Genomic DNA, 93,849 nt, shown 5'->3' with positions numbered 1-93,849 from the left:
TACATCGGCTTGAACTATTAATACATTGACCTGCATCGTTAATACATCGGCTTGAACTATTAATACATTGACCTGCATCGTTAATACATCGGCTTGACAAAAAGTAATTCACCCGAAATTACGCCGCAACGACTAAAAAAGTGAGGTGAAAATGGCAGTAAAAACACTAACAATCAATGAACAATTAATCAGTGCCCGTGAGGAGGAAACTATTCTCCAAGCGGCGCAGGATGCAGGGATTCACATTCCGACTTTGTGTCACCTGGAAGGGGTGACAGATATGGGGGCTTGTAGGTTGTGTTTGGTGGAAATTGCTGGTAGTAATAAACTCCAACCTGCTTGTGTGACAAAAGTTACTGAGGGAATGGAAATTCAAACAAACAGCGATCGCCTGCAAAAATATCGTCGCACAATTATCGAAATGCTATTTGCTGAAGGCAATCATATTTGCTCAGTCTGCGTCGCTAATGGTAATTGCGAATTGCAAGACTTGGCTATTGAGATGGGTATGGATCATGTGCGTCTAGATTACCATTTTCCCGATCGCAAAGTCGATGTTTCTCACGATCGCTTTGGTGTTGACCACAACCGTTGCGTCCTTTGCACTCGTTGCATCCGTGTTTGTGACGAAATCGAAGGAGCGCACACTTGGGATATGGCGGGTAGAGGAACAAATTCCCATGTAATCACTGATTTAAATCAGCCTTGGGGAACCTCAGATACTTGTACTTCTTGCGGCAAATGCGTTAATGCTTGTCCCACAGGTGCGCTTTTTGACAAAGGTTCCAGCGTCGGTGAAATGAAACGCGATCGCGCCAAACTTGATTTCCTAGTCACAGCAAGGGAAAAACAACAATGGAACCTTTAGGTATGTCGAGATGAGGAGAATAACAACACTTCGGCAAGCTGAGTGCATCGCTGACAACTGACAACTGACGTTTGTGCGTAATTATTATGTCTCTTTTAAAACTAGCAACGGTTTGGCTAGGCGGCTGTTCTGGCTGTCACATGTCTTTTCTCGATTTAGATGAATGGTTGATTGATTTAGCAGCACAAGTGGATTTAGTTTATAGTCCCTTTGCTGATGCCAAACAATATCCCCAAGGAGTGGATGTGGTATTAGTTGAGGGTGCAATTGCCAATGAGGAGCATTTAGAAACGATTCGGAAGGTGAGAGAGCGATCGCACATTCTTGTCTCTTTTGGCGATTGTGCTGTCACTGGCAATGTTACTGCTTTACGCAATCCTTTAGGTAGTGCTGAACCTGTTCTTCAACGTTGTTACATCGAAGCTGTCGATATTCACGGCACAATTCCCTATGAACCCGGTATTGTACCGCCCTTACTAGATAAAGTGATACCAGTGCATACAGTAGTTCCAATTGATATTTATTTACCAGGTTGCCCACCTGATGCAACTCGAATTAAAGCAGTTTTAGAGCCACTGTTAAAGGGAGAAAAACCACATCTTGAAGGACGCGAATTTATCAAATTTGGTTAATGAATTATCTTCCTAATAAGTAAATCAACAATTGTAAAAGGTTTTTGAGGAGATTGACTATGTTAAAAGCTGTAGACATTATGACTAAAGATGTTGCCACAATTCGCAGTTCTGCAACGGTGGCTGAAGCAGTCAAACTCTTAAGAGTAAGGGACTGGAAAGCGTTGATTGTAGATCGTCGCCATGAACAAGATGCCTACGGCATGATTACCGAAAGTGATATTGTGTATAAAGTAATTGCCTATGGCAAAGATCCCAGTAAGGTACGTGTTTATGAGGTGATGACTAAGCCTTGTATCGTTGTCAATCCTGACCTTGGCTTAGAATACGTAGCACGACTATTTGCCGACCATAATTTACACAGGGCGCCTGTTATTCAGGGCAAACTAGTTGGTATCATTTCCCTGGCTGACATTTTAGCTAATAGTAAATTTCTTGAGCAACCCCAAACTATTCTGCTAGAACAACAACTTCAGGACGAAATTAAACAAGCTCGTATCGTTTGCGATCAAAGAGGTATCCATTCAGAAGAATGTGCTGCTGCTTGGGAGATAATCGAGGAATTACAAGCCGAGATTGCACATCAACGAGCAGAGAAAGTCGTAAAAACAGCCTTTGAAGAATACTGTGATGAATATCCAGAAGCTAAAGGAATTTATGACACCTGGTGTAGTGGTTAATCTGAGACGGTTATGAAAAAAATAATCATTGACCCAGTTACTCGAATTGAAGGACACGCTAAAATCAGTATTTATCTGGACGATACAGGACAAGTCAGCGATGCTCGTTTTCATGTCACAGAATTTCGTGGCTTTGAGAAATTTTGTGAAGGTCGTCCGCTTTGGGAAATGCCAGGAATTACAGCGCGAATTTGTGGAATTTGTCCGGTGAGTCATTTATTAGCTTCTGCCAAAGCAGGCGATCGCATCCTTGCAGTTACAATTCCTAAAGCAGCCGAAAAACTGCGTCGTTTGATGAATTTGGGACAAATTATCCAATCTCACGCCCTGAGTTTCTTCCACCTCAGCGCCCCAGATTTATTATTAGGAATGGATAGCGACCCCCAAAAACGCAATGTATTTGGCTTAATTGCAGCAGAACCAGAACTCGCGCGTGGCGGAATTCGCTTGCGTCAATTTGGACAAGAAATTATTGAACAATTGGGAGGACGTAAAATACATCCATCATGGGCAATTCCTGGTGGTGTCCGCGAGCCATTATCCGAGGAAGGACGCACCCATATTCAAAACCGCATCCCGGAAGCACGCACCATAATCTTAGATGCACTAGGTAGATTTAAACGCTTACTCAATGATTATCAAAAAGAAGTGCAAACATTCGGGAATTTTCCTAGCTTATTTATGGGGTTAGTTACTCCCGATGGTTTGTGGGAAAACTACGACGGACATATCCGTTTTGTAGATAGTGCTGGAAATATCATTGCTGATAAACTCGATGCAACTCATTATCAAAAATTTATTGGTGAAGCAGTTCAACCAGATTCCTATTTAAAGTCTCCCTACTATCGTCCTTTGGGTTATCCTGACCAAAGCGATCATTGTCGTTTGGATAGTGGTGTTTATCGTGTAGGCCCACTAGCACGTTTGAATATTTGTAGTCACATTGGTACGCCTTTAGCTGATACAGAACTGAGAGAATTTAGAGATAGAGGTCAAGGCACTGTCAGCTCATCATTTTTCTATCATTACGCCCGCTTAATTGAAATTCTGGCTTGTATTGAACGCATAGAAATTATCATAGACGACCCAGATTTAATGTCTACAAAATTGCGTGCTGATGCTGGCATTAATCAATTAGAAGGAGTAGGTGTAAGTGAAGCACCACGCGGTACATTATTTCACCATTATCAAGTTGATGAAAATGGGTTACTTCAGAAAATCAATTTAGTAATTGCCACAGGTCAAAATAATTTAGCGATGAATCGCACAGTTGCTCAAATTGCCCGGCATTTTATTCACGGCTCAGAAATTCCTGAAGGTATGTTAAACCGTGTTGAAGCGGGAATCAGAGCTTTTGACCCTTGTTTGAGTTGTTCAACTCATGCGGCGGGGCAAATGCCTTTGCATATTCAATTAGTTGGGAAAGATGGAAGTGTTGTAAATGAAGTTTGGCGAGATTAATCTATTCTGAATTCTTGCTTAAAAATAACGCAACTACAATACAAAAGTTCTATCATAACATTCAACATTCATTCTTTTGTAATTTGTATTTAAAAATGCAAATCTACCGAGCGCGATAATGCCTAATGGTAGGATAACAAAAGTATGAAAGCGTGAATACAAAACTCCTCATCTCTCCTCAAGACCTCACATCATGCTTCACATAGTTAGCGATGCCTACGCACATCCTTAAACATCAACATTTATCTGTTCTATCTGTCTAGCAGCTTTATCCCAAAACTTTGCTGAAGTTTCATCTTGCCAATGAGTTCTCAGATTTTCCGCTTTTTTATGGCATATTCGCTCTAACATTTCTAAGATTGCCGATAATGTCAATTTATCAATTAATGCTTCTAAAATCTCCATATATTCTTTTTGCATGATAGTTAGCTCCTTAACTTGATCGGATATTTTCTGATAAAACCCATGTAGATGAGTATTTAAGCCAAACTCTTCAGATCGCCCTCAGACTAGAAGTCTGGGGCTACACAAACGTTCGCCCTTGGCGTTCCCGCAGGGTAGTCCGCGCAAGCGGACTCATCTGAAACCCGCGCAGGCGGTGAGTCCAGTGCTGCGGGAGGGTTAGCCCTTTAACTAACTGGAATAGGCTGACCACTAGACAGAATCAAAGGAAAATTATGGACATTAGGAGCGTGCATTGCACTTATACCAAGATTGGCACGGTTGAGAATATCAGCGTTAGTTCTAATTACTTCACCCTGACTATCTAAGATGGAATGATTAAAGTTCAACCCATTGATATTAAATGCCATTGAACATATACCCATCGCTGCGAACCAAATACCTACAATTGGTAATGCTGCTAATAAAAAATGAAACGCCCGATGGTTTTTGCTAGCAAAGGTAGGAATCAACAACCGCCCCAAGAAGCCATAGTGTCCTGCCAAATAATTGTAGGTGACTTTCTGCTGACCTAATTTATATTTGGCATTAATTGATTCATTTTCATCGGTATTCCGAATTAGCGTTGAAGTCACTAAAGAACCGTGCAAAGAACTCAAAAGTGCGCCGCCGAATACACCTGCTACACCTAACATGTGAAACGGGTGCATAAGGATATTGTGATCGCCTTGGAAAGCTAACATAAAGTGGAAAGTTCCAGCAATTCCCAAAGGTAAACCATCCGAAAAACTACCTTGACCAATAGGGTAAACTAGCAAAACTGAAGTAGCGGCGATGACGGGTGCAGAATAGGCAATTGCTATCCAAGGGCGCATTCCCAAACGATAGCTCAGTTCCCAAAGTTGTCCTAAATAGCACCAAATACCAATAAGAAAATGCAACACAATCAACTGATATGGCCCACCATTGTAGAGCCACTCATCGATTGATGCAGCTTCCCAGATAGGATAAAAGTGCAAACCAATGGCAGCAGAGGTCGGTACAACTGCGGCTGTAATTAAGTTATTACCATCCATCAGTGAACCTATGATAGGTTCACGAATGCCATCCATATCTACGCTGGGAGCGGCAATAAAAGCCAAAATAAAACAGGTGGTGGCAGCCAACAAAGTGGGAATCATCAATACACCAAACCAACCGATGTAAATCCGATTTTCTGTGCTAGTAATCCAGCGACAAAAACTATCCCATAAATCAAAAAAATTAAATTCTCTTCGACGTTGAACAATGGTACTCATGGTCTGTACCTCCTAAGCAATTACAAGTTCAAATTTTTCTAACTACTTTTGTCAGATGTCTATCTATGATGAATGAGACATTGTTGTTTCAACAATTTCAATATTTCTAATAGGTAAAATTGTGAATTCTCAAGGCGAATGAAGCTAAATCAGGACTTTCAACTTAAAGTTAGAAAAAGATTTTGAGGAACTTGTGAGGAAATATGGTGCTTATTAAAACTTAAATTTTGTCAAGATTCAGGTTATGGGACTAGCAGTAAATGCGATCGCTTGTTGCTCTGACTCAAGCTCTGTATGCTTATTGTCTGCAAGCTTGGTGGATAAAAGTACCAGGAGTGAACTTTGAATTAGGCTACAGCTTATCACCAATAGCTGAAACTGGGAGTGGCGAACGTCTCCAGTCTTCACAAGTTTCTCAACTTCTTGTCCTAATGTCAAAAATAGATTCAGCTTAGTCATTGCTAGCCCTTAGAGATATAGGTGCCAGAAGATGAACAAGAAAAGCTATGCAACCATAGACGGCAATGAGGCTGTTGCTCAAATTGTCTATCGACTGAATGAGGTCATTGCGATTTACCCAATTACACCTTCTTCACCAATGGCTGAGTGGGCAGATGCTTGGGCTAGTGAAGGCAAACCCAACATTTGGGGTACTGTTCCGTCGGTGGTACAGATGCAGAGTGAAGGCGGTGTGGCTGGTGCTGTACATGGGGCTTTGCAAACTGGTTCGCTGACAACCACATTTACAGCATCGCAGGGATTATTGTTGATGATCCCAAATATGTACAAAATTGCTGGGGAATTAACACCTACAGTATTTCATATTGCCGCGCGATCGCTAGCTGCACAAGCCCTCTCTATTTTTGGCGACCACAGCGATGTTATGGCAGCGCGGGGTACTGGTTTTGCTATGTTGTGTGCCGCATCAGTCCAAGAAGCACAGGACTTTGCTTTGATAGCAACACGAGCAACTTTAGAATCACGGATACCCTTTCTGCATTTTTTTGATGGCTTTCGTACCTCCCACGAAATTAACAAAATAGAAACTTTAATAGAAGAAGATCTACGTAACTTTATTCCCGATGAATTAGTATTCGCCCATCGCTCACGCGCCCTCACTCCCGATAAACCTGTTTTGCGCGGTACAACCCAAAACCCTGATGTCTACTTTCAAGCCAGGGAAACTGTCAATCCTTACTATTTAGCTTGTGCAGACATCACCCAGAAAGTCATGGACGAATTTGCCGAGATGACTGGGCGACAGTACCAACTATTTGAATATCACGGCGACCCAGCAGCCGAAAGAGTTATTGTGCTGATGGGTTCTGGTTGCGAGGCTGTACATGAAACAGTAGATTACCTTAGTGCCCGTGGTGAGAAAGTGGGCGTTTTGAAAGTACGACTATATCGCCCATTCGATGCTGTGCGATTTGTTGCTGCTTTACCAGACACTATCCGTAGCATGACAGTTTTAGACCGCACCAAAGAACCAGGCGCATCTGGTGAACCTCTCTATTTAGATGTGGTAAATGCAATTTATGAAGCATTGAAAGCACAGCAAAGCATTTCCCCCACTCTCCCCGTCTCCCTCTCTTGCCCTCCTCAAGTCGTCGGTGGTCGTTATGGTTTATCTTCTAAAGAATTCACGCCAGCGATGGTTAAAGCTATCTTTGATAACCTTGCTACAGTTGAACCAAAAAATCATTTTACTGTGGGAATAAATGATGATGTTACTCACACCAGCTTAGATTATGAACCCGAATTTAGTATCGAACCGGACAATATAATCCGAGCAATTTTTTATGGTTTGGGTGCAGATGGTACAGTAGGTGCTAATAAAAACTCAATCAAGATTATTGGCGAAGAAACCAACAATTACGCTCAAGGCTATTTTGTCTACGACTCCAAGAAATCAGGTTCTGTTACAGTTTCTTACCTACGTTTTGGTTCACAACCGATTCGCTCAACCTATTTAATCAGCAAAGCTAACTTTGTCGCCTGTCATCAATGGGATTTTCTCGAAAAGTTCCCAATTTTGAAAGACATCGTACTAGGTGGAATATTCTTAGTTAATTCTCCTTATGAAAAGGATGAAATTTGGGAGTATCTGCCGTTAGCAATACAAGAGCAAATTATTCAAAAAAATCTGAAGTTTTATGTAATTAATGCCTATAAAGTCGCTCGTCAAGCAGGCATGGCTGGCAGAATTAACACAGTCATGCAGGTTTGTTTCTTCACTTTATCGGGTGTATTACCACGAGAAGAAGTGATCGCGGAAATTAAAAAATCCATTCGCAAGACTTACGGCAAGAAAGGTGATGAAATTGTGCAGATGAATATCAACGCAGTAGATACCACTTTGAAAAATTTGTTTGAAGTGGGGAATAGGGAATTGGGAATAGGGAATAGGAAAGAAAAACAATCCCCAATTCTTGATGCTGCACCCCCATTTGTCCGCGATGTTTTAGGTAAAATGATTGCCCGTGAAGGAGATGAATTACCAGTTAGTGCTTTACCCGCAGACGGTACTTATCCTACTGGAACGGCGAAATGGGAAAAGCGTAACATTGCCCAAGAAATACCCGTTTGGGATACAGATGTCTGCATTCAGTGTGGTAAGTGCGTGATGGTGTGTCCTCATAGCGTTATTCGCAGTAAAGTTTACGAACCTCACCAGTTAGAAGATGCACCATCAACGTTTAAGAGTGCCAATGCCAAAGACCACGATTGGCAAGGTTTGAAATATACTATCCAAGTGGCAGCAGAAGATTGTACAGGCTGCGGAATTTGCGTAGATGTTTGTCCGGCGAAGAATAAATCAGAACTACGCCGCAAAGCCATTAACATGGAACCGCAAAGACCATTACGCGAACAAGAACGGGAAAATTGGGATTTCTTTTTGAATATTCCCAATCCAGATAGAAGCCATCTCAAGCTGACTCATATTAACCAGCAACAGATGCAAGAACCATTGTTTGAATTTTCTGGGGCTTGCGCTGGTTGTGGCGAGACACCTTATATTAAATTAGCAACACAGTTGTTTGGCGATCGCATGATTGTTGCCAATGCCACTGGTTGTTCTTCTATCTATGGCGGTAATTTACCCACCACACCTTGGACGCACAACGCCGCAGGACGTGGGCCAGCTTGGTCAAATTCGTTATTTGAAGATAACGCCGAATTTGGACTTGGTTTTCGCATCTCGATTGATAAACAAGCAGAATTTGCCGCTGAATTACTCAAACAACTAGCAACAGATGTGGGTGAAGAACTGGCAAATAGTATTCTCAATGCCGAACAAAAAGATGAAGCTGATATTTGGGAACAACGCGAACGAATTGCTATCTTGAAGCAACAGTTAGAAGCAATTATCACTAGTCAATCGCCGCTGACAAACAAAGCCAAGCAACTCCTGAGTATTGCTGATTATTTAGTGAAAAAGAGTGTTTGGATTATTGGTGGTGATGGCTGGGGTTACGATATCGGTTTTGGTGGACTGGATCACGTTTTAGCCAGTGGACACAACGTGAATATTCTCATCCTCGATACTGAAGTTTATTCCAATACAGGTGGACAAATGTCCAAAGCCACACCGAAAGCAGCTGTAGCCAAATTTGCGTCTGGGGGTAAAGTTGCACCTAAAAAAGACTTGGGTTTGATGGCTATGACTTACGGCAATGTCTATATTGCTAGCGTCGCAATGGGCGCACGAGATGAACACACCCTCAAGGCATTCTTAGAAGCTGAAGCTTATCAAGGCCCATCGCTAATTATTGCCTACAGTCATTGTATTGCCCACGGGATCAACATGAGTACAGCAATGCAGAATCAAAAAGCTGCTGTTGATTCAGGCCAATGGTTACTGTATCGATTTAATCCAGACCGCATCAAGCAAGGAGAAAACCCACTACAACTAGATTCGCGTACACCAAAGTTACCGCTAGAGCAATATATGTATCTAGAAAATCGCTTCAAAATGTTAACTAAAAGTAACCAAGAAGCAGCACAGCAGTTACTTAAAGAAGCTCAAGCAGATGTGAAAACCCGTTGGCAGATGTATCAATATTTGGCTGCAAGAAAGTATTAAAAATAGGAGTAATAATGATGGATTTGTCTACAACTTATATGGGAATGAAATTGCGATCGCCTCTTGTTCCCTCTGCATCTCCTCTGTCTGAAGACATTGACAATATTCGGCAGATGGAAGATGCAGGTGCAGCAGCAGTAGTGATGCATTCATTATTTGAGGAACAGTTGCGTCTGGAACGTTTTGAACTGCACCATCACCTGACCCAAGGAACTGAAAGTTTTGCGGAAGCCTTAACTTACTTCCCTGATTCAATCAACTTTCGAGTAGGGCCAGAAACTTATTTAGAGCATATCCATAAAGCTAAGCAGAAGGTAAACATTCCAATTATTGCCAGTCTCAATGGCTCATCTGTTGGTGGATGGACAAACTACGCTAAACAAATTCAGCAAGCGGGAGCAGATGCACTGGAATTGAATATTTATTATGTCCCTACTGATATGGAACTGACAAGTGAGCAAATTGAGCAGACTTATATTGATATTCTTAGTGCAGTCAAAGCAGTAGTAACTATCCCCCTAGCAGTCAAACTCAGCCCATACTTAACCAATACAGCAAATATGGCAAAACGTTTAGATGAGGTGGGGGCTGATGCTTTGGTAATGTTTAACCGCTTTTACCAACCGGATATTAATCTCAATCTCCTTGATATTGAACCCAATGTGCTGTTAAGTACACCGCAATCAATGCGATTACCTCTGCGCTGGATTGCAATTCTCTATGGTCGCATTCACGCCGATTTGGCTGCAACTAGCGGTATTCATAGGGGCGATGATGCGCTAAAAATGCTCATGGCTGGTGCTAAGATTACGATGCTTTGCTCGGTACTGCTACGACATGGGATCAACCACATTCGAGTGATTGAGCAGGAAATGCGCGAATGGATGCAAAAACATAAATACGAATCAGTACAACTAATGCAGGGGAGTATCAGTCAAAAGCATTGCCCAAATCCCAGCGCTTTTGAACGTGCCCAGTATATGCGATCAATTACCACCTATAAACCTGAATGGGCAGCTACTCACGATACATCGTATTACTTCGGTTAAAAGCTTTAATGAATATCGTCATGCTACTTTATGCACAAGCGATCGCTCCATAATTGCCCCACGGTACTTATTTTGAATTGATTAGAACGGGGTTCCTTTTTCTTTTCTTTGTCGTTGCAATGCTTGTTCATACCACTCTAATTCATCCAAAAATCGACTAACTCTCTTCGTCAAAGCTGCTTCTTGTGCAGCGCCTGCTTCATCCAGAGAGTCCCCAATTTTGGAAATGGAAAAAATGCTAGAAATAGTAGGCATTCCCATCTCTGACAAAAAAGCGCGTAACTGTATGGCTGCGCGCACTCCTCCAAAGCCACCAGCTGAGTAGGAAACAATACCAGCCGGACGGAAAAAGTATTCTTCTAGATAGTGATCCATCAGATTGCTCAACCCTGGCTGAATAGAATGGTTATATTCTCCCGCAACAACTACAAAACCGTCTGCTGTTCGGATATGGTCTGCCAGTTCTTCCATCTTTACAGGAGCTTGACCTTTACCATACTCCTTATACATCCGGTCTAAGATGCCAAAGTCATACTCCTTCGCATCTACAAAAATCACCTCATGGTTTCTTTGCTTGAGCTGCTCAATTATGAATTTGGCAGCTTTAATACCCTGGCGATCGCTCCTGTAGGAACCATAAAAGACTAGTGTTTTAAAGTTCATGATGAATCATTTTTAGTCCTTTTTCCTCACTAGAGTGTACTGCATAAGTAGCTGACTTTTCACGGCATCTGGAAAACCTCTCTCTAAATCTCTCTTCTAAAAGGAGAGAGACTTTGAATTTTCCCCCTTCCCGACGCGGGAAGGGGGTTAGGGGGTTAGGTTTTTGGTGGACTTTTCCACATAGCGTGAAAATTAAAAGGGGACAGGGAACGGGCAACAGGCAACAGGGAAATCCCCATAATTAAAATCAGGGGATTTGTACAATGACGCATTGAAACTTCGTGGCTTGCGCCATCTCGTTTCAAATATTTTGATTTTTTTCATAAATAAATTTAGGGGCTTGAAACCCAATATTCGGGCAGGTTTTTTTGCTGTTCCCTGTTCCCTGCCCGAAGGGCATGGTCAGAATGACTGATGACTGTTAACGACCATCAAGAGTGTTTATATACTTTAGACACGCATCAGCTTAAATATTCACACCGATCTACTTACAACCTAGAAGCGCTATGTTAATCAGACAAACGCCAGATCTTGATTGTATTATCCTCACTACCTGTGACAAGAGTTTTAGCATCAGGACGGAAAGTAATAGATGTTACAGTATCAGCATGTCCCAGCAGTGTGCGAATTGTTTCTCCTGTAGCTAAATTCCATAATTTGATTGTGCGATCGCGGCTAGCACTGCCCAGGGTATTACCATCTGGGCTGATGGCAATGGATGTCACCGTTTCGGCATGTCCTACGAGTGTACGAATTTTCTCTCCTGTAGCTAAATTCCACAGTTTGATTTTGCGATCGCGGCTACCACTAGCTAAAGTCTTCCCATCTGGACTAATGGCAACGGATGTTACTGTCTCTGTATTTCCTGTAAGTGTGCGGATTGGATATTCTTTGGTCAGATCCCAAATTTTAATTGTCTTGTCAAAACTACCACTGGCCAGAGTTTCACCATCGGGACTGATCGCCACTGACCGCACCCAAAATGTATGTCCTGTCAGAGTACGCCTTAGTCTTCCGGTTGCTAGATTCCACACTTTAATTGTGTTGTCATCACTACCACTTACCAGAATTTTCCCATCTGGACTAATGGCTAAAGCTTGAACCGAATCGGAATGCCCTATTAATGTACGGATTTCTTTTCCTGTTGTCAGATTCCATACTTTGATAGTTTTATCATCACTACCACTGACTAGGGTTTTGCCATCTGGGCTAATAGTTACAACATTGATTCTTTGGGAATGCCCTTTTAAAGTGCGGATTTCCTTTCCTGTGGTCAGATTCCATAGTTTGATGAGGCGATCGCGATCGCCACTGCTGGCAATGCTTTGGCCATCAGGGTTAATAGCAACCGATAAAACCGATTTTTCGTGACCTTTAATGGTGTTAGCTAGAGAAATTTTTTTGAAAGTATTGTTTGGTAACTGACCGAAACCGACATCAACTTTATCTGACTTTTGCTGAATAGGAATCAGCCTAGAAAGTAAAGTGGTATGAATTTGACGATATTGCTGATACCAAGATTCTCCAAATCCGAATAATAAAATAAAAGCAGCTACCAAAACTAAATTTCTAAATAGAGTATATCTAGCCGGTAAAACTGGTGTCTGAGTTACAGGTAATTTTCCAGATGTTTTACCCGCTGGTGGCAGTGCAAGTGGTTGTTTAGGAGTCAAGTCTTGAATAACTTCATCGGCTGATTGATACCGCTGTGGCAGATCTTTTTTTAACAGCTTATCAAGAATAAAATCTAATTCAGCACTCAACGGACTTCGCAAATATTGCCGCCAGTCATTTACCCAACCATACCCATATTCCATCCACAACTGAAAGGGAGAAGTTCCTGTTAACAAATGAAAGCAAGTAGCCCCCAAACCGAACAAATCACTAGCCGGGTAAGCTTTACCATCTCTAATTTGTTCTAGCGGCGAATAACCATGTGAACCAATTGATGTACCGATTTTACTTCTGACTTTTACTGTTAGTTGCTTGGAGGAACCAAAATCGATCAAACTTAATCGCCCATCACCATGACGGCGGATAATATTTTCTGGTTTAATGTCTCGGTGAATTACACCGCGATCGTGAATAAATTTGAGGACAGGTAATAAATGCAGCAGAATTGCTTGAATCTCTCCAGGCTTATAGGCTTTGCGCTGCTGTAACTCTTTTAACAAGTTATGCCCATGAATAAATTGTTGTACTAAATATAGGCAATTATCTTGCTCAAAGTAAGCCAGCAATGTCGGGATTTGAGGATGTTCTCCAAGTTCTTGTAGTCGCTTTGCTTCTTCAGCAAACAAATCCATTGCTTTTTTTTGCGACCAAGTACCTTGGAATTTTGGTGCTAATTGTTTGATTACACAACGTTCATTGAGTTTATCTGTATCTTCTGATAGATAAGTTCTGCCAAATCCCCCTTCATCAGAAAGTACCCGGATGACACGGAAGCGATTTCTCAACAGTGGCACCAAGGGGGTGCTACAACTTTGGCACAACTTCTTTCCATTGGGATTTAGGGGATTTAGGCAATCGGGATTCAAGCAGCAGATCATAATCTGACAGGCGCGACTGCACTACAAAATATGCTAAAGTTACCCCGAAAATTCCCTTGACTCAAATTAGTTCTCGCGTGATGTTGGTAGAAAACACAATTTTGGGGATTGGGGAATTACTTATATAGTCAATGTTGGTAAATGCTAGTTAGTTTTCTTCCATGCCAGAAAACTTTGAGAACCTGATAATTAATATTTTATCGATTATAGAATATTCTGAGTTGAAATTTTTCTGAAACTTAAAATTCCGGTAAATTCGCTTGAATATGAACGAATAAAAGTTTACTGGGTACTAAGCAATATTTATTTGTGGTAAAGGGTTAATAATAACTAGAAGTTAAAAACATAACTATATTTATTTTTGTTCACTTGTTAATTTGATACTGAATATAAGTAATTATTGAACTTATAATGCGGCTTTTTGTCTTTGATTTTGGCTTTCCATGCACGAATAGCGATCGCAGTTCGCGCTACAGGTGGTATATATGTCGGAGTAGTTTTTTCTGTTGGCTGAGATTTACTACTTAGTGGTTGGGTAGTTAAACAGTTAGTTAACATTGGTGAATTACTTTCAGTATCCAGAGCGAAAATCACATCATCAACTGTATGAAAGCGCTCCTTTAAAGAAATTCTCACCATTTTTTCTAAAATCCGGGAAAAACTATCACTAATATTTACTTCGTGATGCCAACATATTTCACCAGTATGATTATCATGTTCCAATTCCAAAGGCCATTTACCAGTCAGTAGATAAAGACAAGTTACACCCAGTGCATAAATATCACTGGCATAAACTGGACGTAGAGAAAACTGCTCAGGAGGCGCGAATCCCATTGTCCCGACAAAGTTAGTAGCTGCGGTTTTGCTCATTGAATTTTCACTAGTATCAGCTAACTTTTCTTTCACTGCACCAAAATCTATCAGTACTAATCGCTGATCATCTTGACACCGCAGCAAATTTTGAGGCTTAATATCCCGATGAATTACATGATTTTGATGAAGATATCGTACAATTGGCAGTAATTCCCGCAAGAACTGTTTCACTGCGGCCTCACTTTTGACCCCATTTTGCTTGACTTCGGTGGCTAAAGTATGACCATGTACATATTCTTGAACTAAATAAAACTCTCCATTGCCTTGAAAATAGTCTAAGAGTAGGGGAATTTGTGAATGACTACCGAGTTGACCTAAAGTTTTTGCTTCTTTTTCAAAGCGTTGACAGGCATTTTGCCAACTTTTCGCACTGGTTACTTTAGGACACAGTTGTTTAATCACACACAGGGAATTCCCAGGCAATACAGCATTTCGAGCGAGAAATGTGATGCCAAATCCACCTCTACCTAAAACTCGCAATATTTCATAGCGATCGCGAAACAGCTGCTTAGAGCCACACATTCTAATAAGCTGATTCTGCTCTAAGCCATACTCATAAACATTCGGAGTTTTCCCAGTAAAACGATTCATTAGTCAAGGAAAGCTACTTTACAGTGTCTTCAATTTAACTATATATATTATTTTACGCTAGTATTATTACGGTATCTTTGCAAAATCATCACAAGTGCTGCATTTGCGTCAACCAGTAGGTGTTTGGCAAAACAGGCGAAATTTTGTGCCTAAAAAGCTTAGTCTATCTGCCTTTAAAGGCTATTTCACTACAACTTAGGTTGACGCAAGCGTACCAAATCCTTATAGTGACTGCTTTTGAGCTACTTTTTTCAATGTTACTCTTGACAACCGAATGGCTAAAAAGCTACTTTAGTTCCAGGTTGACGAAACAGCACCTTGAAAACCAAATACATCAATGCTTCCGACTCCGGGGTGTGTTCCAATTAATTAAAATCCCTATTAGGGATTGAAACACAGTTGGTATTATTTCCCATATTTCAAGAATATGTGTTCCAATTAATTAAAATCCCTATTAGGGATTGAAACAAAATTACCAATTTTGTTACTCATACGGAATTAAGTGTTCCAATTAATTAAAATCCCTATTAGGGATTGAAACTGGTTCTGGTTTTGTCTCTACTAGTGGTTCAGTGTTCCAATTAATTAAAATCCCTATTAGGGATTGAAACGGACATGGCTACGGCACAGGTAGGCCACCAGTTACGTGTTCCAATTAATTAAAATCCCTATTAGGGATTGAAACTCTGAAGATACTTCAATTATTCCTAAACCATTTAGTGTTCCAATTAATTAAAATCCCTATTAGGGATTGAAACGAAAGCCAGCCACTCGAACTTCTTGCAGCGATTAGTTCCAATTAATTAAAATCCCTATTAGGGATTGAAACCAAAGAGGTAGATAGAATGTTACTAAGCACATGGAGTTCCAATTAATTAAAATCCCTATTAGGGATTAAAACCCGGACAGGATGCCGTAGCAGCCCAGGAGCGATCGGTTCCAATTAATTAAAATCCCTATTAGGGATTGAAACTTCGCTCTATATCTGCAAAAATATCCAGTATTAGAGTTCCAATTAATTAAAATCCCTATTAGGGATTGAAACGGATGAATTAACCCAGCTTTCCATGCAGCCAGAATGTGGTTCCAATTAATTAAAATCCCTATTAGGGATTGAAACTTTCAAAATGCTTCATCAAAAGAATCATGCAATCATCAAAAGTTCCAATTAATTAAAATCCCTATTAGGGATTGAAACAGCTCGTGATTATGCGGCTAAAATATTTCAAATTAAAGTTCCAATTAATTAAAATCCCTATTAGGGATTGAAACGCTTTTCCTCCAAATATTTTACAGACCAGCCTCTGTTCCAATTAATTAAAATCCCTATTAGGGATTGAAACTTCTTTACTCTTAAATACTAACTTGGTTAACCTAGGGTTCCAATTAATTAAAATCCCTATTAGGGATTGAAACTACGAAAACGGCACAACCTCAACTAGCCCCACAGTTCCAATTAATTAAAATCCCTATTAGGGATTGAAACAATCACACAAAAAACCCTGCTATTTAGTGCAGGGGTTCCAATTAATTAAAATCCCTATTAGGGATTGAAACAACCTTGGCAGCCAATAAGGTATCTGTCTCAGCCTTTAAGTGTTCCAATTAATTAAAATCCCTATTAGGGATTGAAACTTTATTTCATTCATAATGCCTGTCATCTCACCTAAAAGTTCCAATTAATTAAAATCCCTATTAGGGATTGAAACAAAACACCTTCTCTAATCGCTTTGCGGCGTTGAGTTCCAATTAATTAAAATCCCTATTAGGGATTGAAACAAGTTGTCATTATCATAGCTAGGGATATTCCCGTTCCAATTAATTAAAATCCCTATTAGGGATTGAAACAGATAAACATGCATTATGACGAGGAGGGTTCACTTGTTCCAATTAATTAAAATCCCTATTAGGGATTGAAACTTTCAACCTGTTGAGCAAGTTTTTCAGGCTGCTTCAGCAGAGTTCCAATTAATTAAAATCCCTATTAGGGATTGAAACATAAAGGCGATCGCATACTTTCCTAGGGCAGCGAGTTCCAATTAATTAAAATCCCTATTAGGGATTGAAACACAGAAACTGGCCCATTAGGACGAAAGAAAAGATATATAGTTCCAATTAATTAAAATCCCTATTAGGGATTGAAACTCTGTACCCTGGTGAATGAACTCAAATGATGACCCGTTCCAATTAATTAAAATCCCTATTAGGGATTGAAACTAGCCTTGCCCAACAGCAGCAACAGCAAGCCCAAGGTTCCAATTAATTAAAATCCCTATTAGGGATTGAAACCGTTTTAGGTACGCTCAGTTATTCCTGAATGGTCGTCAAAGGTTCCAATCAACTAAAATCCCTATTAGGGATTGAAACGTGAATGAGCAAACATGAAAGCACTACAACGAATTACATTTAACCCAGAAATCATGGGTGGCAAACCTTGCATTCGAGATATGCGTGTTACTGTAGGTATGATTGTCGGTTTAATGGCAGCAAGACATACCCCAGAAGATATTCTCAAAGCTTACCCATACCTAGAACGTGAGGATATTTATGAAGCCTTAGCTTATGCTGCATGGCGAGTAGAAGAAATTGAAGTACCTCTTGCTTCTGCATGAAAATTTTACTTGATATGAATCTTTCTCCTGACTGGGTTCCAGTCTTAGAAAATGCGGGATTTGAAGCTGTCCATTGGTCAACAATTGGTAATCCTAGTGCTATAGATAAAGTAATAATGACATGGGCGCTTACAAACGACTACATTGTTTTCACCCATGACTTAGATTTTGGTACACTGCTGGCAATGACTCAAGCTAATGCACCCAGCGTAATTCAAGTGCGATCGCAAGATATTTTACCAGCTAAGTTAGGTAATTTAGTTATCAATGCCTTGCGTCAATTTCAGCAGGAACTAGCAATGGGTGCTTTGGTAACAGTAGATGAAGTAAAAGCAAAGGTAAGAATTTTACCAATTCAGCGGAACTTCTAATCTGCGAGACGCTTTGCGAGCGATCGCAATGAATGTAATTTTGATAGCCTTCCATTGCACCCTTCTGCGTTAAAAAAGTAGTATTTTAAAACGCAGAAGGACGCAGAATGTTAGCAAATTTAATTCGCTATATACTAAGGTACTTCAATCGGAATCAATGTATTTTCCGGCAAATAGTTACGGAAACATCCATCATCCGACAGCACTACAGTCAGGCGCAGGGGATAATCTGGTGGAACTTGCAAATCTGCCCACGGGACTGCTATTTCCAAACAAGTATTAAAAGCTACTTGAGCGCGGCTAAAACGGGGATGCCATTGAAAATGTTCTGCCGCTTCTCGAAACTGAATCGATTGTGTCAGCAAATTAACTTCTAAATGGTGGTGGAAGTGGTAATTAACTGGCGCTATATCAGGCACATCTGCCAAAGGAATTGGGCTATTGTTCATAGTTTTATTGGGATAGAACCACAGCAAATTCAAATCTGCTGGTAAATCCCGACCTGGTGCAATGCCACTTTTAAAGTCCAGCCGTAAATAAAAATTCAGGTGATCTACCCCATACCAAAGACGCTGGACAACACTGCTGTTATGCATTGTTCCTCGCGCCCCACCGATTTCTATGCGCCCGGCTTTGTCCCAGTCTTGTTCATCACCCTTGCCATCAATCACAGGATGAATAAACCCTTCAGGGATATGGTCTGCTCGTGCTTCGTGAACCTCCAATGGCTGCCTGAGATATGGCGGTATAGGTTCATTCAAAGCTTTGTAAATGCCAAACAGGTGTTCTCGAAACAATTGGTCGAAGATCGCATCCTGATTTGAAGAATGTCCTTCACCAAACCACCAAAACCAGTCAGAACCTTCGGCGGCGTACAAAGCTTCCCACGCTGCTGGGTTGTTTTCTTCTGTAGCTTCGGGATGCTTGGCGAGGGTTTCCCTAGCATGTGTCAGGTAGTCCCAGGCACGATTTTTGGCGGGATCACCAATCCAGGTGGTGAAACTGCCATCTACCCAAGAACCGCTATGTAGTTGTTCTTGGTGGATAGTTGCGGTGGCTGGAAATTGTTCGAGAAATTCTGAGACAGTAACGAGTTGCAAGTGGGGTTCGTTACTGAGGTTTTGATATAAAGCTTCTAGGAAGGGTTTGCCATCTTCGGGATAAAATTCCCAGCAATTTTCCCCATCTAAGGCGATGGTGACTAACCAAGGCTGTTCGCTGGGACGCTCTCTTTGCATTTTAGCGATCGCTTGCAGGTGCCCTACTAAGTCTGCGGCTGCTTGTTTTGCCGGCATCGCCCCATAGGTAAAGCCAATCAAATCAGATAATCTATGATCGCGAAACACAATTGCCAAATCACCTGCTGGAGTTTCCAGGCGATATGGCCGATATAGTAATTCTGGCTCTTGGACATTTCCCGCCCCATCCCGGTGGAAGAAGTGTTTCAGTGTCCATCCTAAGACGGCTTCATCTGAGCAAATCCACTTAAATCCTTGCTTAATAATGTATGGCAGAATTTCAGGACTGACTGATTGTTCCGAAGGCCACAAACCACGGGGTTCCTGCCCAAAGCGATCTTTATATAAATCCCAAGCTTTGCGTAAGTGGCGGGGAATATCTTCTGCCCATTGAAATCTGGAGTTAGGCAATGTCATCTGGGGCACAGCTACCCGCCCGGAATTAGTATCAGCTAACAAAGGTAAAATTGGATGGGTGTAGGGCGTAGTGGTAACTTCCAATTGCCCCGTTGCTTGCATTTTCCGGTGTTGAGGGATAATGCGACTGAGGATTTCTCGCTGTTTAGAATAAATGCGTTGGCGATCGCTTAAAGTAAAATTCCGACCCTGTTTTAACCAAGCCGCAATTTCCGGGTCATCCCAAAATAACGGATCAATCCACGCTAAATTGTGCCAAGCCAGTAAATCACTGTAATCTGGCAACTCCCAATTTGCTAAACACCAAGATTGCCCTTTCTCTTGCCTTTGCTGATATAACTCGCTATAGCGGGGATGGGGATCAATCAAGGTGTGGTGATTGGCATCAAAAAAATGTTGGATAATAAATTCTCGTTGTTGCTGAGTTAATTGCTCAGCAGGTGTCAAACTAGCTGTCAGATAAGGGTCAAAAGCTGTGCCAGCAATGTAATCTTCAAGTTGTAATATCAGCGATGGTACCAAATTAACCGTTTGGTGTAACTTGGGATACTTTTCGAGGATTAATATTAAATCCAAATAATCTTTAGTGCCATGCAACCGTACCCAAGGTAGGCGGTACTTTTGACTAGAAGAAACGGAAACGCCGCTGTCAGGCGATTTGTACAGCGGCTGATGTTGATGCCAAATAAAAGCAACGTAGAGTGGATGGGACATAGTAGATGATGGGGTATGGGGCATTGGACATGGGGTGTTGGGCATGGGACATAGGGCATGGGGCATTGGGTATGGGCATAAGTTATTCCCCTTGTCTCCCTGCTCCCTGCCCCCTGCTTCCTCTAGTCCCTAATACCTTCCAGTTCCTAGACTACTTGCTCGACTTCTGCAATTTCAGGAATCATTTCCCGCAGACGGCGCTCAATACCCATTCTCAGGGTCATTGCAGAACTAGGGCAAGAACCACAAGCACCTTGCAGCCGGAGTTTGACTATAGGCCCATCAAGCTCCACAAGTTCTACATTGCCGCCATCAGACATAAGATAAGGGCGCATTTCATCTAAAACTGTTTCCACGTTGTCAGTTGTCAGTTCCATTGTTTGAGTCCTCTTTCAGCTAGAAAATCTTTATACTGGATGTTTGTTAATTCAATCCTAGATCTAATTGCCTCTAGATTGTGTTTTCCCTAAATCTTAGGAGAGCGATAGTCATGAGTGCATGACTCAAACTTGATATTGGCATAACTTATGTAACGCCTGCTACTTCTAAGCTCAAATTATCAGGAAAGGCAGAGGGAACAGGGAACAGGGAACAGGGAAGAAGGAATAAAGCTGATGCGCGCCTAAATTTTGTAATTACTCTTTACGGTCGTTAACTGTTAACTGTTGACGGTTATCAGTCGTCAGTCATCGGTCATCAGCCTTCATCTAAATGTTCAAGTGAAATGCGTAACAGCTTATAGAAAGTGCTGAATTTGTGGCAATTACCAATTTTGTTCTAGTAAAGATTCAAATTCAGCTTGTAAAGCCGTGATATCTGCTACCCTGGCAACAAGTAAGTTATCCCTACCAGCATCACTTAAACGTTCTTTCCAATAACGAATACTCTCAGAGTTATTCAACCAAAACTGAACTACTGTATCTACAACTTGATCTAAATTCCAATCCCATTTGGCTGGTACTGGTTCCACAGATTTTATCAATGCGTCTAAAGTACATTGATGTGTTCCTAAATATTCCACTCCTTGATGTTGTGTTTTTTCCAAACTCTGCTGTTGAGTATGAAAAAATTGCCAAACTGGAGACACCCCTACAAGATCAAAAGTGTATTTCATCTTATTCCTCCCAGTTATTAATCAGTTATTTGGAAGATCTAAAATTTTATAAATCATTATGTTTAATAAAATACCAAAATTTTGCTTAAAAAAGGATGATTTTCGTCTATGTCATCGGAATTAAATTTTATTCAATAGTTAGCACTTGCTAAGGTTGAGTGCTAACTATTTATGCAATTGTTTGATGTATTATTAAATAGTTTCAGGCACTTATTCAGGGAAAAATCTTATTTTTAATAATTGTTTAGTTTTCTCAGTCACTTCTGGGCGAGGTGAAGTGGCGGCTTTATCGGCTGCTTGTTTGTGGGCGATCGCTTCGGTAGTGTATGGACTTCTAGGACAACGTATTCCACCGTTACAACTCAATTTAATTAAAGGGGTAATTGCGATCGCCCTGCTTGTTTTGACTATTGTGATTACTAGTGAATCCCTACCAAATCTGACTTTTGCACCTACATGCCTTTTAATACTTAGTGGTGCTGTGGGCATTGGTTTGGGTGATACAGCTTTTTTAGCCGCCATCAATTATTTAGGAGCGCGTCGCGTTTTACTTATAGGAACTCTTTCACCTCCCATAACCGCGATCGCAGCGATGATTTTTCTGCAAGAACAGTTAAACTTTAGGGCTTGGTGCGGTATTTTGCTGACGATTTTGGGGGTTGCTTGGGTAGTCACAGAACGAGTTCCAGGCACAAATAATCATTCTGCAATGCACATCTGGCGGGGAATCGGCTTTGGTTTATTAGCAGCATTTACCAATGCTACAGGGGCTATTTTATCTCGTGCAGCATTTGCTACAACAAGTATTTCACCTTTGTGGGCTGCCTTGTTGCGCTTAAGTGCAGGCGTATTGGTGATTTTGATTTGTATATTGTTCTCTAAGGGTAGGGAAACAAAAGTATTTTATCCCTATTGGCAATCGTGGCGAGTAATTTTAACGAGTTTGTTTGCTGCTTTTTGTGGAACTTATTTAGGAATTTGGCTGCAACAAACAGCAATTAAATTTACAGCGGCGGGAATTGCAATAACATTGATGCAAACTAGTCCATTGTTTGTCATTCCCATTGCTATCTGCATGGGCGAAAAAGTTAGTTGGAGAGCGATCGCTGGTGTGATAATTGCGATCGCGGGAATTGGATTATTGTTTTACCTAAAGTAAAGCTAATTCAAGCCAGGAAATAGTGGCGCTTCCTCTTGATCATACTTAGCTAGATAATCGCGAAAAGATGTCCCACCAGTACCAATATCTGCACCAACCATCTTTAGTTGCTGAATTGCCAATCCTAAATGAGCTTGATGAAATTGTCTTTGCAACTTGTCATAAGTACGTAAACATTGAAGAATTGCACCAGCATAGAGATGATTTTGCAAATTGGCGATGCGTTCTTCTTGAGAGTTTCCAAGAGCGCGACTTGTGAGAATTTGATAATAGTGGGCAAGGTTACGCTGATGATATAATTTAAACCATTGTGTTACATCTTCGCCATAACGACGATTAAATTCTATTTCTGCAATGTGCAAATTACCTTCTGCATTTTTAGTACCACCATCCCAATATTTGCGAACACCACTCATAATTTCTAGACGGCGAAACTGAAAAGACTGAAAACCACTGGTAGGGCCAATACTGGTTCTAAATTCAACAAAAGCTCGCATTGTTGTGAGAATTGGCATATTTGTGTTTACGACTTCGTAAAAACGCAAAATACGTCGAAAAAAATAACAAGTCTCCCCTGTATCACCAATTACTGTATTTGCTTCATCTTGTAGCGCCTCAGAAAAAGCGTCTAAAACTCGCTCCATATCGATAATCATTTGGTGAAAAGCGAGTTCGCAAATTTGATGTACAGCGATAAATAAATCTTCGTCTTTGGAGGCGGTGAGAGGTTTTTTACAATTAATCAGTGTTTCGACATTATGATAATTCCAGTAATGGTTTTGATTAATGTCCAGATTAAGATCTAGTGGCGGCAAAGGTTTGGGCTTGTAGGATTCAGACATAAGTATAGACTTGGAAGCGCACAACTTTTATCCTAGGCGATCGCTAATACCAATTCGCAATTCGCAATTCGCAATTAAAGAACTTAGATGCAGCAAAGTTTTCAGGGTTTACATCTGTATCAGATTTTTCGTGAAATGGTATAAGGTGTAAGGTAGTGTAAAAAATTAATAGCCTATATTTTTAACTGAGCAAATCCTAGTATATTTTCATATTATTTCAATATTTATTTTGCCAAAACAAAAAAATCAGTTCTCATAAAATATATAAAATAATGGGGTGTGTTAACTGCCTACAACACACCCTTTATTAGGAATAACAGATTAATAAATTCATGCTCCTAAATATTATCAGCATCAATCTCGTTTGAGTGCTAAAGTTAGCCCATCTCCAATAGGAACAAGAGAAAGTGTTACCCGTTGATCATCATGTAACTTCTTGTTGAGAGCGCGGATAGCTTGGGTACTTTTGTCTTGAAATTGGGGATCAGCAACTTGTCCAGACCATAAAACATTATCAATAGTAATCAGTCCGCCCGGACGCAATAATTGCAGCGATCGCTCATAATATCCATCATAATTTTCTTTATCAGCATCGATAAACGCAAAATCAAACGTCCCGGCTTGACCGTCTGCCAAAAGTGCATCTAAAGTTTCCAAGGCTGGCGCTAATCGTAGATCGATTTTATCGGCAACCCCTGCTTGCTGCCAATATCGCCGAGCGATCGCAGTAAATTCTTCACTGACATCACAAGCAATTATCTGACCATCAGCAGGTAACGCCAAGGCAACAGAAAGTGAGCTATAACCAGTAAATACACCCACTTCTAAGGTTTTTTTCGCTCCCATCAGTTGCACCAACAGTCTCATGAACTGTCCTTGTTCTGGTGAAATTTGCATTCCACTCCTGGGATGACTGGCGGTTTCTTGGCGTAGTTTTTGCAGAACCTCCGGCTCCCGCACAGAAATAGCTAAAAGATAGTCGTAGAGTCGGCTATCAAGATTAATAGTCTGTGATGACATAGTTTGGTTCATGAATTTAACACGTCTACCGTTATACTATCGCTGGAGAGTAGTGTACAAAAAAGATGGTGCGGCTCGTTTTTACAGCAATTCTACTGGTGTTATTAACAGCTTGTGGCAGTATTGGACTGTTACCGAATAGCCAGTTAGTGCAAAAAGCGATCGCGCTTAGGCTATCGCAAACTCAACAGCAGCTTAACCAACAACTAGATCTAGATTTTCAAGGATTTGAAATCAAGCATCTATCAATTACCCAAGAGCAACCCCTGACGATTCAAAATTTACCAGCTTTTCGTGTCCGGGGAACATACGATCTGATTGTCAAGCTACCAAAGAGACAGTTGACGCAACCGCAACAACCATTTGAAGTTTTCATGCAAATTCAGCAAGAAGGCAAAACCTGGCGATTGTTGCTTCCAGATAAGGATGGTAAAACTACTCAGCCTACTTGGCGTAGCTATCTAATTGAGTAACTCATCATGTGCAATTAGAAAAACTATCACAACTATATCCGTATAACTGCTAAGGGTAGCCATGATCGAGGTGATAGTTTCACTAAAGACATGGTAATTCGTAATTCGTAATGACGCGACGCTCCTGCGTCGCTACCGCTTCGCTATCGCGGACTCGCTCTAAGCGTTCGCGTTAGCGTCTCGTAGAGAAGCTATGCCGTTGGCGAAGCCTCTCGTAGAGAAGGCTTTACGCTGCGCTAACGTAATTCGTAATTAAGAAAACCAAATTAAATTTGGCTTTCATCGGTTGTATATGTAGTCTTATTTTGGAGAATTGATACAAGATGTATTTCAACTTTTTCATCAGTTCAATTGTGGGAATTGTGGTGGCTGTGTTGCTTGGTTTTGGCGTGCTGCAATGGTTTCATGTACCTGCTGGTAACTTCCTCGACTGGGTAATAGGTGGTGCTAGCTTTTGGTGGTTGCTTGTCATTGTTACTGTTCCGTGGAATGTGCATTTTCAGGCTAAAGAAGTTTTAGCAGAAGCCGCACAGTCTACCGAAAAGGGGATTCCAGTCGATGAGAAACAAGTTACTTATGTCAAAGTTTTAGCAAAGCGATCGCTCTGGTTGGCCATTGCTTTACACTTATTCTCTGCCGTTGGTCTTTATACCCTCGCGGCCATTGGTATTAGTGCTGTGGGATATATTAGTTCCGGTGCAGCTTTATTATTAACTATCCTGCGTCCAGCTATCCGTGCTTACGAATATTTATACGCGCGATTGACAATGATTCGCCAAGAATGGAAATATCCCCGCGAAGATGTTGTTGAACTCCGCAATCGTTTTGATGAATTAGAACAAAAAGTACAACAAATAGCAGAACAACTAGATCCAGAACAACCCTATTCTTTACCCACCACTCAACAACGCTTTGCCGATGAGACGCGCCGAGACTTAGCTAAAATTGCCGCTAATTTAGAAGAATTAAGAGCTACAAATCAAACTGAACACGAACGTCTGGCAAGGGAAGCCAGAAATGCGATCGCGCAACTTTCCACCGACGGACAATTTCTCGATCATGTCCGCGAAATTATTAGATTTTTTAAGACTGCCTAAACTAAGCATCATTGAACACTTTCAACTTCACCGTGAAGTCAATCTCAACTAGCTCATTCCTCGACTATAGTACAGGGGATGAGCTTAATTACTTTTAAATTGTGACTATTTTTCCCCAAAACGTTTAATATGCAATATAATCCTTGGCTAATTCCGTTTAAATTGGGGCATAAGCAAAATTGTATCAAAGGATACTATATTTATATTTGTAGAATAAAAATATCCTACTTAATGGTGTAGTTGAAAATTGCTCGTTTCGAGAAAATTTTCCTATCGACAAATAATATTAATATTCAAGATAGATGACTAAGAGTAAAATTTAAACGTTCTTGACAGAAACTTTAAAAAATACCTAAAAAATAGTAGTGACTGAAACAAGTAAATCCAGATAAATGAATTGGGTTTATATGAGATATTGCTAAAGCCTCGACTACGCTCAGGGCTAAATATGTGGCAATCTAATTGCCAAGTAGTTAATTTCTTATATCTAAATAATCAGCTTTCTATAACTGCACTTGGATAGAGCGCAAAATAAATGGCACAAGGTTTTTTACAAATTGGCTTGACCCTATGTATCGTGATAGCAATCACTCCTCTTTTAGGGAGATACATGGCGCGTGTTTTCTTGGGAGAAAAGACGCTCCTTGATCCTTTAATGAATCCTATAGAACGGAGCTTGTTCGTGCTTGCGGGTGTCCGCAGGAAAGATGATATGACGGGTTGGCAGTATGCACGGGCGATACTGTATAGCAACCTGTTAATGGGTATTTTAGTATATTCACTGATCTACTTTCAGCGATTATTACCCTGGAATCCTAATGGCTTCAGTACGCCTACCTGGGATACACTATTGCATACAGTCGTTTCATTTGTGACAAATACTGACCAGCAACACTACACAGGCGAGACAACCTTAAGTTATTTTAGCCAGGTAGCCGCTTTAGGTTTTTTAATGTTCACTTCAGCTGCAACTGGTTTAGCTGTAGGAATTGCCTTTATTCGGGGATTGACAAGTAAAAAACTGGGTAATTTTTACGTTGATCTCACCCGTGCTATCACTAGAATCTTACTGCCGATCGCAGTGATTGGGGCGATCGCCTTAGTTTTATTAGGTGTACCACAAACCCTAGGCGAAACCTTAGTTGTGGAAACCTTGGAGGGAGGAACACAATATATAGCTAGAGGCCCAGTAGCATCCTTTGAAATGATCAAAATGTTGGGTGAAAACGGTGGTGGTTTTTTTGGCGTTAACTCTGCACATCCCTTTGAAAATCCCAATGGCGCTTCTAACTTAATAGAAATGATAGCCATGATTTCTATCCCAGCAGCCATGATTTACACCTACGGTGTATTCGCCAAAAACATTAAACAGGCTTGGTTGCTTTTTTGGATGGTGTTTGTGGTTTTTGTGATTTTGGTTTGGGTAACAGCGGGTGGAGAACAACAAGGGAATCCTTTAGTCAATCCCATATTCGGATCAGAACAGCCCAACTTAGAAGGCAAAGAAATTAGATTTGGTTGGGCACAAACAGCACTATGGTCAGTTATGACTACCGCTACTATGTGCGGTGCTGTCAATGGGATGCACGATTCTTTAATGCCATCAGGGACATTTTCTACTCTATTTAACTTATTTCTCCAGATGATTTGGGGAGGTCAAGGAACAGGAACAGCTTACTTATTCATTTATCTAATTCTGACTGTGTTTCTCACAGGACTGATGGTGGGACGCACCCCAGAATTTTTAGGGCGCAAAATCCAAAAGCGAGAAATTGTCCTTGCCAGTGTAGTACTGCTGATTCACCCCATTGTGATTTTAATTCCCAGTGCGATCGCCTTGGCTTATCCTGTCTCTTTATCAGGAATTACTAACCCTAGCTTTCACGGTATTTCTCAAGTAGTTTATGAGTATGCTTCAGCTGGAGCAAATAATGGTTCTGGCTTAGAGGGATTAGCGGATAACACTCTTTGGTGGAATCTCAGTACCTGTTTCAGTATTTTGGTAGGACGCTATATCCCAATTATTGCCATCCTACTCTTGGCAGATAGCATGTCTCGCAAACCAACAACCCCAGAAACCCCTGGTACTTTGAAAACCGATTCTTTGCTATTTACTACTATTACAGCTGGAGTAGTTCTCATTTTAGGGGTTTTGACCTTCTTTCCCGTTTTAGCTTTAGGCCCAATCGCCGAAGGTTTTAAACTCGCCTCTGGTAGCTAATAAAAGGATGAAGGCTAAAAACGAGACTTTAACTTCAATTTATACTTCATTGCTTCACTTGATACTTCACACTTCAGCCTTCATTATGAATCCCGTTGCATCTACCTCTAAAGCTAGACTTCGTTCTCGTCCTGGCGATCGCCGCCAATCACGCAAAAAAGCTAGGATTAATACTAAAGGCATCTACCTCAGAGCCATTAGAGATGCTTTTGTTAAACTTAATCCCAAAAATGCCATCAAAAATCCAGTGATGTTTTTGGTTTGGGTAGGGACACTAATTACCTTATCGGTAACAATTGATCCCAACTTATTCGGCCCAACCCAACAGAAGAACCCGCAACTTTTTAACGGCTTATTGACGGGGATTTTGTTCTTTACTGTTTGGTTTGCCAATTTTGCGGAAGCTGTAGCTGAAGGGCGAGGTAAAGCCCAAGCCGATGCCTTACGCTCAACTAAATCAGAGACGACCGCCAAAAAACTTGCCCCAGATGGCACAATTACTGAAGTATCTTCCACTAGCCTTCAACAAGGTGACAACATCTATGTAGTAGCAGGTGATATTATTCCTGCGGATGGGGAAGTGATTATGGGTGTTGCTTCAGTCGATGAATCGGCAATTACTGGGGAATCAGCACCAGTCTTAAAAGAATCAGGCTCAGATGTTGCCAGTTCTGTAACTGGTGGTACACGAATTATCTCAGACGAGCTGATTATTCGCATCACCACTGACCCAGGCAAAGGCTTTATTGACCGGATGATTGCCTTAGTAGAAGGGGCAGAACGTAGCAAGACACCAAATGAAATTGCCTTGACGGTGTTGCTAGCAATTTTGAGCTTAGTATTTCTTTTTGTCGTCGCAACTTTGCCCGCATTTGCCTACTATGTCAAAAGCCCCATTAGTGTACCAATTTTAGTTGCCCTATTGGTGGCACTGATTCCTACAACCATTGGCGGTTTACTCAGTGCCATTGGCATTGCCGGCATGGATAGAGTTGCCCAATTTAATGTCATTGCCACTTCAGGACGAGCAGTAGAAGCCTGTGGAGATGTCAATACCCTCATTCTTGACAAAACAGGTACAATTACCCTCGGCAACCGCTTGGCAGAAGAATTTATCCCAATCAACGGCCACTCAATAGAAGAAATAGCTTATATTGCTTTGGCAGCTAGTGTATTTGATGATACACCTGAAGGAAAATCAATTGTCCGACTGGCACAAAGATTAGGGGCACGATTTGACTTTGACCCTAACCAATCAGAAGGAGTGCCATTTTCCGCCAAAACCCGCATGAGTGGTACAAACTTGTATGGTGGACGTGAAGCCCGCAAAGGAGCAGTAGGAGCAATCAAAGGCTTTGTGCGTTCCCGTAATGGAGACGATACCCCAGAACTAGATGCAGCTTATGAACAAGTTTCCCGACAAGGAGGTACACCCTTAGCAGTCTGCCTTGATAGCGACATCTACGGTGTTATTTATCTAAAAGACGTAGTTAAACCTGGTATCCGCGAGCGTTTTGACCAGTTACGACGGATGGGAGTTCATACAGTTATGTTAACTGGAGACAATCGAATTACCGCAGCGGTGATTGCCAACGAAGCAGGAGTAGATGACTTTATTGCCGAAGCCACACCAGAAGAAAAAATTAGTGTCATTCAAGAAGAACAGGCAAAAGGTAAATTAGTTGCCATGACTGGAGATGGTACTAACGATGCTCCAGCACTAGCACAGGCAAATGTGGGCGTAGCCATGAATACAGGAACTCAAGCTGCCAAAGAAGCAGCCAACATGGTAGATTTAGACTCTGATCCCACAAAGCTGATTGATATCATCAGTATTGGCAAACAATTGTTGATTACTCGTGGAGCATTGACTACATTTTCTATTGCTAACGATATTGCTAAGTACTTTGCAATTATTCCAGTGATATTTGCCGCTGTTAATCTGCAAAGTCTGAATATTATGAATTTGACTAGTGCTAATTCTGCTGTATTATCGGCGCTGATTTATAATGCTTTGATTATTCCCGTTTTAATTCCCTTAGCTTTGAAAGGTGTACAGTTTAGACCTCTGACGGCTAATCAACTGCTGCAACGTAACATCTTAATTTATGGACTGGGTGGAGTGATAGCACCGTTTATTGCCATTAAGTTGATAGATATGTTGATTACTGTAGTGGGATTGGCTTAGGTAATTGAAAAATCAAACATAACTGCCAAAATGGCAGACTAGGACTTAAATACAAAAGACAATCATGAAACGAGTTGATTTAACAAGGAATTTTTTATCGATTTCCTTTATTTGGCTACAGCGGCGCAGACAACAACTTTCATTCGCTATTTTTATTTTTTTGTCCTTTAATTTAGCAATTGTACCATTAGTTTATGCCGCTACCGATGACACACTATCGCGTCCTTCAACTTGGGCAATTGGTATCTTAGGAGCAGTGACTCTGGCACTTGTCATTTATTTATTTGTTGTCGTTTTTCAACCAGAACGCTTCTAAAACATTAACATTATCAAATTAAATTCTAAAAATAAGTAGAAAAGTGTTTATGTCTTTTATTCGAGAAACTATTAGAGCAATTCGTATTACTCTAGTGCTTTGGTTGCTGACAGCAATCATTTATCCCCTCGCCATCCTGGTAGTAGGTCAAGCTGCTTTTCCCTTTCAAGCTAACGGTAGCGTCATGGTAAATATCAACGCTAAACCGATTGGTTCAACTTTAATTGGGCAGAATTTCACATCTGAGAAATATTTTCATGGTCGTCCCAGTGCGGTGAGATATAGCCAAGGGAAAAAAGCCAGACCAACTGGTATTTCGGGTGCTAGTAATCTTGCTCCCAGCAATCCAGAACTACTAACCCGAATTGTTGAACAAGCAAATAAATTTGGCGAAGAAAATATTCAGCCATCAGCCGATTTAATTTATACTTCTGGTTCTGGGTTAGACCCACATATTTCTTTAAAAACAGCATGGCAGCAATTAGAACGAGTTGCCCGTGCCCGTGGAATCAAAGAAGACGAAATAGTACCTTTAGTTAATAAATATACTGATGGGAGATTTTTGTGGATTTTTGGCGAGCCAGGAGTCAATGTTCTGCGATTAAATTATGCTCTTGATTTGCAAGATATTAATCGTCAACAAAACCAATAACTATGGGCATGGGGCATGGTGACACAGCGCTGCGTTCGCGTAGCGTCTCGAAGAGAAGAGAAGTGCCTTGCGTCATTTCCCTTTGTGTCGCGCACAATAATTTGATTTTTGGCAAAATCAACATCTTTAACTCTTAAACTCAGTTCTTCAGTTAAGCGTAATCCTGTGCCATAAAGTAACTTAATTAAAAGTTGATGTACGCCGGATAATTTTTGAATAATTGCTAAAACTTCATCTTTTGTCAAAACGGTTGGTAAATATTTAAATTTCTTTGTAAAAGGAGCAAGCCGATGGCAGCTACCGCTCAACCGAAATGTTGGGCTGCTTTCTTGTTTTAATGACGTTCGTATCGGATGGTGAGCAATTATGAGTTCAAATAAGCAGTTTCTGCAAAATTTATACGAAGCCTTCAACAAAGGCGAGATTGAAACAATCATCTCGGTGATGCACCCGGACGTGAAATGGGCGAACGGGGTGTCAGGCGGTTTCGTTTATGGACGCGACGCGGTGCGCGAATACTGGACTAATCAATATAAGGTTATTCAAGTGCAGCTTGAAACCTTAAAATTCGAGACGGATGAAAACAATCGAAATGTCGTTACCGTTCATCAAATCGTCAGAGATTTGCAAGGCAATTTGCTCGCGGATGCAACAATTCAGCAAATCTTTACCATTGAGAATAATTTGATTAGTCTTTATGAAATTGGTGAAACCGAAACAATCCAAGAGATGATTCAAAAGACGAGAACTCCCAATGAGTAATTGGGAAGGCAATTACAATTCAAGCCGTTGCTTTTACCGATCGCAATGAAGAGGGGTTAGTAACTTCGGTCAGATTCTGTATAGACACTTCACCGCTATTTGCATAATCGCGGCACAACAACGCCCATGCACCCGACCGTATAAAGTTGATCTGTTAGAATTTCGAGGCTACTGGCGGCGGGTGAAGCGGAATGTGAGCCTGCAAAGTTATGTGTCAAGGTTATTAGTTGAGAGATAATGAGATGCCAGACTCAGTTTACGATTAAAGAACGCTGCTATGGAAAGTACGAATCTTCTCACCCTACCCGACAATCGACGGTTAGCCTATGCAGAGTATGGCGACCCCAACGGGCATCCCGTTTTCTACTTTCATGGTGGCGGAGCTTCTCGTTTAGAGCCATTGTTGTTAGGCGATGAAGTATTTATCCGATTAGGCTTACGACTGATTGCGCCAGATCGTCCGGGAATAGGACAGTCAGACTTCCAACCGAATCGCGGATTTTCTGATTGGACGAAGGATGTCACATTTCTTGCCGATGCCTTGGGGTTAGACAAATTCTCAGTGTTGGGTGTTTCGGCGGGAGGCGGCTATACTGCTGCCTGTGCTGCAAAGATTCCTAATCGATTACATTCAGCCGTGATCGTTTCAGGATCATGGGAATTTACAACTGCGGATTTGCTGAAATACAACCGTTGGAGTTTGATTTTAATCAAGTATTTTCCCTGGCTGTATCAAGCCTCAATGAAATTGACACAGCGATCGCTTAATGGTTCTCCAGACAAACTATTAGAAACTTTAAAGAAAAGACTTCCGGCAGCAGATTACGCGGTATTAAAATCGCCAGGTCGGATCAAGAAAAGCTGTGAGGCTTTGAACGAGGGACTTCGTTCAGGAACACAAGGAACCGCCTGGGATCTTCAGCTTTACTTCAAAAAATGGGACTTTAGTTTAGATGAAATTCGGATGCCGTTGACATTGTTCTATGGTGAAGAGGATAGGAATGTTCCGCTTGATCTGGTAAAGCGAATTGCTGCGACTCTCCCGACGATTAAGCTGGTGATGTATCTAAATGAAGGACATATCTCGGTGATTGTGAATCAGATTGAAGCGATCGCCAAAGCGCTCCTAAGTGACTGAGAATCTTACATTTGCGTTGACGTAGTGCAGGCTAACAATCCCGTTACACACCGACCGTATAGAGTCTTTTCGTTGAGTTCGAGAAGTTGTTAGCGGCGGCTGAACGAGGTCGTTAGCGGAGGTTTTCATGATTTTAATTAATTGGAAAATTAAGTGTCTTTTCATTAAGTGATGATTTTAAGTATTTTTTTATGTACGATGAATTTGACAACTTCTGTAGTCAAGCAGGCGTTAGAAAGTATTCGCTATATTGACCTTAAGGATTGGGCATCTGAAGCTTTTGGTCAGTCGATGCTCTCAAAAAGAAAAATTGTATTTTCAACTTCAGATGACGACACATAATTTGCATGAACTTTTTTGAGGGATTTTCCCACAAAGTCAACACCCTAGCATGGAGGATAATAATCTTAATAATGGTTCGGCTAGGATTATACCTTTAACTTCGGTCAATTCTTCTATGCAAGCAGCACGACGGGGCAAGCATAAAATCTTTATTGGCATGGCTCCAGGGGTAGGTAAAACATACCGCATGTTGGAAGAAGCGATCGCCCTCAAACAAGAAGGAATTGATGTTGTTATTGGGCTTTTAGAAACCCACGGACGCAAAGAGACAGCCCAAAAGGCAGAGGGGCTAGAAATTGTACCCCTTAAACAAGTTCCTCGTGGTGGGTTGATGCTGACGGAAATGGATACGGATGCAATTTTAAAGCGACTACCCCAGTTAGTGTTAGTCGATGAACTAGCACATACCAATGTCCCTGGCTCCCAACGAGAAAAACGCTACGAAGATGTAGAAATAATTTTAGCCGCAGGTATTGATGTCTACTCCACTATGAATGTGCAGCATTTGGAAAGTCTCAATGACCTGGTAGCAAGAATTACTGGCATAGTAGTACGAGAACGCGTTCCCGATCGCATTTTAGAAGCAGCAGATGAAGTTGTGGTAGTAGATGTCACACCGGAGATGCTACAAGAACGGTTATTAGAAGGCAAAATTTACGCACCCCAAAAAATCCAACAAGCTCTCACCAACTTTTTTCAACGGCGTAACTTGATTGCTCTGCGGGAATTAGCTTTGCGAGAAGTCGCAGACAGCGTGGAAGAAAATGCAATTGCTACAACTCCCAATGGTCAATTTTGCAATATCCACGAACGGGTTTTAGTATGTATCTCTACTTATCCTAACTCAGTGCAATTGTTACGCCGGGGTGCTAGATTAGCTAACTACATGAATGCTCCGCTTTATGTTTTATTTGTAGCCAATTCAGACCGCTTCCTCACCAAAGAAGAAAGTCTACACATTCACACTTGTGAAAAACTATGTAAAGAATTTGCAGGAACTTTTCTACGAGTTACAAATAATAATATAGCTCAGGCGATCGCCGAAGTCGCTGAAAAATACCGCATTACTCAAATTGTCATTGGCGAAAGCCAGCATTCTCGTTGGCAATTATTCCTCAAAGGTTCGTTAACTCAAAAACTGGTACGCTTACTTAAAAATATTGATTTGCATATTATTGCTAGTGAAAAAACATTTTAGAAGTTATTTATAAAGTAAAAATACAATTTTTGTAGGGTGTGTTATGGCGCATATTTAGATATGATTGGTCACAAAAAGGATAATTTAAGCGCCTAACGCACCCTACTTAAGATTTACGGCGTTGCTTAATCAAGGGATGAAATTTACGTATTGAAATCTCAAACTCCTTATTTTCTCTGCGCGCCACTCTCCTCAACGGGGGGAACCCCCGCACAGAGGTGGCTTGCCTCTGCGCCTCTGCGTGAGGTAATCATCCCGCATTTATGCAACGCCAGATTTACTTTATAAATAGTCTCTTAAGCCAGTATTAACAGTGATGCTCCCTGATTCTTTTTGACATCACTAGCGGCATGAATTAAACTACCCCTTGCAATCAACAAAAGAGTCTGTTGCAATGCCTCCAACTGAACAAACTGCTGTCCCGGTTCGCGTTATTGGTTTAATTAGTGGCACATCTGTAGATGGTATAGATGCTGCCTTGGTAGAGATTTCTGGTACAGAATTAGATCTCAAAATTGAACTACTAGCAGGGGAAACATATTCTTATCCTGCTGAGTTGAAAGAAAAAATCTTGGCAGTTGGCGCTGGAGAAGCTATTTCAATCCCAGAATTGGCAGAATTAGATGATGCGATCGCTTGTACCTTTGCTCAAGCTGCCCAAAATATTCAACTCAACCACCAAAGTGCAAGTTTAATTGGTTCCCACGGTCAAACTGTCTACCATCGACCACCTGAAAGTCGAGGAATAGGTAAGAAAACTCCTCCCGACTTACGACTTGGTTACAGTCTGCAACTTGGTCGCGGTGATTTGATTGCCCACCTCACGGGTATTACCACTGTAAGTAATTTCCGTGCTGCTGATATTGCAGTTGGTGGACATGGCGCGCCTTTAGTGCCTAGAGTAGATGCTTTTTTACTCAGTCATCCTCAAGAAGGGCGCTGTGTGCAGAATTTAGGTGGGATCGGGAACGTAGCTTATATTCCCCCTCGTCGTGATGACTGGCTGGCTAAAATTCGCGGTTGGGACACCGGCCCAGCTAATAGTTTGTTGGATTTGGCAGTGCATCATTTAACTGCTGGTGCTGAAACCTACGATGAAAGCGGCAAATGGGCAGCAAGTGGCACTCCCTGTAATCCATTGGTAGAACAATGGCTGAGTCAAGATTACTTTCATCTACCACCGCCTAAGTCTACTGGTCGAGAATTATTTGGTGTGGCTTACCTGCATCAGTGTTTAAAAGATGCCGAAGCATATCAACTTAGCCCAGCTGATATATTAGCAACGCTCACAGAACTCACAGTAGCTTCAATTGCTCACAGTTACCAAACTTTTTTACCGCAAATGCCGCAGCGGGTACTACTATGCGGGGGCGGTAGTCGCAATCTTTATTTGCAACAAAGATTACAGTTATTGTTACCATCCATACCAGTCTTAACTACAGATGAAGTCGGCTTGAATGCAGATTTTAAAGAAGCGATCGCCTTTGCAGTTTTAGCTTATTGGCGGCAATTGGGTATTCCTGGAAATCTACCTGCTGCTACTGGCGCACCCCAAGAAATGCTTTTAGGAGAAATTCATCCAAGTCTTGTTAATTAATTTACACCGCACTCATATTACCGCCTGACATTTGGATATTTCAAATATATCTTTGAGTCTTGGCGGTACTCGAACAAGACAAGGAATATAGAAGGTGGCTCACACTTTTTTATTAGAACCAGGACGCTGGACAATACAAGGAAGTTGGCTGGATCGTCATGGTATGCCAATCAACGTTAAAGGTATGACCTTGATAGCTTGGAATCGAGATAACTGGTTTACTATGGCCACCAAGCTGATATTTCCAGGTAGCGATCGCTCCGAAATTTCGCTGCAATACAAAGGACGTTTGCATGAAGGAGCGCGTCAGTATACTTTTTTACTCCAACATAATCTTTTGGGTCAGGTTGAAGGCGAAGGCTGGATTGGTCTAGATACCATTGTGCAGCGTTATTGGGTACTGAGCGATCGCCAACGTCGTAGTGGCTTTGAAACCATGCATCGCATCTCAGATGATGCATATTATCTCAGCAGTGGTGTGATGGCAGGTCATTTGTTAACCAATACAATCGAAGCTAGCCTAGAACGTCACCCCGTAGGGGGAATTAAAAATTAAAAATTAAAAATTAAAAATCCCACAGCGAAAAGTGTGCGCGTCACGGTTTCCGTGCGCCCAACTTTTCAAGACAGCGAAAAGCTCTGCGATCGCGTAGCGTCTCTTAGAGAAGAGAAGTGCCTTGGGCGGCTTCCCCGACTTGTTTTGTAATATCTGCAAGGTGGCACTAAGTCCAAGCACGGTAGAATGTACTATCTTCCCAGATACTGGCTGCACGTTGAGCGATCGCTTTTAATTCTAGTTCTTTGAGGGGCTGAAAAGCACGCGCTATCTTGACATTATTCTCCAATTGTGTAAATGTTTCAGCCGCAATCACACAACAGTGAACTCCAGGCTGAGACATTGTGTATCCCAAAGCTTGTTCCATACCTGCTAACCCACCCGGCTTAAATAGCCGACCGTAAGCTGGAACTTTCATCGCAATCACACCGACATTTTTTTCTTGAGCAACTGGTAAAACGACAGGAATGAAAGGACGTGGATGGTGTTTGTCGGCGGCATTAACGGGAATCAAAGTAGTATCAAAGGGATAGCGACGCAACCCTTGAGCAATCACTTCAGGGTCATGATGTCCGGTAATCCCGGTGAAGCGTACAAGTTTCTGCTCTATGGCTTCTTCTAAAGCTTTAATTGCACCTGATGCACCAAAGATAGTGTCTAGTTCTTCGACAAAAGACACATGATGCAACTGCCATAAATCCAGGTAATCTGTATTGAGACGTTTAAGCGATCGCTCCAATTCTCGCCATGCACCATCCCGGTCTCTTTTATCAGTCTTACTAGCTAAAAATAGCTGAGGGCGATGCGGTGGTAGCACTTTACCTAAATAATCTTCGCTTGGCCCATAACTAGAGGCGGTATCAAAGTAGCGGATACCAAGTTCCAACGCTTTTTGAATAATTGCTTCAGCATCACGCTCTTTTTCTTGCCAGGATAGCGGCGTGTGTCCTGCTCCTCCCAATCCGAAAATAGGTACTTTTACTTGCGTGCGTCCCAATAAACGTTCTGGCATCATTGCTGGCGGCACAGCAGTATTACTAGGATTTTGCTGTAAAGCAGTACTTGCTACAATACCGCCAGTAACGGCAACACTAGTAATTAAGAAATTGCGCCGCGTCTGTTTTTCCGTCATGGTTATTTTTGGGGGCGAAATTACTACTCTTTTAACGTGAGTTCGACAAGTCTTATTTGACCTCTCCCCCAACCCCTCTCCGACACGGAGAGGGGAGCAAAAAGCTCAATTTTACGTTGCTCCTCCCTTTCCGTTTCGGAAAGGGAGGCTGTCCGGGAGAGGTTCATCGAACTCACGTTCTTTTAGTATCTTAACTAGGGAAAATTATAGAGAATGCAAAATTACCTTAACAATGGCTAGTCCGATTTTCAATGTAATTTATGTTGTACCTAAAAAATATCCTACTAAATAGAGAGAACCACATAAAATAACTAAATTATCTGTCGAAGTAAAAGCTGATTCTAGGGCTGATAATAAATCTGGATATGAACTGCAAACATTTAATTCTGGACAAATATCGCTAGCTAACTTTGCCAATTCAACTGGATCAGCCGAACTGTGATCTGGTACTGGGACTAAATACAATCGCTCATTTGGACGTAGTAAAGCTTTAAAAATATCAGCATGTTCTTTAGTAGAAAGCATCCCCATAATCCAAGTTATGCTTTGAGGATTTAGAGCGTCTACATAATTTCGCAATGCTTGGGCGGCGGCTGGATTATGAGCGCCATCAATTAATAATTTCTGGTTTCTCCAATTAGTCCATTGCATTCGACCCGGCCATTTAGTTTTAGCCATACCGTTGACAATGGCTACTTCGGAAATCTGCCAACCCTGTTTTTGGAGAATTTCTAAAGCAGCTAAAGCTAAAGCCGAATTAGTTAACTGAATTTGTCCTTGTAGTGGTAATGGGTATTTAATTAATGTTGAATTTTCAATGGTTTTATACTCTGCCCATCCTGAAGATATTTGACGAGCAGGTTGAGGTGTGATTATCGGGCATTGTAATTCTTGAACACGCGATCGCACAACTTTTTGAGCATCTGGTGGTAATGGCCCCACTACAGCCGTACATCCAGGTTTAAGAATACCTGCTTTTTCTCTGGTAATGTCAGCAATGGTAGGGCCTAGTTGCTGCCAGTGTTCACGGCTAATGGAAGTAATAATCGTAACTAACGGATGGGCACAAACATTAGTAGCATCCAAGCGTCCTCCCAATCCCACTTCTACTACTGCTACATCAACTTGCTGTTGAGCAAAATATAACCAAGCAGCTGCGGTAATTACTTCAAATTGAGTTGGGTACTCGTCATCTGGGCTAATAGCAGCTTGGACTTGTTGCAATAGTTCGCTCAATTCTTCAGAGGAAATTGGCTGTTCATTACAGCAGATACGTTCAGTCCAATCAACTAAATGAGGGGAAGTGTAGCGCCCTATACGATAACCAGCCTCAGTCAGCACCGAGGAAAGATAAGCACAAACAGAACCTTTGCCATTAGTACCAGCAACATGAATCACCGGGACTTGGTGATGGGGGTTGCCAAGATTTGCTAACAATTTGACAATGCGTGAGAGTCCCAGGTGGACACCAAAGCGTTGAAATGGTTGTAGTAAAGAATTGATATCCACAGAATAGGAGCAGGGGGAGTAGGAGGAGCAGGGGGAGCAGGGGAATAAGAATTTTCCTATACCCTAAGCCCTATGCTCAATCCCTATATTAATAAAACCGACTGCCTCTGTAAGAAGAAACAGTCGGTTGAATATTGATGATTTTAACTAAATTTAAGCTTCTCTATCCAAAAAGCCTTGAACTTGTCTTAAAGCAGCAGCACCAATATTAAACACAGCCCAACCAGCAGCAATAGCAATTGGTGCTAAAACGATCGCAACACGAAAATCGATATCCATATCTAGAGTCCCTCTACTCAGTAGAAATTAAAGTTTTGTCAACTGCTCTCATTTTTATTTTTAGCTGAAGTGGGCAATTTTTCCAAATTTATGTGTAAAGAATGTTTAAAATACTGAAAATGGGGCATAGAAAACAGACAACGTAGACAAGTAATGCTGATAAAGCAGAATAACTTCGAGCTTTTCTTAGTGCCATTCGGGCTAAAGCCAATAATCACCAGATTCTCGACAATGATGAACTTAACTTCCCAAGAACCATTGAGTGTCAACAAACAGGTAGTATGCCCCAGTCAAAATTAGCGCCAGACTACCGAAGTGAATAATTCCCTCGGAATGCAACAGTTGCTTACAATAATTTGCCGTGTCCTGTTGGTCAAACCACTGCTGATAACGGTTTTTGACAATAGAAATGGCCCGTTCAACAGGATGGCTGATTAAAGGCCCCAGGGTGAGAACCAGAACATTTGTGCTAGCATTTCTGAGCTATTGATTTTGCTGCAATCGGAGCCTCAACGATGCGCTTTGCTAATGCCGAAGAAGCTGACTATCCCCCGAAGGAATACAAGGTTGATCCTCATAGTTTTCAAGAGGGCGATCTTGGGCAATTGATTTCTTTGATTCGCAGAAATGTTGGTGAAACCGAAATTGACTCTTTTTTAAGGCGTAGGCTTTCTTTGCTCTCGTTCACTTCTAGTTTCTTCCGTACTGGTCATCATAACACTTGGATAATTCCCCAAGCCAAAATAAAGCCAGGGGGGTTTGTAAATGGAACTGGAAAAATTCCTGATTACCTTTTCGCTGGCGACAACTCAGATGGAGTTACATGGTGGGTTGTAGATCTGAAGTCACCTAAGCATCAAATCTATAAGAAAGATAAAGATGGTCGTCCAGTTGAAACTGCTGAACTAGCTAGCGGCATTAGTCAAGTAAGAGATTACATTCGCTATTGCACAGAAAATCAAGGATTTATTCGAGAAGCATTGGGATTGAAATCGTTTACTTCACCCTTTGGGGTCATCATTATTGGACGAGAATCTGAACTCAGGAAAGACTTAAGCAAGCAAGCCTATAAAGCAGACTTTAACAAGGACTCACAAACTATTCAAATACGTACTTTTGATGCTTTTCTTCGTCAAGCTGAGTTTTATTCAAGATCTTCATACAAGCTTCCTTTTCTAGCAAAGCTTTACTCGTCACTCTTCGTTACTGACGAAATTTCGCCTTGGGATAGATGGTGTAGCTATTCATCATCAGATGATTAAGCACAAAAGTAAGTGCTGCCGCCTTGGTCGTTATCAATTTAAAACAACACGCGATCGCTTGAGTAACCATGCTTTGCTCTGGGGAGACAACTGGTTCAACAATTCCCCCTTGTATTCTTTGCTTCCCCACTTTTCAAACTGAACTAAAGCCGATATCAGTACCCTTACCAGCATGAACCAAAGCTAACTTTTGGTAGCGCTTGGCGTGTTCGATAAGTTCTGCGGCTTCGGGGTCTGTAATTTGGCGCAACACTTTACCAGGAATGCCCACAACCAAAGATAAGGGAGGTACATTTTTAGTAACCACTGCACCAGCACCAATAATACTACCAGTACCTATTCGTACCCCATCTAAAATTATCGCGCCAATGCCAATCAAGCTACCACGTTCTATATAAGCAGAATGCACCACAGCACGATGCCCCACAGTAACGTGATCTTCTAAGATTGTTGGTTTACCTGGATCACCGTGTAGAATTGCTCCATCTTGAATATTTGTACATTCACCAATGTCAATGCGTTCTACATCTCCCCTAATCACTGTTCCATACCAAATGCTTGCTCCTGCTGCTATGTTTACTGAACCAATCACAACAGCATTAGCTGCAACAAAGGCTGCTTGAGAAAAATCGACAGATGGCCAGTAAGAAGCGGTAGACACGATAGAATATGAATATGGTACCCAGGAACACTGGAAAAACTCCAACCTTTGAGGCTGGTCGTACAACCAGAATATCACGGTGTCAAGCCTCTACAATGAGGAAAAACCTAGTGAAAATTTTTCCCGGTGCAACTCTATGTCTTTGCAACGGTGAGCAAATTCCCCAAACTAACGGAGCCGAAGTGTAAAATATAACCCAATGGTGCTGGTAAAGACTAAACTATGTTTGTATGCACTTCATGATGAATCCAGGCTTGCAGTACCCCATATTTGGCCCTGAAATTCAGTGCCCCCACTGTCGTCAGACTATTCCGGCATTGACACTAACAGATACTTATCTATGTCCTCGTCATGGCGCTTTTGAAGCTAATCCTAAAACAGGGGAATTGATTCATCTCCAGTCTGGCCGCCATTGGCGGAGGTGGAATAATGAATGGTATCGGCAACATACTCATCCCGATGGCATTCGCTTTGAAATTCACGAAGCACTAGATAAATTGTATACTCAGGGCTACCGAGCAACGAGAGTAATAATTGCTAGACGTTATCACGAATTGATGGGTGGCTATTTAGAACGCAGCACGCCTTGGCGTTCTGGACAGCCAGAAGCGACATCTGCAAGGTTATACGGCTTACCTGTAGATTTTAGTCCTGATCCATCAGAAGATCCCTGTTGGGAAGTGATTAATTTTGATTTGGAAAAAGAGCCGGGAGTTCCTGTGCGCTACCCTTATTTCAGGTTATTTGAGTAGATAAACTAGGGGCTAGGGGCTAGGAATTAGGGATTAGTTGTAGTTGTAGGTTGGGCAAATTGGTTTATAATGCGTAATTTCTCAAACGTCACTCGCTTCAAGCCAGAAAACCTAACATTTGCGTTGTTTTGTTGGGTTGTACTGTGTTTAACTCAACCTACTATTTTATAACCTAGTCTCTAGCCTCTAGTTCCTTTTTTTATGCATCACGCTTCTATTCGGACTGCAAATATTCATCGAGCGATCGCCTTTTATGAACAGTTGGGGTTTACAGTTTGTGAACGCTTCACTACAGGCTACACCCTAGCTTGTTGGATGGAAGGATTGGGCGGCAGAATTGAATTAATCCAAATTCCAGAACCAAAACCAGCCCCAGATGCATTTGCAGACGAACATTATGTAGGGTACTATCATCTCTCATTTGATGTAACTGAGATCACAGCAGATTTGCCTAGCTGGCTGGCAAGTGTGAAAGAACGTATGGCATTAGCCTCAGAAAGTCAGCCAGAACAGTTGCAACCCCTGAAAGTGCTTTTGGAACCGACACAGCAGCAGATAGGCGATCGCATTTGGGAAGTCGCTTTCATCGCTGATACTGATGGTTTGCCCTTGGAATTTATTCGATTGTTAGCCAAGCTCAATTAATTGAGTTTGTTTCTTTATATACTTTTATTATTAAAGCAATTTTTTTTGGTAGTGTCGCCGATGTAACAAATTACTCAAAAATATTAGACTATTGTCATCACTGCAAATAAATATATAAATTGATTTGCATACATCTACCAAAATCATGGCTGTGTTTTCTGTTGGGTATCGATATCGTTTTTCGTTATTACTTTTGAGTCTCTGGATGATCGCGGTATTTTTCCTCAGTGATCAACCTGCTTATAGTCAATATGCAACCATATCTAGACAGGGAAATACCCAAGCAAAATTAGTTGCAAACAATATAAAACATTTGGCAGTGACAGAAAACGTCCACAAGACAGTGTTGGAAAATGGTTTGACTGTCTTAATCAAGGAGGTACATACTGCGCCAGTCGTGAGTGTGCAAATGTGGTATAAAGTCGGCTCAAGCAACGAAGAACCAGGAGTAAATGGCATTGCTCACCAGTTGGAACATTTGATGTTTAAAGGCACGCAAAGCCGTCCGATTCAATTTGGACGATTGTTTAGTGCTTTAGGCAGCGATTCTAACGCCTTTACCAGCTATGACCAAACTGCATATTACGGCACTGTAGAAAAAAACAAGCTCAAAGCGCTGTTGGTGCTGGAAGCAGATAGAATGCAAAATGCTTTGATTGATACTGAACATCTAGCAAATGAAAAGCGGGTAGTAACTTCTGAATTGCAAGGTTACGAAAATAGCCCTGAATATCGCCTAAACCGCGCAGTGATGCGGGCGGTATTTCCCAATCATGCTTATGGGTTGCCTGTAGGAGGTACTAAAGCAGATGTTGAGAAGTTTCAAGTTGAGCAGGTTCGGAAGTATTATCAAAATTTCTACAGTCCTGATAATGCTGTGTTAATAGTTGTCGGAGATTTATCGACGAAAAAAACTCTCAGCACGGTTAAAGAGATTTTTGGCAAACTACCAAACAGAGATAGGAGGCAGGGGGCAGAAGAAAGATTGTTAAGCAGAGTGAATAAGGGCGAAGTAATTTCAAACTCCCCCTTGCACCCCGCACCCTGCCCCTCTGCCTCTTGTTCCCCATCCTCCACTCCCATAATTTTGCGAGAACATGGAGCCGCAGCGCTGTTGCAAATGGTGTATCCGCTACCAGATATAAATCACCCAGATATACCAGCGTTGGATGTAATGGATTACATCTTGACAGAGGGGCGAAATTCTTACCTATATCAGGCATTAATAGAATCAGGTTTAGCAAATGAATTGACAGCTTATGTTGCCACCTTGCAAGAATCAAGTTGGTACGAGTTATTAGTAAAGGCTGCTCCTAATCAAGATTTGACAAAAATTGAGGCCGCACTAAATAATGCGATCGCTAATCTGGTTCAAAAAGGAGTGAAACTAGAAGAAGTAGACCGAGCCAAAACACAGTTAGAAGCTGCTGTAATTTTGAATAACCGTGACATCACCAGTCAGGCTATGCAATTGGGTAATGATCAAACAACTGCTGGTGATTATCGCTATACAGACCGCTACTTAACAGCCGTTCGTCAAGTCACGGCGGCAGATGTTATGGATGTATTCAACAAATACCTCAAAATAGAAGCCCGCACAGTAGGCTTTTTTGAACCAAACCTCAAGCAAACCAAAGAGGTAAAAAAAATAGATGGCGAACCGCAACCAACACAAACTCAGGAACATTTATCTGACAATACAGCCATAGCTTCATCAAAAGTGGCAAAGTATTTGCCAACTGTGGATTTGGCAACCGATGCTGTTAAGCACTCAATACCACAACAATTTACATTAGCTAACGGTCTACAGGTATTGCTTTTGCCAGATAAGAGTACTCCCACCATTACCTTAAGTGGTAATATCAAGGCAGGTAAAGAATTTGACTCCGATGAGCAAGCCGGACTGGCATCTCTCGTGGCAAATAACTTAATGAGTGGCACTAAAACCAAAGATGCCTTGACTCTTGCTAAAGCATTGGAAGAACGCGGAGCTACCCTCAATTTTGAAGTTTCCCGTGAAGGTATGCGTATCAAGGGTAATAGTTTAGCAACAGACTTGCCTATCTTGATTCAAACCTTGGCGGATGCTGTCAAAAATAGTACGTTTCCTGAAAAAGAATTAGAATTGAACCGTCAGCAAGCTTTAACCACTCTCAAACTAGAATTAGATGACCCATTGGAAGTAGCCAGAAGAATATTTGTCCAATCGGTTTATCCAAAAAAACATCCCTTACACACCTTTCCCACAGAAAAAAGCCTACAACAGATTAGGCGTGAGGATTTGATTGCTTTCAAGGCCAAACATTACCGTCCGGATACTACAGTACTAGTATTGGTAGGAGATTTTGATTTAGCTAAAGTGCGATCGCTAATGAAAACAGCATTTGGTAATTGGAAAGTTAGTGGTCAACCACCAAATTTAAAATATCCTACTGTATCAATGCCACAAAGTGTAGTGCGTGTAAATCCAGTCTTACCGGGTAAGTCCCAAGCCATTACTTATATGGGTTACACAGGAATTAATCGTCAAGACCCCCGGTTTTATGCAGCCTTAGTATTAAATCAGATTTTAGGAGGCGATACCTTATCCAGTAGACTAGGAGCAGAGGTGCGCGATCGCCAAGGTTTGACCTACGGAATTTATAGCTATTTTCAAGCAGAAAAGAACGCTGGCACATTTTGGATTGAAATGCAAACCAGCCCAGAAGATGCGAATAAAGCGATCGCTAGTACCCGTCAAATACTACAGCAAATTCATCGCCAAGGTGTCACTTTACTAGATGTCAAAACAGCTAAGGATACCCTCGTTAGCAGCTACAACGTTTCCCTAGCAAATCCAGAAGAATTAACAAATAGAATTTTGAAGAATAAGGTGTACGGATTGAATGAAACAGAACTGAGTTATTTTCCTCAAAAAATCCAGAAAGTCACCCTTGCCCAAGTCAATCAAGCAGCTCGTGAGTTACTCCATCCAGATAAAATTGTAGTGGTGACGGCTGGGCCAGCTGTTGTAGCAGACCAAAGTATCAGGTAGAAGATGAAAGCATTTATCCTTCAGTTATTATTATTGCTGTGTCTAGGTTTGATCGGTGCCACTCCTGCAATGGCAGCAAATTTATCTGGTGATTTACTCAAACAACCAGCGACAAAAATCACAGTTAGTTTAGGCAATACTGCCAATGAACTTAAGTTTGAACCAAATCACCTAGAATTAAAAGCTGGCAAACGTTACCAACTTCATCTGACCAATCCCAGTCAATTGAAGCACTATTTTACTGCTAAGGATTTTGCCGATGACATCTGGACACAAAAAGTCGAAGCGGGCAAAGTAGAAATTAAAGGAGCCATCCACGAACTAGAACTGAAGCCAGATGGCGAGGCTGAATGGGTATTTGTACCGCTAAAGTCAGGAAACTATAGCTTACGCTGTTCAATACCGGGACATACAGAAGCAGGTATGACTGGAGAGATTGTAGTCAGCAATTAACTACTATATAAGTACAAGAATATTTCCAATATAGACACAGATACCCCATGCCCATTTTCACAAATAGAGTATGGGTCGAAAAATAAGTTAACGTAAATATAGATATTATTTCTCAACTAATCTAGAAAAAACACTACCACTGTAGCGCCAAGATACAGGTAATTTATTAACTTCCCATGAACATTTTCAGTAACTTACTTTCTCAACCAGCTAAGCCTACACCTGCAAAAAAACAACGCCGAGGTATTGAAATTAAATCGCCGCGCGAAATTGAAATTATGCGGCAATCAGCAAAAATTGTGGCTACTGTACTCAAAGAAATTTCTGAGTATGTCAAGCCAGGAATGACTACAGCTGACTTGGATGCTTATGCAGAAAAACGTATCCGAGAAATGGATGCAACACCAAGCTTTAAGGGATATCATGGTTTTTCTGGTTCTATCTGCTCCAGTATTAACAATGAAGTTGTGCATGGTATCCCAAGTAAGAAGAAAGTAATTCGGACTGGAGATGTATTAAAAGTAGATACTGGTGCTTATTATCAAGGGTTTCATGGTGATTCTTGCATTACAATTGCCGTGGGTGAAGTGACTCCTGAAGCTGCTAAATTAATTCGCGTAGCTGAAGAATCTCTTTATAAAGGTATTGAACAAGTCAAGGCGGGTGCATACTTACTTGACTTGGCTGGGGCAATAGAAGACCATGTAAAAGCTAATGGTTTTAGTGTGGTAGAAGAGTTTACCGGACACGGTGTAGGTCGTAACTTGCACGAAGAACCTTCAGTCTTTAATTTTCGGACTCAGTACATGCCGAATGTGAAACTCCGTGCGGGGATGACATTAGCCATTGAACCAATTTTAAATGCAGGTTCTAAGCACACGCGGACATTATCTGACCGATGGACAGCGGTAACTGTAGATAATGCTTTGTCAGCCCAGTTTGAGCATACAGTTTTAGTCACAGAAACTGGTTATGAAATTTTAACTGATCGCACGAAAGTTTAGTTTTTAACTATGGCACTAATGGCTGCATAATTAGTTTTATAGCTAGCAAGCATCTCCTTAGCCTGTGGAGAAACAGCAGTACTTGCTGGAATAGCTTCTAATAAATTAATTGCTTGCTGCCATTTTTCTTTAGCTTGCTGCCAAACTAATACTGAATTAGGCGAAGTTTGGACAAAAAAAGCAGCTTCTATTGCTAACTTATGAGCTGATTCCAAGTCTGCTAATGCTTTTTTTTCAACTAAAACTTTTTGGCTAATAGCATTGTAGTTAATTCGATAGCGAATTAATTTCTGTTTTGCTTTGACAGCAACTGATGTTTCTTCAGGAACACTTGTTAATAAATTAATTGCTTGCTGCCATTTGGTTTTTGCTTGTTGCCACACTATTAGAGGATGGGGTGGACTTTGCACTAAAGCAGAAGCTTCTGTACCGAGTTTTAAAGCAGATGTAAAATTAGTAACTGCACTGGCTTCCTGACTGGCAATCGCGCTTTGTTGTTGAAAATGGGGAATTTTATCCTTACTAATCCAGCCGCCAAAACCTAAAACTACTAAACTTGAGGCTACAAGTGAAATTGAACGTCCTACAATAAAAAAATTTTGTGGTTTTTTTTCTACAAATTGAGGCGCTAATTTTGCTGTATTTTGAGCATCTTGCTTTGACTGATTTTCTTGTTCAATATTAATTAAGGCTTGTTCTGCTTGTAATTTTAAATTTTTACTTCGTAAGAGCAAACTATCAATTTCTTGTTGAAATAATTCACAGTCACTAATAATCTCTGTTAATTCTTGAAATTTACCATCACTAGATATAATTAACTCGTGTTCATCATCCAACCATTCTAAAGTAAATCCAGATTTCCCAAAAAATGAGGATATACCTAGCAAGATAGTCAATAGGCTATGACTATTTTTAATAGTAGTAATAACATAATTTAATCTTTGTTTTACTTCTAAAATATCTTGTGAAATATTAATTATATGTAGAGATTGCTGTTTTAAATTAATAGGATTTTTAGATACTAAATTATGGTCTAATATCTTATTTAATTCTGTAAATTTAGCTGGAATACTGGGGTCATTAATATTAGAATTAAGTTGATTTACTAATTGAGGATCACTTAAAATATCTGCGGCTAAAGCCTGAAGCAAATTACCCCATTCAGTCCAGCTATCAATTTTTATTTGTAAATCAGTTAATGATATTTTTGTTTCTAAGTTACCAAAATTCCTTATAATAAAGGTGGCTCTATTATTAACAGTAATATGTTCTAAATCAATACTAGGAATCAACAAGCTGTCTGCTTTACTGATTCGAGGTAATGTACTGATTGCAGCATTTTTAATTTTAGCAAACCTTAATTCTTGAACAATTAGCTTTTGAATATTGTGTAGTTGTTCTTGAACATGATTTATTAGGGCAATTTGTTGCATAATTTCGTGCGAATTACCAATAGTTAAATTCAGGCTATAAATAAGTTTTGGTAATTCATTAACAAGTTTTTCTAGGTCAGCCATAAATATCCCTTGGGGATTTGTAAAAAGGTTATGTGAAACAATTCAAATGTCTTTGCAGTGTACTTAGGAGTTTAACCAACCTGGTTGAAGCTAAGCATCCTGGCTAATTGAGAAATCTTAAGAGCGATAGATTTATAGTTCCCGGAAATTTTGCTAAAGTAACAAGTCCAGTTTGAAACTTGTAGAAGAAGACAAAACAGTCCAATAACTAATTTTATGAATGAAATTGATTTAGCTTTTACCCCAGCACTAGAGTTGGCACGCTTAATAGGTTGCCGGGAAGTATCACCACTAGAGTTAGTGGAAATATATTTAAAACGGATTCAGCAGTTAAATCCTCAATTGGGAAGTTATTTTACGGTGACGGCAGAATTAGCGATCGCAGATGCTACAGCCAAAACCCAAATGCTGACAACAACCTCAGAACTACCGCCGTTTTTTGGGGTACCGATTTCTATTAAAGACCTTAACGCTGTAGCTGGTGTACCTTGTACATACGGAAATCCAGCTTTACTAAATAATATTCCTCAATATGATGATGGAGTTGTTACCCGGATTAAGCAAGCTGGGTTTATTATTCTGGGTAAAACAGCAACTTCAGAAATAGGTTCATTTCCTTACAGCGAACCGACAGGATTTCCTCCAGCCAGAAATCCGTGGAATTTAGAATATACCCCAGGCGGTTCTAGTGGCGGTGCAGCAGCATCAGTAGCAGCGGGATTATGTGCGATCGCTCAAGGTTCTGATGGTGGTGGTTCGGTTCGCGGCCCTGCGGCTTGTTGTGGTTTGGTAGGCATCAAACCATCACGGGGAAGGGTGAGTAAAGCACCATTAGGCGATCGCCATGCAGGAATTGCCACCAATGGGCCAATTGCCCGGACTGTAGCTGATGCAGCTGCCCTCTTAGATGCTATCTCTGGCTATGTCACAGGCGATCCTTACTGGTTAGCAGACCCCGAAACATCATTTCTCGCCGCCACTCAAGAAAAACTTGGTGCTTTGCGAGTTGCCTTTTCTACTAATATTCCTCCCCTGGGCGAAGCTGATGCTAACTGTCAGCAAGGTGTCCTGGCAACAGTGCAGTTATTAGGACAGCTTGGTCATAAAGTTGAAGAGAAATGTCCTGATTTCAGCAGCTTAGTTGAACCGTTTCAAGCCGTGTGGCAAGCTGGCATAGCAGCATCAGGACTACCTATTGAGGTGTTACAACCTGTGAATCGCTGGCTATTTGCACGCACCGGTTCTGTTCCTGAATACCTGCAAGCGGTTTCCCAAATGCAGATAGCCGCACGGCAAATTGTGGCATTTTTCGATACCGTAGACGTATTGGTATTACCAGTTTATTTACATTCACCCATCCGCATTGGCGAATGGGCTAATCTCAGTCCAGAAGAGACATTCCAAAATATTGTGCGTTGGGTGGCTCCTTGTCCAGCAGCTAATGCCACCGGACAACCTGCGATCGCAATTCCTGTAGGTTTTGATAGTAATGGATTACCCATAAGTGTGCAGCTCATTGGTAAGCCTGCGGCTGAAGCCACCTTGATTAGCCTAGCAGCACAATTAGAAGCAGCTAACCCTTGGATTGATCATCGTCCAGCCTTGGCAATATAACGATTCAGGCGTTGCTGAATTAAGCTGATGCGCGTCTAAAGTATATAAACACTCTTGATGGTCATTAACTGTTGACTGTTGACGGTTAACAGTCATCAGGTAAATGTTGTACAAATTAAATGCATAACAGCTTAGAACATAAAATTTAAAAATTCCACATTTCAAATTTTACTCTCTGCGACTCTGCGCCTCTGCGTGAGACAAATCCATATTTCCATTCAGCAACGCCCAAAAAAAAGCGGGCTTTTCAGCCCACTTCAAAATATTAGAGAACATTCAGTTGCTATTAACCCAACAATTGTTTAGCCTTAGCTAACACATTATCAACACTGAAGCCAAACTTCTCCATACAGACACCGCCTGGAGCCGAAGCACCAAAACGATCAATGCTGACAGTATCGCCTTCGGTACCTACATACTTGTGCCAGCCGAAACTAGCAGCAGCTTCTACAGACAACCGCTTGGTGACAGCTTTAGGCAGAACAGACTCTTTATAAGCCGCATCCTGAGCATCAAATAAATCAGTTGAGGGCATAGAGACAACGCGGACTTTTTTACCTTCGCTGGTAAGTTTTTCCGCTGCGGTAACACAAAGGCTCAATTCTGAACCAGTACCAATCAGGATGATATCTGGTGTACCTTGGCTATCCAATACTGTGTATCCACCTTTCGCTACACCTTCAATTGACGTACCTGCCAAATTTGGAACATTTTGACGGGTAAACGCCAACAGAGTTGGATCGTTTTGCTTGGCCTTCTCAATTGCCACTTTATAAGCACCAGAACATTCGTTCCCGTCTGCGGGGCGAATCACTGTGAGATTAGGAATAGCTCTCAAGGAAGCTAGAGTTTCAATTGGTTGGTGTGTGGGGCCATCTTCACCTTGTCCAATTGAGTCGTGAGTCATCACCCAAATCACGCCGGCTTGGGATAGAGCCGATAAGCGGATGGCAGCACGCATGTAGTCTGTAAAAATCAAAAAGGTAGCGCCGTAAGGAATTAATCCCGAATTATGCAGTGCTATGCCGTTGCAGATTGCGCCCATACCATGTTCCCGTACACCAAAGTGGATGTTGGGGTTTTGGTATTGCCCTTTTTGGAAATCGCCTTTGCCTTTAACTTCGGTTAGGTTGGAATGAGTCAAGTCAGCCGAACCACCGATCAATTCAGGTAAAACCGCCGCTATTTTGTTGAGACAGGTTTCCGAGTGTTTGCGGGTAGGTAATCCTTTGTCTTCTGGGGTGTAGGTTGGTAGTACTTTATCCCAACCGTCGGGGAGTTTGCCGCTAATGTAACGCTCAAATTCAGCTGCTTCTTGGGGATATTTGCCTTTGTAAGCATCTAAGGTTTTGTTCCATTCAGCTTCGTAGTTAGCGCCGCGCTCAACTGCTTTGCGTGTATGGTCAAGAGCGTCTTGGGGTACTACAAAAGGTTCGTGTTCCCACTTCAAGTTGTTCCGAGTTAAAGCTATTTCGTCAGCACCCAAAGCAGCACCGTGAACACCAGCAGTATTTTGTTTGTTGGGCGAACCGTAACCAATAGTGGTTGTCACCTTAATCATGGATGGCTTATCGGTGACAGCTTTAGCTTCGTTGATTGCTTTTTCAATCGCTGCTAAATCGGTATTACCATTTTCAACGTGCAGAACGTGCCAACCATAAGCTTCAAAACGCTTAGAAACATCTTCGGTGAATGCTACATCTGTAGAACCATCGATAGAGATGTGGTTGTCGTCGTACAAAGCAATTAATTTGCCTAGTCCCAGATGCCCTGCAAAAGAACAAGCTTCACCGGAAATTCCTTCCATATTGCAACCATCACCTAAAATTACGTAGGTGTAGTGGTCAACAATTTTGGCATCGGGTTTGTTAAACTTGGCGGCAAGGTGCGCTTCTGCGATCGCTAAACCGACTCCATTGGCAATTCCTTGACCTAGGGGGCCTGTGGTGACTTCCACGCCGGGGGTCATGAAGTTTTCGGGGTGTCCAGGGGTTTTGGATTCCCACTGACGGAATTGCTTGATATCTTCAATACTCACGCTGTCGAAGCCTGTCAAATAAAGCAGGGCATACAGCAACATCGAGCCGTGACCAGCAGACAAGACAAAGCGATCGCGGTTGAACCACTTAGGATTCTTGGGGTTATATCGCATAAAGCGATCCCAAAGTACGAAAGCCATCGGAGCCGCGCCCATCGGCAGTCCTGGGTGTCCCGATTTTGCCTTTTCTACGGCATCAATAGCCAAAAAGCGAATCGAGTTAATACAAAGTTCTTCGAGGGATTGGGTTGCAACAGCCATAATCTCTTGTTCTTAACGACGGGTTAGTACTCTTCGTAGCTTTCACTCTTGCCGGGGTTGTTTTTAGATTCCCCCGCAGTATCTTCATCATCCCATTCCGGATTGTTGATCTACAAGCGGGATCTCCTGAGTTTCTGGTGATAAATCAAGCTGATAATTTGGTCATATTGAACGCCTAGTTTATCAGGGAATGATATCTATGATACTTTTCACGCCTTAGTTTTAGCGGAGTTGACCAGTGGCAAAATTTGAAATTTTAGGGGTATTTTTTAAAGGCTAGAGTCACATTATGGCCACCAAATCCAAAAGAATTGGATAGTGCCACTTCAATTATTTGAGCGCGACTATGATTAGGAACGTAATCTAGATCACATTCTGGATCGGGATTTTCGAGATTCAAAGTTGGGGGAATTTGATCATTAGCGATCGCCAGTACAGTTGCGACTGCTTCGATACCACCAGAACCACCCAATAAATGACCAGTCATAGATTTAGTTGAGCTAATCGCTACCTTGTAGGCATGTTCGCCCAAAGCTTTTTTCATCGCAGCGGTTTCAGTTGAATCATTAGCCGGGGTACTAGTGCCGTGAGCGTTGATGTAGCTGACTTGTTCTGGGGTTATTCCTGCGTCCTTCAGGGCCAGTTGTATGGCTCTGGCAGCTCCTTCTCCACCGGGAACTGGGGAGGTGATATGGTATGCATCACAGGTCATGCCATAACCGACCATCTCGGCATAAATGCGAGCGCCGCGACTAATGGCATGTTGCATTTCTTCCAAAATCAAAATTCCTGCACCTTCACCCATGACAAAGCCATCGCGATCGCGGTCAAAGGGACGGCAAGCATGAGCCGGGTCATCATTGCGAGTCGAAAGCGCTCTTGCTGCGGCAAATCCTGCCACAGACAAGGGTGTAACTGCCGCTTCGCACCCCCCGCAAATCATCGCTTGGGCATAGCCTCCTTGAATTAAGCGAAAAGCATCTCCGATGGCGTTGGAACCAGCTGCACAGGCAGTTACAGCGCAGGTATTTGGCCCTTTAGCACCAGTGTGAATTGCCGTTAACCCAGCAGCCATATTGGCAATCATCATTGGAATCATGAATGGGCTACAGCGATCGGGGCCACGGTTTAGGTAGATTGTTTGCTGGTCTTCCAAGACCTTAATGCCGCCAATCCCAGAACCAATTATCACCCCTATCTGTTCGGCGTTTAGTTCATTAATGACTAATTTCGAGTCCAATACGGCTTGTTTGGCAGCCGATACCCCAAATTGGGCAAATCGATCCATACGCTTGGCTTCTTTGCGATCCATGTAATCATGAGGATCGAAGTTTTTCACCTCACCAGCAATGTGGCAATCATGGCTAGATGCATCAAATGAGGTGATCTTGTCAATGCCATTACGCCCACTTAATAATCCTTCCCAATATTCTGTTGGTGTGTTACCAATAGGTGTAATCGCGCCAACACCAGTTACAACAACGCGTTTACGTTTATAATCTGTCATGACTCAGTTAAAGGTGGCGAGAAAGCTGCTATCTAAACAAGAAAATACAGTGCTGAGTTCCAAGTCCTGAGGAAGCAGCGCCGTAAAGCCTGCGGCATAGCTACGCTTAGGGCACTGCCTCCTCAAGTCAGACAACACTTTCACCAGTCGCTTGGGTCAGGCTAACCTACCCGCAGCACCGCAATTTCTTGCAAAAGGGAAACCTCTTTTGAACTGCTCGCTGGCTCCTCAGGACTCAGAACTCGATTTTTTAGGCGGATGCAGCAACTTTGTTGTTGATGTAATCCACCGCTTCTTGAACCGTTGTAATCTTTTCGGCGGCTTCATCAGGAATTTCGATATCAAATTCTTCTTCCAAAGCCATGACTAATTCAACGGTATCTAAGGAATCTGCCCCTAGATCGTTGGCAAAATTGGATTGAGGCGTAATGGTTTCAGCCTCAACACTGAGTTGATCGGCGACGATCTTTTTAACCTTGTCAAAAATTTCTGTTTGGCTCATAGATAAAAGTCCTTGACCAGTTGCTACTATCTGCTGTTTACGGGCGACGTGCTTTTGAGCATATACATCTTATCGGAAAGCGCGATCGCCCGTATACTAGCAAGGGTTTTTCTAGAGGAAAACCTTTTTCCCTTTTCTTTTCAAAACGGGACAACTCCTCAAAGAGCAGTTGGGTACTAGGAGGCGCTATTCGATAGTTAGTATGTTGCCAAAGCATTTTTATCAAAAAAATGTCCAATACTTGCTCTAGAAGGGCAAGTTTGGTCATTAGAATCAGCTATGCGATCGCACAGCACAGTGCATAAATGCTTCTGTCTACCAATTGTTACTAAATTTGGGGGTGAATGTCCAAATAAAGATACATTCCCTTATGAGTGTCACTTGTTAAGAATGATAAAACAGTCACCTGAAGAATTGTTATATTGTTGTCGGGGGCGGCTGCCCTAATCCAAACATACTTATATGCTATCTCACACACTAAAATACGCTTACTTCCCTGGTTGTGTTGCTCAAGGAGCTTGCAGGGAACTTCACCAGTCAACTCAAGCCCTAACTAAAGCATTGGGTATTCAATTAATTGAACTCAAAAAAGCTGCTTGCTGCGGTTCTGGGACGTTTAAAGAAGATTCCCAATTACTGGAAGATACTGTTAATGCTAGAAATATCGCTTTAGCAGAAGAATTAAATCTACCTCTACTGACTCATTGCAGCACCTGTCAGGGTGTGATTGGTCATGTTGATGAACGTCTAAAAGAATGTCAAAAGACTAACCCTGCCTACATTGAGCAGGTAAATGGCTTGCTGCATAAAGAAAGCTGTTTACCTTATCGCGGTAGTACTGAAGTTAAACATCTCCTTTATGCTTTAGTTAAAGATTACGGTTTAGAAGAAATTTCCCAACGTGTCACTCGTAAGTTGGCTGGATTAAAATGTGCAGCTTTCTATGGCTGCTATCTCCTCCGGGCTCAAAAATCTACGCCTGACGATGACCCCTTCCACCCAGAAGCAATGGAAAATATGTTTCGTGCGGTGGGTGCAACGCCGATTTATTACCGTGGCCGTACCCAATGCTGTGGTTGGCCTCTTTCTAGTTACGCTACTACCCAATCTTTCAAAATGGCTGGGATGCACATTCAAGAAGCTTTAGCGGCTGGTGCTGACTGTATAGTTACTCCTTGTCCTCTGTGCCATCTGAATTTAGATTCGCGTCAACCAGAGGTGGAAAAGGTAATTGAGCAGAGGCTAGGTTTACCAATACTGCATTTACCTCAGTTAATTGCTTTGGCGTTAGGAGTTAGTCCCAAAGAACTGGGGTTAGAACGCCACATTGTTTCTACAAAACCAGTACTGGAAAAATTAGGATTTTAGTTTTTGGAGTACAAAGTATTTATGATTAAGCAGCCTGATTTTGAAATATCGGCTGCTGAATGTGATGTTGATTTTAGTAACTGCTAATTTTTCAGATTTAATAGCGCCCTTGTCTCATTAATCATTATTGAGTTTGCGTTGCAATTGTTTGAACGTTTGATACATTTCTGGTAGGCGGTTATATATAGCAGATACCTTGAGATATATTTTGTGAGAAACTGCTGGCATCCCAGAGACAATTTCTCCTGGTGCAACATCGTGATGAATTCCGGCTTTAGCAGAGGCAATTGCTCCGTCGCCGATTTTTACCTGATTGGCAATTCCTGACTGTCCTGCCAAAATCACGCGATTCCCTAATTCTACGCCTCCTGCCATGCCGGCTTGACCTGCGATCGCACAGCCAGAACCTATGTGGCAACCGTGACCGATTTGTACTAAGTTGTCAATTATGGTACTGCTGCCTATTCGTGTTTCACCCACAGTTGGACGGTCAACAGCGCTATTGCTGCCAATTTCTACGCTATCTTCGATCACGGTACGACCGGATTGTTCAATTTTGAACCACCCTGTGCGGGTAGGCACAAAACCAAAACCTTCTGCACCAATGACAGTTCCACTATGAATTACACAATCTGCACCGATTTGGGTGCGTTCGTGGATGGTACAGTTAGCGTGTAAGGTAGTGCGATCGCCTATTGTAGCGCCTGGATAAATCACTACATTCGGGTGAATAATTGCACCATTGCCAATTTCCACCCCTTGTTGAATTACAACATGGGCACCGATATAAACATCGTTACCAACTTTTGCCGTAGGATGAATTACAGCCGTGGGATGTATTTCTGGGGTTGGGCGGTATGGTTGATAGAATAAGGCGATCGCTTTAGCAAATAGCAACCGCGGATCTGGTGTAGTTATCCAAGCAATACCTCTTTCTTGTGCTTGTAATTGTAATGTTTTGTCTTGGGGCAATATTAAAGCACTAGCATTTGTTGTACCCACAAGGGATGAAAATTTTGCCCCTTCCACGTAGCTAAGAGTACCACTTGTAGCGTCGTCTAGGGCAGCTAATCCTGTAATTTCCGGGTCATAGTCTTGGTTTACAGTCAGGCTATGCTCGATAGCAATGTCGGCCAGATGGTTTAAGATTTGGCTGAATTTCATATATTGCTTTCAAAAATCATTTACTAAAGCAATATAACTGTCGTTGGACAACTTTTATGTGGAAAACCACGCCATTTGAGGTAATTGCCATCATGGGGGCTTGGTTTTTCATCTTCACTATTTGGAAAAATTAGTTAATTACTCTTATGTTGGGAACTTGGTGTGTAAAATTGATGTCTTTCAAAACACTGAGAAATTAATGTAATCACAATGTCGAAAACAGCCCTAAATAGAGGAATCAGATTATCGTTGTCGTTAGTTACACTCTGCTGCACATCGGCAAGTCATGTCGTAGCTAATGCTCAAGAAGCGTCACCAATATTTGGAGATATCACTATCAATCAGCAATTTTCCCCAGACCCTTGGATACTTAAAGGGATGAGTGGCGGCTCAGAATCTAGTAACCAAATTGCTGGGAAGTCTGAAACAGCTACGGGCCCATGTACCGGATTTGTAGACGAAACACCAGACCACACCTTGGCATTAACAAGTAAATTTGACTACTTGAAACTGCAAGTGCAAAGTCCTCAAGACACAACCATTATGATCAAAGGGCCTGGTGGTACTTGGTGTAATGACGATTTTGATGGCAAAAATCCCGGTATAGTTGGTGAATGGCTAGCCGGAAAATATCAAGTTTGGGTGGGTTCCTACGAAAAAGGCAAGTATTTCCCTTATACGCTACAAATTACAGAAGTTAAATAGACAGAAGTCAGAGGAAGACAAAGATTTTATAACTGCTCAAAAGTTTCAAATTTTACTTATGCTATCTCCTCTATTTGATGGTTTTGTAGAGAAAAGTCCCATCAGTGTGATCATGCGAAAACTGATAAAACACATTTTTAAATTTTCGCCGATAAATTAAATATTCACATTTACAACAAACGTCAATACGAACAAGAGTTGCTGTTTACGAGTCTGGTAGATTTGATGAATCTGGTGGTCTATGGAATGTATTTACCAGTTTGTGCCGTCTACCAAGCGTTTGTCTGAAGATTACCAAAATATTTGGTTAACCTATATATGTTTACCTTATGAGCTTATGCTATTATTATTTAGTTAACACCTACATAGTTACTCAGCTAGTGTAGTTTAGGAAAAACCAAGTTACGGCGGCATAGCCAAGTGGTAAGGCAGAGGTCTGCAAAACCTTCATCCCCCGGTTCAAATCCGGGTGCCGCCTTTAGTTGTTTTACATTTTACTATTGAATCTTTAGCTTATCGTACTAATCTATCCAAAATGTTTTGAGTACATTTATAAAATTGTTGCTCATTATTAGCTAGTCGATAAAAGCTTTCCCACTCGTTAGGTGCAATTTGGAGGTATTCACCTGGCTTATGGTTGTCAGCCGATGCCCTTATATGACGCGATTTACCAGATTGAGAACTAATTTTAAGGTAACGTTTACGATTTCCTGTGTAACGAACTTTGATTTTCCATAAACAACCATAGCTATCTTGAACAAATACTTCACCCAAATAATCTTTGCCGTCATGCCTTACCCGATTTAGTAGTGCGTGAGTGTCTAGAGCAACTTCTTTAGCAAGCTTGTAAAAGTCGAATAACATTGATTTTAAAGTAAAAATTACTACTATGTTATTCATTACGCTGAAGAATTGTTACCGAAAAATCTCGTAAAAAAAGTAAAGTTTGCCACAAAAGAATAGCTTTTATATCCTTATCTATTTAGCCAACTTGAACAGAAATCTGGCAGATAATGACACCTTAGACAAAACTTCAAGTTAAAGGATATCAAAATGGGCGATCGCCTTTTTTGATTTCAGGCAAAATTATGTTGTGTGCGATGTCTACGACAAGCTAGCGCCTACGCAGCATCGAAAACAGAATATCGCTGCGATCAATATTTTACTGATGACCTATTTATGTTGGTTTAGTCAAAAAAGATATCCTTAACATCTTTCAGGTATGAAAATTGCACGAAAAAATCAAATTGAGCATTTTTTAATCCTTAGCAATAGCAATATCATTAGACTTGATCACCGCATAAGCTTCTGTACCCTCGATTATTTCTAACTCGTCTGCTGCGTTTGTAGTAATAATTGAAGTTAACTCAACTTCATGCACAACCCTTAATGTTACTTGAGTGCTAACTTCTCCTCTCACAACTTGTTTCACGACACCTTTGAGAATATTGCGAGAACTGACTTTAAGAGGTCGCTTGGGGGCAATAGTTTCTACTTCCAAAGAATCAGCATTTTTCTTTTCTCTGAACTTGGTTGGTATTGGTGGTGGAGACGATGAAGTATGTCCATCTAGACTGCGTACTAATTCTCGAAGAATTTCTGTCTTTGTGCGTTGAGAGTGTTGACAAAATTCCTCTAAAATTTTGCGCTCTTCTTCAGATGTTTGAAATGTAACCCATCCTTGTTCTTTTCTTGGCATAATATTACCAATTTTATTGGTTATTTTGAATAATTTTGGTAAAGTCCCATCCTGACTTTTCACGGCATCTGGAAAACCTCTCTCTAAATCTCTCTTCTTTTAGGAGAGAGACTTTGAATTTTCCTCCTTCCCGCGTCGGGAAGGAGGTTAGGGGGTTAGGTTTTTGGTGGACTTTTCCACATAACGTGAAAAGTCAGAATCCCATCAAGTTTTGATTCTACGCAAAAAGTTTACCTAATCTGCTTTTTGTAAGAAAAGAAGACGATTTTTCAGCCTCATTGCCTGTAGTAGCATGGCCAAACACGAATTTATTAGTGTCTGCGGCAGCCACTATAAAAGATGTGATGGCAAAAATCACAACTTTTTGACCAACAAAGTAAATTTAATGTTAACATCAGCCATGACTTTGGTGCGTCCGGTGCTTTGCAGCAACAAATTGAGCAGGGTGCGCCAAGTGATATTTTTGTTTGTGCTGCTAAAACTTTGAGAATACATTTATATTCAACAGAGCAATTATCTACTCTACTCTTACAAGAGTGAACCCAATATTTTCTTTCACGCAAAGCCAACTGTTGTTCTAGATCCCATGCTTCAATGTGGAGATGTCTAATTATTAAGCACCGAGTATGCCACAGAAGTCGGCCGCGTTGAGGTTCGTGATTTTACTGGGTTTTGTCAGCCTTTGTGCTGATGCCACTTATGAAGGAGCGCGTAGTATTACAGGAGCTTATTTACAGGTTTTAGGTGCTAGCGGCACTGTGGTAGGTTTAGTAGCTGGCTTTGGAGAATTGATTGGCTATGGTTTGCGCTTATTCATCGGTTATCTCAGCGACCAGACGGGCAAGTATTGGGGGATTACAACTTTAGGCTACATTTTGAACACAGCAGTTGTACCATTATTAGCTCTAACTGGCAGATGGGAAACTGCTGCTGGTTTGATGATGGCGGAACGCACAGGTAAAGCAATTCGTACTCCTCCAAGAGATGCGTTGTTATCCCACGGTGTCAGTCAAATCGGCAGAGGTTTTGGCTTTGGTCTGCATGAGGCAATGGATCAAACCGGTGCAGTGATGGGGCCTGTGGCGGTAGCTGCAATGGTTTATTTCCAAGGTGAATATCGCAATGCCTTTACAGTCTTGATAGTGCCTGCGGTTTTGGGATTGATTGTGTTGTTAATTTTACAATTTATTTATCCGAATCCCAGTGATTTTGAAGAAGAGATTGAGGAAGATAAATCAGATAAATTACCGGGAATATTTTGGATTTACCTGGGTGCAGTAGCGATTATTGCTGCCGGTTATGCCGATTTTCCCTTGATTGCCTTTCATTTCCAAAAGGGAGGCATTGCTTCTGGGCAAACAATTCCTTTGTTTTATGCTTTAGCGATGGGTGTAGATGCGATCGCAGCCCTAATATTTGGATATTTCTTTGACCGCATTGGAATTTACATCTTAGTGGTTGCAGCCTTTGTTTCGTCCTTGTTTGCGCCATTAGTATTTTTAGGTGATACCCGCTTGGCTTTATTAGGCATGGCATTTTGGGGTATCGGTATGGGAGCGCAAGAATCAGTCCTTAAAGCTGCGATCGCTGGCATGGTGCCTAAGAGTAAACGTGCTACTGCTTATGGAATATTTAGTACAGGTTATGGTTTATCTTGGTTTATTGGTAGTGCCTTGATGGGTATTTTATACGATCATTCCTTGATTACCCTCATTGTTTTTTCCTCAGCTACTCAGTTACTAGCAATTCCCTTTTTTGTCTGGGTAAAATTGCAAGCCAATAACTTCAATCGCTTACCTGAGATGATTACCAATCAGGACATACCTTAACTAACTAATGCTACCATAGCTAATTTTGTCAGCTTGGTAGCGTTAGAGATAGCCATACTACAGTTAGTTTTTACAGATTACTGTGTATAAATAAAATCATAATTTACCAACTTTATCTGGTAAAAAATAGCCAGATAAAAATCAATACAGTTCAGTTAAGGCTAAAACTCTTTGTCAAAGTCATTTTTTTAACGAACCGCCAAGAACGCCAAGGACGCAGAGAGAAGAAATAAATGCTTAACTGAAACGTATTGAGATAAAAATATTGTTTGTAATTTTTTTTACGTAAAAACAGTAATATCCCTGCTTAAAAGGCGTGAAAGGCTAAGTCTGGTTTTATAAAGTCATAATTTCACTACACACCTTTATTGCTATTTACCAATAAAATTGGTAATATCTGCTGTAATCGAAAAAACACGCACATATCAAAGTTTATCTGTAACTGTTGATAGCTAAAGTGTGTGGTTGAACCGTGTCCAAAATTTATAGTCAGCAAGGCTTACAAGCGATTAGCTAAATAGTAATAACAACAGAACTGTAAATCATGAAGAAGGATTTTTTTGCCTTTTTATTGGCAGTTTGTACTGTCAATATCATGCTGCCAATTCAAGCTTTTGCTGTCACTCTTTACGGGGCTGGAAGTTTACGTAATAGCATCTCAGAAGTTGCTCAATCTTTTGAACAGAAGTATGGAATTAAGGTAGAGACGCAATTTGGCCCATCTGGTTTAACACGAGAACGTATTGAGAAAGAATTTACAGAAACAGGGAAATCCGCAGATATTTTTACTAGTGCAGATACTAACAATCCTGAGAGATTATTTGCAGCAGGTTTAAGCGGGTCTGTAGTAAACTTCACTAGTAACCGGATGACTGCAATTATCAGACCAGATTTACTTGGTGTCACATCAGATAATCTATTGGACTTCTTGCTAAACCCTGCAATCAAGGTAGGAACTTCAACACCTGGAGCAGATCCGTCTGGGGACTATGCATGGCAAATATTTGATAAGGCTGATCAGGTTAAACCTGGTAGCTCTCAAATTCTCAAGGATAAAGCTTTACAGTTAGTCGGTGGGAATCCTGATGCTCCCCAGGTTCCCGACGACAAAAATAATTTAATTTACTTTCTCGAAGAAACTCAGCAAGCAGATATCTTTTTAGCCTATTACACCAGTGGGACGGCAGCCCAGGCAATTAACCAAGAATTGCAAATATTAGAGTTACCTGACTACTTAGCTACTAAGGCTAATTATGGACTAACCATACTCAAAGATGCTGATCCTGATGGTGAAAAATTAGCTGCATACATCCTGTCATCAGAGGGACAAGAAATTTTGGCTAAGTATGGGTTTAGTGCGCCTACTACCTCTGTTCCTGAACATCAAAGTACAGGTGGAATTATGTTTGCTATGGGAGTAGCTTTTTTGATTAAGAAGAAATTAGCTACTACCAAAAAACAACAAATGAAACTGGGCAATGTTTAGCAATAAAGCCCACAACTTATGAAAACCTATCAAGACTTTTTTGATTATCAAAGTTACAGAAAAATTATGAATCAGTTATCTTCCTTATCGCAAAAAACCACGAAAGTATGTTTTGCCATAGTAGCAGGAATAGCATCTACTGTTGTATTTTCTAGCCCTATTCATGCAGCAACATTGGGACAAAATTTAATTGTGAATGGTGATGCAGAACAAGGGGAAGGAGACCCTATTGGTAACGCAGTTGGAGACGATATACCTTTTATTCCTATCTGGAATACAACTGGTGATTTTAGTGTATTGCAATATGGTGCAACAGGTTTTGAGTTTACCAATGCTTTTGGTAATGTTGTTTTAGTAAGAGGACTACCTGATGCAGATAGTCCTGGGCCAAGCGATCGCGGTAACAAACTATTTTATGGTGGTGGTGAAAGAGCTTCTTCAAGTGCTTCACAATTAATTGATCTCACTAGTCTCTCCTCTATCATTGATGCTAGTAGAGGTGCATTTAATTTAAGTGGTTGGTTAGGTGGATATACAGATGATGAAGATAATGCCAAACTAGAAATAACTTTCCTTAATCAAGCTAATCAGCCTTTAGGAATTGCTAATATTGCATCACCAACCGCAGCCGAGAGAAACAATATCACCGGCTTGTCTTTACAGTCAGTAGATGGTTTTGTACCTGTAGGGACACGTCAAGTTAATGTATTACTGAATATGAACCATGTCCGGGGACGAGTTAACGACGCTTATGCAGATAACCTTACGTTGGTAATTACCAAAGTCCCAGAACCATCAGTTTCAGGCCTTTTTCTAGTTGGCGCATCTTGTATCATGGCTTGGCAATGGTCTAAAAAGCATCGAGTCTTACAGTAGGAAATATTTTAATATAAATGTAAGTTGGGTTGAAGAACTTAGAAGCAAAGCGTCTTTTCACAGGATAAATAAAAAAATGCATTGCTTTGTTGCCCTGCACTTAACCCAACTTGCTTTTTGATTTTGAAACATCTCTTAGTATGCAAAGTTAGTAAATCTAACTGTTGCAACTTAGCACTGATTGCAGATGTTGCTGTAAGGCGATCGCACAAATACTTTTTGTCTCCTGTGCCTAATATAAAAAATATGAAAAAACTAGTTAATTTTCAGTTGCTTTTTGCTATGTTTTAATTGTTTCCAAAGCATTTTTATTTGTTGGTAAGCTTCATCGGGAGACAGCTTACCGCCAGTTTGTAGACTGCTAATGTAGCTTACTCTTTGAGCAAATTCCTGTAAATTAGCGTTAAATGCTAAATACTCTGGCTGGAATTGACCATAATAACTGCTCTGAGGATAGAGAAAATCAGATAAATTCGCTAAAAAATCAGATTCTAATGCCATTTTGGTTTACATCTGTATAGTTTTACTTGGCGTAATATTGTAGATTTTAAAACGTCAAGTTACGCGGGATTTTAGCTGAAAAGGTTGGTAAAAAAGTTTGCAGAGAAGCAAATATTGCTTATCTACCATGATCCGCAACCAACTTAGTTGGTATTAATTTTATGCTGAGTTAATTTAAAAAAATGTATCAAAAGCAACTAAATTAGAATAAATTTAGTTGCTTGTATAGTAGTATTATTGGCGAATTTATGAGGCTCATAAAACTTTCCTTGGACTGATTTTGAATGAATGCGATCGCTAGTTGACATCTGGAATTGACTAAAAGTGCTATACCAACTTTATACTGTAAAAGCTGGTAAACAACAGCAATGAGTTGGTATTCTATGAAAAATTAGAGGTTGCACGATGAAAAGGAAACGTTTTTTAAGCCTGACAGCCTGGATATTGGTGTCATTCTTAGCAGTAGTAGGTTGTAATCAGGTCGCAAGCAACACTCCTGATGCAACCTCATCCCCACAGGCTCAAGCAACAGAACTGACAATATCAGCAGCTGCTAGTATGCAAGATGCCATGAAAGCGATGGAGCCTATATACAGAGAAAAACACCCAAACACTAAAATTATTTATAACTTTGGTAGTTCCGGCTCTCTACAACAGCAAATTGAACAAGGAGCGCCGGTTGATGTCTTCATTTCAGCGGCTGAGAAACAAATGAAGGCTTTAGCTGAAAAAAATCTTTTACTTCCAGGTACTCGCAAAGATTTGTTAGGAAATGAAGTTGTTTTAATAACCTCTCAAAAAACTACTGGTATCTCCAACTTTCAAGACTTAACCAGTAATCAAGTCCAAAGATTTTCCATTGGCGACCCCGAAAGTGTACCCGCAGGACAATACGCCCAGGAAGTCTTGACGGCTCTAAAACTATATGATGCTATCAAACCGAAAATTGTCTTTGCCAAAGATGTACGTCAAGTTTTATCTTACGTAGAGACTGGAAACGTTAATGCAGGTATTGTCTATGCTACAGATGCTAAGAGTTCAGACCAAGTAAAAGTAGTGGCAACTGCACCAAAAGACAGTCATAAACCCATCATCTATCCGATAGCAGTCATTCAACGCAGTCAAAATCAAGAAGCGGCTAAAGAATTTGTCCAATTTCTTTCTAGCGATGCTGCAAAACCAGTATTTAAGAAATACGGATTTACTCCCCTCAACCCATAATTATCACTGTTTTCTATTCCCTACTATACATAGCCCCAACAGCAGTTACCAGCAAGCATTTGATCAAATGGAAACTGATTTATCCCCCTTATGGATTTCCCTTAAAACCTCTTTGGTGGCCACAATCTTTGCTTTTTTTTCGGGAATCATCGTTGCTCGGTGGATGCTGAACTACCAAGGTAAAGGTAAAGGTTTGATAGATGGTATCTTAACCTTACCTCTGGTTTTACCACCCACAGTGGTAGGTTTCTTGTTACTACTGTTATTTGGTATCAACAGTGCAGTTGGTCAACTTTTGATGAGAGTAGGAGTAAATCTGATCTTCTCTTGGCCAGCAACAGTAATTGCGTCTACCGTGGTTGCCTTTCCCTTAATGTATAAGACAGTGCTAGCAGCCTTTGAGCAAGTCGAAATTGATTTTCTCAACAGTGCCCGTACTTTGGGATCTCCAGAATGGAAGATATTTTGGCAAATTATTTTACCATTGGCTTGGCCTGGTGTTGTTGGTGGTACAATTCTTTCTTTTGCTAGAGCTTTAGGTGAATTTGGGGCAACATTAATGCTGGCTGGGAGTATTCCGGGTAAAACGCAAACCATACCCATCGCCATTTTTTTTGCGGCAGAAGCAGGAAATATGCGTAAAGCATTGATTTGGGTATTGGTGATGGTGGCGATTTCTTTGGGCGTAATTGCAGCAATTAACTCTTGGTCTACTGCTCAGCGTCCTTCAAAATCGCTGAAGATAAAAACTAATACTTTTACTAAAAAACTCTTGAATTTTCTGATTTTTGGTCAATTTCAAGATGTAGCAATTTCGGAAAATGATTCCTCATATCAAAGATTATCGCCAGAAAATAGTGGATATTCAGGTTTTCCCAGGTCAGAGCCAGAACTTTTAGTTAACTTACACAAAAAGTTACCGGATTTTACGCTAGATGTTAACTTTACCGCAGATAAAAATCCTTTAGGCTTGTTAGGTGCTTCTGGTTCTGGTAAAAGCATGACTTTACGTTGCATTGCAGGATTAGAAACTCCTACTCAAGGAAGAATTGTTTTGAATAAGCGAGTCTTATTTGATAGCGAACGAGGAATTAATATTCCTAGTCGTCAGCGTCGAGTTGGTTTCGTGTTTCAAAATTATGCTTTGTTTCCTCACCTGACGGTAGCGCAAAATATTGGCTTTGGCCTGCAAAATTTTCCCAAAACAGAACGCCCCAAGCGTGTGGCAAAATATTTAGATATGATGCAGTTGACAGGATTAGGAGACCGTTACCCGCATCAACTTTCTGGCGGACAACAGCAGCGAGTAGCCTTAGCTAGAGCCTTGGTGAGTGAGCCAGAAGCCTTACTTTTAGATGAACCTCTCTCAGCCTTAGATAGTTATTTGCGAGATCAGATTGAAAAGTTGCTCGTTAAGGTAATCTCTAGGTACGAGGGGATAAATTTGTTTATTACCCACAAATTAGAAGAAGCTTATCGGGTTTGTGGCAATATTTTAGTCCTTTCCCAAGGACAAGCGATCGCCTATGGGTCGAAAGAAGATATATTTGAGAGACCACCAACATATACAGTTGCTCAAGTCACGGAGTGCAAAAACTTTTCTCCTGCTAGGTTGATTAACTCACACACAATAGAAGCATTAGACTGGGAATGTACCCTCAATGTGATTGAATCTATCCCAGAACCCTTAACTTTTGTAGGTATTCGCGCTCATCAAATCAGCTTCTTAAATCAGCCGCATCAGCATAATACCTTTCCCTGCTGGTTAGTGGAAACGAGTGAAACACAGCACAGAACAACAGTTTATATTAAGTTACATGAACCACCCAAAGGTTCTGATGATTACCATCTACAAGTAGAACTTTATAAAGAAAAATGGGTTGAATTCAAAGACAGGCCATTGCCTTGGTATGTTCGATTAGACCCACTGCAACTAATTATGATGCGGGAATAAATTTTTAGGCGTTGCATATTTGTAGGATGTTTTTAATTTCTCTATGTCAGAGAAAATATCTCTTTTGCTTACGCGAGAATTAATTTAGCGTACTTTATATTCTGTGAGTTTTGTAAAAAATACCAATTTTAAAAAAGAATGCGACACATCAATTATTTGAATTGGGATAAGCTTTTACAGCATTATATTAATAGTTTTAATATAATGCTTGTTTTGGAATAATTTCTGATTTATTGATCAGGATAAAGTAGAGTCTCCTTCAGATAACGTATCATCTATACTGAGTACCCACGGGATACCCTGATCAAGTGGCGAACTGATAGTAATTCTTGCTTGGTTAGCAAACTGTTTTAACTTTTCAACGAATTGGGGAACGGTTCTCATAATATTTCGGTAACTCTTCATATCGTGACAAATCATAATCAATGTCAGAATGCCACTATTAATTTGGAAATACCAATGACAACTCGACAATAAAATACGTGTCATTCTATTGCATGTCAAGAAAAAGCTTTTTTTAGTAACTTCTTCAAGTTGTCTAAGTAGTATTTCACTCACTTGTATTGTGAGATGCGAAGGCAGATCATCTGGTGGTAGGGATGGACGATTCATAAGATTTTCGTGTGCTTGTTCTAAAGCAGGTCAAGGTTGTTGTGCAGATAAGTCTGACATAACTAGTTTTCTGGTTCTTGCGTGACAATCCACAGCAAATCTAGCCACAAGTGGGGATAAATATCCTTTAGATTTGACAGGCGATCGCGCACTAAATTGTTAGCATTTAAGCAAACAACCTCAACTAGTCCCAAATATTCTGCTACTTCTCTGAGGAGATTTTTTTGGGCGATGACATCACTAATTATTCTGTCAGGACAATAAATTCCAATATATTGTGCATAAGAAATATTCGCCTTTATACAAGCACCTCTCAAGTAGAAATGAGGATTAATCACCTTCACATAACAATGGCGTAGCAGTTGCCATAAACTCGGATGAGTATGCTCGATAATTACATTAAATTGTTGGGCTAAGTCTTCTTCAGTAATCATTACTTCCTCCAATGCTAGATGTCCCAATAACCATCCATAAACTACGAATTACGTAGCGTTTTGCGCTTCCATAGAGTACTCAAATTCTCATGTCTGCACACCTTAGCAAGTACCTGATGGTGCAGAAAATAACTGCATACTCCTGTGAGTAAAATCAATAATTTTTAGTGATGAAAAAATTTACGCATCTGGCGAAATTGGTTGGTATTTTTCTTTGGCTTGTGTGAGTCGCCTATCAAGCATCAAAGCCGAAACTAATTGATAAAACTGTATTAATGGCTACTTTTTACCAATTTAGTTGGTATTGTTTGAATTTTACACAAGTCTTTTGCTAACCAAAAATATGGCTTTTAGCCAATTAACAACATCATTAAACCAGTTTGCTGCAAAAAAATTTGCGCCTCGCAAGTAAATTAGCAATATGTGTGATAATCTATTTATAGAGGGAATCAAAACAGCAAAAGCACAAAAAGTCTTGCAAAAAAATGATATGAACTCAAAGACTATGCTTTTGCCTTGGCAGATTAGTTAAATCAGCTATGGCTTGTGCAAACTGAGAAATAAAGCCAATGAAGCAGGATAGTAACCTCCGAAATAACTTGAAGTCCATCAGAACCCGTCTAGGCATGAGCCAACAAGATTTGGCTAACTTAGCTGGTGTAACTCGCCAAACTATAAGTGGTGTAGAGTCGGGACAATATGCTCCCTCAGTGGCCATAACACTTCGTTTAGCAAAAGCGTTGGGCTGTCAAGTGGAGAACCTATTCTGGCTAGAGCAAGATTTACCAGAAATCGAGGCTGTACTTACCAAATCTGTCTCCTGTAGTCAGAAACTGCGAGTCAGTCTAGCTCGTGTAGGAGGACAGTGGATAGCTTATCCTTTAATTGGTAAGGATGCTTTTCGCCAAGATATGATTCCCGCTGATGGTGAGACAGTTGCGGTGGAAGAGTTCTCCGACATCAGCAAACTGTCGAAGCCGCAGGGTGAAGATGAAAGTGAGACTCAGACGGGTACAGATAAAGTCAAAGTCCGCCTGCTAGATGATAACTTGGAGACACTGCACAATACAGTTGTGATTGCTGGCTGTTCACCTGTGATTTCATTATGGGCAAGAGCGACTGAACGCTGGCATCCCCAGTTGCGAGTTCAATTTAACTTTGCCAATAGTATGGCTGCTTTGCAAAGTCTGTGCAGAGGTGAGGCTCACATTGCCGGAATGCATCTGTATGACCCTGAGACTAGTGACTATAATACTCCCTTTGTTCGAGATGTTCTGGTGGGGAGACAAGCAGTTTTGATTACCTTGGGTGTTTGGGAAGAGGGACTTTTGGTAAAGTCTGGCAACCCGATGGGAATCAGAACAGTTACCGATTTAGTAGATGCAAAAGCGACCATCGTTAACCGGGAAATAGGTTCTGGCAGTCGTTCACTTTTGGAACAAACATTGCAACAAGAGCGAGTTCCGTTCCATGCTGTGCAAGGGTTTAATCATGTTGTCTATAGTCACCAAGATGTTGCCCAAGCTGTAGCATTAGGAATTGCTGATGCAGGTGTTAGCATCGCCTCTGTAGCAACTGTCTTTGGGCTAGGATTTATCCCTCTGCATCGGTCACGGTACGATTTGGTAATTCTCAAAGAATATTTAGAAGAAATGCCTGTACAGCAATTACTAAGTACTTTGGGACATCCACTAATTCATTCACAATTAGAAGTTCTCGGCGGCTACGATATCAGCAAACTCGGAGAAACAGTAGCGACCGTTTAGAGTGAATTGCAATTTTGGTTGGTTATGTGGTTTAGGGAATAACTCTGCGTAAATTTTCATTCCTGTTGCAACCACTCTTTAGGCTTGAGCAACCTATTAGGTCTTGACAATAACTGAATCATGCTGAATCGGGAGAGTCAGAGTTTTTCTACATGAACTTTGTGCCTACTCTTCAATTCTTATGAATATGTTTTGGATGTTAACTGTTTTTGCTGTAGAACGCGCACCCCCCAAAGACTTTCTACGAAAGGTCACAGCTGTAATTCGACAGCGTGAACACCGATAAACCAATAGACCCACAAACAAACAATTGCAGGAGAATTCATCATGTCTGACGAAAAAATTAGACAAATAGCATTCTACGGTAAAGGTGGTATCGGTAAATCTACTACCTCCCAAAATACCCTCGCCGCTATGGCAGAAGTGGGTCAACGCATCTTGATTGTTGGATGTGACCCCAAAGCAGACTCTACCCGATTGATTCTACATTGTAAAGCTCAAACCACAGTCTTACACCTCGCTGCTGAAAGAGGTGCAGTAGAAGACCTAGAACTTGAAGAAGTAGTGATTGAAGGCTTCCGAGGTATCAGATGTGTGGAATCTGGTGGGCCAGAACCTGGGGTAGGTTGCGCTGGTCGTGGTATCATCACCGCCATCAACTTCCTCGAAGAAAACGGTGCTTACCAAAATGTCGATTTTGTCTCCTACGACGTATTGGGTGATGTTGTATGTGGTGGTTTCGCCATGCCAATTCGGGAGGGAAAAGCCCAAGAAATTTACATCGTTACTTCTGGGGAAATGATGGCGATGTTCGCTGCTAACAACATTGCTCGTGGTGTTCTTAAGTATGCCCATACTGGTGGTGTGCGCTTGGGTGGTTTAATTTGTAACAGTCGGAAAACAGACCGAGAAGATGAATTGATTACCACATTAGCTTCTCGATTAAGCACCCAAATGATTCACTTCGTACCTCGTGACAACATCGTGCAACACGCCGAATTACGTCGGATGACCGTTAACGAATACGCGCCTGACAGTAATCAAGCTAATGAATACCGTACACTAGCAGACAAGATTATCAACAATACAAATCTGGCTGTTCCTACACCAATTGAAATGGATGAGCTAGAAGAATTGTTGATTGAGTTCGGTATTCTAGAAAGCGAAGAAAATGCTGCTAAACTAACTGCCACAGCACAAGCTCAAGAGGAAAAAGAAAAGAGGCAAGAAGATGCTGAAGGCGAAGCACTGGAAGCACTAGCAAAAGGTAACGTCAAAATTGTTGCTAGTGAAAAAAAATAGATTTAGTATTGGCATTAGCAACTAAATCTGGATAAGCATGGGGTGGGTAGAAATAACCTACCCTATCTACAAATATTCATCAAAATGTGGAGGTTTTATTTAGCTGATCTCAAATAAAGGGGCTAGAGGCTAGAGACTAGAGGCGAAAGTAATGTACCTCATCTAAACTAAATGAAATATGCTGTAAGATAAGGAAAATTAAGTTAAAAACCTTGATAAAAGAGGTTTGAGCGTACTTCAGTTGCTTAGAAAACGCTATATTTATTTGAATGCTATAAACTTCAAATAACGTGTTAAATATATTGTGATCGCCTTTTTAAAATGCGTGTTTAACAGAAAGTCATAAACTGCCTTCTGGTCTACTAGTATTAAAAGTTAATACCAAAAAAAACTGACACTTGACCCTCTTTTACCCAAGAACCGCGGTAGGTATAATTCTTTTGAAAATCTACGTATTAGTTGTTTTAATTGCAATAACTCGCGTGGAAACAGTCTATATCCACCTTTTAAATAACACTTGTTTTTTGTCAGGTTGTTGTCTGATAGGCTGGCTAAATACCCAGCCTTTTTCATTCGATTAAATTCATAACATAGAAGAAAATAATAATGCATAAATTGTTAATATTCCGTGATGAAAAACTTTTACGCCATGCACTCACACATCGTTCTTATGTTCATGAAAATCCTACAGAAGGTGAACACAACGAACGTTTAGAGTTTCTTGGTGATGCCGTGCTAAATTTTATCAGTGGTGAGTATCTTTATCGTCATCACCCAGAAAAGGGAGAAGATGAATTGACTCGCCGGCGTTCGGCGCTAGTAGATGAGAAGCAATTAGCCAAGTTCGCTGAAGAAGTAGGCTTAGATTTTAGGATGCGCCTAGGAAAAGGTGCTATTCGAGACGGAGGCTATCAAAATCCCAATTTACTTAGTAGTACTTTTGAGGCTGTGATTGGTGCTTACTATCTAGATAATAATTCAGATATTGAAGCCGTTCGCGCTGTTGTAGAACCTTTATTTGATTCTGTACCTGAGCAGATTGTTATATCTCGCTCCAATGTAGACTCAAAAAATCGCTTTCAAGAATGGGTACAACGCAATGTCACGCCCAATCCGCCCCAGTATGTCACAGTTCAAGTAGGTGGTTTGTCTCATGCACCAGAGTTCATTGCTAAGGTATTTGTAGGTGAAAAAGATTATGGCACAGGTAAGGGACGTAATAAAAAAAATGCGGAAAAAGCAGCAGCTGAAGATGCTTTAGCTAACTTACAGAAACAAGGGTTGTTAGAAAAATAATATTTTTTATATTAGGAGACGATAAAAATTATTTTTATCTCTGTAATTCAAGATTTTTTATCAGTAAGTTTATTTATTTCTCTACTTGTAAAGGCAATTTCACAAAAAAAGTAGAACCAACTCCCACTTGAGAAATTAAGTTGATTTGCCCTTGTAGTAATTTTACTAAGCGGTAAACTATTGCTAATCCTAAGCCAGTGCTGTCAGGAAGAGGGGGCTGATTAGCAGAATTAGCACGAAAGTAAGGTTCAAATATCCGGTTTTGGTCTTCTGGTGCAATGCCAATTCCTGTGTCAGAAATTGCGATCGCAAAGTATGGTCTGTTACCTAAAGTTTCCTCTGAAATAATTACCATTTTCCCAGAGATGGCGGGGGAGGAATTTTCTGTAAGAGAATTACTGGGTAATATCGGAGCGATCGCCTGTTTATCATCATCCAAAACCTGACACAGTATCTTAATAGTTCCTGAGTTGGTGTAGCGAATGGCGTTACTCACCAGATTTGTCACCACCTGCTGTAGTTGTAAGGAATCTGTGATTACTTCTTCAGGAGCGCGATCGCAATTGACCACAATTTGTAAATTTTTCTGTACAGCTATAGGCTCTAGCATTTCGCACACATCATTGATTAATTCACGCACATTGGTTGGTGCTGGCTTAAGTTTTATCTGCCCTGCGTCATATCGCGAAATTTCCAAAACATCATTAATTAAGCGCAGTAAATGTCTACCATTGCGTAGCACACGCTCAATATGTTCTGTATTGACATCAGTATCTTTGACTTCATTTTTCTGTCGTTGTTGGCGTAAAAATAGATCTGAGTAACCAATAATTGAAGTTAGAGGATGTTTCAAGTCGTGGGCTAGTTGAGAAATATACTCTTGATTAGCACTAACTAGGCGTGTGAGTTCTTCGTTATGACTCGTTAGTGACGCATATAAATACTGTATTTCCCGCAAACGCTCATCAACATAACTTTTAAAACACCGAGCGATCGCTTCATCAATTACAGCGTCAATCAAACGCATAGATCGAATTATCCCGGCGGGTCTTATCTTCAATAAATCTAGTTCTATAGTCTCAAAAATGACTGTTCGCAGTAGATGATACTCACGGGCAATTTCTGCTGGATCAAAACCTTGTTCAGAGCGTAGTACCCCATGCTGCAAACTAGCAGTTACGATCGATCTAATATCATTATCTTCCGATTTGGAAAGCACCGTTACCATTGCTTTCAAGACATCGGGTATATGATTTCTAATTGCTGTATAAGATAGGTCATCAGCACTTTCAATTCGCCTATCCTTGCGAACTGCTGTCACCCATTGGTGGAGGATAGTATCAGTTTTTTCAGCCAGTACTTGACTAAAATCCATGATTTTAAATTCGGCTAGGAGATAGATGAGTAAACTGCCATATCCAATTAGTGTAACTAGTGCTGCGTTTTTTTACCAAAACTATTAAAAAATTCCACCTATCAAAAGAAATAGATTTTGTCTATTTTATTCCTACTGCCACCAATTAGTTTAATGGCTCTATTAATCCTAGATTAATAAATATGATGTATAGTATGTATCTTGATTATTATCAAATCATCAAGCAAGTAATAGCTTTTGTGATTGATTATGCTGCGTTGTTTCGCTTATTATGTAGAGACTTTATTAATAACACAACTCCAGTACAAATTTTATTACTTATCGGAAATTAAGGATAGTTACTTAATTTCGGTATTGAAAGAAACAATAAAAACTCCACCCATGAAGGGATGGAGTTTTGTCAGTAGTTAGTGGTCAGTAGTCAGTTGCAAAGCGAAAAGTCAAGCCGGTCTCGTGGGCGGCTTTGCCGACTTGAGAGAACTGGCGCTGTGCGTCCCGGTTTCCGGGCGCAGAACTTTTCAAGAATATTTGTAAAAACCACCCCAAAGGGATGGGGTATTAAACCACTGGCTAAAACAACTGACAATTGACAACTGACAACTGACAACTGACACGCGAAGCGAAATAAATAAGCAGTATTTATCATAAGACAGATGCTTTTAATGAGCAACGATGTTAACATACCCCTTATAGAGTAAGTCAGCTTAATTCAGCATGTAAGGCTGAAGCGGAGGAACCAATTTATGGGGCGTATCTCTACATTTTAGAGAGGGGCATCTCTCAGCCCTAGCCCGTCAGCTAACTTCGTAAGCATTGAGAGGAGACTGAAGAGACGGCATTTTTGTAATATTGCGATCTCATCAGTGTCCAGGGCTGGTACTGCTCAAATTCTGTGTACCCGCATTTAAATCTGTTGAGGTTGTAAATGGTGTTGCAATTAAATTTAGCAGCGATGATTGCGATCGCTGGCCAAGCTGCCTGGAAAAAGGCCAAACCTGTGATAGCCAGGGATGTTGTCTTTTTACCTGCTTTGGGTTTCTTGGGAATCATCTTGCTGTGGTGGGTTGTTGCCCTTGTTAATCATGAATTGATGCCTACTCCACCAGAGACACTGATCGCTAACCTCGACTATATTTTGAACCCCTTCTACCAAAGAGGGCCGGGTAACTTAGGAATTGGTTGGCTATTGATAGCAAGTCTGCGCCGGGTGCTGATCGGTTTTGTGTTAGGTGCAGTAGTGGCGATTCCCTTGGGATTTTTGATTGGCATGTCCAAATCAGCAATGCTAGCTTTTAATCCCATCATTCAAATTTTTAAACCCGTGTCGCCTCTGGCTTGGCTACCCATTGCTTTAGCCATTTTCAATTTGGCAGACCCTTCAGCAATTTTTGTGATTTTCATTACTTCCTTATGGCCGACAATTATTAACACCGCCTTAGGTGTTTCTAGTGTTCCCAAAGATTATTTAGATGTGGCGCGAGTACTAGAAATGCCTCGTTGGCGAAGGATTACAAAAATTATTTGGCCTGCTAGTTTGCCGTATATTTTTACAGGTTTGCGAATCAGTCTAGGGATTGCTTGGCTAGTAATCGTGGCGGTGGAAATGCTCACAGGTGGTATAGGTATCGGCTTTTTTGTCTGGGATGAATGGAGCCGTTTAAACCTGAGTTCAGTTTTCTTAGCAGTGCTAGTAATCGGCTTAACTGGACTAATTCTAGATTATGCTTTAGGCAAAATCCAAGAATTAGTAACTCGCCGTCCTGTAACTTCTAATTAACAAAATTCGACTACTACCAAAATAATCAGACGCAACGAGACTCTGTGTCACCCTCCGGGTGACGCACCTGGTTCACTAGGTCTGTGCGTGAACAGACTCATGACTAATTAATCACCATTGGAGCTACAAAAATGAGTGATAACTGGACTCGACGAGACATTATCAAAGGAATAGGAGCAACGACAGCGACAATGGCGTTGTCGTCGTGTGGAATGACTGGGAACACTGGTGCTAAAGGACTAACCGAAGAAGCCTTAGCTGTTGAACCAGTAGTTAAATCCCAAGCTTTAGAAAAATCTGATCTTACCGTTGGTTACGTTCCTGTGAATGATTGTGCCCCATTTGCGATCGCTTGGAAAAAAGGCTTCTTCCGCAAGTATGGCTTGAACGTCAAACTCAACCGCGAAGCTAGTTGGGCAACCTCCCGCGACGGCTTAATTTTTGGTCGTCTGGATGCTTCACCCGTAGTATCCGGTGCTGTCACTAACGCCAGAATTGGTGCTGAAGGCGCACGCCATGCCCCTTTATGTGCAGCCATGACCATTCACCGCCACGGTAACGCCATGACAATGAACAAAGCCATGTGGGATTTTGGTCTGCGGCCGTGGTACGAGTACCAAGAAACTTATGGCGATGGTGCTTTAGAAGCATTTGGTAAAGACTTTAGAGGCTACTTTGAAAAGCAGCCCCCAGAACGGAAAGTCTGGGCAGTAGTGCTGAGTTCTGCCATTTACGAATACTTTCTCCGTTATGTATCTGCTGCTGCTGGCGTTGATCCCCTTAAAGAGTTTCGCGTCATCATCGTGCCACCACCCCAGATGTTAACAAACGTGCGGATTGGCGCAATGCAAGCTTACATGGTGGCAGAACCCTGGAACACCAGAGCAATTACAGGTAACGAAAATATCGGTTTTACCTTTGCTCAAGGTAAAGAAGTTTGGTTAGGACACCCAGATAGACTGCTGGGAGTAATGGAATCTTTTATTGAAAAATGTCCCAACACCTATCGTTCTTTAGTCAAAGCAATGATTGAAGCCTGTCAGTATTGCAGCAAAGTAGAAAACCGTCAAGAAGTTGCAGAATTAATTACAGACCGATCCTTTACAGGTGCAAGACCCAAAAATCAGAATGCACCAATCGCTAAGTTTACAGGGGCGGGAATTATCGGCAATTACAACTACGGTGGATTTGATGGCAAAGATCGCACCATTAAAGCTGCTGACACTACAATTTTCTTTGATATTCCTGACAACCTTCCTAAACAGCCAGCAGAACACTCAACATTCTTATGGAGATCCAGAAGTATCTGGTTAATGACTCAAGCAGCTCGTTGGGGACAAATTAAAGAATTTCCTAAAGATGCGGAGAAGCTAGCCGAAGCAGGCTGGAGAACAGATTTATATCGTGAGATAGCCGCTGAAATGGGTATTGAGTGCCCCAAAGATGATTACAAAGTCGAATCCCCAGAAATGTTCATAGATAAAAAAGGTTTTGACCCTAGTGATCCGGTGGGTTATTTGAATAGTTTTGCCATCAAAGCTAACGCGCCCACTCGTTTTTTTATGTCTTAATTATCAGCTTTCAATATTGGCTAAAAACTAAATTATTTCCGGAGCCTTTGATGATGGAATATACCTCATTACCTACCAATACTCAGACTGAAGTTATGCAGCGCACTGGTTTTTTAGAAATTGAAAATTTAGTCAAGTCTTATCCAACACCAGACAAAGGTAATTTTGTTGTTCTAGATGGTGTCAATCTCACCATTGGTGAAGACGAATATATTTCTGTAATTGGTCACTCTGGTTGTGGTAAATCAACCTTACTAAAAATAGTAGCTGGTTTAGAAAAAGCAACTTCTGGCTCCGTGCGGCTGGATGGAAAAGAAATTCGCCAACCAGGAGCCGAACGCATGATGGTATTTCAAAATTACTCGCTATTACCTTGGTTAACTGTGCGAGAAAATATCCGTCTAGCAGTAGATGAAGTGCTTAAAAATGCTAATCGTGCCGAAAAAATTAGCATTGTGAACGAACACTTAGCGATGGTAAACTTAACGGCGGCAGCAGACAAATATCCTGATGAAATTTCTGGAGGTATGAAACAACGGGTAGGCATTGCTAGAGCCTTAGCAATTCGCCCAAAAATGTTGTTGATGGATGAACCTTTTGGGGCACTAGATGCATTAACTAGGGGAAAATTGCAGCGACAAGTATTAGATATTTGGGAAAACCATCGGCAAGCAGTGATGATGATTACTCACGATGTAGATGAAGCAATTTACATGTCAGATCGCATCGTCTTAATGACTAATGGGCCGGCAGCTACGATTGGGGAAATATTAGAAGTACCTTTTGAGCATCCACGCGATCGCGCCACTATGCGAAATTCCAAAGAATATTTTGAACTCCGTAACCACGCCCTCAACTTTCTGGATCACTATTTTACCCAAGACGAATAATTTAGACTATCATTTCTTTAGTGGGTAGCCTAATTCAAGTTCATTAAACCTGAATTTGGAACGGAGGAACCAATGTTTGGGGCTAATCTTACGAGAGACACCTTCCAGTCTTAGCCCGTCAGCTAACTCCGTCGGCAATGGAAGGAACCCCCAAGGCTTATTAATTGTTATTGGGGTTTCCTGAAAGAAAGGATGAAATATAAAGGATGTTCGGCATTCGCCGCAGGCTAGCCGTTCATAAAGAAGAATAGGATGAAAATATACTTCATCATTCACACTTCAGCCTTTATTCTTCCTGCTTCTCATTCATCATTCATTTCATTGGGGAGAAGTTATAACTGTGGAAATCAAGTCAATGTTAGTGCGCCTGCAAAGCACTATAGGTAGAGATGATTTAATTGAGCAGATGGTATTACTACCAGAGCCAAAGAAACCTTTGACTAAAAATGTTCAAAAAGAAAAATCAGTTAACTTAATTGTTGGTTATGACGCTTCCCCTAACAGTCATACTGCCCTAGATATCGCTTTTTGGATTGCTCACCAAACACGTTTAGCTACCAACAGCGAAGTTACAGTACAAGCCGTTTATGTAGTAGAACAAAATCACAGAAATCACTATCCACACTATCCAGAACCTTTGAGCTTTAGCAGATATGTACCTCCATTAGAATGTGCAGTTAGCAACATCTCAAAATCTGTTACACCTGTTTTAATTCAACCAAAATTGCAGGTAAATCTAGCATCCGTTCAAGATAAACCTACAGCTACTCTCCAAGAAGCAGACAGAATTATCTGGCAAGCCCGAAGTCTGGCTGAAGAATGGCAGGGTTCATTTAAATCTCATTTACGGTTTGGTGACATTGCTATAGAACTTAAAAAAGTTGTGGAATTAGAAGCTGCTAATATACTTTTTTTAGGCTGTAAATCTGTTAGTCATCCCATAATTCAGACACTAGGTACTAATTTTCCTTGTGCTGTTGTTGGTATTCCTAATTGTATTGATGAATAATCTTAGTACTGAAATTCAGTAATTTTTCATCCAATTAAGATTTATAAATTAAGTCACCTATACTTAGGTGGCTTTTTTCACTAGTAAGCAATCAATAGACTTCGAGAGGTGTAATGTGGAAAATTGGCAAGCGCTCGTGAGCATTTTGACATTTGTAAGCGTGATTATTTTAATCATGACGGAATGGGTGCATTTAACTATTGTTGCTTTGTTAGGAGCATTGTTACTAATTTTTACCAACATTATGACTATGCAAGAAGCTGTTGGTTACATTGGCAACAGTTATGGAACGCTGGGTTTGTTTTTCGGCGTTATGGTTTTAGTGCGGGCATTTGAACCTACCAAAATATTTGATTATTTAGCCACTCAAATAGTGATTTTGGCTAAAGGAGAAGGTAAGCGTTTACTACTTGGTATTGTAGCTATTGTCACACCAATTTGTGCAGTTTTACCAAATGCTACCACGGTCATGTTATTAGCCCCTTTAATTCCCCCAATGGCTGAAGAATTAGGCTTGAACTTTGTACCTTTACTGATATTAATGGTCTTAGTTGCTAATAGTGCCGGACTACTTACCCTAGTTGGTGATCCCGCTACCTTTATTGTTGGCGATGCCGTTAATATCAGCTTTATAGATTATTTATTGCGCTTGAGTTTAGGGGGAATCATTGCCGTTGCTGTTGTGATAGTAACGCTACCGTTTTTATTTCGTAAAATTTGGAATACCAAACTAGATAATCTTGAAGAATTGCCACACCCACAAATAAACCATCCACGAATTTTAACTTTAGGTGCAATAATTGTAGCTTTTGTATTAGTATTTTTTGTCATTGGAGAATCTTTACCAATACCTATATCACCTGCTGCTGTAGCTTTATTAGGAGCAGCTTTAGCTTTATTGTTATCTCACAATAGCAAAATTGATTCGGTAAATAATATATTGCGCGATGTAGATTGGAGTACATTAATATTTTTTATGAGTATATTTGTGCTAATTGGAGGTCTAGAAAAAACAGGCGTAATTAATGGATTATCAGGAATATTGGCAGTGATTTTAGGTAAAAATATTCTTCTTGGTTCGCTAGTATTATTATTTTTTGTTGGTATATTATCCAGCGTAGTACCGAATATTCCTTTAGTAGTAGGAATGGTACCCTTACTCAAGCAATACATTGTTACTGTCGGACTAGCGCCTGCGGAAATTTTAGCGCAAGACTTTCAAGGACAGTTTCCTCCAGAAGTATTACCCCTGTTTTATGCCATGATGTTTGGTGCAACTTTGGGAGGCAATGGCACACTAGTAGGAGCATCTTCTAATATCGTCGCCGCGGGAGTTGCTGAACTGCATGGACGACGCATTTCATTTAAAACTTTTCTCCACTACGGTGTTCCAGTAATGGTATTGCAACTTGTCGCTTCAGGATTATATGTGTTGATTCGCTTTCTAATCTAAATAGGGAGGAATTTAAACTCCCACCTATGCTATCTTTTACAAAAATTTAAAAAATATAGATACATTGACACTTTAAGGAGAGTACCATTTATGCTTGTACTGAATTAAGCTTGGCTACCGAGTAGCATCTAAACCACGGATGTAGTATCACAGCTTAAGAGTAAAAGCAAATCTCAGCTTCAACAAGGATTAAAAATATGAACCCGCCTGAAGAATATATAAATAATAATGCTGGAGAACTAGTAAAAGGGGGATCACATCAACTTAGTAGTAATAGTGCTAGCGAAAGTGGCAATTTAGATAAAGTCAGAGAATTACTTTTTGGCAACCAAACTAGAGAGGTAGATAAAAGGTTTGCGCGTTTAGAAGAACGTTTAGTTAAGGAATTAACTAACGTCAAAGATGAAACCAGAAAACGTTTAGATTCTTTAGAAAATTATCTTAAAAAAGAAGTTGATTCTTTCACAGAAAGGCTCAAAAATGAACAAACAGAGCGTGATAGTGGGATGAAAGCACTAACTGAAGAATATAGAAATATAACCATATCTTTAGAAAAGAAAATTACCCAATTGGACGAACAAACTACTAATAGTCAGCGAGAGCTACGCGAGCAAATTCTTAATCAATCTAAAAGCTTGCAAGATGATATTCAACAAAAATGCCAGGAAATTCTGGCTTTATTGGAACGGGAAACGCAGGAACTCCGAAGAGATAAAACTGACCGTTCTCATCTTGCTACTTTGTTTACAGACTTGGCTATTCGTCTAAATACAGATAATAAGTCTTGAATTTTGTAAAAAATATTTCCCTTTACTCCCCTGGTTTTATTTTTAGTTTTTACGACAAAATACAACTTTATGTAAATTGTAAGGTGGGGGATTTTAGTCATGAATGAATATTCCACTAATCAAACACCTCAAATATCCCCTGAAGCGGACTTATCTTTAGTTGAAAATAGTACAAAAATCATTGATGATCTGAGTGAACTCCGCAGTTTACTGCTTGGTATTGAGCCACCCCAAGTTAAAAAACTCTACGAGCGATTAGATAACCCACGCATTCACCCAGAAGATATTAGTCGCTTGCTTCCAGAAGCTGTAATTTTACGCTCGAAGGCAGATAAACAATTAGGTGAAGCAATTGTCTCGACTGTCGAAGAAGCCATTCAAGCCTCGGTTACACAAAACCAAAATGTGCTTTCAGAGGCGTTTTTTCCAATAATTGGCCCAGCCATCCGCAAGGCAATTTCCTCAGCTTTAGAGGAAATGATGCAATCTCTAAATCAAGCATTAGAACATAGCTTGTCACCAGAGAGTTTTAAGTGGAGATTAGAAGCGAAACGTACTGGTAAATCATTTGCAGAAATTGTACTGCTACGGACGCTAGTTTATAGAGTAGAACAAGTATTTTTAATACATAAACAAACTGGATTATTACTGCAACATTTGGTAGCAAATCAGGTAGCGGCACAAGATGCAGATTTAGTTGCCGCCATGTTGACAGCTATTCAGGATTTTGTTAGAGACTCTTTTAGTGTGCGAAAAGAAGATGCATTACAAAGTTTGCGATTTGGAGAACTGACTATTTGGATTGAAGAAGGGCCACAAGCAGTGCTAGCAGGTATTATACGTGGCAATCCTCCCCAGGAATTAAGGTTAGTTTTTCAACAAGCAATCGAAAAAATTCACTTAAAGCTGAGTAGAGAAATTAATACCTTTACAGGGGATACAGAGTCATTTCAGGCAAGCACAGCTGATTTAGAAACTTGTTTAGCAATTCAGTATAAATCTGCGTCTAAAAAAAATTATACTTATGCATGGGCTTTTTTAGGTGCAATAGCGATCGCTTGTGGTATTTGGAGCTTTTTTGCCATTCGAGGACAACTGCGTTGGCACGCATATCTCCAACAACTTAACTCTCAGCCAGGAATTATTGTGGTTAACACCAAACAGCACAATGGCAAATATTTCATTTCGGGAATGCGTGATCCCTTAGCAGTAGACCCTCAAACGCTGATAGAATCTACAAATATTAATCCCAAAACGGTTATCGGTCAGTGGCAACCTTACCTTTCTTTAGAGCCAAAATTTATTACTAAAAGAGTTGAAAAATTACTCCAACCCCCCAAAACAGTATCATTGCAAATTGACAATAACGGCACTCTTCATGCCACAGGTTCTGCACCTTATCAATGGATTTTAGGAGCTAGAAAATTATGGCAATTTGTTCCAGGAGTTACTCAATTTCAGGATAAGAATCTTAAGGAAAATGAACTCACAGAACTGGAGTTATATAAAAAGCAAATTGAACAGCAAATGTTACTTTTTTCAGGTGGAACAACAGAATTGATTCCCAGTGAAGCTGCTAAACTACCGCAGTTAGTATTAACTATCCAAAAGCTTTTGAATACTGCCAAATATCTGGGTAAAAATGTGCAACTTCAAATAGTAGGACACACCGATGCATCTGGAACAGAACAGACAAACATGCTACTGAGTCTAAATCGTGCTAATAAAATCTTATCTTACTTAAAATCCCAAGGAATCAATACTAGCAAATTTAAAATTTTGGGTGTAGGTTATAATCTACCTTTACAAACTGATTTGGCACCAGAAGCTCAAATAGCTAACCGCAGAGTGTCTTTTAAAGTAGTCGTAACTAATATCACTAACTAAATCTGCATCAATTTATGATCCAGAAAAAAATTTGTATGGTAGGTGCATTTGCTACAGGTAAAACTAGTTTAGTAGCACGGTTTGTACATAGTATTTTTTCCGAAAGGTATTACACTACAGTTGGTGTCAAAATTGATAAAAAAGTTGTAAGTATTCAAGAAAACAAATTAAATTTTATTCTTTGGGATCTTTATGGGGAAGATGAATTTCAGAAAGTAAGAATGTCGTATTTACGGGGGTCATCTGGTTATTTATTAGTAGTAGATGGCACACGGCATTCTACTTTAGAAAAAGCTTTTAATCTACAAATAAGAGTAGAAGATGCCATTGGTCAAGTCCCCTTTATTTTGGTACTTAACAAATGGGATATGACAGAAGAATGGGAAATTGAAAATTCCGAGATAGATGCTGTTATCCAAAAAGGTTGGAGTGTCATTAAAACTAGTGCAAAAAATGGACTAGGCGTAGAAGAAGTTTTCCAAACTCTTGCTGAAAAAGTATTGACTGGATAGATGCTAGATATCCCCACTCCTGTAGTTAATTATATCTTGAGTTTCCTTATAGAAGCGCGTTCTTTAGCTTATTTGTTAGTCAAAAAAGATGGCTGTCTATTAGCTTGGGGTGGCAAATTAGCAGCTTATGGCATTACTAATCTCTGTAAAGGAGAAAATATAGGAGAGCAAATTTTTTTTCTGGAAGGTTTACTACCGTTAGATGATGCTTACCTATTTCTACCACTCATCAAAATAGAACACGGCATTTGTATAGATATTCATATTTTCTCCTCACAAGAGGGAGATTGGGTATTACTGTTAGATAGTACTAGAGACGAAAACTACCTCTCACCCATTCAGCAAAAGACTAATGATCATAGCCTGTTACAAGAAAAATTAACTAAAATAAAAAATCAATAGTCCAGAATCAAAAATAGTTAATTAGGGCGGTTTAAATTTATGAATAATTCTATAACTTCTGAAATATTTGCCACCCTGAATATTCTTGTTCTAGAACGAATTGATATCAGTGTATTTAAAATTATTGGAAATATACCTGACTGGTTAATACATTTTTGTCATCAAAATTTTAAATCAGGTATGGATATATTAATACCTCAGGAAGAGTTTTATTTTCTAGAAAACTTTCTGATTGATGCAGAAGAATTTTGGCAAAATAATGGCAATATAAAACTGAGTTCAGGTTTATGGAGTGAAGCAGACTTAAATGGTAAAGAATGCCAATTTGAAGCTTATGCAATTTGTGTAGATACTAGAAAAATTTTATTAATAGAATTACTAGGTGAGAAGTTTACAAAAAAACAACATCTTATACAAAAAGCCAGAGAAAACCAGTTAGATTATCAACGATTAATTAAAGATAATCAAAAAAAAGATGTATTAATTCATTGTATTATTCACGACATAGCAGGTCAATTAAGTGCTATTAATTGCTGTTTAGCTCTCTTAGAATTTGAAAACTTAACACCTAAAGGAAAATATCACTTAGAAATTGGTAGGAAGCAATCGATTAAACAAGAAATGCTAATTAGAGATATTTTGGACTTATTTTCGGCTGAGGTCTTATCACTAGAGGCCTTCACAATTTCTCTAGAGATGGCACCCAATATTTTAAGTTCTGTACAAGAGGTTATTGAACTTTTCTATCCTACTTTTGCGCTCCATAATATGCAATTACAGCTTGCTGGTAAAGTTGATATTAACGCAGATTGGAAAGTTGTTGGAGATAAATCGCGTTTGGATAGAGTAATTTCTAATCTTGTAGAAAATGCTTACCGCCATAGTCCTCCAGAATCTACTGTAATGATTGATTTACAAGCCGATGGAGACTATATTCTATTTACAATAGAAGATCAAGGTAGTGGCGTACCACCAGAAATGATAAATACTTTATTTCAAAAATTTTCCCAAGGTAAAAATAAATCAGGTAGAGCAGGGTTGGGTCTTTATTTTTGCCGGATTACAATTGAACGTTGGGGAGGAAAAATTGGCTATTTAACAAGTCAAAAAGGCGGTTCCAAATTTTGGTTCCGCCTACCTAAACCAGTAAGAATAGAGATTTAGGAATTGTAGTTAGAAATTAAAAATTTACTTTCAATTCCTAACTTCTCGTTAATACCCAATAATGTGTAGGATATCACGCAGGACGCTATAGCCTGCTAAATCCCAAAGTAAATAAGCTAAAAAACCAATCATTGCTAAGCGACCATTCCAGATTTCAGCTTGGGGAGTCCAGCCAAAGAGAAATTCATTGCGATCGCGACCATTGTATTCTGGTGCAACAATGGGTAAATCTGTAGATGGACGAGTTTCGCGAGTTTCCATTGTTTTTACCTTCCAAATAACGTTAGTAGCCGATTAAGTGCAATACGTCACGTAGCACGCTATAGCCTGCTAAATCCCAAAGTAAATAAGCTAAAAAACCAATCATTGCTAAGCGACCGTTCCACAGTTCAGACTGAGGATTCCAGCCAAATATAAAAGCATTACGATCTAATCCGTTGTAAGCTTTAGCAACAACTGGTAAATCGTGATTAGTACGAGTTTCCATTGTTTTTTCTCCTAAATTAAGTCGGTTTCTAGATGTTTAATTTTTAGTAGCCGATTAAGTGCAATACATCACGTAGCACGCTATAGCCTGCTAAATCCCAAAGTAAATAAGCTAAAAAGCCAATCATTGCTAAGCGACCATTCCACAATTCGGCTTGAGGAGTCCAGCCAAACAGAAATGTATTGCGATCAACGCCATTGTATTCTTTAGCAGTTTTTGGCAAATCTGTGGAGGAGCGAGTTTCCATTTTTTTCTAAACAATTTGTTTTGTTTCTTAACTTAACTTTAGCTATTAATTAGCAAACTGCTTTCCGTCAATAGGTACAAACTATAGGCACTTCTTGTGGATGATAATCAGAAACTTGTTAGCTGTGACAAATATACCTTGAGGGGGTGATACAAATTATATTTGTAAATAAATGTAAAGTGTCGATTGCTATTGTGTGAGAAACCTATAATTTAAACAAGTCAATGGCTGCGATTAAGTCATTAAAAATTAATCCCTGGCAGGCTAAAGTTAACAGCCTTTTCCCTTCATAAACACGCAAATTTAGTAAATATTTTTTTTGTTAGATATTCAAACTTCTATCTAGCGCTAGATATGCTTTTCAAACTTGGGAGGGATGCATTCAACGCCCAAATTCCAGGATTCTGAAAGCTACAAGAGTTAGGTATTGCCATAGATACACAACATACATATATCCACAGTTGCTGCTCACGAAATTCTTAATCCCCCCAAATTTTAACTTAGAACAAAGGAAATACAATGTTTCAAAGTACGGAAATCATGCTGGGACTCTACAAGCCACTATTGTGGCTTGCACAGGCTCCAGTAGTAGATCCCTCAGCTGTCACGCCAGCGCAGGCATCGGTTCTCACCTCCGGGCCGCGTTTTTTTGTCGCTTTAATCTCCGGCGTTATCCTGGCTTTTGCTTTCCAATTAGTATTAACAAACCTGTCCGTTGCAGCTGGTATTTCCTACCTAGGGCATCCATCTGACTCGGATTCTGGTAGTGGGGAAGTCGGAAGTTTGGGCGGCACGATTCGCAAGATTGGTACAGCAGTGGGGATTTGGACATTAGTCACTGTAACGATCGCCTTATTGATCGCTTCTTTTTTGGCGGTGAAACTCAGCCTCCTGGTTTTAGACCCCGCACTAGGAGCGATTTTAGGGTTAGTAATTTGGGGTGCGTACTTTTTGCTTCTGATGTGGGTTAGTTCCACCACCGTTGGTTCCTTAATTGGCTCGGTAGTCAACACGGCAACTTCTGGCTTTCAGGCGATTATGGGCACAGCTACCGCCGCACTAGGTGCAAAAGCTGTGAATCAGCAAGTAGTAGCGACAGCTGAAGCCGCCGCCGCCGCGGTGCGCCGAGAAGTAGGAAGTGCTATCGACCCCATGAGTATCCGGGAGAATGTAGAAGATTACCTAGAAAGGCTGCGTCCCCCCGAACTAGACATATCTCAAATTCGTAGTGAATTTGAAAAATTACTCAAAGACCCGCAATTGCTAGCAATTGCGGGTAGCCCTGATTTACGCAACATTGACCGTCAGAAGTTCATCGATTTAGTCAGCAGTCGTACCGACCTTTCTAAACGAGACATTAACCGTATTGCTGACACACTTTACAGCGTTTGGCACCAGGTAGTAAGTCAACAACAACCAGATCAAGACCACCTCGGTGAGCTGATGGACTATTTGAAATCACTACCACCAGGACAAACTAAGACAGATGAACTCAGCGCCAAACTAGATCGGCTAATGTCCGAAATGGGTTCCTCTAAAAAAATTGAAGAAAAGGCAACTGCTGGGCCAATTCAGCAGACATTACAGCAAGGAATCTCTGCTTTAACTGGTATTGTGTTGGGACGAGCAGATTTGTCAGATTTGGATGTAGAAAAGATATTAGGATCGCTCGCAAGCGCTAAAGACAAAGCTACCGAACAAGCAGATAAGCTAGGCTTACCCACACCATCGCAACCCTACAGCCCAATTCGAGCTGATGCCGAAAACTACCTCCTTAACACCTATGCTTGGCAACTGAGTTCAGAAAGAATGGCTGAGGAATTTCGTGATGTCATCCACGACCCAGCCGCAGACCCTGGTACAGTACGAAGAGAACTAGAACGACTTTCTCGCAACGATTTCGTTAAAATCTTGCAACAGCGAGGACTACTGACCCAAGGTCAAATTCAACGCATTTCAGATCGGCTAGAAACTGTCCGTCAAGAAGTGCTAGTAATAGTCACCGCTGAGGAAGAAAGAGAAATTGTTCAAGACTTGCAACGTCGAGTAGAAAGTTATCTACTCGTTACAGCTAAAACAGATTTGACCGCAGAAGGAATTGAGCAGAACTTTAAACCCCTGTTGGCAGATTCAGACGCAGATTATGAAACTTTGTCGCGGCGACTGGCACAACTTGACCGCCAGGAAATGCGGAGGATATTACTACAACGTATTGATATTCAGCAATACGAAGTAGAAAGTATTCTAGACGAGTTAGAAAAACAGCGCGATCGCGTCCTAATCGAATCCAAAGGTTTAGCAGAGCAGGCACAATATCAAGCAGAAAGTCTGTGGTTGAATGTAGAATCATATCTGCGTAACACTGGCAAAACTGAATTAAACCCTGATGCTATCCGTGCTGATCTCAAAAAGCTCCTCGAAGATCCCCAAGCTGGAATGACAGCAATTCGCGCCCGCTTATCTCGCTTTGACCGCGATACCTTAGTACAGGTATTGAGCCAACGGCAAGATTTGAGCGAAGAGCAAGTTAATCAAATCATCGATTCTGTAGAAGAATCGTGGCACAGCATCCGTCATACACCCCAAGCTTTAGCCGAAAAAGCAAAAGAACAATATGACTCTGTTACCACCACGATCGCAGATTACTTGCGAAATACTGGTAAAGCAGAACTCAACCCCGAAGGGATTCAGCGGGACTTAAACAGATTGTTTGAAAACCCCAAAGAGGGAGCCGTAGCCCTGCGCCGTCGCTTATTGCAGGTAGATCGGGATACTTTGGTGAAATTGCTCAGTCAACGCCAAGACTTGAGTGAAGCGCAGGTCAATGAAGTTATTGATTCTGTGCAAACATCGATTCGCAACGTTGTGCGAGCGCCACGCCGCCTAGCCACTCGCACACAGCAAAGAGTGCAAAATTTCCAAACTTATCTAGAAGAGTATTTACGGCAAACTGGGAAAGAAGAACTCAACCCTGAAGCAATTAAGCGTGACTTGCAACTATTGTTGCATGATCCGAAAGTGGGGATGGAAAGTTTCAGCGATCGCCTGGCTCATTTTGATCGTTCGACAATTATTGCCCTGCTGAAGATTCGTGAAGATATGAGCGATGAAGAAGCAGCGCGGATTGCTGATAATATCGTTTCGGTACGCGATCAATTTGTAGAACAAGTGCGGAGTATCCAAAGACGGATTCAGGATGTAGTTGATGGAGTTTTTGCCCGCATCCGCAACTACCTTAACTCCTTGGATCGCCCGGAACTTAATTACGACAGCATCAAGCACGATGTTCGTACATTTTTTGAAGATCCCCAAGCAGGATTTGATGCCTTGCGCGATCGCCTATCTTCATTTGACCGTGATACCCTAGTGGCGATTATGAGTTCTCGTGAAGATATCTCTGAGGAAGATGCTAACCGCATCATCGACCAAATCGAACGGGCACGCAACACAGTCTTACAACGTGCAGAACGCCTACAACATGAAGCGCAACGCCGTTTAGAACAGGTGAAGCATCAAGCACAACGGCAAGCAGAAGAAACCCGCAAAGCCGCAGCCGTAGCAGCTTGGTGGTTGTTTGCCACAGCAGTCGTTTCAGCTATATTCTCTGCATTAGGAGGAGCGATCGCTGTAGTTGTAGTGTAGGTTGACAAGTGTCTTCGCTAACTAGTTTTTAGCCTCCTAATCTAAATATTAGGAGGCTTTTTTATGACTGATGACTGATAACTGATAAAGGTCATCAATCAACGCCAAATCCCATCCCCTTTTAGGGTTGGGATAAGCTTAACGGCGGTTTATTTCCCAAAGCCTTTGCCTCTAGAAGTCGAAGGTAGACAAATGCAATTTTCTAACTGAGCAATTAGAGTTTCCCTATCTAGATTTTGACCAATTAGCACTAACTGGTTTTTTGGTTCACCTTTCCAATCATCATCGTCTAAAGTAAAGCGCTTGCCGCACAAGTGAAAAATATGGCGCTTGGGACTTTCATCAAACCACATAATCCCCTTCGCCCGGAAAATATTTGAGGGAAGCTGATTATCTAAGAAATATTGAAACTTCCTGATTGCCAAAGGCTTGTCACTTTGGAAGGATATGGAGGTAAAACCATCATTTTCTAGGTGATCAGAATGATGGTGGTCATGGTGGTCATGATCATGATCGTGGTGGTCGTGACCGCATGTTGAATGGTCATGATCATGATCATGGTGGTCGTGATCATGCTCATCAACGGTATCAAAATACTTGTCAGACTCGAACAGACCCACGCTGAGAATTAAAGGCAGTGGTACTTGCGATCGCGTGGTGCGAATGATTCTCGCATCTTCTTTAACTTCGCAAATTTTTCTTTCCAAGTCAGTCAATGCGGCTTCATCAACCAAATCTGATTTGTTCAGCAAAATAATATCACCATAAGAAATTTGGCTGTGCGCCGCCTGAGAATTAAATAAATCTAGGCTGTAATTGGCTGCATCAACTACGGTGATAATTGAATCTAGACGAGTTAAATCTCTTAACTCTGTACCCAGAAATGTCAAGGCAACTGGTAGAGGATCAGCCAATCCAGTTGTTTCCACAACCAAATAATCAAGATTTTCTTGACGTTCTAAAACTTTGTAAACGGCATCTACTAAATCAGTATTAATAGTGCAACAAATACAACCATTATTAAGTTCCACCATGTTCTCATCAGTGGAAACAATTAATTCGTTATCGATGCCAATTTCGCCAAATTCGTTGACTAAAACAGCGGTTTTTAGCCCCTGTTGGTTAGTAAGAATATGATTAAGTAAAGTGGTCTTGCCACTACCGAGAAATCCAGTAATAATCGTTACTGGCATTCCTTGTTTGGGCGCATCCATTGCTTGAGATTCGGGAGTAATGGCTGATTGCATAGCGCTATTATCAAAAAATCAAAAAATTAGGAACCAATTTTGTAGAAACTGCTGTGGCTGACGCTAATTCCAAAAATTCAAAAAAGTAGCGCAGATAGTCCAGAAAACACTAGCATCGCTACGCGAAAGTCAAAAGTCAAAAGTCAAAAGACTTATAATTTGGGCTTTTGAACTGTTTATAGTGTTGGCTTTATTTACGCCATACTGTACTAGCATAGGGATGCTGGACTGTCATCACAGCTGCTTTACTTTATTATTGCGTATCTCTCTATTTCATAATTACTCTGTTATGACCCTAACTCTTTACAATACCCTCACTCGTCGTCAGGAACCGTTTACAACAGTCGAACCAGGCAAGGTTAAGATGTATTACTGCGGTGTGACGGTATATGACTTTTGTCATTTGGGTCATGCCAGAGCTTGTATTGTTTGGGATGTAGTACGTCGATATCTCCGATTTATCGGCTATGAAGTCCGTTATGTCCAAAATTTTACGGATATTGATGACAAAATTCTCAATCGAGCCCGTCTTGAACATTCTTCGATGGAAGAAGTAGCCGATCGCTTCATCAAAGCATATTTTGAGGATATGGCACGGTTGGGAATCAAAGAAGCCGATGAATATCCCCGCGCTACCCACACCATGAATGGCATTCAGCGGTTAATTCATGAATTGGAAAACAAAGGCTTTGCTTACCCCGCTGATGGTGATGTTTATTATGCAGTGCGGCAATTTTCTGAGTACGGTAAGCTTTCTAGACGCAAGTTAGAAGATTTGCAAGCTGGGGCAAGCGATCGCGTCAACGTTGAAGATGTAGAATATCAAAAAAAGAAACACCCCTTTGATTTTGCTTTGTGGAAAGCTGCAAAACTAGGAGAACCCGCTTGGGAATCACCTTGGGGTCAAGGTCGCCCAGGTTGGCATATTGAATGTTCTGCGATGGTACGCGATCGCTTAGGCGAAACTATTGATATCCATGCTGGCGGTGAAGACTTAATTTTTCCCCACCATGAAAATGAAATTGCTCAGTCAGAAGCTGTCACCGGAAAACCCCTAGCCCGTTATTGGATGCATAACGGCATGGTAAAAGTTGATGGTGAGAAAATGTCCAAATCTTTGGGCAACTTTACCACCATTCGCGATTTACTAGATCGAGGAGTTGATCCAATGGCGGTACGGTTGCTTGTGCTGATGGCACAATACCGCACACCAATTGATTTTACCGATGAAGCGATCGCCGATAAAACAAATGCTTGGCACACCCTCAAAGACGGCTTACTTTTTGGCTATCAATACGGTGAAAAACTTGCTTGGGGAACAGAAACTGCTTCACTACTCCCTGAAATCGTTGAACGTTTTAAAACATCTGTAAATGATGACTTTAATTTTCCTGGTGGGTTAACTGTGTTATTTGAATTAGCCAAAGAACTCCGCCGCGAAGGAAATATTATAGTGCATCAAGGGAAAACCGCAACACCAAAAGAGGAATTAAAACAACAGTGGCAAACTCTTGTAACTTTGGCTGAAGTCTTAGGTTTAGAAGCCAAGCTAGAAGTAGAAACTTCCCCCAGTGGAGGTTTAAGCGATGCGGAAATTGCAGCAAAAATTCAACAAAGACAACAAGCACGTCAAGCCAAGAATTTTGCCGAAGGCGATCGTATTCGTGATGAACTACTAGCACAAGGAATTACCTTAATAGATAGCCGTGATGGCACTAGATGGCATCGCAATTAGTCTCAATGGGCACTAATGAGGGAGTAGGTAAGAAGGACTATGGTACAAACGTACAAATTAAAGGCATTCTCTTCACTCCCCTCTGCCCCCTGCCCCC

83 protein-coding genes, 1 tRNA gene, 1 pseudogene, 1 CRISPR repeat array and 2 riboswitches are annotated in these 93,849 nt (G+C 40.9%); of the genes and pseudogenes, 55 read left to right on the top strand and 30 right to left on the bottom strand.

The window, feature by feature from the left end:
- Positions 1-151: 151 nt before the first annotated feature.
- From hoxU to I8751_RS04955, 4 genes are all read left to right on the top strand, one after another.
- Complete coding sequence (gene hoxU, locus I8751_RS04970; protein ID WP_214438061.1) at positions 152-868, top strand: bidirectional hydrogenase complex protein HoxU; 717 nt, start codon at positions 152-154, stop codon at positions 866-868.
- Between the two features lie 86 nt (positions 869-954).
- On the top strand, positions 955-1,500 hold the full coding sequence (locus I8751_RS04965) for an NADH-quinone oxidoreductase subunit B family protein (protein ID WP_214438060.1): 546 nt from the start codon (positions 955-957) through the stop codon (positions 1,498-1,500).
- A gap of 59 nt (positions 1,501-1,559) precedes the next feature.
- Positions 1,560-2,180: a CBS domain-containing protein gene (locus I8751_RS04960; RefSeq protein ID WP_214438059.1), complete on the top strand. Its 621-nt coding sequence runs from the start codon at positions 1,560-1,562 to the stop codon at positions 2,178-2,180.
- Positions 2,181-2,192: 12 nt separating this feature from the next.
- Positions 2,193-3,641, top strand: coding sequence for a Ni/Fe hydrogenase subunit alpha (locus tag I8751_RS04955; protein ID WP_214438058.1), 1,449 nt, complete (start codon positions 2,193-2,195; stop codon positions 3,639-3,641).
- A gap of 228 nt (positions 3,642-3,869) precedes the next feature.
- On the opposite strand, the gene I8751_RS04950 is transcribed toward I8751_RS04955, so the two are convergent.
- Both I8751_RS04950 and psbA read right to left on the bottom strand, forming a co-directional pair.
- On the bottom strand, positions 3,870-4,061 hold the full coding sequence (locus I8751_RS04950) for a hypothetical protein (protein ID WP_214438057.1): 192 nt from the start codon (positions 4,059-4,061) through the stop codon (positions 3,870-3,872).
- Positions 4,062-4,270: 209 nt separating this feature from the next.
- The gene (psbA, locus tag I8751_RS04945) at positions 4,271-5,341 is read right to left on the bottom strand and encodes a photosystem II q(b) protein (RefSeq protein ID WP_214438056.1); all 1,071 of its coding nucleotides are present in this window, start codon (positions 5,339-5,341) and stop codon (positions 4,271-4,273) included.
- A gap of 260 nt (positions 5,342-5,601) precedes the next feature.
- Here psbA and I8751_RS04940 point away from each other — a divergent pair, with 260 nt between their 5' ends.
- From I8751_RS04940 to I8751_RS04930, 3 genes are read left to right on the top strand one after another with little or no spacing between them, the layout of a single operon-like run.
- Positions 5,602-5,796 carry a hypothetical protein gene (locus tag I8751_RS04940; protein ID WP_214438055.1) on the top strand — a complete coding sequence of 65 codons (195 nt, stop codon included), beginning with the start codon at positions 5,602-5,604 and terminating at the stop codon, positions 5,794-5,796.
- A 35-nt stretch (positions 5,797-5,831) separates the two neighbouring features.
- The gene (nifJ, locus tag I8751_RS04935; RefSeq protein WP_214438054.1) at positions 5,832-9,428 is read left to right on the top strand and encodes a pyruvate:ferredoxin (flavodoxin) oxidoreductase; all 3,597 of its coding nucleotides are present in this window, start codon (positions 5,832-5,834) and stop codon (positions 9,426-9,428) included.
- 17 nt (positions 9,429-9,445) lie between these two features.
- A complete protein-coding gene (locus I8751_RS04930; RefSeq protein WP_214438097.1) occupies positions 9,446-10,477 on the top strand; it encodes a dihydroorotate dehydrogenase-like protein in 1,032 nt (343 codons plus the stop codon).
- Positions 10,478-10,558: 81 nt separating this feature from the next.
- Here I8751_RS04930 and I8751_RS04925 read toward each other — a convergent pair whose 3' ends face one another.
- The 3 genes from I8751_RS04925 to I8751_RS04915 all read right to left on the bottom strand — a co-directional run bounded on the left by I8751_RS04925 (position 10,559) and on the right by I8751_RS04915 (position 15,156).
- Complete coding sequence (locus tag I8751_RS04925; RefSeq protein WP_214438053.1) at positions 10,559-11,140, bottom strand: NADPH-dependent FMN reductase; 582 nt, start codon at positions 11,138-11,140, stop codon at positions 10,559-10,561.
- Between the two features lie 509 nt (positions 11,141-11,649).
- A complete protein-coding gene (locus tag I8751_RS04920; protein WP_214438052.1) occupies positions 11,650-13,692 on the bottom strand; it encodes a serine/threonine-protein kinase in 2,043 nt (680 codons plus the stop codon).
- Positions 13,693-14,064: 372 nt separating this feature from the next.
- Positions 14,065-15,156, bottom strand: a complete 1,092-nt coding sequence (locus I8751_RS04915; RefSeq protein WP_214438051.1) for a serine/threonine-protein kinase — start codon at positions 15,154-15,156, stop codon at positions 14,065-14,067.
- Between the two features lie 358 nt (positions 15,157-15,514).
- Positions 15,515-17,523: a CRISPR direct-repeat array (repeat unit 37 nt; unit sequence GTTCCAATTAATTAAAATCCCTATTAGGGATTGAAAC).
- A gap of 14 nt (positions 17,524-17,537) precedes the next feature.
- Here I8751_RS04915 and I8751_RS04910 point away from each other — a divergent pair.
- Positions 17,538-17,768: a DUF433 domain-containing protein gene (locus I8751_RS04910; protein ID WP_214438050.1), complete on the top strand. Its 231-nt coding sequence runs from the start codon at positions 17,538-17,540 to the stop codon at positions 17,766-17,768.
- A complete protein-coding gene (locus I8751_RS04905) occupies positions 17,765-18,139 on the top strand; it encodes a DUF5615 family PIN-like protein (protein ID WP_214438049.1) in 375 nt (124 codons plus the stop codon). Before I8751_RS04910 ends, I8751_RS04905 begins: the two co-directional genes overlap by 4 nt.
- 134 nt (positions 18,140-18,273) lie before the next feature.
- Here I8751_RS04905 and I8751_RS04900 read toward each other — a convergent pair whose 3' ends face one another.
- The 3 genes from I8751_RS04900 to I8751_RS04890 all read right to left on the bottom strand — a co-directional run bounded on the left by I8751_RS04900 (position 18,274) and on the right by I8751_RS04890 (position 21,622).
- A complete protein-coding gene (locus I8751_RS04900; protein ID WP_214438096.1) occupies positions 18,274-20,508 on the bottom strand; it encodes a glycoside hydrolase in 2,235 nt (744 codons plus the stop codon).
- Positions 20,509-20,654: 146 nt separating this feature from the next.
- On the bottom strand, positions 20,655-20,885 hold the full coding sequence (locus tag I8751_RS04895) for a NifU family protein (protein WP_214438048.1): 231 nt from the start codon (positions 20,883-20,885) through the stop codon (positions 20,655-20,657).
- Between the two features lie 386 nt (positions 20,886-21,271).
- Positions 21,272-21,622: a hypothetical protein gene (locus I8751_RS04890; protein WP_214438047.1), complete on the bottom strand. Its 351-nt coding sequence runs from the start codon at positions 21,620-21,622 to the stop codon at positions 21,272-21,274.
- 277 nt (positions 21,623-21,899) lie between these two features.
- Here I8751_RS04890 and I8751_RS04885 point away from each other — a divergent pair, with 277 nt between their 5' ends.
- Complete coding sequence (locus tag I8751_RS04885; protein WP_318780293.1) at positions 21,900-22,781, top strand: DMT family transporter; 882 nt, start codon at positions 21,900-21,902, stop codon at positions 22,779-22,781.
- Positions 22,782-22,783: 2 nt separating this feature from the next.
- Here the strand turns inward: I8751_RS04885 and I8751_RS04880 are convergent, their stop codons facing one another.
- Positions 22,784-23,623 (bottom strand): tryptophan 2,3-dioxygenase family protein, encoded by an 840-nt coding sequence (locus tag I8751_RS04880; protein WP_214438046.1) that lies wholly within the window; start codon positions 23,621-23,623, stop codon positions 22,784-22,786.
- 354 nt (positions 23,624-23,977) lie between these two features.
- Positions 23,978-24,643: a class I SAM-dependent methyltransferase gene (locus I8751_RS04875; RefSeq protein ID WP_214438094.1), complete on the bottom strand. Its 666-nt coding sequence runs from the start codon at positions 24,641-24,643 to the stop codon at positions 23,978-23,980.
- 65 nt (positions 24,644-24,708) lie between these two features.
- Between I8751_RS04875 and I8751_RS04870 the strand changes: the two genes are divergently transcribed.
- From I8751_RS04870 to kdpC, 6 genes are all read left to right on the top strand, one after another.
- Positions 24,709-25,116 carry a hypothetical protein gene (locus I8751_RS04870; RefSeq protein WP_214438045.1) on the top strand — a complete coding sequence of 136 codons (408 nt, stop codon included), beginning with the start codon at positions 24,709-24,711 and terminating at the stop codon, positions 25,114-25,116.
- Between the two features lie 323 nt (positions 25,117-25,439).
- Positions 25,440-26,213, top strand: a complete 774-nt coding sequence (locus tag I8751_RS04865; protein ID WP_214438044.1) for a hypothetical protein — start codon at positions 25,440-25,442, stop codon at positions 26,211-26,213.
- Between the two features lie 535 nt (positions 26,214-26,748).
- Complete coding sequence (gene kdpA / locus I8751_RS04860; protein ID WP_214438043.1) at positions 26,749-28,434, top strand: potassium-transporting ATPase subunit KdpA; 1,686 nt, start codon at positions 26,749-26,751, stop codon at positions 28,432-28,434.
- 85 nt (positions 28,435-28,519) lie between these two features.
- Positions 28,520-30,622: a potassium-transporting ATPase subunit KdpB gene (gene kdpB, locus I8751_RS04855; RefSeq protein WP_214438042.1), complete on the top strand. Its 2,103-nt coding sequence runs from the start codon at positions 28,520-28,522 to the stop codon at positions 30,620-30,622.
- A 64-nt stretch (positions 30,623-30,686) separates the two neighbouring features.
- A complete protein-coding gene (gene kdpF / locus I8751_RS04850) occupies positions 30,687-30,938 on the top strand; it encodes a K(+)-transporting ATPase subunit F (RefSeq protein WP_214438041.1) in 252 nt (83 codons plus the stop codon).
- 49 nt (positions 30,939-30,987) lie between these two features.
- On the top strand, positions 30,988-31,590 hold the full coding sequence (kdpC, locus tag I8751_RS04845) for a K(+)-transporting ATPase subunit C (protein WP_214438040.1): 603 nt from the start codon (positions 30,988-30,990) through the stop codon (positions 31,588-31,590).
- Here the strand turns inward: kdpC and I8751_RS30020 are convergent.
- A complete protein-coding gene (locus tag I8751_RS30020; RefSeq protein WP_214438039.1) occupies positions 31,575-31,835 on the bottom strand; it encodes a tyrosine-type recombinase/integrase in 261 nt (86 codons plus the stop codon). The genes kdpC and I8751_RS30020 overlap by 16 nt on opposite strands.
- Positions 31,836-31,956: 121 nt before the next feature.
- On the opposite strand from I8751_RS30020, the gene I8751_RS04835 reads away from it, so the two are divergent.
- From I8751_RS04835 to I8751_RS04810, 6 genes are all read left to right on the top strand, one after another.
- Positions 31,957-32,352: a nuclear transport factor 2 family protein gene (locus I8751_RS04835; protein WP_214438038.1), complete on the top strand. Its 396-nt coding sequence runs from the start codon at positions 31,957-31,959 to the stop codon at positions 32,350-32,352.
- A 277-nt stretch (positions 32,353-32,629) separates the two neighbouring features.
- Complete coding sequence (locus I8751_RS04830; RefSeq protein WP_214438037.1) at positions 32,630-33,490, top strand: alpha/beta fold hydrolase; 861 nt, start codon at positions 32,630-32,632, stop codon at positions 33,488-33,490.
- Between the two features lie 198 nt (positions 33,491-33,688).
- The gene (locus I8751_RS04825) at positions 33,689-33,832 is read left to right on the top strand and encodes a hypothetical protein (protein ID WP_214438098.1); all 144 of its coding nucleotides are present in this window, start codon (positions 33,689-33,691) and stop codon (positions 33,830-33,832) included.
- A 115-nt stretch (positions 33,833-33,947) separates the two neighbouring features.
- The gene (locus I8751_RS04820) at positions 33,948-35,030 is read left to right on the top strand and encodes a universal stress protein (RefSeq protein WP_404800417.1); all 1,083 of its coding nucleotides are present in this window, start codon (positions 33,948-33,950) and stop codon (positions 35,028-35,030) included.
- Between the two features lie 394 nt (positions 35,031-35,424).
- Entirely contained in the window at positions 35,425-36,627 is a 1,203-nt protein-coding gene (locus I8751_RS04815) for an anhydro-N-acetylmuramic acid kinase (protein ID WP_214438035.1), read from the top strand.
- A 94-nt stretch (positions 36,628-36,721) separates the two neighbouring features.
- Positions 36,722-37,183: a hypothetical protein gene (locus I8751_RS04810; RefSeq protein WP_214438034.1), complete on the top strand. Its 462-nt coding sequence runs from the start codon at positions 36,722-36,724 to the stop codon at positions 37,181-37,183.
- A gap of 166 nt (positions 37,184-37,349) precedes the next feature.
- Here the strand turns inward: I8751_RS04810 and I8751_RS04805 are convergent, their stop codons facing one another.
- The 3 genes from I8751_RS04805 to I8751_RS04795 form a co-directional block, all read right to left on the bottom strand.
- On the bottom strand, positions 37,350-38,315 hold the full coding sequence (locus I8751_RS04805) for an aldo/keto reductase (RefSeq protein WP_214438033.1): 966 nt from the start codon (positions 38,313-38,315) through the stop codon (positions 37,350-37,352).
- Between the two features lie 258 nt (positions 38,316-38,573).
- Positions 38,574-39,824: a bifunctional folylpolyglutamate synthase/dihydrofolate synthase gene (locus I8751_RS04800; protein ID WP_214438032.1), complete on the bottom strand. Its 1,251-nt coding sequence runs from the start codon at positions 39,822-39,824 to the stop codon at positions 38,574-38,576.
- Positions 39,825-39,977: 153 nt separating this feature from the next.
- On the bottom strand, positions 39,978-40,103 hold the full coding sequence (locus I8751_RS04795; protein ID WP_214438031.1) for a photosystem II protein Y: 126 nt from the start codon (positions 40,101-40,103) through the stop codon (positions 39,978-39,980).
- Between the two features lie 515 nt (positions 40,104-40,618).
- On the opposite strand from I8751_RS04795, the gene I8751_RS04790 reads away from it, so the two are divergent.
- The gene (locus tag I8751_RS04790; RefSeq protein ID WP_214438030.1) at positions 40,619-41,365 is read left to right on the top strand and encodes a Shedu anti-phage system protein SduA domain-containing protein; all 747 of its coding nucleotides are present in this window, start codon (positions 40,619-40,621) and stop codon (positions 41,363-41,365) included.
- Between the two features lie 133 nt (positions 41,366-41,498).
- Here I8751_RS04790 and I8751_RS04785 read toward each other — a convergent pair whose 3' ends face one another.
- Entirely contained in the window at positions 41,499-42,026 is a 528-nt protein-coding gene (locus tag I8751_RS04785; RefSeq protein WP_214438029.1) for a gamma carbonic anhydrase family protein, read from the bottom strand.
- 14 nt (positions 42,027-42,040) lie between these two features.
- Between I8751_RS04785 and I8751_RS04780 the strand changes: the two genes are divergently transcribed.
- The 6 genes from I8751_RS04780 (at position 42,041) to map (ending at position 47,914) form a co-directional block, all read left to right on the top strand.
- The gene (locus I8751_RS04780; protein WP_225893969.1) at positions 42,041-42,214 is read left to right on the top strand and encodes a hypothetical protein; all 174 of its coding nucleotides are present in this window, start codon (positions 42,041-42,043) and stop codon (positions 42,212-42,214) included.
- A gap of 54 nt (positions 42,215-42,268) precedes the next feature.
- Positions 42,269-42,778: a TIGR02652 family protein gene (locus I8751_RS04775; protein WP_449658057.1), complete on the top strand. Its 510-nt coding sequence runs from the start codon at positions 42,269-42,271 to the stop codon at positions 42,776-42,778.
- A 201-nt stretch (positions 42,779-42,979) separates the two neighbouring features.
- Positions 42,980-43,423 (top strand): VOC family protein, encoded by a 444-nt coding sequence (locus I8751_RS04770; protein ID WP_214438027.1) that lies wholly within the window; start codon positions 42,980-42,982, stop codon positions 43,421-43,423.
- 145 nt (positions 43,424-43,568) lie between these two features.
- On the top strand, positions 43,569-46,457 hold the full coding sequence (locus I8751_RS04765; RefSeq protein WP_214438026.1) for a M16 family metallopeptidase: 2,889 nt from the start codon (positions 43,569-43,571) through the stop codon (positions 46,455-46,457).
- Between the two features lie 3 nt (positions 46,458-46,460).
- On the top strand, positions 46,461-46,910 hold the full coding sequence (locus tag I8751_RS04760; RefSeq protein WP_214438025.1) for a plastocyanin/azurin family copper-binding protein: 450 nt from the start codon (positions 46,461-46,463) through the stop codon (positions 46,908-46,910).
- Positions 46,911-47,086: 176 nt separating this feature from the next.
- The gene (map, locus tag I8751_RS04755) at positions 47,087-47,914 is read left to right on the top strand and encodes a type I methionyl aminopeptidase (RefSeq protein ID WP_214438024.1); all 828 of its coding nucleotides are present in this window, start codon (positions 47,087-47,089) and stop codon (positions 47,912-47,914) included.
- On the opposite strand, the gene I8751_RS04750 is transcribed toward map, so the two are convergent.
- A complete protein-coding gene (locus I8751_RS04750; RefSeq protein ID WP_214438023.1) occupies positions 47,911-49,431 on the bottom strand; it encodes a hypothetical protein in 1,521 nt (506 codons plus the stop codon). The genes map and I8751_RS04750 overlap by 4 nt on opposite strands.
- A 216-nt stretch (positions 49,432-49,647) precedes the next feature.
- On the opposite strand from I8751_RS04750, the gene I8751_RS04745 reads away from it, so the two are divergent.
- On the top strand, positions 49,648-51,045 hold the full coding sequence (locus I8751_RS04745) for an amidase (RefSeq protein WP_214438022.1): 1,398 nt from the start codon (positions 49,648-49,650) through the stop codon (positions 51,043-51,045).
- 286 nt (positions 51,046-51,331) lie between these two features.
- On the opposite strand, the gene tkt is transcribed toward I8751_RS04745, so the two are convergent.
- From tkt to acpP, 3 genes are all read right to left on the bottom strand, one after another.
- Entirely contained in the window at positions 51,332-53,344 is a 2,013-nt protein-coding gene (gene tkt, locus I8751_RS04740; RefSeq protein ID WP_214438021.1) for a transketolase, read from the bottom strand.
- A gap of 256 nt (positions 53,345-53,600) precedes the next feature.
- Positions 53,601-54,851, bottom strand: a complete 1,251-nt coding sequence (gene fabF / locus I8751_RS04735; RefSeq protein WP_214438020.1) for a beta-ketoacyl-ACP synthase II — start codon at positions 54,849-54,851, stop codon at positions 53,601-53,603.
- A 250-nt stretch (positions 54,852-55,101) separates the two neighbouring features.
- Positions 55,102-55,353, bottom strand: coding sequence for an acyl carrier protein (gene acpP / locus I8751_RS04730; protein ID WP_214438019.1), 252 nt, complete (start codon positions 55,351-55,353; stop codon positions 55,102-55,104).
- 462 nt (positions 55,354-55,815) lie between these two features.
- On the opposite strand from acpP, the gene I8751_RS04725 reads away from it, so the two are divergent.
- Positions 55,816-56,721 carry a CoB--CoM heterodisulfide reductase iron-sulfur subunit B family protein gene (locus I8751_RS04725; RefSeq protein WP_214438018.1) on the top strand — a complete coding sequence of 302 codons (906 nt, stop codon included), beginning with the start codon at positions 55,816-55,818 and terminating at the stop codon, positions 56,719-56,721.
- Positions 56,722-56,838: 117 nt separating this feature from the next.
- On the opposite strand, the gene lpxD is transcribed toward I8751_RS04725, so the two are convergent.
- Positions 56,839-57,885 carry a UDP-3-O-(3-hydroxymyristoyl)glucosamine N-acyltransferase gene (lpxD, locus tag I8751_RS04720; protein ID WP_214438017.1) on the bottom strand — a complete coding sequence of 349 codons (1,047 nt, stop codon included), beginning with the start codon at positions 57,883-57,885 and terminating at the stop codon, positions 56,839-56,841.
- A gap of 210 nt (positions 57,886-58,095) precedes the next feature.
- Here lpxD and I8751_RS04715 point away from each other — a divergent pair, with 210 nt between their 5' ends.
- On the top strand, positions 58,096-58,590 hold the full coding sequence (locus I8751_RS04715; protein WP_214438016.1) for a hypothetical protein: 495 nt from the start codon (positions 58,096-58,098) through the stop codon (positions 58,588-58,590).
- Between the two features lie 406 nt (positions 58,591-58,996).
- Positions 58,997-59,068 (top strand) — tRNA-Cys (locus I8751_RS04710).
- Between the two features lie 35 nt (positions 59,069-59,103).
- On the opposite strand, the gene I8751_RS04705 is transcribed toward I8751_RS04710, so the two are convergent.
- Positions 59,104-59,490, bottom strand: coding sequence for a hypothetical protein (locus I8751_RS04705; RefSeq protein ID WP_214438015.1), 387 nt, complete (start codon positions 59,488-59,490; stop codon positions 59,104-59,106).
- Positions 59,491-59,848: 358 nt separating this feature from the next.
- Entirely contained in the window at positions 59,849-60,289 is a 441-nt protein-coding gene (locus I8751_RS04700; RefSeq protein ID WP_214438014.1) for a TOBE domain-containing protein, read from the bottom strand.
- A 281-nt stretch (positions 60,290-60,570) separates the two neighbouring features.
- Here I8751_RS04700 and I8751_RS29465 point away from each other — a divergent pair.
- The 4 genes and pseudogenes from I8751_RS29465 to I8751_RS04685 form a co-directional block, all read left to right on the top strand.
- Positions 60,571-60,769 (top strand): annotated as a pseudogene (locus tag I8751_RS29465) (substrate-binding domain-containing protein); the annotation flags it as partial.
- 146 nt (positions 60,770-60,915) lie between these two features.
- Entirely contained in the window at positions 60,916-62,118 is a 1,203-nt protein-coding gene (locus tag I8751_RS04695; protein WP_214438013.1) for an MFS transporter, read from the top strand.
- 544 nt (positions 62,119-62,662) lie between these two features.
- Positions 62,663-63,604 (top strand): molybdate ABC transporter substrate-binding protein, encoded by a 942-nt coding sequence (locus I8751_RS04690; protein ID WP_214438012.1) that lies wholly within the window; start codon positions 62,663-62,665, stop codon positions 63,602-63,604.
- 66 nt (positions 63,605-63,670) lie between these two features.
- Positions 63,671-64,480, top strand: coding sequence for a PEP-CTERM sorting domain-containing protein (locus I8751_RS04685; RefSeq protein ID WP_214438011.1), 810 nt, complete (start codon positions 63,671-63,673; stop codon positions 64,478-64,480).
- A 255-nt stretch (positions 64,481-64,735) separates the two neighbouring features.
- On the opposite strand, the gene I8751_RS04680 is transcribed toward I8751_RS04685, so the two are convergent.
- Positions 64,736-64,981, bottom strand: a complete 246-nt coding sequence (locus tag I8751_RS04680; RefSeq protein ID WP_214438010.1) for a DUF7219 family protein — start codon at positions 64,979-64,981, stop codon at positions 64,736-64,738.
- A gap of 405 nt (positions 64,982-65,386) precedes the next feature.
- Between I8751_RS04680 and modA the strand changes: the two genes are divergently transcribed.
- Both modA and modB read left to right on the top strand, forming a co-directional pair.
- Positions 65,387-66,202: a molybdate ABC transporter substrate-binding protein gene (modA, locus tag I8751_RS04675; RefSeq protein WP_214438009.1), complete on the top strand. Its 816-nt coding sequence runs from the start codon at positions 65,387-65,389 to the stop codon at positions 66,200-66,202.
- Between the two features lie 67 nt (positions 66,203-66,269).
- The gene (modB, locus tag I8751_RS04670) at positions 66,270-68,156 is read left to right on the top strand and encodes a molybdate ABC transporter permease subunit (protein ID WP_214438008.1); all 1,887 of its coding nucleotides are present in this window, start codon (positions 66,270-66,272) and stop codon (positions 68,154-68,156) included.
- A gap of 237 nt (positions 68,157-68,393) precedes the next feature.
- On the opposite strand, the gene I8751_RS04665 is transcribed toward modB, so the two are convergent.
- Positions 68,394-68,768 (bottom strand): hypothetical protein, encoded by a 375-nt coding sequence (locus tag I8751_RS04665; protein ID WP_214438007.1) that lies wholly within the window; start codon positions 68,766-68,768, stop codon positions 68,394-68,396.
- A gap of 62 nt (positions 68,769-68,830) precedes the next feature.
- Positions 68,831-69,202: a hypothetical protein gene (locus tag I8751_RS04660; protein ID WP_214438006.1), complete on the bottom strand. Its 372-nt coding sequence runs from the start codon at positions 69,200-69,202 to the stop codon at positions 68,831-68,833.
- Positions 69,203-69,771: 569 nt separating this feature from the next.
- Here I8751_RS04660 and I8751_RS04655 point away from each other — a divergent pair.
- From I8751_RS04655 to rnc, 4 genes are all read left to right on the top strand, one after another.
- On the top strand, positions 69,772-70,968 hold the full coding sequence (locus tag I8751_RS04655; RefSeq protein ID WP_214438005.1) for a substrate-binding domain-containing protein: 1,197 nt from the start codon (positions 69,772-69,774) through the stop codon (positions 70,966-70,968).
- 327 nt (positions 70,969-71,295) lie between these two features.
- Positions 71,296-72,270, top strand: a complete 975-nt coding sequence (gene nifH, locus I8751_RS04650) for a nitrogenase iron protein (RefSeq protein WP_214438004.1) — start codon at positions 71,296-71,298, stop codon at positions 72,268-72,270.
- 391 nt (positions 72,271-72,661) lie between these two features.
- Complete coding sequence (locus tag I8751_RS30340; protein WP_214438093.1) at positions 72,662-72,784, top strand: HNH endonuclease; 123 nt, start codon at positions 72,662-72,664, stop codon at positions 72,782-72,784.
- Between the two features lie 92 nt (positions 72,785-72,876).
- Positions 72,877-73,566 carry a ribonuclease III gene (gene rnc / locus I8751_RS04640; RefSeq protein WP_214438003.1) on the top strand — a complete coding sequence of 230 codons (690 nt, stop codon included), beginning with the start codon at positions 72,877-72,879 and terminating at the stop codon, positions 73,564-73,566.
- Between the two features lie 73 nt (positions 73,567-73,639).
- On the opposite strand, the gene I8751_RS04635 is transcribed toward rnc, so the two are convergent.
- The gene (locus tag I8751_RS04635; protein ID WP_214438002.1) at positions 73,640-74,941 is read right to left on the bottom strand and encodes a sensor histidine kinase; all 1,302 of its coding nucleotides are present in this window, start codon (positions 74,939-74,941) and stop codon (positions 73,640-73,642) included.
- 691 nt (positions 74,942-75,632) lie between these two features.
- Positions 75,633-75,769: riboswitch (cyclic di-AMP (ydaO/yuaA leader) on the top strand.
- Positions 75,770-75,866: 97 nt separating this feature from the next.
- Between I8751_RS04635 and ntrB the strand changes: the two genes are divergently transcribed.
- The 10 genes from ntrB (at position 75,867) to I8751_RS04585 (ending at position 86,394) form a co-directional block, all read left to right on the top strand.
- Entirely contained in the window at positions 75,867-76,718 is an 852-nt protein-coding gene (ntrB, locus tag I8751_RS04630) for a nitrate ABC transporter permease (RefSeq protein ID WP_214438001.1), read from the top strand.
- 131 nt (positions 76,719-76,849) lie between these two features.
- On the top strand, positions 76,850-78,289 hold the full coding sequence (locus I8751_RS04625) for an ABC transporter substrate-binding protein (protein ID WP_214438000.1): 1,440 nt from the start codon (positions 76,850-76,852) through the stop codon (positions 78,287-78,289).
- 53 nt (positions 78,290-78,342) lie between these two features.
- Positions 78,343-79,179: an ABC transporter ATP-binding protein gene (locus I8751_RS04620; RefSeq protein WP_214438092.1), complete on the top strand. Its 837-nt coding sequence runs from the start codon at positions 78,343-78,345 to the stop codon at positions 79,177-79,179.
- A 16-nt stretch (positions 79,180-79,195) separates the two neighbouring features.
- A riboswitch (cyclic di-AMP (ydaO/yuaA leader) is annotated at positions 79,196-79,331 on the top strand.
- Between the two features lie 203 nt (positions 79,332-79,534).
- A complete protein-coding gene (locus tag I8751_RS04615) occupies positions 79,535-80,188 on the top strand; it encodes a universal stress protein (protein WP_214438091.1) in 654 nt (217 codons plus the stop codon).
- Positions 80,189-80,303: 115 nt separating this feature from the next.
- Positions 80,304-81,641 carry an ArsB/NhaD family transporter gene (locus I8751_RS04610; protein WP_214437999.1) on the top strand — a complete coding sequence of 446 codons (1,338 nt, stop codon included), beginning with the start codon at positions 80,304-80,306 and terminating at the stop codon, positions 81,639-81,641.
- Between the two features lie 197 nt (positions 81,642-81,838).
- The gene (locus I8751_RS04605; RefSeq protein WP_214437998.1) at positions 81,839-82,429 is read left to right on the top strand and encodes a hypothetical protein; all 591 of its coding nucleotides are present in this window, start codon (positions 81,839-81,841) and stop codon (positions 82,427-82,429) included.
- Between the two features lie 99 nt (positions 82,430-82,528).
- Complete coding sequence (locus I8751_RS04600) at positions 82,529-84,316, top strand: OmpA family protein (protein ID WP_214437997.1); 1,788 nt, start codon at positions 82,529-82,531, stop codon at positions 84,314-84,316.
- Between the two features lie 14 nt (positions 84,317-84,330).
- Positions 84,331-84,828 (top strand): Rab family GTPase, encoded by a 498-nt coding sequence (locus I8751_RS04595; RefSeq protein ID WP_214437996.1) that lies wholly within the window; start codon positions 84,331-84,333, stop codon positions 84,826-84,828.
- Complete coding sequence (locus I8751_RS04590) at positions 84,829-85,230, top strand: hypothetical protein (RefSeq protein WP_214437995.1); 402 nt, start codon at positions 84,829-84,831, stop codon at positions 85,228-85,230.
- 39 nt (positions 85,231-85,269) lie between these two features.
- Entirely contained in the window at positions 85,270-86,394 is a 1,125-nt protein-coding gene (locus I8751_RS04585; RefSeq protein WP_214437994.1) for a sensor histidine kinase, read from the top strand.
- 48 nt (positions 86,395-86,442) lie between these two features.
- On the opposite strand, the gene I8751_RS04580 is transcribed toward I8751_RS04585, so the two are convergent.
- The 3 genes from I8751_RS04580 to I8751_RS04570 are packed head-to-tail and all read right to left on the bottom strand — an operon-like array spanning position 86,443 to position 87,128.
- On the bottom strand, positions 86,443-86,655 hold the full coding sequence (locus I8751_RS04580; protein WP_214437993.1) for a chlorophyll a/b-binding protein: 213 nt from the start codon (positions 86,653-86,655) through the stop codon (positions 86,443-86,445).
- Between the two features lie 22 nt (positions 86,656-86,677).
- The gene (locus I8751_RS04575; protein ID WP_214437992.1) at positions 86,678-86,881 is read right to left on the bottom strand and encodes a chlorophyll a/b-binding protein; all 204 of its coding nucleotides are present in this window, start codon (positions 86,879-86,881) and stop codon (positions 86,678-86,680) included.
- Positions 86,882-86,924: 43 nt separating this feature from the next.
- On the bottom strand, positions 86,925-87,128 hold the full coding sequence (locus tag I8751_RS04570) for a chlorophyll a/b-binding protein (protein WP_214437991.1): 204 nt from the start codon (positions 87,126-87,128) through the stop codon (positions 86,925-86,927).
- A 519-nt stretch (positions 87,129-87,647) separates the two neighbouring features.
- On the opposite strand from I8751_RS04570, the gene I8751_RS04565 reads away from it, so the two are divergent.
- A complete protein-coding gene (locus I8751_RS04565) occupies positions 87,648-90,770 on the top strand; it encodes an MFS transporter (RefSeq protein ID WP_214437990.1) in 3,123 nt (1,040 codons plus the stop codon).
- 149 nt (positions 90,771-90,919) lie between these two features.
- On the opposite strand, the gene I8751_RS04560 is transcribed toward I8751_RS04565, so the two are convergent.
- The gene (locus I8751_RS04560; RefSeq protein ID WP_214437989.1) at positions 90,920-92,017 is read right to left on the bottom strand and encodes a CobW family GTP-binding protein; all 1,098 of its coding nucleotides are present in this window, start codon (positions 92,015-92,017) and stop codon (positions 90,920-90,922) included.
- Between the two features lie 289 nt (positions 92,018-92,306).
- Here I8751_RS04560 and cysS point away from each other — a divergent pair, with 289 nt between their 5' ends.
- Complete coding sequence (cysS, locus tag I8751_RS04555; protein WP_214437988.1) at positions 92,307-93,752, top strand: cysteine--tRNA ligase; 1,446 nt, start codon at positions 92,307-92,309, stop codon at positions 93,750-93,752.
- The last annotated feature ends 97 nt before the right edge of the window (positions 93,753-93,849 follow it).

The organism is Atlanticothrix silvestris CENA357 (assembly GCF_016056295.1).
In the GTDB taxonomy this organism is placed as follows: domain Bacteria; phylum Cyanobacteriota; class Cyanobacteriia; order Cyanobacteriales; family Nostocaceae; genus Atlanticothrix; species Atlanticothrix silvestris.
The sequence above is the reverse complement of the archived record's forward strand: the minus strand, read 5'-3'. Positions and strand labels throughout refer to the sequence as shown.

What these genes read in the sequence shown, in the direction of transcription:
- I8751_RS04825 (WP_214438098.1), top strand. Translation starts at nt 33,689, where the DNA reads ATGAATTTGACAACTTCTGTAGTCAAGCAGGCGTTAGAAAGTATTCGC.
- I8751_RS04745 (WP_214438022.1), top strand. Translation starts at nt 49,648, where the DNA reads ATGAATGAAATTGATTTAGCTTTTACCCCAGCACTAGAGTTGGCACGC.
- map (WP_214438024.1), top strand. Translation starts at nt 47,087, where the DNA reads ATGAACATTTTCAGTAACTTACTTTCTCAACCAGCTAAGCCTACACCT.
- I8751_RS04565 (WP_214437990.1), top strand. Translation starts at nt 87,648, where the DNA reads ATGTTTCAAAGTACGGAAATCATGCTGGGACTCTACAAGCCACTATTG.
- I8751_RS04590 (WP_214437995.1), top strand. Translation starts at nt 84,829, where the DNA reads ATGCTAGATATCCCCACTCCTGTAGTTAATTATATCTTGAGTTTCCTT.
- I8751_RS04595 (WP_214437996.1), top strand. Translation starts at nt 84,331, where the DNA reads ATGATCCAGAAAAAAATTTGTATGGTAGGTGCATTTGCTACAGGTAAA.
- acpP (WP_214438019.1), bottom strand. Translation starts at nt 55,353, where the DNA reads ATGAGCCAAACAGAAATTTTTGACAAGGTTAAAAAGATCGTCGCCGAT.
- I8751_RS04620 (WP_214438092.1), top strand. Translation starts at nt 78,343, where the DNA reads ATGGAATATACCTCATTACCTACCAATACTCAGACTGAAGTTATGCAG.
- I8751_RS04695 (WP_214438013.1), top strand. Translation starts at nt 60,916, where the DNA reads ATGCCACAGAAGTCGGCCGCGTTGAGGTTCGTGATTTTACTGGGTTTT.
- psbA (WP_214438056.1), bottom strand. Translation starts at nt 5,341, where the DNA reads ATGAGTACCATTGTTCAACGTCGAAGAGAATTTAATTTTTTTGATTTA.
- I8751_RS04690 (WP_214438012.1), top strand. Translation starts at nt 62,663, where the DNA reads ATGAAGAAGGATTTTTTTGCCTTTTTATTGGCAGTTTGTACTGTCAAT.
- kdpF (WP_214438041.1), top strand. Translation starts at nt 30,687, where the DNA reads ATGAAACGAGTTGATTTAACAAGGAATTTTTTATCGATTTCCTTTATT.
- I8751_RS04805 (WP_214438033.1), bottom strand. Translation starts at nt 38,315, where the DNA reads ATGACGGAAAAACAGACGCGGCGCAATTTCTTAATTACTAGTGTTGCC.
- I8751_RS04585 (WP_214437994.1), top strand. Translation starts at nt 85,270, where the DNA reads ATGAATAATTCTATAACTTCTGAAATATTTGCCACCCTGAATATTCTT.
- I8751_RS04865 (WP_214438044.1), top strand. Translation starts at nt 25,440, where the DNA reads ATGTATTTCAACTTTTTCATCAGTTCAATTGTGGGAATTGTGGTGGCT.
- I8751_RS04655 (WP_214438005.1), top strand. Translation starts at nt 69,772, where the DNA reads ATGAAGCAGGATAGTAACCTCCGAAATAACTTGAAGTCCATCAGAACC.
- I8751_RS04925 (WP_214438053.1), bottom strand. Translation starts at nt 11,140, where the DNA reads ATGAACTTTAAAACACTAGTCTTTTATGGTTCCTACAGGAGCGATCGC.
- I8751_RS04715 (WP_214438016.1), top strand. Translation starts at nt 58,096, where the DNA reads ATGTCGAAAACAGCCCTAAATAGAGGAATCAGATTATCGTTGTCGTTA.
- I8751_RS04580 (WP_214437993.1), bottom strand. Translation starts at nt 86,655, where the DNA reads ATGGAAACTCGCGAAACTCGTCCATCTACAGATTTACCCATTGTTGCA.
- I8751_RS04685 (WP_214438011.1), top strand. Translation starts at nt 63,671, where the DNA reads ATGAATCAGTTATCTTCCTTATCGCAAAAAACCACGAAAGTATGTTTT.
- I8751_RS04575 (WP_214437992.1), bottom strand. Translation starts at nt 86,881, where the DNA reads ATGGAAACTCGTACTAATCACGATTTACCAGTTGTTGCTAAAGCTTAC.
- I8751_RS04750 (WP_214438023.1), bottom strand. Translation starts at nt 49,431, where the DNA reads ATGGCTGACCTAGAAAAACTTGTTAATGAATTACCAAAACTTATTTAT.
- rnc (WP_214438003.1), top strand. Translation starts at nt 72,877, where the DNA reads ATGCATAAATTGTTAATATTCCGTGATGAAAAACTTTTACGCCATGCA.
- hoxU (WP_214438061.1), top strand. Translation starts at nt 152, where the DNA reads ATGGCAGTAAAAACACTAACAATCAATGAACAATTAATCAGTGCCCGT.
- lpxD (WP_214438017.1), bottom strand. Translation starts at nt 57,885, where the DNA reads ATGAAATTCAGCCAAATCTTAAACCATCTGGCCGACATTGCTATCGAG.
- I8751_RS04920 (WP_214438052.1), bottom strand. Translation starts at nt 13,692, where the DNA reads ATGATCTGCTGCTTGAATCCCGATTGCCTAAATCCCCTAAATCCCAAT.
- I8751_RS04665 (WP_214438007.1), bottom strand. Translation starts at nt 68,768, where the DNA reads ATGAATCGTCCATCCCTACCACCAGATGATCTGCCTTCGCATCTCACA.
- I8751_RS04830 (WP_214438037.1), top strand. Translation starts at nt 32,630, where the DNA reads ATGGAAAGTACGAATCTTCTCACCCTACCCGACAATCGACGGTTAGCC.
- I8751_RS04890 (WP_214438047.1), bottom strand. Translation starts at nt 21,622, where the DNA reads ATGAAATACACTTTTGATCTTGTAGGGGTGTCTCCAGTTTGGCAATTT.
- I8751_RS04770 (WP_214438027.1), top strand. Translation starts at nt 42,980, where the DNA reads ATGCATCACGCTTCTATTCGGACTGCAAATATTCATCGAGCGATCGCC.
- I8751_RS04820 (WP_404800417.1), top strand. Translation starts at nt 33,948, where the DNA reads ATGCAAGCAGCACGACGGGGCAAGCATAAAATCTTTATTGGCATGGCT.
- tkt (WP_214438021.1), bottom strand. Translation starts at nt 53,344, where the DNA reads ATGGCTGTTGCAACCCAATCCCTCGAAGAACTTTGTATTAACTCGATT.
- ntrB (WP_214438001.1), top strand. Translation starts at nt 75,867, where the DNA reads ATGGTGTTGCAATTAAATTTAGCAGCGATGATTGCGATCGCTGGCCAA.
- I8751_RS04680 (WP_214438010.1), bottom strand. Translation starts at nt 64,981, where the DNA reads ATGGCATTAGAATCTGATTTTTTAGCGAATTTATCTGATTTTCTCTAT.
- I8751_RS04795 (WP_214438031.1), bottom strand. Translation starts at nt 40,103, where the DNA reads ATGGATATCGATTTTCGTGTTGCGATCGTTTTAGCACCAATTGCTATT.
- I8751_RS04815 (WP_214438035.1), top strand. Translation starts at nt 35,425, where the DNA reads ATGCCTCCAACTGAACAAACTGCTGTCCCGGTTCGCGTTATTGGTTTA.
- modB (WP_214438008.1), top strand. Translation starts at nt 66,270, where the DNA reads ATGGAAACTGATTTATCCCCCTTATGGATTTCCCTTAAAACCTCTTTG.
- I8751_RS04915 (WP_214438051.1), bottom strand. Translation starts at nt 15,156, where the DNA reads ATGAATCGTTTTACTGGGAAAACTCCGAATGTTTATGAGTATGGCTTA.
- I8751_RS04880 (WP_214438046.1), bottom strand. Translation starts at nt 23,623, where the DNA reads ATGTCTGAATCCTACAAGCCCAAACCTTTGCCGCCACTAGATCTTAAT.
- I8751_RS04870 (WP_214438045.1), top strand. Translation starts at nt 24,709, where the DNA reads ATGGTGCGGCTCGTTTTTACAGCAATTCTACTGGTGTTATTAACAGCT.
- I8751_RS04625 (WP_214438000.1), top strand. Translation starts at nt 76,850, where the DNA reads ATGAGTGATAACTGGACTCGACGAGACATTATCAAAGGAATAGGAGCA.
- I8751_RS04615 (WP_214438091.1), top strand. Translation starts at nt 79,535, where the DNA reads ATGTTAGTGCGCCTGCAAAGCACTATAGGTAGAGATGATTTAATTGAG.
- nifJ (WP_214438054.1), top strand. Translation starts at nt 5,832, where the DNA reads ATGAACAAGAAAAGCTATGCAACCATAGACGGCAATGAGGCTGTTGCT.
- I8751_RS04895 (WP_214438048.1), bottom strand. Translation starts at nt 20,885, where the DNA reads ATGGAACTGACAACTGACAACGTGGAAACAGTTTTAGATGAAATGCGC.
- I8751_RS04760 (WP_214438025.1), top strand. Translation starts at nt 46,461, where the DNA reads ATGAAAGCATTTATCCTTCAGTTATTATTATTGCTGTGTCTAGGTTTG.
- kdpA (WP_214438043.1), top strand. Translation starts at nt 26,749, where the DNA reads ATGGCACAAGGTTTTTTACAAATTGGCTTGACCCTATGTATCGTGATA.
- fabF (WP_214438020.1), bottom strand. Translation starts at nt 54,851, where the DNA reads ATGACAGATTATAAACGTAAACGCGTTGTTGTAACTGGTGTTGGCGCG.
- I8751_RS04910 (WP_214438050.1), top strand. Translation starts at nt 17,538, where the DNA reads ATGAAAGCACTACAACGAATTACATTTAACCCAGAAATCATGGGTGGC.
- I8751_RS04950 (WP_214438057.1), bottom strand. Translation starts at nt 4,061, where the DNA reads ATGCAAAAAGAATATATGGAGATTTTAGAAGCATTAATTGATAAATTG.
- I8751_RS04960 (WP_214438059.1), top strand. Translation starts at nt 1,560, where the DNA reads ATGTTAAAAGCTGTAGACATTATGACTAAAGATGTTGCCACAATTCGC.
- I8751_RS04905 (WP_214438049.1), top strand. Translation starts at nt 17,765, where the DNA reads ATGAAAATTTTACTTGATATGAATCTTTCTCCTGACTGGGTTCCAGTC.
- I8751_RS04765 (WP_214438026.1), top strand. Translation starts at nt 43,569, where the DNA reads ATGGCTGTGTTTTCTGTTGGGTATCGATATCGTTTTTCGTTATTACTT.
- I8751_RS04955 (WP_214438058.1), top strand. Translation starts at nt 2,193, where the DNA reads ATGAAAAAAATAATCATTGACCCAGTTACTCGAATTGAAGGACACGCT.
- I8751_RS04965 (WP_214438060.1), top strand. Translation starts at nt 955, where the DNA reads ATGTCTCTTTTAAAACTAGCAACGGTTTGGCTAGGCGGCTGTTCTGGC.
- I8751_RS04700 (WP_214438014.1), bottom strand. Translation starts at nt 60,289, where the DNA reads ATGCCAAGAAAAGAACAAGGATGGGTTACATTTCAAACATCTGAAGAA.
- modA (WP_214438009.1), top strand. Translation starts at nt 65,387, where the DNA reads ATGAAAAGGAAACGTTTTTTAAGCCTGACAGCCTGGATATTGGTGTCA.
- I8751_RS04875 (WP_214438094.1), bottom strand. Translation starts at nt 24,643, where the DNA reads ATGTCATCACAGACTATTAATCTTGATAGCCGACTCTACGACTATCTT.
- I8751_RS04790 (WP_214438030.1), top strand. Translation starts at nt 40,619, where the DNA reads ATGCGCTTTGCTAATGCCGAAGAAGCTGACTATCCCCCGAAGGAATAC.
- I8751_RS04560 (WP_214437989.1), bottom strand. Translation starts at nt 92,017, where the DNA reads ATGCAATCAGCCATTACTCCCGAATCTCAAGCAATGGATGCGCCCAAA.
- I8751_RS04780 (WP_225893969.1), top strand. Translation starts at nt 42,041, where the DNA reads ATGGTACCCAGGAACACTGGAAAAACTCCAACCTTTGAGGCTGGTCGT.
- I8751_RS04900 (WP_214438096.1), bottom strand. Translation starts at nt 20,508, where the DNA reads ATGTCCCATCCACTCTACGTTGCTTTTATTTGGCATCAACATCAGCCG.
- I8751_RS04635 (WP_214438002.1), bottom strand. Translation starts at nt 74,941, where the DNA reads ATGGATTTTAGTCAAGTACTGGCTGAAAAAACTGATACTATCCTCCAC.
- I8751_RS04600 (WP_214437997.1), top strand. Translation starts at nt 82,529, where the DNA reads ATGAATGAATATTCCACTAATCAAACACCTCAAATATCCCCTGAAGCG.
- I8751_RS04930 (WP_214438097.1), top strand. Translation starts at nt 9,446, where the DNA reads ATGGATTTGTCTACAACTTATATGGGAATGAAATTGCGATCGCCTCTT.
- I8751_RS04775 (WP_449658057.1), top strand. Translation starts at nt 42,269, where the DNA reads ATGAATCCAGGCTTGCAGTACCCCATATTTGGCCCTGAAATTCAGTGC.
- I8751_RS04940 (WP_214438055.1), top strand. Translation starts at nt 5,602, where the DNA reads ATGCGATCGCTTGTTGCTCTGACTCAAGCTCTGTATGCTTATTGTCTG.
- I8751_RS04725 (WP_214438018.1), top strand. Translation starts at nt 55,816, where the DNA reads ATGCTATCTCACACACTAAAATACGCTTACTTCCCTGGTTGTGTTGCT.
- I8751_RS04835 (WP_214438038.1), top strand. Translation starts at nt 31,957, where the DNA reads ATGAGTTCAAATAAGCAGTTTCTGCAAAATTTATACGAAGCCTTCAAC.
- kdpC (WP_214438040.1), top strand. Translation starts at nt 30,988, where the DNA reads ATGTCTTTTATTCGAGAAACTATTAGAGCAATTCGTATTACTCTAGTG.
- cysS (WP_214437988.1), top strand. Translation starts at nt 92,307, where the DNA reads ATGACCCTAACTCTTTACAATACCCTCACTCGTCGTCAGGAACCGTTT.
- I8751_RS04605 (WP_214437998.1), top strand. Translation starts at nt 81,839, where the DNA reads ATGAACCCGCCTGAAGAATATATAAATAATAATGCTGGAGAACTAGTA.
- I8751_RS04660 (WP_214438006.1), bottom strand. Translation starts at nt 69,202, where the DNA reads ATGATTACTGAAGAAGACTTAGCCCAACAATTTAATGTAATTATCGAG.
- nifH (WP_214438004.1), top strand. Translation starts at nt 71,296, where the DNA reads ATGTCTGACGAAAAAATTAGACAAATAGCATTCTACGGTAAAGGTGGT.
- kdpB (WP_214438042.1), top strand. Translation starts at nt 28,520, where the DNA reads ATGAATCCCGTTGCATCTACCTCTAAAGCTAGACTTCGTTCTCGTCCT.
- I8751_RS04705 (WP_214438015.1), bottom strand. Translation starts at nt 59,490, where the DNA reads ATGAATAACATAGTAGTAATTTTTACTTTAAAATCAATGTTATTCGAC.
- I8751_RS04570 (WP_214437991.1), bottom strand. Translation starts at nt 87,128, where the DNA reads ATGGAAACTCGCTCCTCCACAGATTTGCCAAAAACTGCTAAAGAATAC.